Consider the following 115,343-nt stretch of genomic DNA (forward strand, 5'->3'; position numbering starts at 1 on the left):
TCTTCTCAGTTGTTCCTAGAAAACACGGAAAAGAAGTGGGTCGCATGCTCAAAGCAATTCATGCCCAAGAAGACAAAGCCGCTGCTTTAGAAAAGGCCGAACTCGTAGCTAAAAAGCTACGTATGATGAAACTGAAGAAAACGGCAGATAAACTACTGGATGAGATTGCTGAGACACTGACATATATGGATTTTCCAGAAGAACACTGGAAGAAAATCCGTACCAACAATGCTATTGAACGGCTCAACCGAGAAATACGACGCCGTACTCGCGTCATTGGCACTTTCCCTGATGGAGAAAGCGCATTAATGCTTGTTTGTGCTAGGCTTCGCCATGTAGTAAGCACTCAATGGGGTGCGAAAAAATATATGGATATGAAGCATCTGTATGAATGCGGTACCGAGACAATTCTTGGCTAACTTTAGTAGCAATGAGGTCTATGATTTTGCGAAAGAATATTGACAGTACCTGGAAAAATTGAAGTGTTTACAATAGTGAAAAAATTATTAATAATTTTTTCATTCTATATTTACATCTCAATGAATAAGTTGTATTATATATATAAAGTTGTATGATGTTTATAAACAAGTATGACGAATTGGAGTGAGTATAAGGAGGTGTACTGTTTTCGATGAATTTAATTGAGACTTCACAAGCGATAAAAGAAGGTCGCACTTCACTTGGACTTGAACTGGGGTCTACGCAGATCAAGTCGGTACTAATTACAGATGATTTTGAAACAATAGCTTCAGGGAGCTATGTGTGGGAAAACCAATATAAAGATGGTATATGGACATATCCCTTGGAGCAGGTTTGGGACGGAATCAGAGAAAGTTATAAGCACTTAGCGGCTGATGTTTTTAGTAAATACCATCAACCTTTGGTGAAGATAGGTGCTATTGGTGTCAGTGCTATGATGCATGGATATCTGACTTTTTCTAAAAATGGGAAATTACTGACGCCTTTTAGAACATGGCGTAATAACATGACTGAAGCTGCTACAGATGAACTGACAGAGTTATTTGGCTTTAATATTCCACAGCGGTGGTGTATTGCCCATTTGTACCAAGCAATACTAAACAATGAAGAACATGTCGCTAAAATAGATTTTATGACTACTTTGGCCGGTTATGTGCATTGGCAGCTTTCAGGTGAAAAAGTTATTGGTATAGGGGATGCATCAGGTGCTTTTCCGATTGATGAACAGGCAGGCAATTATAATGCTGAATTTATGAACCTGTTTAGTAATATGGAAAAGGTGAAACCGTACCCGTGGGATATTCGTGCAATACTTCCTAAAGTATTAAAGGCAGGTCAGCCAGCGGGAACGCTGACGAAGGAAGGCGCTGCTATGCTGGACGCGAAAGGCATACTTGCAAGTGGCAGCATAATGGCACCACCGGAAGGTGATGCTGGTACAGGTATGGTCGCGACCAATAGTGTGCGTAAAAGAACAGGCAATGTTTCAGTAGGAACTTCAGCTTTCTCAATGGTCGTTTTAGATAAACCGCTGAGAAAAGTTCACCGTGATATTGATGTAGTAATGACACCTGACGGTTCTCCAGTAGCGATGGTCCATACTAATAACTGTTCGTCGGATATCAATGCCTGGGCAGAAATTTTTAAACAGTTTGCAGGTAGATTGGGAATTGATTTGCAGCCTGATAAATTGTATGAAGCTTTATTCCTTGTGGCTGTGAAAGCTGAACCGGATGCGGGTGGCCTTGTTAATTATAGTTATTTATCTGGTGAAAATATAACTAAAATGCCATCTGGCAGACCTTTGTTTGTCAGAACTGCCAATTGCAAGTTTAATTTAGACAATTTCGTATTATCACAGCTTTATGCTGCTTTTGCGCCATTGAAGATTGGTATGGATATTTTGATGAATGAAGAACATATCGAAACTGAGGTGCTTATTGCGCAAGGTGGTTTATTTAAAACACCTGTGATCGCGCAACAGATACTGGCTAATGCGCTTAATACACCGATTACGGTTATGAAAACGGCAAGTCAGGGAGGCCCATGGGGAATGGCTGTCTTGGCGGCATATGTAAGAGAAAAAGATAGCGGTTTAAGCTTGGATGATTTTTTAGATCAGAAAGTTTTTGAAAAACCGGAAACACTGACATTGAATCCTGAACCGATAGGTGTTGAAGGCTGTGAAAAATATATTAAGCTTTATCAGTCTGGATTGCCTGTAGAAAAAACGGCAATTGATATGCTTGTAGAAAAAAATAGTAACGGTAGGTTTTTGGGTGGTTATTTAAACGGTATTTAATCTGTTTTATAGTGAAGAATATGCTGTAAAAAATACCGTTTTATAAAATAATAAATTGAAAATTTACAAATTAAGAAATATTTATTTAAACAATATTGTATATTTAAGGGAGTAATGAAAAATGTTATCGATTCCAGAATATGAATTTTGGTTTGTTACAGGCAGCCAGTTCTTGTATGGTGAAGAACAATTGAAACAGGTGGCTGAAGATGCAAAGGATGTAGTAAAAAAACTAAATGATAGTGGTAAATTACCGTATAAAATAGTTTTTAAAGATGTTATGACGACTGCTGATGGAATCACAAAATTTATGAAAGAAGTAAATTATAATGATAAAGTGGCAGGCGTAATCACTTGGATGCATACTTTTTCACCAGCCAAAAATTGGATTCGTGGCACTAAATTATTACAAAAACCATTATTGCATTTAGCTACTCAGTATTTGAATAAAATCCCTTATGCTACTATTGACTTTGATTATATGAATTTAAACCAAAGTGCACATGGTGATCGTGAATATGGTTATATTAATGCCCGGTTGCATTTAAATAATAAAATAGTTTACGGTTATTGGGGCGATGCGGATGTGCAGGATGAAATCGCTCGTTGGGAAGATGTAGCTGTTGCTTATGATGAAAGCTTTAAAATTAAAATATGTCGTTTTGGCGATACTATGCGTAATGTTGCTGTTACTGAACTTGATAAAGTAGAAGCACAGATAGTATTGGGTTGGACAATTGATTATTACGGCGTTGGTGACTTGGTGGAAGAATTGGAAAAAGTCACTGAAGCAGATATCGATAAAGAATACAAAGAACTGCAAAAAAATTATACATTGGTTCAGGGAAACAATGATGCAAGCAAATTTGAACATTCAGTACGCGGCCAGTTGAAAGAATATATTGGCATTAAAAGATTTTTGGAACGCGGTGGTTATACAGCCTTTACTACTAACTTTGAAGATTTGCACGGGCTCACACAGTTACCTGGACTGGCAACTCAGCTGCTGATGCGCGACGGATATGGATTTGGTGCTGAAGGTGATGCTAAATCAGCTGGCCTAAGCAGACTGATGAAAATTATGGCACATAATAAGAAAACTGCTTTTATGGAAGACTATACACTTGATTTACGTAAGGGTCATGAAGCTATTTTGGGTGCGCATATGCTGGAAGTTGATCCGTCTATTGCCAGTGAAAAACCACGCGTTGAAGTGCATCCACTTGATATCGGTGGTAAAGAAGATCCGGCAAGGCTTGTATTTACTGGATCAGAAGGCGATGCTATCGATGTGACACTTTCTCATTTTGCTGACGGATTCCAATTGTTGAGCTATCCTGTAAATGGTAATAAACCAGAAGCGGAAACACCACATTTACCAGTAGCTAAACAATTATGGACACCTAAAGTAGGCTTGAGAAAAGGTTCGATTAAATGGATTGAAAATGGTGGCGGACATCATTCTGTTTTCTCATTTGCTTTGACAGAAGAACAAATAAATGATTTAGCTAAAATGTTTGGTATAAAATCAATTGCAATTGAATAAAAACATTATATTACCATAAATATGAATTGATGGTCAGTTTAAATGTAGATAGCGGCATTTATGGTAATGCTAGCAATCAGTTCGTCATTGTAGGATGCATTAGGGATATTTTTTACTTATATAAAGCTTGAAATATCCCTAATGTTTTAAAATGACTTCTTATCTAAGTGGAGAGGTGTAAAATTTTGGAAGAGAAAAAGATATCAAGCAGTTATATTTATTTTTTTGGGGCATTTGGTGGGATTCTCTTTGGTTATGATATTGGTGTTATGACCGGAGCCTTGCCTTTTTTGACATATGATTGGCAGCTTACCGATGCGTCAACTGTAGGCTGGATAACTTCTGCTGTTATGTTCGGGGCAATTTTTGGTGGAGCTTTAGCAGGGCAGTTAGCCGATAAACTGGGACGACGCAGAATGATTTTATTATCGGCAGTATTATTTGCCATTTTTGCATTGTTATCAGGTGTAGCTCCTGATAATGGACAGACCTATATGATAATAATTCGTACATTTTTAGGTTTAGGCGTTGGTGCAGCTTCTGCTTTGGTACCGGCCTATATTTCGGAATTGGCACCGGCGCGGCTGCGTGGTCGTCTTTCTGGGATTAACCAGACGATGATTGTTTCAGGGATGTTGATCTCATATGTTATAGACTTTTTACTAAAGGATCTGCCAGGGGAAATGTCATGGCGCTTGATGCTGGGATTTGCATGCCTGCCAGCTATAGTTTTGTTCTTGGGCGTTTTGCGTTTGCCAGAATCGCCACGCTATCTTATAAAAAATGGGCATTATGATGAAGCTCGCAAAGTATTGAGTTATGTTCGGCCGGAAAATGAAATTGATGCTGAACTAAAAGATATACAGGAAACTGCAGAAAAAGAAAATCGTGCAGAACATCAGACTAGCTGGGGCAGTCTGTTGAGCAGTAAATATCGTTATTTGATCATTGCTGGTGTCGGAGTTGCCGCGTTTCAACAATTTCAGGGCGCTAATGCTATTTTCTACTATATTCCATTAATTGTAGAAAAGGCAACTGGTAGTGCGGCTACCAATGAACTGATGTGGCCTATTATCCAAGGTGTAATTCTTGTTTTAGGTTCATTAGTATATATTTGGATCGCGGAAAAATTCAATAGACGTACACTTTTAATGGTTGCTGGTTTTGTTATGGGACTGTCGTTTATTTTACCAGCAATTATAAATTGGCTTGTACCTGGTACGAGTCCAATGATGATCGTATTTTTCTTGTGTATTTATGTTGCGTTCTACTCTGCAACATGGGCACCAATAACATGGGTTCTTGTCGGGGAAATATTTCCTTTGGCGGTTCGTGGCCGTGCAGCAGGGGTGGCATCTTCTTTTAACTGGATCGGTTCATGGCTCGTTGGACTGTTATTCCCTATCATGACTGCGGCTATGTCACAGGAAGCAGTATTTGCTATTTTTGGCATCATCTGTATGCTGGGTGTGTTGTTTGTAAAAATGCGTGTTCCGGAAACTCGTGGTCGCACATTGGAAGCAATAGAAGCGCAGGAAACAGATAAATAAACCGTTATCTTAGCATCGAAAAGAATTAAATAATGTTGTATATGATACCGAAGCAGGAAGGTCTTAGCTGCTTCGGTATTTTTTTCTAAATATTTGAACCTTGGATAATTATATGATAATATAATTATTACTTTAAGCATTCGCCAACATTGATGCTGACTTTGTGTACTCTAATACTATATAGAATATATATATTGATATCTGTGGTGTAATATCTTGCAAAAGGAGAAAAGCAATATGAAAATAGTTTTATCACCTTCAATTTTGTCGGCTGATTTTTCCTGCCTGGCCGATGATGTACAAAGATTGGAAAAGAGTGGGATTGAGGATATACATCTTGATATTATGGATGGGCATTTTGTTGATAATATCACTTTTGGAACCGGTACAATTAAATCCTTGCGTCCTCATACGAAAACAAATTTTGATGCACATCTAATGGTGACAAAGCCTGACGCACTTTTAGCGGGACTGGCTGATGCTGGTGTGAATAGCGTTACTGTCCATAAAGAAGCATGTGTCCATTTATATCATACCTTGGAAACTATTAAAAAACTGGGCATGGACGGTGGGGTAGTGCTGAATCCGGCTACTGATTATGAATCACTGAAATATGTGGCGCGGGATGGATTACTTAAAAAAGTTTTGGTAATGTCTGTCGAACCCGGTTTTGGTGGACAAGCATATTTGCCAATGAGTACGAAAAAAATAGCAGATTTGGCAGAGTGGAGAGATAAAAATAAATTCGAATTTGTTATACAGGTTGATGGTGGCATAAATATACATAATATAAAAACAGTTATTGAAGCAGGAGCAACAGATATTGTTATTGGTTCCGCTATGTTTAAGGAGCGTCAAATCGAGGATAATGTTGCAACCTTTCGTAAGGCAATTGAAATATTTTAAAAAAATAACGTAGATAAAAGCTATGTTGTAAATAAGTTACCCCCTATAAGTTGGATTTTAGATCCAAACTTATAGGGGGTATTTTAGAAAAAAATATGTTTTTGGGAAGATTAATGGTGTAGTTATTATAATATGAAAATAAAGATGGTGTATAAGAATAATACACTATTATAATGGTATAAGAATAATCATTACTGTTATGATAATGATTTAATATTGCCAGATATATGCGGAAATTACTTTTTGTGTATCAGAAAATTTTCCGTATTTCTGGAAAACATTTCATCTATGACAGTAAATAAAAATTTGTTAGAATGAATTTAGGTTAGGGAGTGACTAAAATGGTCAAGCTGAAAAAACGTAGTAAGCGAATTTTTGAACTATTAAAAAATTATCCTAATGGAATAACAGGCGAACAGATGGCAAAACAGTTAGGCGTTTCCTCAAGGACTATCAGATCAGATATAAAATTTTTGCAGGAATTGCTTGAACCACATGATGTTAATATTATTGCTATACCAAATAGAGGTTATCATATTAATAATATAGAAAATGTGGGGCAGCTTGAAGATGAACTATCTAGACAGGATAATATTAATTTTGAAACTTCAGAAGAAAGAATTAATTGTATAATAGCAAAATTATTAGAAAATACTTTTTCAGAAAAACCTATAACCCAAATGGATTTAGCGGATATGTTGTTTGTCAGTGTATCTACGTTGAAAGCACATTTATGTGATGCAAAGAAGATACTTGGTAAGTATGATTTGAAAATTGTGCAGTATAAAGGGAAAGGAATGATTATTGACGGTGAAGAGATAAAAATTCGTTATTGTATGGCAGAATTTATAAACAAGCATAATTTTAAACCATTTTATCAGAAAATATTGCCTAACACAGACATGGTAAAGATAGATAAAATAATCAAAAAAATTTTGAATCAAAGAAAACTACAATTGGCTGATGATGCAAAAGAAAATTTATGTGCACATACAGCTATAGCTGTCCAACGGTCAAAATATAATAAAACTGTTTTATATTCAGCGAGTCTTGCACAGAAAATAAGCAATACTTTCGAATATGATGTGGCTAAAGATATTGTTGCTGAAATTTATGAACAAGATGGGATAGATTTATCATATGCAGAAATTTATTATATTGCTCAATGCCTTTTAGCTAGTAAGAAAGTTTTTGATATGGGAGAATCAGCAGATAAAGTCCATGTGAAGGAATTGGTAGATGTCATTTTAAGAGAAATTAATGAAAAGATGGTAATTGATTTTACTAATGATGAATATCTGCGTGATGGTTTAATGTTGCACTTGAATATAGCCTTGACCAGAATAGAATTCCATATGATTATTCGTAATGAACTTTTGGATACTATAAAAAATGATTATCCATTAGCATTTCAAATGGGCGTTATAGCTGGAAAAATCGTTGAAAAATATGACAATATTAAGATCAATGAAAATGAAATAGGCTATATTGCGTTACATTTTGGAGCGGCAATAAGCCGTAATGGTATCAAAGAAAATATAAAAGCAAAAAATGTTGTTATTGTTTGTTCAGCTGGACTTGGTATGTCAGTGTTACTTAAGGCGAAAATAGAAGAACATTTTAATAATAGACTGAACATAATGAAAATTATACCTGGGTATGAAGTGGATAATTCTATAATGGATAATACAGATTTTGTGTTTACCACAGTTCCTTTAAAAGGAATCCACTCAGATAAAGTGATAATGATAAATCATATGCTAAAGGAAGAAGATATTGTAAAAATAGAGAACAAAGTTTTTCGAGAAAATAAAACAGAAAAAATTGAGATTGAAACGTTTTTTTCTAAAACAAATTTTTATATAAATAAGAATTTTGAAGGAAAAAACGAATGCCTCCATTTTTTGACAGATCAAGCGATAAAAAAAGGTTTGATGACAAGTAAAATAAAAGAATTAGTTTTTGAAAGGGAAGAAATGGCGTCAACAGCTATAGGGGATTTGGCTGCTATTCCTCATCCTATGTATAACGAAGATAATAAATCCTTTGTATCTTGTCTTATTTTGGATAAGGCTATCATGTGGGAGGATCTTCCTGTTCAAGTTATATTTTTGCTCAATATTGGTAAAAATAATGCAAATCTTTGGGAAACAATGTTTTTGAAACTTTACAACTATATTAAATTGAAAAATGGTATAAATTCTATGCTGGAAAATAAATCATATGATTTATTTTTAAGAGAATTTATGGAAATGTTTTAGATGCTTATTAATTAAGTATTTAAATATTGATGGAAATATAAAGAAACTTTTGCAACAAATATAAATTGAATATATTTGGGGAATGTAATTTTTAGTGATATCCAAAATAGAGATAGAATTTTAACTAAGAGTAAGTGTATGACAAATAAAAATATTGTTTGCTGAATACTATATAGAAACAATAGGGGGATACTTGTATGAGCGCAATAGCATTAGATGAAGAATTAATTTTATTAAATCTTGATGGGAAAGATAAATTGGAAGTAATTTCTAAAATGGCGAATAACTTACAAAAACTTGGATATGTAAAAGAATCCTATAAAGATGCAATTATCGCGCGTGAAAAAGTTTTTGCCACAGGATTACCGACATCGCCATATGGAGTAGCAATCCCTCATACTGATATTGAACATGTGAATAAACCGGCTATTTGTGTAGCATGTCTTTCTCAACCCGTAGATTTTGTGATAATGGGTGAGAAGAATGAAGAAGTTCCTGTCAGAATAATTTTTATGCTGGCGATGAAGGAACAACATGCACAACTTGGAATGTTACAAAAATTGATGAAAATATTACAAGAGAAGGGTGCTTTAGAAAAGATAATAAAAGCGCATGACTCTGTAGATATTAAAGATTTCATACGTAAAAGATTAGAATTATAAAAGGGAGCGTTTATTATGCAAAAAGAAAAATTAGTTTTAGTCGCGTGCGGCACAGGTATTGCAACATCTACAGTTGTTTGTAAAAAAGTAGAGGAGTTGCTCGATAAGAATCATGTTAAAGCAAAGGTAATACAATGCAAGATTGCTGAAGTAGGTAGCTATGAAGATCAGGCTACAGTGTTAGTTACAACTACTATACCACCAAGAGAATATAAAATACCGGTAGTAAAAGCTTTAAATTATTTAACCAATATGAATACCGAAAAGACAGATAAGGAAATATTGGATGCATTAAAGTAAAAAATTCCCCCTCAGTTAAAGTCACATCTAGAAAAATTGTTAAATAAAACAAAATATAAATAAATATATGATATTTCACAATTATTCTATCGTTGAATTTTGTAATGTAATTTTATGTTTCAGGAGGAGATTAAAATGATTTTAGAAGTAGTTCAATTTATTTTAGGATTGGGGCCAACGGTAATGCTACCAATTGTTATCACTATTATTGGTATGGCATTCGGGCAAGGGTTTAAAAAAGCATTTCGATCAGGTGTAACAATAGGTGTAGGTTTTGTTGGTATTAACCTTGTTATTGGTTTATTAACTTCCAATTTAGGTGATGCTACACATCAAATGGTTACGCGTTACGGATTAGCTTTGAATATTATTGACGTTGGTTGGCCTGCTGCGGCAGCTATGACATGGGCTTCACCAGTGGCTGCATTTATGATACCAATTTGTATGGTTGTTAATATCATCATGTTGGTCACAAAAGCAACAAATGTTGTTGATATTGATATTTGGAATTATTGGCATTTTGCAGCGGCTTCAGCAACTGTATTTGTATTAACTGGAGGAAACTGGGGATTTGCTATTTTAGCTGGTATTATTTATGAAATTGCAGTTTTGAAAATTGCTGACTGGACTGCTCCTATTGTTAAAAATTATTTTGGGATGGAGGGCCTTTCGTTCCCAACAGGATCAACTTGCGCCCAAGGTCTTATAGGTATTCCTATTGTAAAATTAATTAGTAAAATTCCTGGTATTAAAAATTTACAGGCAGATCCAGATACTATTCAGAAACGTTTTGGTATTTTTGGTGAACCTCTTATGATGGGTTTAATATTGGGAATTTTACTTGGAATTCTTGCTGGGTATCCGGTGGGGAAAATACTCCAAATTGGGATTATAATGGCGGGCGTTATGTTCTTAATGCCTCGCATGGTTAAAATCCTTATGGAAGGGTTAATTCCTATATCAGAGTCAGTTAAAGAATATCTTCAAAAGAAAAATTTTGGTAAAGATAGAGAATTGACTATCGGTCTTGATGCAGCGGTTGCTGTAGGACATCCTGCAGTTATTGCTACTGCTCTTGTATTAGTACCATGTACCTTGTTTTTATCTGTAGTGATTCCTGGAAATAATGTATTACCTTTTGGTGATTTGGCAACAATTTGTTTTTATGTAGCATTTATTGTAGGTGCAGCGAAAGGTAATATTGTTCATTCTGTTTTAGCAGGAATCGTTGTTATGGGGTTAGCTCTTTTGATGGCAACGAATATTGCTCAATTCCATACATCTATGGCTGTTGCGGCAAATTTCCAAATGCCGGAAAATACGACAATGATTTCAAGTCTTGATCTTGGTGGTAATTTCTTAAACTGGATTGTCATTAAAATATTTCAATTTATTTAAGTTCATTTAAGTTTACTTTCAACATAACAGAGCCATAAGTCTGGTGCTTGTGATGCTGGTATATTTGATATATTTATGTTTTAAAGGAGATATCGTTTTATGAAAGCTTTGGTAAAAACACAACCGGGTGGCGGCCACTTTGAGCTTATTGATAAAGAAGAACCAATAGCAGGCATAGGGCAAGTGAAGATACAAGTCGAATATGCGGGTGTATGCGGTAGTGATGTTCATACATTTGAAGGACATTATAATTATGATGCCACTGATCTAATATTGGGGCATGAATTTGCTGGGGTAATAACTGAAGTAGGTGAAGGTGTAACCGGTTTTAAAATTGGTGATAGAGTAACGTCCGAAACCACTTTTGAAATATGTGGAAAGTGTAGATATTGTAAAGAAAAACAATACAATCTTTGTTCTACGCGAAAAGGAATTGGTACACAACAAAATGGCGCATTTACAAAATATGTAATTGCACGTGCTGCAAGTGTACATCGGTTACCCCAAAGTGTGAGTTGCAGAGATGCTTCTATAACGGAAGCTGCTGCATGTGCTTATCATGGAGTCAGTAGGGCAAAGATAAATAAGGACGATATTGTATTAGTACTGGGACCAGGACCTATAGGGCTTTTAGTGGCACAAATAGTAAAATCATATGATGGTATCGTTGTAATGACAGGGCTTACTAAAGATAAAGAACGACTTGATGCTGCTAAAGAAAAATTTGCTATAGATTATATCGTTGATGTGCAGACAGAGAATACAGCAGAGTTAGTAAAAAAACTTACTGATGGATATGGTGCTGATGTTTGCTTTGATTGTACTGGAGCAGTTCCTTCAATGCAATTGGGTATGGATTTGTTGCGTAAACAAGGTCAATACGTTCAGGTAGGTTTATTTGCAAAAAATGTAGTAGATGTAGATTTTTCCAAAATAATTCAGAAAGAATTATATGTAACGGGAACAAGAAGTCAGAATACACATGATTGGGAACCTACTTTAGCTTTAATGAGCAAAGGGGCTATTAATGCAGCTAAGATGATAACAAATGAACTTGGCATAAATGAATGGGATAAAGCATATCATCTCATAAAAAGTGGTGAGGCAATTAAGGTCATTTTTAAACCTATTGACTAAAAACTAATCTGAGTATAAAAATGAATGGGGTGTTTAGTATGGGGACAACTATAGTAATCGGAAGCGATCATGCTGGTTTTAGGATGAAAGAATTTATTATAAAGAAACTAGAAGAAGCAGGCTATACTGTTGAAGATAAAGGAACCCATAATGAAACATCCGTAGATGCGGGGGTATATGCAGTGGCTGTTGGTGAAGCAGTCGCTGCAGATCCGCAGCAGAAGCGGGGAATTTTAATTTGTGGGACGGGAATTGGAATGTCAATGATGGCTAATAAAGTGAAAGGTATACGGGCGTCACTTGTTACTGATCTTTTCTCGGCTAAAATGACAAGAGCCCATAATGATGCGAATGTACTGTGCATGGGAGCAAGGATAATAGCACCTTATATGGCTTGGGAGTTTACTCAAACATGGCTTAATACAAAACATCTTGGTGGTAAATATGCTAAAAGAGTACAAGCCATGATGGATTATGAAAAGCAACATTAAAAATATAGCTTAGGTAATATGTAAATATTAATAAATACTAATAAATGAATTTTATAATAGCAGGAGAAGCAAATGAAAATAAATTTACCTATGCCAGCAATATCAGCATCTGTTTCTTGTATGGATTTAGGACATATGCATGAGGACATAAAAGCTGTTGAAAACAGTACAGTTTCTTTTTTCCATTATGATGTTGTTGATGGGAAATTTAACAAATGTTATATATTAGGTGATTTGCTTTGCCAGTATTTAAAAAATAATACTAAATTACCAGTAGAAGTGCATTTGGCAGTGTATGATGTAGAACCGTATATTAATGTTTTTGCGGCTAAGGGTGCAGATTATATAGCGGTGCATTATGAAGCTATGCAAGGACAAAATCCACATAAGATTTTTTCTAAAATACGAGCATTAGGAGCGGAACCAGTGTTGGCATATAAGGCTGATACTGCACCACAAACTGATTTTATTGAGCTGGCTAAAAATGTTGCATGGATACTAAAACTTACAGTCAATCCTGGTTTTTCTGGACAAAAAATAAAACAAGATGCAATTAAGCATATAAAAATGATGTATAGTATGCTTAAATCTGCTAACATAGATACACGAATTCAAGCGGATGGTAATGTCAATGCATCAACAGCAGGGATGTTGGCTGAAGCGGGGGCAACTATATTTACAGGGGGCACATCTGGATTATTTTTACGGGAAAGAAGTATACAAGAAAATATAGAAAAAATGTTAGTACCTATACACACAGTGCTGTCACAAAATTGATAATATTAGAACTTAATTGATTATGTAGTATAAGTTTTGCTGAAAATTTTTTAAGAAGATGAAAACGAGGATTTATTATGAAAGCATTATGTCTGCACGGAAAGCATGATATTCGTTTTGAAGATATAGCGGAACCTCAGATAGAGCATGATAATGACATAAAGATAAAAATAAAAGCAGCAGGGATATGCGGCTCAGATATTCATCGTTATGCGCAACTAGGACCATATGTAAAAGGAATGACATGGGGACATGAATTTGCTGGACAAATAGTGGCTGTTGGTAAAGCTGTTAAACATTATAAAAAAGGGCAAAAAGTTACAGCCTGTCCTGCATTATATTGTGGGATATGTGATTCGTGTAAAAAAGGGAAATATGCACAATGTGAGAAACTTTCTGTCATAGGTGCGTATCGGCAAGGCGCTTTTGCTGAATATATTGTTTTACCAGAAGAAAATGTAGTTGCACTTTCAGATACAGTAGCTTATGATGAGGCTGCAATTATAGAACCATCTTGTGTGGCTGTGCATGGTTTATATAATGCAGGAGGTATACAGGCAGGAGATGTAGTTTGCTGTACTAGGGTGTGGAACAGTGGGGGCTATGGCACTGCAATGGGCAATAATATCAGGAGCAAAACGGGTAATAGCTATAGATATAAATCAAGCTCGTTTGCAAACTGCACTTAAACTTGGAGCAGATAATATTATAAATGCAGTGGGAAAAGATCCCTATGAAGCAGTTTATGAGTTGACTAAAGGTAAGGGTGTGGATATCGCTGTAGAAGCAGCAGGAACGGTTGAAACATCTGCGCAAGTGCTAGCTTTACCAGAAAAAGGGGGAAAGGTAGTTTATCTGGGAATACCATATAATGATGTCAATATAAATCGCTTTCGTTTTGAAAGAATAGTGCGCAATGAACTTTCTATATTTGGTACGTGGAATGCCATATCAGGACCTTTTCCAGGGAAAGAATGGAAAACTTGTGTACATTTTCTAGAAAAGAAAATTTTAAAAACAACACCTTTGATAGATAGAGAAATACCTTTAGCAAAAGGACCAGAAGCTTTTGAAGATGCTGTAAATGGCAAGGTTACTGGGAAGGTTATATTTTGTCCGTAAGATATCAATTATTGGTGAAAATATATAAGGAGTATTTGTATGGTAAACTGGAGCGAACATCTTAATAAAAAAATAAGCTGTAAATGTGGACATGACCATGAATGTGATATTGCTCATGTTGATATAGGATATAATGTAATAGAAAAATTGACCGAATATGTTAAGGTAGAAAAACACAAAAGTATATGCATAATAGCTGATAAAAATACAATAAAAGTCGCTGGTAAAAAAGTATATGAAGCCTTGAAAAAAGCTGGAGTTGATTATTCAGAATTTGTTTTTCAGGATGATGAGTTAATTCCTAATGAATTCAATATAGGTAGAATATTTACGCATATACCATATGATTGTGATTTTATAATAGCTGTTGGTTCGGGTGTAATCAATGATATGACACGTTTTGTTTCACAAAAATTGAAATGTCCGTATATTATTATAGCAACAGCACCATCAATGGATGGCTATGCATCTGCGGTATCACCGCTTATTGTTGATGATATGAAGCAAACATATGAAAAACTCGGCTTTCCTTGGGCTATTATAGGAGATGTTGATATTTTAAAGAATGCACCAGAGCATATGATAACATCAGGAACTGGTGACGTTTTTGGTAAATATGTTTGTCTGGTGGAATGGAAATTCTCCCATATTGTCAATGATGAATATTATTGCCCGAGTATTGTGGAAATAATGTATAATGCTGTTAATAAGACAGCTAAAGCTGCGGATAATGGTATAGCGCAAAGAGATCCAGAAGCAATTATTTCAGTCATGGAAGGTTTGGTATGGGCAGGTACAGGAATAAGCTATTGTGGTAATTCCCGCCCAGCATCAGGGTGTGAACATCAAATGGCACATTTTTGGGAAATGATGTTTCTCCAAAAAGGACATCATGATATTTTACATGGAACATTAGTCGGTATTGCTACGATTGCTGCCTTATATATATATAAAGAGGCAATGGCCTTATTGCAGCATGAAACCGATTTTACGAAAAAACCATTTGATAAAGCCGTTTGGGAAAATAAAATAAAAGAAGTATATGGACCAGCTGCGGATGGTGTATTAAAGTTAGAAAAAACGGTAAATAAAAATAGAGATGATAAATCTGCATATCGTATGAAAAACGTTCTTGCACATAAGGCAGAAATAATAGAAATAAGTAAAGCATTACCTGATGTAAATGTAATGATAAAACGTATGCAAAAAATTCATGAACCATATTTGCCACAACATGTAGGCATTTCTCATGAACTACTTAGAAATGCCTTGGTTTATGCGAAAGAACTACGTAATCGATATGGTGTTCTTCAGATGTTATTTGATTGTGGGAAATTAGAAGAAGTGGCTGATAAGGTTTGTACACAATTAGAACAAATGTCTTGATTGTAGGTACAAAAAATTTTTTATAAAGTGAAAAGTTATTGATATGCAAACTATCCCCTTATGTTAGAGTTTAAGGCTAACACAAGGGGATAATTTTATATAAGAGTATACTTCAAATGAAATGGAAGTTATAAAAATACTCTTAGTCAGTAGTTGTAGGGGAAAACAAAGCCGGGTTATATTAATATTTGACTATCATTTAAAAAACTATATTTATATGGAGAGTTAATTTGAATAATACATATCGAGAACCTTATTTATAGCTTTAGCCACACCGTCATTATCACAATCATCAGTGACAAAAGAAGCAGCGGCTTTTGCTGCTGGTATGGCATTGGCCGTTGCAGCAGAAATACCTGCATATTTTAACATAGCAACGTCATTATCACCATCACCCAATACAAATATTTCATCCTTGGGTATATGCAGATAATTGGCAAGGCATTTTAAGCCAACAGCCTTATTAATGCCAGGAGGAGTAACATCAATAGTATAACCGGTGTTTTGTTGTAATTTTATGCTCTTGGCAAAATGTTCCTGCAAATATTTAATTATATCCGCGGGTAATTTAGTGTTACTGCGCAAAACTATTTGAGTAACGTTTTTAGTATAGGCTTTATAATTGTCGCCTACTTCCGTAACCTTAAAATTATCTATAGTATGGTAGCCGGAAAACATGTCCCAAGAAAAATGGGGGGTGAACCGTCCTGTCCCTATATACCAACTGCAATATACATGGTTTTCAATAAGAAAGGATAAGATCGCCGCAGTGGCTTCATTGTCAATATAATTTTCAGATATTAATTTATCTGTATAAGCATCACGGACCATTGCGCCGTTACAGGAAATGACAGGTACCTGCGCGCCTATTAGTTTACCAAAAAAAGCGGCGGCGAAATGCATTCGACCTGTCGCAATAGAAATATCAATGCCATGTTCACGGGCGGCATGGAAAGCTTTGATGTTGGTTTCACTTACTAATTTTTTCCCGTTTAATAATGTTCCGTCAAGATCGGTAACAATTAATTTTATTGGCATAATAAGATTTCATTCCTTTAAATTTTCTTAAAATACATATATAAACATGTTTGAGGTATAAACGTAATTTTTATGCTGTTATCTGCGGTTATTATAACTTATTTAATTGGTAAAATAAATAGGAAATATTTGCTCTGATACAGTATAATATATATTATACTATAGATGAATAAAAAGGCCGGTGGCATATTATGACCGGTAGTGTTGTTGATATCAGAAATATTATAATACTGGATGGATGAGGTTATGAAAAAAATTTTAACGATAGCCGGTTCTGATTGCAGCGGTGGAGCAGGTATTCAAGCAGATATAAAAACAATAACTACACATAGAATGTATGCTATGAGCGTCATAACCGCTTTGACCGCCCAAAATACTATTGGAGTGAGTGGCATTATGGAAGTCGATGCTGACTTTGTGGCTATGCAGATGGATGCGGTATTTTCTGACATATATCCCGATGCGGTAAAAATAGGGATGGTTGCCAATAGTGATATTATAAAAATAATCGCTAAGAAACTGGTGCAGTATAATGCAAAAAATATAGTAGTAGATCCTGTAATGGTTTCCACTTCGGGCAGCCGTCTTTTGGGCGAAGAAGCCGTGACAGCATTGAGGGAAGAGTTGCTGCCAATAGCTGCTCTTATAACCCCTAATATACCTGAAACTAAAATGTTATGCGGTATAGAGCCAACTTCTGAAGAAGAAATGGAACAGGCTGCAAAGAAAATTTTTACGCAAGTTTACCAAAATAACGGGCGTGATGGTGCGGTATTGGTAAAAGGCGGCCATTTAATAGACAGCGCTGTTGATGTATTGCGGGATCAATCGGTTACTTATGTGTACCATGGGTACAAAATAGATAACCAGAACACACATGGAACAGGATGCACGCTCTCTTCAGCTATAGCGTGTAATTTAGCAAACGGGTTAAATGTGTACGAAAGTGTAAAATATGCGAAAAAATATATAAACTTAGCATTGCAGGCTAAGATGAACTTGGGCGCAGGCAGTGGACCGTTAAATCACATGGCAGCTAATACGTGGATTTCAAAAGAAATTTTAGATTGAGTTCTTATTATTGAAATGGACGGTAACAATATGGTGCTGAAAAATATGTTAAAACGCGATAAATATGGCTATATAAGTTCGTCTATGCGGTTGCGCCAGATGCTGTCAGTATTACGTAAATATGATGCGGTACGCGGCATGAACCCAGTGCGCATGAGACTTATCCTTGAAGCACTGGGACCAACCTTTGTGAAATTAGGGCAGGTCATATCAATGCGTCCTGACTTTTTGCCTAATGAATATATATATGAATTGAGCAAACTAAGGACGAGAGCAAACCCGCTTCCCTTTGAAGTTATAAAAGAAGTAATTGAAAAAGAATATGCACAAAAATGGAGCAATGTTTTTAAACAGATTGATGAAAATGCATTGGGATCGGCCTCAATAGCGCAGGTTCATCGTGCTGTATTGAAAACAGGAGAAAAAGTCGTCATCAAAGTGCAAAGGCCAGGAATCTATGACATCATGACGCAGGATATCATGTTGCTCAAAAGGACAGTAGCCTTGCTGCAAATCTTTAGTAAATCACGTGATGTAGTGGATTTTACGGCGGTAGTTGATGAAATGTGGACAATTACCAAACAGGAAATGGATTTTATGATGGAGGCTGACCACATTGATGAATTTCGGCACCTGAACAGTGACGACACACATGTAGAATGTCCGCATGTCTATAGAAAATTGACTACGGCACGGATTCTTGTCATGGAGTATGTAGACGGGATACGCATTGATGAAATTGATAAATTAAAACAAGCCGGTTATAATGTAGAAACTTTAGGCCGTAATCTTGCTAAAAATTATATAAAACAGATTATAAAAGATGGATATTTCCATGCAGATCCGCATTCTGGCAATGTTTGGGTACGCGATGGAAAGATTGTTTGGCTAGATTTGGGGATGATGGGGCGGCTTTCGCAACAGGAAAGAAATGCATTAAAAAAAGCTATTTATGCGTTAGTACATAATGATACTTTTTCGATGAAATCAGCTATACTATCGTTAGGTATACCAAAAGGACGAATAGACCATATAAAATTATATGAAGATATAGATACCTTGATGCTGCGATATAGTGACCTGCGCTTTGAGGAACTTAATCTTGGCAGGTTGTCACATGACATAATAGCTGTTTTACGTCGACATAATATGGGAATTATACCGGGACTAAGCATGTTTGCAAGAGGTATTATGACTATTGATGGAATTATGCAGATTACTTGTCCTAATATAAATTTTGTAGATATACTTAAAGAACGGATGCAAAGTGATTTTTCTAAAGACTTCAACTGGCATAATGAATTGAAGAAAATGCGGCAGGAAGGGTATTCCTTGTTGTATCGTTCTATGCAGCTGCCTGAACAGATTTCAGATATGATCAAAATGACAATGAGTGGGCAGACAAAGGTAAATCTGGATCTTACAGGTTCTGAGGAACCATTGAAACGCATAGATAAAATGATAAATAAGCTTATTATTGGGATAATAAGTTCGGCACTTTTATTGGGTTCATCTATAATTTGCACGACTAATATGACACCCAAATTTTTGGAAATCCCGTTCTTAGGAATTTTAGGGTATCTGGCGGCACTTATTTTGTGTGCCCGACTATTGATAAGTATTTGGCGACATCGATAGTTACCTATTATGATGATTAATTGGTTTTAATTTTAATTAAAATAGATTGACGAATCTTCACTGGAGATAAAAAGATAATCATAATTTGCAGAGTATAATAATATTAGGTAACTTTTTGCATAGTTTTAGGGAGGGAATTTATTTGCGTGGAATACGCGGTGCAATAACTGTGGAAAAAAATGACAGCACAGAAGTTTGTAATGCAGTACAGGAAATGCTGAAAGAAATTATGTCTAAAAATGAACTTGCTACAAGCGATATAGGGGCTGCTATTTTTTCGGCAACAAATGATATAAATGCCATTTTTCCGGCAGCAGCGGCACGGAAAATGGAAGGTTGGGATTTAGTACCACTCTTTGATGCACAACAGCTGGAGATAGAAGGCAGTATTACCAAATGCGTCAGGGTATTGCTTTTGGTGGATACTGATAAACCCCAGAAGGAAATAAAACATATTTATTTGCGTCGGGCTAAGATGCTTAGACCGGATATAAAATAAGATTTAGTGTGAACCACTTTGAAGAGGATGAGCTTATTCAAAGTGGTTTTTTTATTTGTCTTTAATGATTGGTTGAAGTTCATTTATTTAATATAAATAAAGTTAATAAATAGTATTGCAATTATCATACTAGCATGGTAGTATACTTTATATAGAGATAAACTTTATAAATTATAAAATTATTAGTGAAATTGTTTGAATTTTTGATTTAATTGCAAAAAAATATAAATGGGGGTATAAAAATGCGATTTACTTTTCGGTGGTATGGAGAAAAGGACGATCAAATAACGTTGCAGCAAATTGGGCAAATACCGGGAATGGATGGTATCGTTGGAGCATTATTTGATATTCCTGTAGGGGAAGTATGGCCGCTTGAACCGTTGCTGAAAATGAAACAACAGGCCGAAAAAAATAATTTGTATTTTAAGGATATTGAAAGTATTAATGTACATGAAGATATAAAGTTAGGTTTACCGAGTCGAGACAAATATATAGAAAATTATATCATATCGTTACGAAATGCAGCAAAAGCCGGTGTAGAGGTTGTTTGTTATAATTTTATGCCGGTATTTGATTGGACACGCACCGATTTGGCGAAACCTTTATATGATGGTTCTACAGCCTTAGCATACGATTATCACCTTATTGCCGGTAAAAAACCACAAGATATGGTAAAGTCGATTTTAGGAAATAGCAATGGTTTTGTTTTACCTGGTTGGGAACCGGAACGTTTAGGAGAATTGACTGAATTATTTAAGCAGTATGATGGAATGGAGGAAGATGACCTAAGAAATAATCTGGAATATTTCTTGCGTGCTGTTATACCAGAAGCTGAAAAATGCGGGATAAAAATGGCAATACATCCTGATGATCCGCCTATTTCTGTTTTTGGTTTACCACGTATTGTCAAAAATGAAAAAGATTTGGATAAAATTGCCGATATGGTAGACAGTGAAAGTAATGGTTTTACTATTTGTACAGGTTCACTTGGTTCAAATCTTAAAAATGATATTCCGCATATTATACGTAAGCTTGGCAAGAAAAAGCGTGTTGCTTTTATGCACGTACGTAATGTACAAGTACATGAACCTTGGGTATTCAATGAAGTCGCCCATAAATCGAAAGAGGGATCTTTAGATATATTTGAAATTATGAAGGCTATATATGATATAGATTTTGATGGACCAATACGGCCTGACCATGGCCGCATGATTTGGAATGAAAAAGGGCGGCCTGGATATGGGTTGTTCGACAGAGCTCTTGGTGCAAATTATTTATGTGGTTTGTGGGATGCAATTAACCGTATATATGGTAAGAAATAAAGGAGGATTTGTATGCTGCGGTTGAATCGGGAAAATATAGCTTCAAATAAAATGCAATGGCATGAAGCGGGTATAAAGACATATAGTTTTTCTGATGCTGAAGTTATCAGGAAAACAAAAATGAAACCACAATGGCTGCATTTTGGGGGAGGAAATATATTTCGTGCATTTATAGCCCGCTTACAGCAGGAATTACTGGAAAAATCACTGGTATCGACAGGGATTATAGTAGCAACAACACATAATAAGGAAGTGATAACTAAATTATATCGACCTTATGATAATTTGAGTGTAGCAGTTACTATGCACGCAGATGGAACATTTACGAAAGAGGTTATCGGCGATATAACTGAATCGCTTATTTGTGATGCAAAAGAAAAGAAAGATTGGCAGCGTATGCAGGAGATTTTTACTGCACCCTCATTACAAATGGTCAGCTTTACCATTACCGAGAAAGCTTATAAATTAAAGGATTATAATGAAGCTTATTTTCCCGCGGTAGTTGAGGATATGAAAAACGGACCAGAAAATGTAAGCAGCCCGATGGGGTGCGTTACTTCTTTGTTATATTCACGCTATAAGGCTGGTGGTCAACCGGTAGCTCTTCTGAGCATGGATAATTGTTCACATAATGGTGACAAGCTGAAGGAAGCAGTAACAACTTTTGCTGAAAGCTGGATAAAAAATAATTTCCTTGATCCAGATTTTTTAGTATATATACAGAATGAAAATAGAGTAACGTTTCCTTGGAGCATGATTGATAAAATAACGCCGCAACCTTCTGCAAGAGTACGGCAGGATTTGCAAAAATGTGGTTTTCAGGATGCTGACCTAATTTCTACAGGGAAAAGTGAATCATCTTTGTTTGTAAATGCGGAAAAAACGGAATATCTTGTCATAGAAGATAAATTTCCCAACGGGCGTCCACCGTTAGAAAAAACAGGCGTTATCTTTGTAGATAGAGCTACAGTTGATAAGGTTGAACACATGAAAGTGTGTACCTGCCTTAATCCATTGCATACAACATTGGCGGTATATGGTTGCTTACTGGGGTATAAATCAATTGCGGACGAAATGAAGGATGCTGAACTTAAAAAACTTATTCAACTTATAGGGTATCAGGAAGGGTTGCCTGTTGTTGTAAATCCGAAAGTTTTAGATCCTAAGAAATTTATTGATGAAGTTATCGAAGAACGTTTTAGTAATCCTAATATACCTGATACACCGCAGCGTATAGCTTCGGATACATCGCAAAAGGTGGGTATCCGTTTTGGAGAAACAATAAAAGCTTATGGAGAAAATGCACGTAAACTAAAATATATACCACTGGCTATAGCAGGATGGTGTCGATACTTACTGGGGGTTGATGATAATGGGCATTCTTTTGTACCTAGTCCAGATCCGATGCTTGTATATTTGCAAAAAAATTTAACGAATATAAAATTGGGAGAACCTGCTACAGCAACTGGTAAATTAACAGAAATTTTGTCAAATAAAAATATTTTTGGCAGTAATCTTTATGAAGTTGGTTTAGGGCAAAAAGTGGAAGGTTATTTTAGTGAACTTATTGCAGGCGAAGGCGCGGTTAGAAATGTTTTGAAAAAATATGTTTAGTAAAGTTTGATTGGACAGGGTGTAATATAATCTGGTTCAAATATAGATGTTTATATATTGTGAGTATAATTATCTACTTAGGTACGTTAAATGTATTGTGAAAATTGTATGCAGCGATAGGAGGCAAAAATAATGTCGTTATTAAATGAAGATTTTTTATTGACAAGTACTGTGGCTAAGGAACTGTATCATAATTATGCTGAAAAAATGCCTATTATTGATTATCATTGCCATCTTAATCCCAAAGATATTTATGAAAATAAAAATTATCCTAATTTAACACGTATTTGGTTAAATGATGGATTATTTGGCGATCATTATAAATGGCGTTTGGAGAGAGCCAATGGGGTACCTGAAGATTTGATTACAGGTGATGGCGATGAGTATGAGAAGCTTTTAGCTTGGGCTGCGACTATTGAGAAAGCAATTGGCAATCCACTTTATGAATGGACAAATCTTGAATTAAAACGTTTCTTTAATATTGATGAGGCTTTTACTGTTAAAAATGCACCCAGTATATGGAAAAAAGCTAATGCTATGTTAGCAACTGGAGATTTTAAACCGCGAAATATTATAAAGAATGCGAATGTAAAAGTAATATGTACTACAGATGACCCCGCTTCAGATTTATATTATCATAAACTTTTGGCGCAAGAAGAGAAAAACTTTAAAGTCGTTCCAGCCATGCGGCCAGATCAATTATTAAACATTAATCATGGTGATTATAAAGGATATTTAGCTAAGCTGAGCACGGTTTCAGGAATAGCAATAGCTGATTTTGATTCCTTGGAAAAAGCCATAGAACAAAGAATTGTTTTTTTTGAATCATTAGGGGCCCGTTTGTCAGATCATGGTTTGAATAGTTATCATTATAAAAAAATAAATAAGGCAGAGCTTGATAAGATTATAGTGAAAGCATGCAATAATAATGCGGAATTAACTGACAAAGAAATTGCGGGGTACCAAACAGCATTATTAAAAGTGCTGATGAAATTGAATAAAAAATATGGATGGACAATGCAGTTTCATATTAATGTAATGCGAAATGCTAATCAATTAATGTTTCAGAAATTAGGTCCAGATACAGGATTTGATTCTATTGGTTCACAAGAAGATATAGCAGAAGAAGTAATAAAATTAATAAATGATGGTTTTAAAGATAATAACATACCACAAATAATACTTTATTCTACAAATCCTAATGATTGGATGAAATTAGCAACTGGTATGCAGAATTTTCAGGGAGGGTGCATCCAAAGATTGCAACTTGGCTGCGCATGGTGGTTTAATGACACACGCGAAGGAATGCGTAATCAGTTACAGATTATGGCACAGCAAAGCTTGTTAGGAAATTTTGTTGGAATGCTTACTGATTCGAGAAGTTTTCTCTCATACTCACGACATGAATATTTTCGGCGGGTCTTGTGTGATTTAGTAGGAGAATGGGTAAACAGAGGACAGGTGATAGATGATTGCGATTATTTAGGAAGCATTATTAAAGACATATCCTATAATAATGCATATAAATATTTCCATTTTTTTGATTAATATAATAATTGAAAGAAGTGAGAAAAATGAAGAAAGAGAATAACTGGGTATATCAAGCAAAACCTATAAACATAAGAAGAGGAATAGCTTATGGGTTAACTGATTTAATGGGTGGTGGATGGAATAATATTGTTTCAGGGGTCATTTTTGCATTTGTACTTAGTCAAGGAATTGGTCCTATACTTGCAGGTGCCATTACAGGAATAGGCAGGATTTTCGATGCTTTATTTTCGTTGTTCTTTGGCAGTATTACAGATAATTTTTATAGGACTAAATTGGGAAAACGCTTTGGTAGACGCCATTTTTTCATTTTGCTCGGAGGAATTATATTCGCTTTAATTTTTCCAGCATTCTGGATTAGATATGATGATTGGCGTTATTATCTAATTGTTTACATCGTAATTGAACTGGCGATTGCCATGATTCTTATTTCATGGGAAACGTTACCGACAGAAATGACTAATGACTATAAATTAAGAACGATTCTATCTGGTTCGCGAATGTTTATCTCGGCAACAGGTACAGCTATTGTTTTCATTGTTTTGGCAATACTGAAACATACGCAAAATCCAGATGCTTATTTGGTAACAGGTATTATTTGGACAATTATTTTTGTTGTTGCTATTTTTATATCGTATAGAAGTACTTGGGAAAGACCGCTTACTCCTGAATTTATTAAAGAGCTGGAAAATCGGCCTAAATTAACAATGGGGCAATTTATAAAACAGATGGTTGTTGACTTTTTTTCTACTTTTAAAAATAAGGCATTTCGTCAACACCTTTTCATTTATTTATTATCCTTTACAGGAAAAGATTTTTATTCGACTATGTTACCAGTATTTATTTTATCCTGTGTACAAGGCGTTGGAAGTGATCTGCCATGGACACTGCAGGCTTTATCTATATTTGGTATTTTGTCGACGTTAGCGGCTACTAAATTAATGATTACACGTGGACCGCGATACCTTTACGTTATGAGCTATACGACAATTATCATTACGATGATAGGCTATGTTTTAGTTTGGTTTATGGATATTTCTAATCCAGTTGAGATTTTGATCGTCATTTCAGTTTTTTATCAGTTGGCACGTGGAATTTTAGAATTTACACCATGGAATGTATTTCCTTTTATTCCTGACGTGGACAGGATTATGACGCGTGGCGATCGTGCAGGCATTTATGCTGCAGTTATGACTTTTTTCCGCAAATCAACAGGTGCAGTTGCATCCTGGGCTGCTGGCATTTTATTGGCAATGGTTGGTTTTGATTCTAAAACAATGCTTAATTTTGCATCGACCCCGCATGGAGTGCAAGTGGGTATATCGTTAATATTTTTTGTTGGACCAGTTGTTTTAATCTTGGTAGCATTAATTCTTTCCAGAAAATTTAAATTAAATAAACATACACATGAAATTCTTAAAAATGAATTGGCTCGTCTTGACGAAGGTGGCAGTAAAAAAGATGTGTCACCTGAAGCAAAGGAAGTAGCCGAAGAATTAACTGGTTGGTCATATGATAAGTTGTGGCCTAGTAAAGCTCGTATATAATGAAATAAAAATTGAGAAGATATAAATGAATATTCAAAAAATCCCGAAGATGTTTTATTTAAAATGATTTTCGGGATTTTTTGGATTTCATTATGAAGAAATTAAATAATTGGATAGAAAAATCTGTAAAAAATTTTAATATGATAAAATAAAATTATTGCTTAAAGAAACAGTAAAGGAACGTATAGGATAAAATTTTTGATTGGCGTGTATAAACATATACCATATTCGTGTAATATGTTTAATAAACTTGACTAAATTGAAAGCAATCATATAATATGTTCTAGAGAGTAAGTGCGAATAACGACATATAACGTAGTAAAATATAGTTTTAGGACTTGGAAATAATACATATTAATGGAGTAATTTAATGATAGATTTGACAATATCAAAAGCAGAAGGAAAAGAATCAGTTAGGGAATATGCATATCGTATTTTAAGAGAGAACATATTGAATTTAACATTGCTGCCGGGGACTGCTATATCAGAACAGGAAATTTCTGATACTTTGGCAATAAGCCGTACTCCTGTACGGGAAGCGTTTATCCGCTTGGCACAGGAAAGTCTGTTGGAAATACGGCCACAGCGCGGTTCATATGTTTCCAAGATTGATACAGGACAAATTGCGGAATTCCGTTTTTTACGTGTTACAATGGAGCAGGCCGTTGTTCGGTTGGCATGCAGGCATTTTCCCGATGAATTCAAGGAAAAGTTGTCTGACTGCCTAGAAAAACAGTGCTTTTGCGTAAAGCGTAGAAACTATGAGCAGTTCTTCAAGCTTGATAATATGATGCATGATATTATATTTACAGGCTGTGAAAAACCGCATATATGGAAAATTATCCAGGAAGCAAATTTGAATTATATTCGGGCCCGCGTGATTGATTTGTCCTTTAAACAAGACGAGATAGAAGTTTTATTCAGTCAACATAGCGATATTGTCAAAGCTATAATGGAATCAGATGAAAAGTTGGGATATGCTACGATAACTAAACATGTCAATAAAGTCATAAGCGATGTTGATGAATTGCAGAGAAAGTATACAGAGCTTTTTAAATAAAAAAGGTGCGTTTATTATAGTGTTGTTAATAAACGCACCTTCTTTGTTCTATTGTCGTAGGACGTGTAGTAAAATATCGCCATTTTGTCTCAACCAAAGTCGATGGTTTTTGAATAACGGATCATATTGTTCAACTACCTGCCAAAATTTTGCTGAGTGGTTCATTTGCAGTAAGTGGGCAGCTTCATGGATTACAAGATAATCAATGATGGGAATGGGTGCCATCATAATACGCCAATTATAATTTATATTATGGCGGCTAGAGCAGCTCCCCCAGCGGCTCCTTTGGTCACGTATGGATATGCGGGCAACGGTTACCTGCATTTTATTTGCCCAAAACGAAGTTCTTTGGGAAAGGTAAAGTTTTGCTTGTTCTTTATACCAAGGAATAAAAATATCCTTTAAAGGCAGGAAGAGATCATTTTGGCAATTGACAATAATTTTTTTCTCGCAGATTTTTACAGAAGGAAGGGTATCTGCAAAACGACGTTCTATATAGAAGGTTTCACCTTTATAGACTATGTAATTATCATTGATAGGGGCATCGTGTGAAAGTTTTTCATAAGCTTGGTCTTTTTTCGTTATCCAGTTGGCATAACGATGCAGAATTTTGTAGGTTTCTTCGGTAGAAATTCCTGGCGGGGTTTTTATCAAAATATTGCCACGTGTTTTTAGCGCTATTGATATTGTCTTCCTTTTTTGACGCTCCTGAGTGAATGCAAATAATTTATTACCTATTTGTATATAAGGCATACTGGATATCACCTTTTCAATGAAATTATTATCGATAGTACGATTTATTTTAAATATATGTAATTTATTAGAAACCTTATGACATTATAATAAAGTTGTTTTTTATTTTTGACAATATGCTATAATAATATTATATAATTATATTGGTAATATTATCTTTAAATAAGCCGTGCATATTTGTTTGGAAGACACAATGGAAGGCTGAATAGATTTTACTCATGGGGGGTAAGACTTGTGAATTATGTCATATTAGGCGCTGGCGGGACGGGTGGCTGCATAGGCGGATTTTTAGCTGCGGCAGGTAAAAATGTTGTATTTATTGCCCGTGGTCGTCATTTACAGGCAATGCAAGAAAAAGGGTTGACCATACATTCAGACAAAAAAGGCGAAATGCACTTAAAAAATATAAAGGCAATGGGTACTGACGAATATAAAAGCAAAGCCGATGTTATTTTTGTGAGTGTTAAAGGCTATTCGCTTGATGATATCGTTCCGTTTTTGAAAAAAGCGGCGGACAGACATACTATTATTATTCCAATATTGAATATTTTTGGAACAGGAAAAGCTCTGGCTGAAAAATTACCGGGGAAAAATGTCTTGGAAGGATGCATTTACATTGTGGCTTGGATCTCTGCACCAGGAGAAATAACACAAAGAAGTGATATCTTTCGAGTTGTTTATGGAACGCGCGGAGAAACTGCACTGCGTCCTCAACTTGACCAGATTGCTGCTGATCTATTATCTGCCGGTATCGCACCTGTTGTTTCGCAGAATATAGCTGAAGATACATATAGAAAGTTTACATTTGTTTCGCCGATGGCAGCAGTAGGTGCTTATTACGATATTACGGCGCAGGCAATGCAAAAACAGGGAGAAAAACGTGATGCTTTTGCGGCTGCGGTAAAAGAAGTAATCGAAGTGGGCAAGGCAATGGGTTTGAATTTGGACAGTGGACTTTTTGACAAAAATTTAGCTATTATGGATGCGCTTACACCAGAGACAACGGCATCTATGCAGAAAGATTTGAAAAAGGGCGGTAAATCGGAACTAGATGGTTTGGTCTTTGAAGTTGTGCGTATGGCCGAAAAATTTGGTGTTGCCGTTCCCATTTATACCCAAATCGCCAAAAAGTTTGGTTTTGAAAAGTGAATAATTGAGAAGTGTGGCTGGCATACGCGGTCACATTTTCTTTTTACTGAGTGAAAAGATAGATGCATTATAAGAAATCTGCTGAAGTATTATGGCTGGCAGGAGGAAAACAAGCAAGTGGATATAGTAATTTTATTTGTGATCGGTATAGGCGTTGGCGCTTTTGGCACTCTTGTAGGCATAGGCGGCGGTCTTATAATGATTCCTCTTTTTGTGTTGGTAATGACAGGCAGGGCAGATGCTCCGCCTAGTTTTTTCAACACCTTTCATACGGTATCTCAGGCAGTTGGGACGTCGCTGTTTGGCGTATTTTTGAATACCTTTTCAGGTACAGTGGCTTATATCCGGCAAAAAAAAGTTTATTTTGATGCTGCACTGCCCTTTGCTGTGGCAACTTTACCGGGAGCGTTTATTGGCAGCTATGTAGATGAGTATTTTACAGGAAATGCTTTTAATATCCTTTTTGGCGCGATGCTCATGGTTTTATCAGTGGTAATGTATTGGAAATCATCAGCGGCAAAGGCTAAAGCAGAATATTTTAACCAGCAGGATTTTAAATATTCTAAAAAAATTGGTATCTTTATAAGTATATTTGTAGGATTTTTGTCTAGCATACTGGGAATTGGTGGTGGTGTCGTACATGTGCCCTTGATGATATATGTACTATCTTTTCCGCCGCATGTTGCTACGGCTACATCTCATTTTATATTGGCGGTCTCCTCCTTCGCAGGAACTGTGTCCCATGTACTGTTGGGGCATGTTGTTTGGAAACCAGCTATTGCTATTGGCGGGGGAGCCGCAGTTGGCGCACAGCTGGGAGCTGTAATTTCACGAAAGACAAAACCGCGGATAATCGTTATTTTACTTTCTGTAGTGATGTGTGCACTCGGTTTAAAATTAATTTTTATGGCTGGCATTAAATGAACATATTAAAAAATCAATGATATAAAATAGGCATAAAACGCTTTCAAAACGTTTTATGCCTATTCTTGTTTGTAAAAAAATATCAGCCTATTTTACGATTGGCTTTGGCTTGACATTCCGGACAGACACCGTAGAAATAGAATTGTTGGCCGGAAAGATCATAGGAAGTGCGTTGGGCGACATCCTTTATGGCTGGAGTGAAATCAAAATCCATAATATCTTCTACCTTATTGCAAACTGTGCAGCGTATATGAGAATGTGATTTAACAACAGCATCATAACGTAGACTGTCTTCACCAACATTGATAATCTGAATGAGATTGATCTCTTTTAATATGTCGATGGTTTTGTAAATGGTAGCCAAGCTCATGGTTGGGTAATAGGGCTGTAACTTGTTGAAGATCATTTCAGCGTTAGGGTGTGCCTTGGTATTGCATAGCACATTGTATATAGCCAGACGTTGCGGTGTTACTTTAAATCCTTTTTTACGTAACAACGCAGTAACTTTTTTTGCATCCATCATGATGTCCATGCGTCCTTTCATAAATATTGAAATTCATTATTAATAAACCTATATTATGTTAATATTCTAATCAAAAGGGAATAGGATGTCAATATCTATAGATAAAATTTTATATTAGATAATAATTATCCACAAAAAAGATGAAACAAATTTGCTTTATAATAATTATATTTATTGGAAAATAATAATTAATTATATATGATAACAACAACCTTTAATAAAAAAATTGACAAATTTTTAAAAAAATGATATCCTATATATCGTTGCCAATAGAAGATGTATATTGAGAGCATTTGGAGAGTTGTCCGAGTGGTTGAAGGAGCACGCCTGGAAAGCGTGTGTGCGGGAAACTGTACCGAGGGTTCGAATCCCTCACTCTCCGCCATACTTAGAAATGTAGAGCCTGCATGCTATGCGGGCTTTTTTAGTTTATAAATTTATAGTGCCATCACTTCAACTCATGACGCCATTATATTTTTTTATTGCAGATTCTAGATGATAATGATATACTAAATCTACCGAAACTGAATAGATGTTTTTGTGCAAGGGAGCCCGCTAACAAAGCAGTAATATGTTATAGCTATTACTGTTTTGTTAGCGGGCTTTTGTTTTCGGAAAATATATGGGGAGTGAAGATTATGTTAAAGGGCAGGCTTTTGAAAACTGTTGCATTATCTGGTGCATTGATTTTTGCCATTTTGGGAACAGGCTGCGGAGCAGGAAGTTCTGATACAATTAAAATCGGCGGGGATCTTGAATTGACAGGAAATAATGCATCTTATGGCACTTCGACGGCAAATGGTGCACAGCTGGCATTTGATGAAATAAATGCTGCTGGTGGTATTGACGGCAAAAAAATTGAATTTATAAAAGCTGATAATAAATCAGAACCTGCAGAGGCTGCAAATGCAATTACGAAATTGATATCGTCTAATAAAGTATCTGTTGTCCTGGGGGCATGTACATCATCAAATACGATGGCAATAACACAGATTGCTGATGCCAGTAAGGTGCCATTGGTAAGTTCTTTTTCCACTAATCCTAAAGTGACAGTTACGGATGATGGTAAAGTAAATCCGTATATTTATCGTGTCTGCTTTATTGATCCCTTTCAGGGTACAGTAATGGGGAATTTCGCCACAAATACATTGAAAGTAAAAAAAGTAGCGGTATACATAGATAATAGTTCTGATTATTCCAAGGGGTTGGCTCATTTCTTCGAAGAAAGCTTTGTCAAGAATGGTGGCCAGATAGTTGATGAAGAAGCTTATTTGCAAAAAGATAATGATTTTAAAGCTACACTGACTAAAATTGCTGCGTCAAATCCAGATATGATTTATATTCCTGGTTATTACGAAGAAGTTGGCAAAATAATAAAGCAGGCGCGTGATCTTGGTATAACCGTGCCAATAACAGGTGGTGATGGCTGGGACAGCAGTAAATTAGTTGATATCGCAGGACCAGATGCACTAAATAATACTTATTTTACTAACCATTATTCAGTACAGAATAAGACACCGGAAACCGATAAATTCCTTAATGCTTATAAGGATAAATACGGGCAGGACCCTGATGCGGCAGCCGTCCTCGGTTATGATGCAGCTACCATGATCATTGATGCCATAAAACGGGCAGGCAGTACTGAACCGGAAAAAATTAATACGGCTTTGGCGGTCACGAAGGATTTGCAACTAGTTTCTGGTAAAATTACTATAGACGAAGAACATAATCCTGTAAAACAAGCTGTGATAATAGAATTCAAGGATGGTAAGCAGACCTTTAAACAGGCAGTAGAACCAGAATAAATAGTAGATTGAAACCTTAATAAATATATTTAGCAGGTGTATGTGAATGTTTTAGTGAAATAGATTCTCAGGGGATAACCTGGGGATTTATTTTACAATATAGCTGAAACACTGTATTGATAATCTTTATCAGTTATGATATATTATACATAGAGTTAGTGATAAAAATTCTTTGGAAAGCAATGGAACTTTATCCATTCATATAACGGAACCATAACTGTTAGATGATGATATTGAATATTATGGAAAATTTATTATAAGGGAGCTGGACGTATAATGATGTTGGATGAATTGAAGATTAAAGAAGTAATCGGTAGGGAAATTATTGATTCTCGTGGTAACCCAACTGTTGAAGCAGAAGTCGTTTTAAATGGAGGAGGCTTCGGCCGGGCAGCATCTCCTAGCGGCGCGTCCACAGGTGAGTTTGAAGCTCTGGAACTTCGTGATGGCGATAAGAACCGTTTCCTTGGTAAAGGTGTCACTAAAGCTGTACAAAATATAAATACTATTATAAATGCTGCGGTAAAAGGATTGGATGCTTCCGATGTATATGCAGTTGACAGGGCAATGTTTAAAGCTGATGGTACTCCAGGTAAATCAAAGCTTGGTGCCAATGCGGTCTTGGCAGTATCTATTGCCAGTGCTAAAGCAGCTGCATCTGCTTTACAAATTCCGTTATACCGTTTCTTTGGCGGCATATCTGGAAATAGATTACCGGTACCTATGATGAATATATTAAATGGTGGGGTACATGCTACTAATACTGTAGATATACAGGAATTTATGATCATGCCAGTTGGCGCACCTTCATTTAAGGAAGGGTTGCGTTGGTGTACAGAAGTATTCCATACCTTGCAGAAAATCTTAAAGGGTAAAGGGCTTGCTACTTCCGTAGGTGATGAAGGTGGTTTTGCACCTAATCTTTCCACGAATGAAGAAGTTTTGGACCTCATTCTTGAAGCTGTACAAGAAGCTGGTTATAAACCTAAAAAAGATTTTATGCTCGCACTTGACCCTGCTTCCAGTGAATGGAAGGGCAGCAAAAAGGGTGAATATTTCCTGCCGAAATCAGGTAGAAAATTTACGAGCGAAGAATTAATTGATTATTGGGCAGACCTTTGTGAAAAGTACCCGATAGTATCACTGGAAGATGGGCTGGATGAAGAAGACTGGGATGGTTGGCGTAAGCTTACCGAAAGACTTGGTAAAAAGGTTCAGCTTGTAGGTGATGATTTATTTGTAACGAATACACAGCGCTTAGCTAAAGGTATCCATAATGGTTGTGCGAATTCCATTTTGATTAAACTCAACCAGATCGGTTCTGTATCAGAAACGCTTGAAGCAATAAAGATGGCACAGAAAGCTGGCTATACAGCCGTTACTTCACATCGTTCTGGTGAAACAGAAGATACTACCATTGCAGATTTGGCCGTAGCACTTAATACCTGCCAGATAAAGACTGGGGCACCAAGCCGCAGCGAACGTGTAGCAAAATACAACCAGCTGTTAAGAATTGAAGAACAATTGGGTGAAAGTGCAGTTTATCCTGGTATAGCAGCATTTAACCAATGCCACGATATTTGAGTTAAACTGAATCATCGTATTGCATAAAGAAGGCTCCTTGGGTTTATCATAGAATAAACCCAAGGAGCCTTTTTGTATAGCTGAGTGTTACTGATTTTATGTTCATTTATGGGAACTTTTTTTATGGGAAAGTTTATACCAAAGCATTGGTATTATCATCATTGGCAATCCTGTATATAAAGCTGAACGAAGGTCTTTTGTAAAAACCATCACAGCAAGGCAGAGTAACTGCACAAAAATGCCAAAAAGAGTGACATAAGGAAAAAACGGAGTTTTATATTTCAAAGTGTCTACAAGATGTGCTCTTTCTAATTTCCTGCGAAAATTGTATTGGCTCCAACAAATGGATATCCACGCCATTGCGCCTGTAAAACCTGATACGGCTAGTAAATAGGTATAAGCGAGTGAACTGCTGTCATAAGTATAAAGTAAAATAATGAGCCAGCAGCCAATGATTGAAACGAGAATAGAATTTTGCGGCATACCCTGTGAATTTAAACGGCCAAGCCATTTGGGTGCCATGTTAAGTCGGGCCAGAGCCTGTAAGGCGCGTCCACTACCATAGAGCCCAGAATTGGAGCAGGAGATAGCTGCGGTCAAAACAACGAAGGCAAAACAGGAGGCTAGTTGATTTAAACCATATTCTTGTAAGGCAGCAGCGAAAGGACTTTCTGTAAGTCCCGCATGATCCCATGGCAGGATGGAGATGAGCAGCGAAACAGGAATGATATAAAGGGCAATGATGCGCCAGCTTACATTTCTAACAGCAATAGGGATGCTTTTTTCCGGATTTTTGCATTCGCCGGCAGCGAGTCCTATTATTTCAGAGCCTTGGAAATTTACAAGAATGATAACCATAGTTATCAGAATGGAATCATAACCATTAGGGGCAAAGCCGCCATGGTTCAATAAAATACTGGTTCCTATATAATGGCCACCGATAAGACCGGTACAAAGTGCAATAGCGGTGCAGCTAAATATTATTAACGCGACAATTTTTATAAGGGAAAGCCAGAATTCGCTTTCGCCAAATTTACCGACGCTGAGAAGATTGATTAACGTTATTATAAAGCCAAAAATTATTGCCCAGCCGACTTGGCCGATTTGGGGAATAAAATTATTCATAATTATTCCGGCGGCAATCATTTCAGACGGGACATAAGCAATCCAATTCAACCAATATGCCCAGCCAACACCACAGGCCCAAGTGGGGGAGATAAATTCGTTCGTATAATTGACAAATGAACCAGATATCGGCTTGGCAACAGCCAGTTCTGCCAGGCAGAGCATAACACAAAAGACAATGAGCCCGCCTAAAAGATACGCTAAAATAGCAGCCGGCCCGGCTTTTTCAAGAATATAACCTGTACCCAAAAAATAACCGCTGCCTATGATGCCGCCGAGCGATATCAATTGTAAATGCCTGTTCTTCAGGCTGCGATGCATATGGTTGTCCACTATCAATAACACGACCCTTTCGTGAAGTTAAATTCAACATATATTATTAGGCACAATTGAGATAATACTACAAAAAGAAATAATTTACCACATAAAAAATAAAAATATGAATACGTTATACAGAAATGTAAAAATTGACTTATAATATATTACAGCATTCAATAGAATGTTGCAGAAGGTGTGGATGGATAAGAACTGTTGACTGGACAACCTGTTATGACAGGAAATTTGGGGCGATGTATGTAATTATGGAGGAAAATAAAGTATTAAATGTTGATAAAATATAAAACGCTGCAAGATACGGCAGCTGCTGAATATGTGATAAATAAATCCAAGTTTATAGTAAATGCTAAAAGAACTGAAACAGAAGACGCTGCCACGGACTATATCGTTTCAATGAAAAAAAAGTATTGGGATGCTACGCATAATTGTTCAGCTTATGTACTGGGGGATAAGGCTGGACTAAAAAAAGCTGATGATGATGGAGAACCATCTGGAACGGCCGGAAGACCAATTCTGGATGGTTTAGTGAAAAATGAGCTTTCTGATTTAACTGTAGTAGTCACCCGCTATTTTGGCGGTATAAAATTGGGGGCTGGTGGGCTGATACGTGCATATGGGCATGGTGCATCGTTGGTTTTGGCAAAGGCTGTAATAGTGGAAAGACTTCCCTGCGAAAAAGTGGAATTGCAATTTGCTTATAATTTTATGGGAAATATTGAAAGTTATTTACATAAAAAGGATGTCAATATTTTACAAAAAGAATTTACGGATATGGTAAAGTTTACGGTATTGATAGATGCGGTAGTAAGTGGGCAAATAGTGGATACTGTGACGGATATTACTGCCGGCTCTTGCGCTATAAATAGTCTGGGACAAGTTTATTATGATGTTCCATTGAGTTGATTTTATAATAATTTGTGGCAAAAAAATAATGGCTATCTCCTAAAAAGAGACGGCCATTATTTATAAAAGTAACTTAGTCTTTATAAGCAGCTACAATTTCACCAAAATAAAGGGTGTGCCAATCGTTGTCACCATACCATCTATCGGTAACAGCGGCAGAAAGATTCTTCGGCAGCATATCCTGCTGATAAACTACCTTACATTCAAAATGCATTCCCGCAGAGGCTATTACAGGTGTATCCAGTTTTTGGCTCTTTTGGGCAGTTAGTGAAGCAGTCGCAAATTTATCAATATCACGGCCGGATTTTGTGCCACATATAGCCAGCGCTGCACGCATGTCATGCGTAGGCACGCTTACTGTAAATTCGTGGCTTTTTTCGAGGAATGACCATGTAAAACGAGATTTTCTCACCATTGCCATGAAAACAGGACCACCCCAAATGAAACCGATACTTCCCCAGCCGATAGTCATTGTATTTATTTTACCATCTAACTTTGTAGTCAGAAAAGCACCTTGCTTTAAAGTTTCTATCACCTGTTCAGAAACAGATAATGGATCAATTACCTTCATGCAAAAACCTCCTTTAAACATTTTGGCATTAATAGCAAAAACAGAGCTTATTTATTGGCAGTACGGAACTGTTCCATAAAGTCGGTAAGGCATTTTACACCTTCATATGGCATAGCATTATATATAGAAGCACGCAGACCGCCAACAGAGCGATGGCCTTTCACGCCGCAGAGTTTATGTTCCTTGGCTTCGGCGATAAATTTTGCTTCAAGTTCTTCTGTAGGTAAACGGAAAGTGACATTCATAAAGGAACGGCTGTCTTTTTCGGCATGTCCTTTATAAAAACCATTGCTATTGTCGATGGCGTCATACAATAAAGCGGCTTTTTTAGCATTGCGTTCAGCTAAAACAGACAGTCCGCCTTGTTTTTTCAACCAAGCGGCAACCTTGCCAACCATGTAAATACAAAAGGCAGGCGGTGTGTTATAGAGAGAATTCTTTTTACTGTATGTATTGTAGCGCAGCATTGTGGGAAGGTTTTCAGGACTATTTTCAATGAATGATTTTCTGGCAACAACAATAGTTACTCCGGCAGGACCGAGATTCTTTTGGGCACCAGCGTAAATAAAGGAAAATTTATTGAAGTCAAGAGGACGGGAAAGCATATCAGAAGACATATCAGCTATCAAAGGTATGCCGTTTGTGTCAGGAATATAATGATATTCTGTACCATAAATGGTATTGTTATAACAGATGTGCAAATAGGCGGCATTAGGATCTATTTTAAGATCACCTTGTTTGGGTACATTGCGGAAGTCATTTTCCTTACTGGAAGCGGCAACAGTACCAACACCTTGGATTTCTGCTTCTTTATAAGCTTTGCTTGCAAAACTGCCAGAAAGAACATAGTTCCCTTTTTTGCCATTGATGGCAAAATTCATTGGCACCATAGCAAATTGCAGACTAGCACCGCCTTGAATAAACAATACGTCGTAGTCATCGCCAAGTCCCATTAATTCTTTGATGTCTGCTTTAGCCTTGTTATGGACTGCATCATATTCCTTGGAACGATGGCTGATTTCCATAATGGACATACCGCTGCCACTGAAATTAAGCAATTCTGCTTGAGTTTCTTTCAAAACTTCCAAAGGAAGGGTGGCAGGACCAGGATTAAAATTATATACACGATTTGCTTCCACTATAAAACCTCCAAAATAATTGCAAATTGCGTTCTCAGAAAACTAAAAGTTAAAATTCGCGCATTTATCATTACATAATTTTACGCTAAATCAGTAATATCGTCAAGCAAAAGACAACACTGTACTATGCTGAATATATATTATATAAATATAAAGCGTACATGAGTCGCATTTTACTAAAAAAGATATTATAATAAAATATAATTGTTGCAAAAGGAGCGTATCATGAGAGAAAAAAATGAAGTAGAAAATATTACTTTACTTGGTAAGAAAAATGTAAAGTATAATTATGACTATTGTCCTGAAATTCTGGAAACATTTGTAAATAAGCATCCTGATCGGGACTACTGGGTAAAATTTAATTGCCCGGAATTTACCAGCCTGTGTCCAATAACAGGTCAGCCTGATTTTGCCACTATTTATATTTCCTATATTCCAGATAAAATAATGGTCGAAAGTAAATCCCTAAAACTTTATCTGGTAAGTTTTAGAAATCATGGTGATTTCCATGAAGATGTGGTTAATATAATCATGGATGACTTGATAAAATTGATGCAGCCTCGCTATATAGAAATATGGGGAAAGTTTTTACCACGGGGAGGCATCTCAATTGATCCATACGTCAATTATGGGCGGCCAAACACAAAATACGAAAAAATAGCACAGCAGCGTTTTGTCCAGCATGATATGGCTGGTATGGATAAAATTGATAACAGATGAAAAATGCGTCCATCCTTTCAGATAACGCATTTATTCTGTCAATATTATTTACAGTTATTTGTTTGCTATTTTATGCATAGGATAATTGCTTATTTAGGATTATATTCAATTATCGTCGTATTATTTTTACGACGTTCTTCATTGAGGTCTAAAACTGTATTATCGTCTATTCTTATGATTGGCAAAGATAAATAGTCGGCAGGATAATAGACAATGCGGCCACGGCGGCCATCATTTAAGCCCACTATTGAGCCTAAGAAAGAATTTTGGATGTTGGCTATAAAAGGAACGCATATTTGGGCGTCAAGAGAAGAAAACATGCTTTTGGCAATTAATTCAACGGCATCAAACGGTGTATGCTTGATTTCGCCCTCCCGTTCAGTGGTGATGTTGTCATAACGGTCGGCAACTGCCACAATGCGTGCATATTCATCAATATCTTTACCACTTACGCCAAAAGGTTCACCAGTGCCGTCCATCGCTTCGTGATGTTGCAGAGCGGACGCACGTACTCCCTCAGAAATCCCCGGTCTGTCAGATAGTATTTTTTGGCCGTTAATAGTATGCTGTATGTAAAGTTCATAATCGTCTGGCTTTAAGGTCTCAGGATTGCGGTTTACTATTTTTTCAGGCAGCATGGTTTTGCCGATATCATGTAGAAAACCAGCTAAAATGAGGTCGTTGATTTTATTTTCACTAAAACGCAGCCATTTGCCGATAACTCCGGATAATATTGAAACGCGCACTGAATGGTGACAGACATTGTCGCTGATATTACTTAAAGTATATAGAAAATCAATGACGCCACTTTCTTTAACAGTGGGCAGTAATGAGTTTTTTACCTTTTCACCAGTTTCTTCTATCGATATGTCTTTTTTCTTACCGAGACTTGTGAAGAGTTCATTTGCTTCTAAAACGACATCATTGTATTTTTTTACAAAGGCATTTTCCTTGTTGAACATGATCTCGACAATCTGGTAATTGCTGCTTAGTTCAAAGTCATCTTTTATGTATGCGAAAGGGGTATTTAAAAATTTTAGTCTGGTTATATGTGCCTGAGTCAGCATAGTACCCGAGGATAGGATAACGACCATCTTATCATTGATAATTGTGCGCCCCAAAATCATACCAGGCGTAAGTTTGTCAATGCTTAGCTTTTTCACATGTAGACCTCCTTGTAGATATTCCTTATTGTAGATGTATATGATATATATTCTTTAAATAACTGATAAATCCTACCTTAGAGAAAGTAAATCTTTTGCAAGTGTTAAAAATTAAAGAATGGAGGCACCAAAATGTTACAGGTGTATACGGGAAATGGCAAAGGTAAGACTACTGCAGCCATTGGTTTATCTATACGTGCAATCGGTGCAGGTATGAAAGTTTATTTCGCCCAATTTATGAAAAGTCTTGCCTACAGTGAGCAGAAAATTCTTCAAGATCTTTCACCGCGGATCACGTTAAGGACCAGCGGAAAACCATATTTTATCGCTGAAGAAGGAATGATTGATAAGGAAAAGCTCAAGGCTTGGGGAGATGATGTGGTGGTATTTCCTAAAGGTAAACCACCAGCAGCATATAAGGCTATGATTGAGGAAGGTGTTACTGAGGCAAAGCGGGCAGCAGTTTCCGGAAAATATAATGTCATAGTCCTCGATGAAATAAATGTTGCCTTGTTTTTTGGGTTAATAGGCAGAGCTCAGGTTGAGGATCTCCTAAATAGTGTCGCAACTGATACGGAAGTGGTCTGCACGGGAAGAAATGCACCCGAGTGGTTGATAGAAAGAGCCGATTTAGTGACTGAGATGAAATTGATAAAGCATTATTATGATAAAGGCGTTATGGGTAGAAAAGGAATAGAAGACTGAAAAAAGGCACCGCTGTGGATATGATCTGTATCCTTTGGAAAGAGCAATTAAAAAAAGGCTATGTATTATTAAGATGATTTCTGTATTGAACAGGAGTCATCTTTTTTTTAATTCCATTGGTATCTAAAAGTGGAACGTTTGCTTATTTTTTAATATAATAAAATTCTATTCCCCAAAGTGTTGAAAAATAAAAGTTTGGGGAATAGAATAAGGAGAGAGGTGATGGAACGTGATTCTGATTTCAATCTCTTTATTTATTACATTTTCTCCATTATACAGAGAAGTACCCTATAGAGATAGACTCTTTTTTCATTGTCTACTCTATAGGGTACTTTTTAATAATTATCCACAGTGGTACCTTTTAGATTAATGTTGCTTTTAATTCGTCAGCCAGTTTTAAATTGTTATATAAAACTGCCTCTATAGGAGTAAGCTCAGCAGTATTGGAAGCTATGGAAAAGGCCGAGATCAATTTACCGCTCGGGGCATCGTAGACAGTATAAGTTGTAGATACATAGAAACTATTTTGTACGTATTTCTGCCGTGAAATAGTTATGTCCGTATTGACTATATATTTAATGTTGCTGTCAGTAGGTGAGGCATTGGTAGAATCGCTCCAAACAGTACCATCAATATAATGGGAAATATCATCCTTTAAAACAGCATAAATATAAAAATCAATATTTTCATTGCTTTGTCCAGCTTCAAGCTGGCAAACCGGTTTCGTAAAGAGAACTTTTCCATCACTGGCAGGCGGTTCGACAGTGTCTTTGCTTTCATCGTAGTATCTGCGCAAGCTGGCATCAACATACAAAAGAATTTTGTGACTAAGTTTATCATCATAAGACGGCACTGTAGAATATTTTATTTCTTTGCCAAATTGTTGGTAGTTAGGATTGAGGAGCTGCACAAGGTTACGGACAGGATCACCCGCTAATATTATTCTTGATAAATTGATAGACGGGCCGTAGGTTTTGGCAAAGGCCTCGTTACCAACGACAGGCGCACCGAAGGTGACTACACTTATTTGGGCGGGGTCAACACCGATGCTGTTGAGCCTGGCAGCAGTGAGTACAACAACAGCACCGCCGAGACTGTGCCCTGTGATATACAAGTGCGCATGCGGATCGTTGTGCAGGATAGAAACAAGCTTTTCACCTATTGTTTGACCGTCATCACCTTTTTTAGTAAAGAAGGCCGTTTGCACATACTGGTTAAAGCCGCTGTGTACCATTGGCATTTGGGCATTGGTGGGTTGGGCAAGATAAGCGTCAAATCCTTCAGGTGTATTGCCGCCGAAAGGGACAAGCGAGATTTTCATATCACTGGAGACATCATTTAAATCGTTGGTTCCACGCACAGAAAGCAGATAAGAACTTTCACCCGGTACAAAGTTGTCATTATGCGCAATAAAAAAATTTGCGGCTGGATTTTCTACATTATCGTTAAACGAATTAAAATCCCAACCATACGAAGTCAAGGTATCACGTGCTAGTTCGCCATATTTGTCATTATAGGCTGTCATGGACATCAGTGAACAAATGTATTGGATTTTTGCGTCATAATTTGCTTGGGCATAAACAGGCAGCAGACTAAAAAAGATCAAAAGGCAAACGGAGATGGATATTCTAAAAAAATTTTTCCGCATAACTTCCCCTTAAAATAAAATTGCCAAAATGGTTTTGTATAAACCCTTAAAAATTTCTTAATTAATATTCTCAGACTATTTTACCATAAAATTAAATTTGCTGAAATATTTTAGTTGTAAGAGAGAGAAAGTAGTATTATAATAAACATGTGAACAGATAATCATATGTTTATATTGCGAGGGGGTTACTGCGTTGGACGGAAGTGAAAGAATAGAAAAGGATAGTTCCTGTCTGGTTGAGGACACATGCGGCTGTTCTTGCTGTCACAATGAAGGGGCAGAGGAAGAAGAGGATGAAGGCGTATGGTATAAAAGCAGTGAATTTTATGAGATCCTTATTGGCGCTGTCCTTTTTGCGGCAGCACAGCTAATATCCTTGTATATGCCTGCGTACCAGCTGCCTTTATTAATTATTTCTTATCTTATTTTAGGTAAAGAGGTACTTTTGAATGCTGGCCGAAATATTTTAAAGGGGCATGTATTTGATGAAAATTTCCTAATGAGTATAGCGACTCTTGGTGCTTTTGCTATTGCTGAGTATCCTGAAGCAGCGGGTGTAATGCTTTTTTTCCGAATCGGTGAATTTTTTGAAGAAAGAGCTGCCAATAAAAGCCGTAGACAAATAATAGAAGCCATTGATATGCGTCCGGAAACAGTCCTGCTGGTCAATGAACAGGATGAACCTGTTGCTATTCCTGCAAATCAGGCGGTTGTTGGCAATATTATAATAGTGCGGCCGGGAGATCGCATACCACTTGACGGGACAGTACTTGAGGGAACAAGTCAGATTGATTCTTCCCCCCTTACCGGCGAAGCTGTGCCGATCACTGTTTCGGAAAAAGAAAGTGTTTTGTCAGGATGTATAAATAAAACTGGTGTCTTAAAAATAAGGGTAGAAAAAATATTAGATGAATCAATGGTATCGAGAGTTTTGGCATCTGTACAAAGTGCCGCTGCAAATAAACCTCGCATCCAACGCTTTATTTCGCGTTTCGCAGGAGTTTATACGCCAATAGTTGTCATAGTGGCATTGCTAATAGCCGTGGTCCCCTCGTTATTCACAGGCCAGTGGCATAATTATATATATATTGCGCTTACTTTCTTAGTAATAAGTTGTCCATGTGCTTTAGTTTTAAGTGTTCCCTTGGCGTTTTTTGCAGGGATAGGTAATGCATCACGGCATGGCATTTTATTTAAGGATGGGGCGGCGATAGAAGCTTTGACACAAATCAAGGCGGCTGCATTGGATAAGACAGGAACGATAACACATGGTGTTTTTGATGTACAGAAAATTAAAACCCATAATGGATTTACGGAAAATATAATACTGCAACTTTGCGCAGCCGTGGAAAATGCGTCTACACATCCGTTGGCAGTAAGTATAGTAAGACAAGCGAAAGAAAAAACGCTGAAAATTTTACCGGCAGTTGATGTAGAGGAAGTTCCAGGTAAAGGTGTTAAAGCGTATGTTGAAAATAAAAAAGTACTCTGTGGTAATGCTGTTTTTATGCAGGACTATGATATTCAAATAAATGATGCGGCAGAAAAGACGGCAGTATATTTAGCTGTTGATAATAAATATGCAGGTTGTATCATACTAGGAGATCAGATAAAAGATGATGCAGTCAGTGCTATTGCCGGTTTGAAAAAGCAAGGCATCAGCGTAGCTATGCTTACGGGTGATTCCAGTGAAGGCGCCGCAGCAGTAGCTGATAAAACAGGAATAGATATGGTTCACGCAAAACTTTTACCGGATGAAAAACTTAGCACCATGCAAAAAATACGTGCGGAAAAAGGAAAAATACTATTTGTCGGAGACGGCATTAACGATGCACCTGTTTTAGCCAATGCAGACGTCGGTGCTGCTATGGGCTCTGGGGCTGATGCGGCGATAGAAGCTGCTGACGTCGTTTTCATGACATCTCGTGTAGATGCCATCCCCTATGCACTGCGCTTAGCTAAGACAACACGTGCTATCGCGGTTCAAAATGTCGTGTTTGCCTTAACTATAAAAATATTGATAATGATAGGCAGCTTTTTAGGCTATGCTTCTTTGTGGAGTGCTGTTTTTGCGGATACAGGCGTTGCCATTATCTGTGTTTTGAATGCTGTACGCATTTTATATAGTGACCATACTACGTGATTTTTATAAAATTTATTTTGTGGAAAAAGAGATGGGATAAATATTTTATCAGCCTATCTCTTTTTTTGCGTTAAAAAAATACAGATTAGATTGCGTTTAAATTGGAATATATAGCATAATGTAGCAATTTTATTTGTAATTTTTAATGAAGGTTTTTTCTGTGCAATTTCATTGACAACTAGAAAATAAGTGTTATATTATATTGTTATGGGCGGTAATGATAATTATTCTCCTTATCATTACTACTACAATTCTAAAGATGCTGACTTAACTGATAATATTTTTGCGGGCAGTCACTCCTGGCGATTGTTTGTTAATCTTCATTGAACATAGTAATTATGAGAAAGGAGGTTAACCCAATGTCTGTAGCGGAGACCTGTTATATTGAGTCTAAATGCGGGATGGGTACCTTCCTACGCGTTATGAGTTTTACAAAAGAAAATGAGCATTCGTTTACCCCTATATGGGAAGTTTTTGAAAATGTCGAACGGCTTTGCAGCCGTTTCAGCAGTGATAGCCAGCTTTCCTTGATCAATAAAATGGCTGGACAAGAACGAGTGCAGGTTGATGAAAAGCTGGCAAAGATTTTGCTTGCGGCGCAGCGGATATCAGCTTTTACTGATGGAGCTTTTGATGCTACAGTAGGGGCTGTCACCTCTTTGTGGTCGATGAAACCGCATGATGTCAAGATACCAACAGAAATAGAACAAAAGGCGGCAGAGTCTTTGGTCAATTACCGGTGGTTTGATATTAAAGGGCGAGATGCTTTCTTGGCAAAAGAAAAGATGAAACTTGATCTTGGCGGTATTGCTAAAGAATTTGCGCTCCATGAAGCGGCAGAAACGGCAACAAAAATAGGTGTTGGCTCCGCCATAATAGACGCAGGTGGTGATGTGTGCACTATTGGCGCTAAACCGAACAATAGGCCATGGCGCATTGGCATCCAACATCCAAGACGTGCCAAGACTTTGTTGGCAAGTGTAGTCTTGCAAAATTGGGACACAGTGGAAACATCAGGTGACTATCAACGCTTTATAAAAGATGGTGACAAGGTGTACAGCCATATTTTCTCTGTCAGACAGGCAGATGTGTCTGAGAAATTGATCAGTGCAACTTTGATTTACCGGCGGCAGCATGAGCTTTTACCAATAAATGGCGCAGCTTTTATTGCCAGCGGTCTTGCGAAAAGCAAAGCTTTTTTAGAGATGCTCCCCAATGTTGAGGCAATATTGGTTACAGATGCAATGCAGGTATTTATAACAGAAGGACTGAGAGGATATATTCACATCCTGCCGCATCAGATGAGGCATCAAACTTTTATTTTTAACAGGAGGGCATGTTGATTTGAGTAGTGTAGAACTTTTTAGCAAGGGCGGTCCTGTAATGTATGTGTTATTGCTGTGCTCGTTATGTGTGGCAGCAATAGCAATCGACCGATTTATTTTTTATCGACGGGCGCAAAAAGGAATAAGCCCTTTTTTAGAGTCACTGCCGGAAATAACGAAAAAACCGTTGGATAATGCTGTGGAAACATGTGAAAAGGAAACAAACGCAGCAGGTTTTATTGCTACGACGGGCTTGAAAGCAGCTGAAGAAAGTACCGATGTGAAACTTGCACTCGATACTGCTTATGCTTCTGCTGCTATGCAGTTGCGGGCAAGATTAAATTATCTTTCGATGATTGTTACGTTATCACCTCTTTTGGGGTTGTTGGGAACAATCTCCGGTATGATCCAGTCATTTAGTATTTTCAGCTTGCAGGCAGGACAACCGCTGGCTATCACCGGTGGCATAGGCGAAGCACTAATCGCTACAGCTACAGGTTTATGTGTAGCTATTTTTGCACTTTTAGTACATACGTATTTTGCCCAGCAGCTGGATAAGATACTTAATGATCTGGACCGTGCGGCATCTATTGTACTGTCTTCTGTTTATAAAGGAAATGAGGGACAAGCAGATGCGACGTGATTTTCGTATTACAGAGGAACCGAAAGTTGTTATAATTCCAATGATTGACATAATGCTTTTCTTATTGGTCTTTTTTATGATAAGTACAATTTATATGGTTCAACTCAATACGATGACAGTTAATTTACCAGCAGCTGCCGCAGCACAAAGAGAAACAAAACCTAATCTAGTATCAATAACTGTGACCGATAAGGGTGACGTAGTATATGATAAAGACCAAACCCCTGTGGATAATCTGGCACAGAGAGTACAGCAATCATTGACGGAGGATACAGATACGGTATTTGTCCTGCGTGGAGATAGAAACGCTGCTTATGAAGGTATTGCTTCCGTATTAGACGTATTGAAGCAGTCAGGAGCGCGTCATGTATCCATTGCAACTGAAATCAAGGGGAGGTAACAGCTTTGCAATATCCTACTCATTGGCGGATGGCATTTTTGCTGGCACTTTTCTTTCATTTGGGTGTTTGGCTGGCAGGTAGTTTCATCTTGCCGCATTTACATGCGGAAGCACTACCGCCTGAAGAAACGCAGGCTCTTGAATGGGATACTGTCGATGAAGATGATGAACCGCCTGGACCGATAGAGGAAGAAAAAGAACCAACCCCTTCCGTACCACAAGAACAGAATGCTGCACCGGCAGCAACATCTGAACAGGAAACCCCAGAAGAAGATACAACACCTATAATAGCTGAAGAAGACGAACCTGCTACGGCAGAGCTCATCAAAGAAGCGGCGGGTGATCCTTCTAAAAGCGATAAGATAGTGATTGTCAGTAAAGCAATTAGTGGCGGCGGTGGTGGACAATCAGTACAGATGGGACAGCCCCCTATATTGATAGATGATTTTTATCCACCGGTTAACATTGTGAGTTTTAAAGGCCGTGTCAGTGTTTATGCCACGATTGACAAGACTGGCAAAATCGTGAAAACGAGGATAGCAGTAACTTCCGGCAGCCCCAGTGTGGATCAGATTGCAATGGATTCCGCACGCCGGTGGACATTTAAACCGGCACTGGACCAAAACGGCATGCCGATGGAATGCACGAAGATCATTTCGATTCCATTTAATATGCCCGTGCGGAAATAATTTTTTTTTGCAATCTTAATGATAATAATAATAATAATCAATACTGAAAGGACATGCATAAATGAAAAAAGTCATTATGCTCCTGGCGATGCTGATAGTTTTTTCTGTGGTATTACCGGCACAGGCTGCGCCGAAATGGGAGCAGGTCGGTCAGCATATTACACAGGCTATGGGAGCGGCTCTTGATATTTACAATTCTGGTGACAATGAGGGAGCAAAGAATGCTGTCAATGATATCTACTACGGCATTTATGAAAAAGATGGTTTGGAAACGGCTATTCGTAACACCGTAGCAGCTAAAAATGCCAATTTGACAGAATATCAGTTCAGTAAATTAAAGAAACTTATGACACAGGGGGCTGACAGTGCCCAAGTAAAAGAAGCAGCAGATACTTTGCTCAAAATGATTGATGGTGACGTACAGAGCCTTCAAGGTTCACATGCCGCGCAAGGCGGTTGGGCTTCTTTTTGGCCAGCTTTTATAATCCTTTTACGTGAAGGTATTGAAGCCATTTTGGTTTTAGCAGCTATTATAGCTTATCTTTGTAAATCGGGCAATGAAAAGTATTTGAGCTATGTTTATAACTATTCAATAGCAGCAATCATTGCCAGTTTCATTACAGCATATATTTTCAATTCGATTGCCCAGGAGTTCGGCGCTGGTGCCAATCAGGAAATAGTAGAAGGTGTTACTGTCCTGATTGCTGTGGTGGTTTTGCTTTCTGTCAGCCTTTGGATGGGTGGTAAGTCCAATGCCAAGGTGTGGGAAGCATATATACAGAAAATGGTAAAGACTTCCATGTCAACAGGCCGTGCGAGAACTCTTGGATTTGCGGCATTTCTGGCCGTGTATCGTGAAGGTGCTGAAGTAGTGCTCTTTTATCAAGCTTTGTTCAACAATGCCGCTGGTGATGTTGAAATGATATGGCTTGGTTTTGCAGCGGCTTGTGTGGCGTTGGCCATAATATTCACACTGATTCGTGTAGGTGCGCTGCGCATACCTTTACGTCCGTTCTTTATTGGTACAAGTATTTTTATGTATATATTAGCCGTAAGCTTTGCCGGCAGCGGCATCGAAGAATTACAGGAAGGAGGTCTCATCAGTATTACGCCTATTGAAGGGATTCCTATGCCAAATATAGACATATTAGGTATATATCCAACATATGAAACAATGGCGATACAGGTGATTCTAGTGATTGCTGCGATTGTGGGCATTGTTTATTATAAAAAGAAGGATTCATCGCAACCAACATAATGTTATTTTAAGAGGAGTGTATTTATGAAAAAGTTTAGGTCGTTGTTCGCAGTTTTTGCTGCAATGGTATCATTATTTGCTTTTGTCGGTGCTGCATCTGCTGCAGGCTTTCAGGAATATCCGATCGGAGACGAACAAGAAGCAGCTAATGAACATTTTAAAGTCGCACTTGTTTACTTCCAGCCTATCGAAATGGAACCTAAGGGAATGATGCTCGAACCAGATAAAGCTGACATTCATATGGAAACAGACATTCATGCTACTGAAGGTAATAACACAGGCTTTGGTGTTGGTGAATGGATCCCTTATCTTACCGTTCATTATAAACTTACAAAACAGGAAACTGGTGAATCAATTGAAGGCGTATTCATGCCGATGAACGCTGACGATGGCCCTCATTACGGAGCTAATGTAAAAATGCTGGGTGCTGGTACCTATGATTGCGAATTTACGATCGACAGCCCGCTGCGTATGAACTATGGACTCCATGTAGATAAAGATACTGGTGTTGAAGGACGTTTCTGGGAAACACCGGTTGTTATGCATTGGACATTCAACTACGTTCCCAGAAATTGGTAAGAAATACAACTGAAATATTCCTGTCCGACATTAAGCCGTTGGTGTGGCTTAGGCCGGACAGGGCTTTTTCATTGAAAGGAACAAGTTATGTTACAAACTTTTTTGCAACAATTCATTCCGGCTATGGAGCAAGGTGTTACATTGGCTGTTCCCTTGGGAATTTTGCTAGCAATTCTCGTAAATATGGACACGAAAGAATATAAGAAGACTTTTTTTCGCGCTTTAGCATGGGGCTTTTGGGGTTCCATATTTATTGTGGTTGTCAAAGTTGGTACACGAAATGCGGTCAGCCGTGAAGTTTTTGAGAGTTTGGCAATAGTCGTTGCTGTTTGTGCTGAAATCGCTATATTGCTGTTTTTCTTTAGGAAAGATATGCGAAAAAGAAAAATAAAAGATAAAAAGGTTTCCGGTGCAGTGGCAGCTATGGTTGTGGCACTATGCCTATATCATGGCATGGAAATTTGGCTTATTCCTGTAACAACGCTTGTTACAGCAGCTGGCAATTATTTTACGGTTATGGTTTTGATCAGACTATTGGGTTTTGCGTTTGGTTTTGGTTTTTCTGTCCTTGGTGGATATCTTGTACATAAGGCTGCGGCCGCTCTTTATTATGGAAGGCTGCTGTTTGTTTTTACTGTACAGTTAGCTGCAATTTTTTTACAGCAAATTATATTTTTAATACAGATAATGATGGCGAGACAGTTCTTGCCCGGTGGACCTTTAATGAAGGTTATGGCACCGTTAATAGATCATCAGTCATGGTTCATTTTTATTGTGTTTTTTATTACGGTATTGGTTCCTGTTACGCTCTTTTTGCAGAAAAAACCACAGCGTCCACAGGGAACGAATCCTGCCCAGTATAGAAAAATTCTTATGTATGCCAAGCATAAATTGCGCTGGGGAACAGCAGTGATAATAAGCTTGTGCATAATGGTAGCAATATCGAGTTATGGCAGCGTTTATGCCAATAAAAAAGAAATATTAGTGCCGGCAGTGCCTGTAAATGCGGTTGACGGTAATGTTAGTGTTTCTCTTGATAAAGTTAATGACGGACATTTGCATAGATTTGTGTATAAAGCATCCGGTGGAGAAATGGTTCGCTTTATTGTTATACAAAAAGGCGGGTCTTCTTATGGAGTCGGACTTGACGCTTGTGAAATCTGTGGGGCCACAGGTTATTATGAAAAAGATGGTCAGGTTATCTGCAGATTGTGTGATGTCAGAATGAATAAGGCAACTATCGGTATGAAAGGTGGCTGCAACCCGATTCCCGTTGAGTATAAAGTGGCAAACGGCAGTATAAATGTCACTCAGGCCAGTCTAGAAAAAGACCGGGACAAATTTAAATGATGCAGCGAGAGGAGTGACCGGTTTTGTTTTGGCAGATGGTAAAAGGAGCTATAATGCGGCAGAGCCGCCGACTTTTGTTAGTGGCATTGACTGTAGCTTTAGGCGTATCTTTGGCAACGGCCATGCTCAACGTAATGTTTGATGTCGGGGATAAAGTTAATCAGGAATTAAAGGCCTATGGTGCAAATATCGTAGTTACACCAAAAAATGCGTCCGTATTGAAAGACGTTTATGGTTTGGATGATACGAGTGCGCGTATGGAATACTTGAATGAATCAGACTTGGGCAAAATTAAAACAATATTTTGGACAAATAATATTGTTGCATTTGCTCCGCAGCTTAATGCGTCTATAAGCTTGCAGGATGGGCAGACAGTTAATATAGAAGGCACCTGGTTTGACCACCAAATGCTCCTGCCGACAGGAGAATATTTCTCTACAGGTGATAAATATTTGAAATCATGGTGGCAGGTTGACGGTGCATGGGCTAACGATGACGGCAGTAATGGTGTTATGGTTGGTAAAAAGCTGGCAAAAGATCTCAATGTAAATCCAGGTGATACGATAACCTACAAAAAACCGGATGGACAGACTGACGTGCTGACGGTAAGTGGAATTGTAAGTGGCGGAGGCAATGAAGAAAACGCTATATTGGCACCATTGGCTTTTGTGCAGAATTTGACGGGATTGCAAAATAAAATTGATCAGGTCGAAGTCAGTGCTGTAACGACACCAGAAAATGAACTTGCCCGTAAAGCAGCAGCCAATCCGAAGAGCCTGACGATGAAGGAATATGAAATATGGTATTGTACCTCATACGTAAGTTCAATAGCATTTCAGATAGAAGAAGTAATTCCGGATTCCGTGGCACATCCAGTACGGCAAATAGCTGAATCGGAAGGAAAAATCTTAGATAAGACACAAATGCTGATGCTGCTCATAACAGGGCTTAGCTTGTTGAGTTCTATCCTTGGCGTATCCAACCTTGTGAGTGCTAATATTATGGAAAGAAGCCGTGAACTGGGATTGTTAAAAGCGCTGGGGGCTACTAATTTGGCGATCGTGCTGCTGATTTTGACAGAGATATTCTTGGCAGGATTGGCTGGCGGAATTTGCGGCTACTTTATCGGTCTGGGCTTTGCGCAAATCATAGGGAATACAGTGTTTAATTCAAGCATTGCGATTAATATAGTAGTCGTACCTATAGTAGCAGGGCTCATGTCATTGGTTATATTACTGGGCAGCCTGCCGGCTATCCGAATGATCTTGTCCCTGCGGCCGGCGATTGTTCTTCATGGCAGGTGAGAAAACTTAATGAAAAAATATAGAATGTACTTTATTATGGTCATAAATGCGTTGCTGCGGCGGCGTACAAGAATGGCTATCGCCCTGCTGGCAGTTGCGGTCGGGGCAACTATCATCTCTGGAATGATAACTGTTTATCGAGAAATTCCGCAGCAGATGGGACGTGAATTTAGAGCGTATGGTGCCAATCTGCTTATTTTACCGGGAAAAGACCGCAGCACGTTATCAGGCGATGAAGTAAAGAAAATAAGTGACAGTTTAAGTGATTATGAAATAGTAGGGGTTGCCCCATTTCTGTACGAAAGATTGAAGATAAATGAACAACCAATACTGACTGGCGGTGCTGATTTCGCTATGCTGCAAAAGGTAACTCCTTATTGGCAGATAACAGGTAATTGGCCGCAAGAAGGAAAACAAGAAATTCTGCTTGGTGATGAAGAAGCACAAAGAATGAGTATCAAACCAGGGCAGACCGTTCTTGTAAGCGCGGGCAATGATGCTGCTGAGCAGACTTTTGTAGTTTCCGGTATAGTCCATACAGGGGGTAAGGAAGAACAATTTGCCTTTATGGATTTGGCGCTGTTACAGAAAATGCTCCAAAAAGAAGACCAAGTCAGTTTAGCACAGATAAGTATTGTCGCTGATGGAACGGTACTGGAAAATGTCAGCAAAATGATAAGCGAAAAGTATCCAGATGTCCAACCGCAGTTAGTAAAGCAGATCGCCCATTCGGAAGAAACCGTTTTGAGTAAACTGCAAGCACTTGTCCTTTTGGTTACAATGGTCGTTTTATTACTGACATTAATCTGTGTAGCGACGACGATGATGGCAGTTGTTACTGAACGGCGTCGTGAAATAGGGTTGAAAAAAGCACTTGGCGCAGAAAACAAAAATATCATCTGTGAATTTTTGGGTGAAGGATGTATATTGGGATTTTTCGGCGGCGTGTTAGGAGCAGGGCTAGGCTATTTATTTGCCCAGCTTGTAAGTATGAACGTATTCGGCCGCACAATCGAATTTGCACCATCAATTGCAGTGTTTTCGATAGTTCTGTCAATTGTTATAACAGGCATAGCCAGCCTTATACCGGTGCGTATTGCTACAAATGTTGAACCGGCAATCGTATTGCGCGGTGAATGAGGAGGATGGTCATGAGTTTATTGGAATTAAAAGATGTATCTATGGCCTATGGCGGAAAAGTATTCGCTTTGCAGGACATCAATATGACTGTTGAAAAAGGTGAGTGGCTGGCGATAATGGGTCCGTCAGGTTCCGGCAAGACTACTCTTATGAACATAATTGGGTGTATGGATAAAGCTACATCGGGAACAGTAATTTTGGATGGAATAGACTTGACTGATGTTACCCATCAGCAATTGACAACCATGCGCCGTGATAAAATTGGCATGGTATTTCAGCAGTTTCATCTTATTCCGTATCTGACCGCAGTAGAAAATATAATGGTTGCCCAATATTACCATAGTTTACCTGATAAAAAGGAAGCCTTGGCGGCTTTGGACCGAGTGGGGTTGGAGGATCGTGCCAACCATCTGCCCAGCCAGTTATCAGGCGGTGAACAGCAGCGTGTGTGTATTGCCCGTGCACTTATTAATTATCCAGTTTTGATTTTAGCGGATGAACCGACAGGGAACCTTGATGAAGCAAATGAAAGACTGGTTATGAAGATATTCCATGAGCTTCACGACGAGGGACATACTATTTTGACTGTAACTCACGCACCGGAAGTTGGCAGGGAAGCGCAACGGGAAATCATTATAGAACATGGACGTATTGCGAACAGTGAGGTATGATCGGGATGAAGAAAAAATATGAAGCTTTGGTTTTTGCCGGTATTTTATCGACGCAGATTTTGGCAGGTTGTGCCAGTGATCAGCAGGAAAGCAGCAGTAGTGATGGTACAGTAGCTGTACCTGTGAGCTCAGGCGGTGATGGCAAAGCACCGTGCTGTGATTTGTCAGATACCAAAGATGGTGAGTTCACGGCTGAAAGTAAATCGGATAATTTTATGGGACATGGGCGGATTGCTGTTACGATTAAAGACCATAAAATTGTTGGCGTCAACTTTGTCGGGATAGATCCTGATGGTAATATTAAGGGTGCTGATTATGGAAAAACTAACGGACAAGTGGAAAATCCTGGTTTTTATCAAAAGGCACAGAGGGCTGTCAAGGCTAATTCTCAGTATGCAGACCAGTTATTGCAGGTGCAGGAATTAGAAAAAGTTGACGTTATTTCAGGGGCTACCGTATCATATGACCAATTCGTTGAAGCGGCCAAAACTGCTATAGAAAATGCTAAAAAATAGATATATCACACTGATATTGACAGGGATAGCAGCGGTAGATATAATATGTATTGCATAACAAAATAATTTTTACTGAAAAGAAAGTATACTCGGTATTAAAAAATGGGATTAAAACTATTTTTTAATACCGTTTTTATATATGTGAAAATATTTATGTATAGCAAGTGGAGGAACCTAATTGATGATAAAAAAGATTTTTTCTATCATTCCATCAGTACGTGATATAAAGGCTTTGAAAAAGGCATTGACTATTCCGGGAGATACTATTCTTTTGAGCACCATTACACATATTGGCAACCTGAAGGAACTTACCGCACTTTGCCATAGTGCAGGTAAAAAAGTGATCGTGAACCATGAATTGGTTGGTGGTTTGGGAAATGATAATACAGCATTTACTATGCTGAAAAATATGTATAAAGTGGATGCAGTCATAGAAAGCAACCAAATTTATGCTGGGCGTGCAAAAGCAGCTGGAATAGAAGTGATTTTAAAAATCCCGCTTATAGATTCCTTGGCGATGGAATCGGCACTTAAATTAATAAAAAATGTCAACCCTGGAACGCTTGAAGTCAAACCGGCAATATGCGCGCTTAATAATATTGGAAAAATAAAAAAGCAATATAGTGGAAAGATTTTTGCCAGTGGTTTTATAGATGATATAGAATTAGCTGATAAATTATATGACGGTGGCTTAGACGGAATTATGACCAGCAGGCAGAGCTTATGGAGTAAATATTATTAGTAGGTTGAGAGTAAAATGTAGTCAATTATGCTGATATAAATTTTCCAATAATATATTTATTCAGTATTTTCATATTTTATATTGACAATTTTAATAAAGAATTTTATACTAGAAAAAGTAAAAGGTCACCCGGGTGGCTGATTGCGGTTACAACAAAATATTTTTATATTGAACTGTGTATTGAATTCGGTATTAGAGTGCAGAAGTTATTTCTGTGCTTTGATACCGTTTTTTTGTTGTCAGGATATAATGGCAAAATTTTAGGGAGGTATGATTTATGTTGATAAACATGCAAGAGATGTTGGTAAAAGCAAGAAAGGGGAAATATGCTGTAGCTGCATTTGATTGTGTAGAAGATATTTTTGTCAGAACCATTTTGGATACGGCCGCGGATATGGATTCACCTGTAATATTGATGGCACTTGAATATGACCTCAATGGTCGGGGAATGGATTATATAGCAGGACTTATAAAGGCTGTTGCCCCAGTGTACAATATCCCCATTGCATTACATCTGGATCATGCATCCAATTTTGCGATAATTGAACGTGCGTTGAAAAACGGTTTTACTTCTGTCATGTATGACGGCTCAGCACTGCCTTTTGAAGAAAATATAGAAAATACCAGGCATGTGGTTCAGTTGGCGAAAGAATATAAAGCAACAGTAGAAGCTGAATTGGGACATGTTGCGGGGAAAGAATTGTCAGGCAGTGAGGATACCCATGAAATACAGTTGACCGAACCGAAAGAAGTAGAAACGTTTATTGCCAAAACAGGTGTAGATGCTCTAGCCGTTTCTATTGGTACGGCACATGGAATATATGTTTCAGAGCCAAAGCTCAATATTGAAAGATTGCAAGAAATAACCTCTGTAAGTAAAGTTCCTTTGGTTTTACATGGTGGGTCGGGAACACCAGAAAGAGAATTAAAAGCAGCCATTGATAACGGAATAACTAAGATAAACGTCTATTCTGATTTGCGGATTGCCTTGGGCGCAGGAATAAAAGAGGCGGTTTCTGTAAATGAAAGGATAGACCCTCTGCCGGATAAACTCTTTTTGCCTGTTAAACAGTCTATCAGTAAAGTTGTTAAAGACAGAATAACCTTATTCGGCTCGGCGGGAAAAGCGGATATCTGATACGAGTTGCAAATTGCAAATAAATTTTTATTTATGGAGAAGAAGAAAATGATTACAAAAGCAGTAAGAATGTATGGGAAAAATGATTTAAGATTGGAAGAATTTTCTTTACCGGAAATAAAAGATGATGAAATTCTTGTAAAAGTTATTTCTGATAGTATCTGTATGTCAACATATAAAGAGTCAAAGCAAGGTTCAGACCATAAGCGTGTACCACAAGGAATAGATGTGCATCCCGTTATAGTCGGCCATGAAACTGCGGGAGATATAGTCAAGGTTGGCAGTAAATGGCAGCATAAATATCATGTAGGGGATAAATTTTCCTTACAACCGGCACTGACATATAAAGGAAAAAATTACACTGTAGGATATAGCTATGAAAAATGCGGCGGCGCTTGTACCTATGCGATTGTTCCGGCTGAAGTTATGTATACGGATAGTCTGCTCCAATATAAAGGCAAGGCCTATTATGAAGCATCTTTGTCGGAACCAATGAGCTGTATAATTGGTGCGTTCCATGCATCCTATCACAATACTCCAGGTAAATATGAACATGTAATGGGAATCAAAAAAGATGGTTGCATGGCTATCCTCGCAGGTGCTGGCCCAATGGGAATGGGCACTATCGATTATGCATTGCATGGAGATAGGTACCCGCATGTACTCGTTGTTACAGATATTGATGAAAACAGATTAAAGCGGGCGGCTGCGATTTTTTCCGCTAAAGAGGCTGCCATGAGAGGTATAAAGTTGTATTTTGTGAATACGGCTGATTATGATGATCCAGTAAAATTCTTGCGTTCTCTGACAGATGGAAATGGTTTTGATGATGTATTTGTGCTTGCACCAGTAAGCGGAGTAATTGAGCAGGCCGATAAAATTTTAAATTATGACGGCTGCATTAACTTCTTTTCTGGACCAATTGATACAGGTTTAAGCGCAAAAGTAAATTTTTACGATATTCATTATAATAGTATCCATATGTTGGGAACATCCGGTGGTTATACGACTGATATGCTCGAATCCCTAAAATTGTCAGAAGAAAAACGAATTAATCCGGCCGTTATGATTACGCATATATGTGGCATAAACGGTATTATTGATACGACGTTAAATTTGCCCCATATACCAGGAGGCAAGAAATTAGCTTATCCGCAAATAGAAATGGAATTGACAGCGATTGATGATTTTGCTGAAAAAGGGAAAAATAATCCTTATTTTGCAAAACTTGCAGAAATTTGTAAGAAGAATAACAACCTTTGGTGCGCAGAAGCAGAAGAATATTTATTAAATAATTGGCCGGTAAAAACTGTAAAATAAAAAAACTGTATTTCGATTGAGAGTTCTGCTCCGGCCATAGCAAATTATTTAGGTCGGGGCAATAACTGTTAATACGGCACATATAAATAGCAGCCTAAAAAATTGCATAAAAAAAGCTCTGGATGTTAAAACTCCAGAGCAAAAAATATGAAAAGAGTGTAATTATGATCACCGTTGCCAACGGTTATATGCTTATTATAATAGTTTATAATAAGGATTGTGTGACAATAATGTGACATTCATCTGAATTTTAATAGAAATTTAGCTGAATGAGGAAATTGTAATATAAAAGTGTTTTATAGATAACAGCAATGGTTCTGTATATCATTTTACCGGATATCATAAAACGGGACTTTTTTGGGAGAGGTGTAGGAAAATGAGTGAAATTTTAATCTATTTATGATATAATTGAAAATAATTATATAAAAGTGGAGTTGTAAAATGGGTTATGAAGTGAACGTAAAAAAAATTACTAGAAGTAAGAATTATCTTGTTTCTGGTTCCCGATGGTTGGGAAAGGACTATTGTTTTGACATCCCCGAAATAGGAAGCTACTGTCAGCTATCCCAAGGTGTTTTTGCAGGGAATGTAGCAGATATTATGGAAATCCGAGAAGAAGAACGTCAACCTTCATATAAGGGCGGAATTGCGTATTGTCTAGCTGTACGGCGGGGAGCAGTATTCAGAAAATTCAATAATATGAAGGTACCGCTTTACGTGTTAGTGTGGTATATCTCTATGGTAGATATAGCAAATATCGTAAAAGGGCTAGACCCCAAACGTATGCCAAATGATCTGGCAGCATTTGATGAAGTATATAATTCAACTGGTTTTTATTCTATGGAAACTGGCATCATTGGTATATAAAAATCCCCGAGACAATAATATCTCAGGGATTTTTTTATTTTAACTTTACTTAAAATTAAAAATCAACTTTGCTGCCATAATATATAGCTTTTAGTAATTTTGCCATTTGTTCTTTATCAATTTGGCGTGGATTGCTGAGCGTGCAAGCGTCTTTAACTGCTGTTGAGGCTACATAATCAAGTTTTTGGAGAAATTCTTCTTCATTGATACCAAATTGTTTCAATGTATGTGGTATGTTTAGTTTTTCGTCATATTCAGCTAACTTGTCACAAAGGGCGGTGACACTGGCTTGTTCGGTGTTCTTGCCGATACCGAGCCGTTTGGCAATTTCAGCATACCGCACGAGGGCTTCTTTTTCTTTGGCATTATAGGCAATAACATAGGGCAGGTAGATCGCATTCGCGCAACCGTGCGGAATATGGCCAGTGCTGTAAGCTGGTCCTGTTTTATGTGCTAAGGAATGGGTGATGCCCAGCAGTGCATTACTAAAAGCCATGCCGGCCATACATTGGGCATAATGTATCTGTTCACGTGCTTGGTGGTCTCCCTTATAGGAGGCTTCAAGATATTTGTCTATAGTAACGATAGCCTGCATAGCAAGCGGATCGGTGAACGGCCCGTGCATTGATGATACATATGCTTCGATAGCATGGGTGAGCGCATCCATTCCCGTATAAGCAGTAAGCTTAGGCGGCATGGTTTGAGCTAGTGCTGGGTCGACAATGGCGATGTCAGGTGTGATATTGAAATCTGCCAACGGATATTTAATCCTTTTCTTATTATCGGTAATTACTGAAAACGCCGTAACCTCAGTAGCTGTTCCCGATGTAGAAGGAATGGCGAGAAATTTTGCTTTTTTGCGTAGTGTAGGAAAAGAGAAGGGTCGGATTATATCTTCAAATTTGACGTCGGGGTATTCATAAAATACCCACATCGCTTTAGCAGCATCAATCGGTGAACCGCCACCCATTGCGATAATCCAGTCTGGATTGAAACTGCGCATTTTTTGGGCACCCTGCATGACAGTTTCGACAGAAGGATCTGGCTCTACTTTTTCGATGAGTGCTGTTTCTATATTTGCTTCTTTCAAATAAGCCAGCACTTTGTCCACGAAACCGAAACGGCGCATTGAACCGCCGCCTAAAACTAGCATAGCTTTTTTCCCTTTGAGATTTTTTAATTCTGCTAGGGCATTTTCACCCCAGTAGATATCTCTAGGCAACGTAAATCTTTTCATAATCAACCTTCCTTTACGCAAAATGATTATATTGTGAAAAAATGCACATTTGCATTTACGAAAACTATTATACAATATTTATAATTTATAATCAAGAGGTTTCATCTTCCCGTTTTAATTGTCCCAAAGGTACTTGTTGCAAGGTTTGCCACATTAATTCAGCAAAGCTGTGTTCCGGTATGGGCTTCCATGCGGATTTCGTTGCTGTTTCTGCAAGTAGGCGGCCTTTATCTGTGTAAACGTCAGTTTTTAATTCACGGTACAGTTTACCATGCATGTTAAATAATAATGTTTGTACACAGTAGGCTGTTTTTTCGCCTTTTTCCAGTTGGTCTGCGTATAGTGTCGTATTAAAATAGTCAAGAAGTTTTTCATTGACAAAGAAAGTTTTTATATCTACCTGTAAAAAATTTTTATCTGTGTTACCGAAAGGATCTTTCGTCGCAAAGATTCTGTTTTTGTCAAAATAATAGATACCAATAGAATTGTCCATGAGTTGTGTCCAGCGTAATGCTTCTTTTTCCGCAGCTGTTTCGGCAGGAGGAAGAACACTTATCTGCCAGTTCAGGGCATCATTTTGGGTGCCTTCTGCATAGATAGAACCGGGATATAATAAAAAAGTAGCAAATAATATTACGAGATATTTATGTAGATAATATTTTTGGGAAAAAGATGTATTTTCGGTATTTTTTATAGGAGTTTTTTGCATGATGTTAGCCATTTTACCTTTATTAAAATTACCGCACTAATATAATCCATAGTGCGGTAAAGGATGATATATAGTTATTGGTTTGGAGTGGTTTGGAGTGGTTGTAAATTTTATCAGGCTCTGCCAAGCTTTTCCAGAACTTCACGCGGCAGCATAACCTTGGCGAACTTGGTATGCCCACCACTTACAGCGGAACGGGCAGCAGCGCGGGATACACCGGCGGTCGCTGAATAAGGGATGACAACGGAGGCTGTGTTGAGCTGACCATAGGCACCACTTATACCAAGTCCTTGAGAATCACTGCTGTGGTCATTGGCATTGGCTCTTAAGGTCAAGGCAGAAGAACTTATTGCAACCGAGGTATCAATGGTATAGACCTGCTTACCGGCGACAAACCAAAGTACCGTGCCGTCATAAGCAAGTAACCAGGTAGCACCAGAATCAACGGTTGCTGTGTAGCTGCTGTTGCCGTCGAAGGTACCGTTCAGAAGATTGGCTTGTGAAACTTTGACAAGCATATAGGTATATTGGGAAAAGTCATCGTTATAATTGGCTGTTAATACGTAAGCATAACTGCCGACTAAAGCAACATCAATATAATCACCAGCATCGACAGGTGTTGTTTTGGGACCGATAGTTTGTATAACAGTGCTGGGGGGAGTAAGATCAACAATCTGTAATTTTGAGGTATAGGGACTGCCGTTATTGCCACCGGCATTCTGTGGTCCACCATAGCTAGTTATATAAGCATGAGGAGTATTACCAGTAATATTAATATTTAATGAGTTGGCGTTGGCATTTAAATTACATGTGCTAATGGTTTTTCCAGAAAAATCGAGAATGACTAACTGCGAATCACCGTAATTACCATAACTACCATCATCATTAGAAAACAAGGCGACAATATAATCTGTATTGCCTATAGTTATTTTATCCATATCAACACCATGGCCTGTTTTCCCTGTGAGTGGTGTATAAGTGTAAAAGGTATTGGTGTAAGTATAATTAGTCGTGTTTATTTTGACAATGGTGTTTTGGTCATAACCCATAATATACATGTCATTGCCATTGGTGACGATGCTGTAGGGATTGTTCGTATGCCAATCTGTACTGGTTGAAATATTTTCAGGATTTCCCCAAGTACTAACGTTTCTGCGTGGAGTGAAAACTCCATATGTGGACGCAGCTTGATAATTATAATCCGCAACCAATGCTCTAGGTGGTTTTTGAGAGTCTGAAGTGTTAAAAAAGCCTAATATACGTGGATCATGTCCATTGAAAGTATTGCCACTGTTAATTTGTGTGACTACACCGGCATTTACTGTACCAGTGCTGTCAACTTGACTGATTGCACCACCGGCTGTGCCGGGATGCGTATAATCGTTAATAACGCCTACACCCAATAATGATGGTTCTGCCATAATAAAGACCTCCTAAAATTAATATTATCACTATTTGTCATATCCTTTAGTACGCAACATTACTGCAATGGACTCACCTCCTTCAAATTGTGGGAATATTAAAATTTATATTCTAGCGTCATGTAATACATACGGCCGGGAAGTGGATAATTAGGAGTATATGTCCTAGCTTCAGTAGGGGAATAATCAAATAATCTGTAATAAAAAGTATTAGTTACTGAAGGTCCCCTATTAAATAAGTCATTTACACCGGCGGATAGCGCCCAGTTATTGTTAAACTTATATTTAGCGCCTACATTTACAGTAGTCAAGCTGCTCATCCACCAATTTTGGTCTTTCATTGGAGTAGAACCGGTGGTCTGTCCTGTAAATTGTTTGTCCATATAATTCCATTCTATAAAAGTATTTAGTTTATTCTTAGGCCAGAGGTAATCAAGCCGGGCATTTATTACCCATTCCGGTGTATAGGAAATAGAAGTTTTATAGGATGCGCTGCTTCCTACACTACGCAGGGCATCAGCACCGGAGTATTCAGGTTTTTGCCAAGTGGCGGCAAGATTGAGCGTGGTGCGGTGCCATTTCATATTATGGGTGAGTTCGATGCCGTGGATTTTTGCTTCATCCATCGGGAAATAGGTACTATGGGAATTCGGAACCACCGGTGTCCAGAGAGCAAACTGATTTTTTGCCCGGCGTTGGAACCATGTTAATACGGTGTCGGTATCAGCACCGGCTAATTTACCCTGCCAATTTAGGCTGAAATCAAACTGGGTACCGTGTTCCCAGGTATTGCCGCCTCGTGTATCGAAAAATTCACCAGCACCAGCATTCGGTGCAATCGTTGCGCCATCACCAAATAATTCGTAGAAATTTGGGTGGCGGTTATAGGTTCCCCAGGTCGTTTTGAAGCTCCAATGGTCGTTGAGCTGCTTTTGCAGGGCGGCACCACCTGAATACTTCCAGGAACGGTCATTATTGCTCATTGTCTGCATATCGACTTTGTCCAGGCGTATGATAGGTGTGAACTTAAAATCACCGGCATCGTTGAGGGTAATGGTGTCCTGGATGTTGAAATGGTATTCATTTATTTTATACTGGTGTATGTATTGTAGACCGAGGTTTTCTAACATACTCCAATAGGTTTTTCTGCCGCTGACATCGGCATCCATCGTTTCACGGCTCATATCACCGTGTATTTCCAATAGATGGTTGGCACCCATTTTATAACTGCTGTCCATGGCCAGATTCCATTTTTTGGAGTGGTAATGAGCCCAGAGACCACCGGGAGAGGTAATATCCTGCATGCCACCGTTGGCTTCCGGATTTTTTATACCTGCATCCTGTAACGCCTGGTAACGTTTATAATAACCTGTATTGAGATAATCTTTTTTGTTATCGAGGTAGCTCAACTGCCAGCCAAAGTCAAGCTTGCCGAAAGTATCGCGTCGGCCAACGAGAAATTCTTTTTGGTGTGTATCTTGTGTGCTGTCCCAAAATCCTTTTTCATAATTTTCTGGCCGCCAGTAAAGTAATGTTGCAGGCAAAAGCGGATCAGGAGGAAGATTTTTGTCAAAGAGCTCACCAACATTGGCAGGAAGGTTTTCGTGTAAATCTTTCCAGGATATTTTTGCCATCCAGTGATCGTCCTGCCACTTGAGCATGCCGTTATTATTTTGGTAACCATTGCTTTGGCGTTTTATATTCTGTGGGTCACCGCCTGCCATATTTGGATACAAATAATGAGGTGTAAAATCGTAGTCACCCCGCCAAATATCACGCTGGTAGGTAGCCAGCAGGCTGCCATCGCCAAGTGGTGTCGTCAGTTGGTAGGTACCGTTATAGCCACCATAGGATTTAAAGCCCTGGGTTATGGAGCCGCCTAGTTTATTCGGTTTTTTGGTGACGATATTGATGACGCCGCCGATCGGTGCACCGGCAAAACGGGCTGGCACATAGCCGCGGTATACTTCGATACGTTCGACATTATCGACCGGCAATGCGGATAAATTGACGGCGCTTTCACCGTTGAGGTTCATCGGCACACCATCGACATAAACGTTGACTTGTGCACCGGTAGCACCACGCACGCGGGCTACCGTATAATGTCCTGTGCCGGATACTTTCTGGACATAAAGGCCGGGGACGCTCTGTAACATAGCCGGCAGATCTTTTTGTTCACCTTTGTATTGGTCTGTATAAACAACGGATACCTGTCCCGGACTTAGCTGGTTTTCCCATTCGGGGCGTTTGGCTTCTACTGTGACACTGCCAAGATCAAAGGAAGGCATTCCTGTAGTATTATTATCAGTAGAAGAAACAGCGGGTGCTGTTTGAACCTGTTGTGGTTCTGTATTGTCTGTTGTTGCTATGGCTGTTGAAGAAACTGTAGTCGGTGATGGAGCTATCGGCTGAGTCGGTTTGTTTTCGTTAACTACCGCGGTAGAGTTTACTTTAGCAGCGGGAACTGGCTGAGCAAGTTTTTCAGTGGAGATATTGTTCCCTGCGGGAGCACCGATGACCATAGTAGGTGTGTGGGCATTACTATAGTTTGATATATTTTCTGCCGGTTGGTTTTCTCCGTTTACGACGGCTGTTTTAGCAGCTGTTTTTTTCCGGCTGGGAGCGCCAAACCCGTCCCAGGTGAAATCAAGCCGTCCATTGATGCTCCAGTTGTTGCCCGTATTTTGTCCCGCTGTCCTAGCAAATTCCAGATTGAGTTTACCATTAGGGGAAATGCGGTAATCAGTGCCTAGTTTTAACTCCAGCCAAGTATCATTACCATTGTTTGTGGCAATAGGACGCTGCTGGTAACCGTAAAAGGCATTTATATCCTGGTCACCGGCAAACTCATGCATAAGACCGACGCTGCCATAGACATCACCCCTTGTGCCAATGTCACGACCCATGCGCAGGCGCAGCCGTCCGGTAGTATTATTGTAAGATTTCTGGTCGATGCCGAGATGGTTGCTGAGCTTATAATGGGTGGAGTCAACAGTACCGAAGAAGAGCGCAGCCGCCGGTTCATACCACCAACCACCGCTTAATTCATTGCGTTTGCCGTATTGGATGCCGGCATTATATCCCCAGGCACTGTAATCACCTGTTACCTTACCACTGGCACCGGTGCCATCACCAAGATTGGCATAGATATTGTAGTCATTGCTGAGGCGGTCGGCCGTGATGCCGGCATCAAGGAAATGCCCCTTATCACCTACCCAGCTGCCATATATACCTACAGCCATACTGTCCTGGTTGCCGCTGCCCGCGGAAGTGCCGGAGCTGCCCTTTACTTTGCTCAGGAAAAACCCCGTATAAACTTTGCCGTTATAAAACTTTTTGTTTAAAAGCTTATCGTAGCCACCCTGCCAGCCTGTGTAATTTTGGCTCAGGCTGTTACCATAAGCGCCACTGCCGTTTAGCTTGCCATGCCATACCTGTCCCCAGGTATTTTCGTGGCCGTCGGGGACATCCTTTTTATAGCGGGCGTGCAGGTCGTCAGTACGGCGGAACATATTGAGATAATTTTCCCGCCAGAGGTTATGTGTCAGCAGTGAATTGTCGCTGACTGCTTTACCGGTACTGGACATCTCTCCTGTGTCGGCAAAACTGTAACCGCTTAGGTACCAAGCTGTCCCTGTCTTATTGGCAGGATTATTGGGATCGGTAAAATAATTGTCTGCTTTGACTATGTATGGCGTTATCTCATAAGTGCTGAATACACCGTCAGCCAGTGATTTTCTGGCAAGTACATTGAAATATTGGTCACCGTGCAAAATACCTACTAATACCGGTACGTTGCCTTTTTCCACAGAATAATTGTCTTTGTTGAGGATTACATCACCGGCAGGCAGGATACCAATACCGGGCACCCAGCCCAGCTCGATGTACAGATCGGTCTTGCCGCCGCTGGCTGGGGCGGCATCGGTTATATAGACACTGTCTGTATGGCCGCTGCTGAACTTCATTGCTGAGTTGTAGTCGTTTGGAGTCACATAACCAAGGTCGTAGTTGTAATCAATGGAACCTGAACTGGGATTTCTTCCTTTATGCTGTAAGGAGGCATCCATGACATAGTTACCAAGACGGAAGGTGGTGCCTTCACCCAGGGAGGCATTGTCCACATACATGATACGGTTGGGATTAAGGGCATAGCCATGATATTTGTCTGTCGGGTTACCATTCTCATCGAGATAAAAACCATTGTCATAGGCTGAATAAACGAGTGAATTATAACCACCAACTGTATTGGCATAGGTCAGGTCAATGACGGAGTTTTTTCCTGTAGTTAAGTTACCCACAGTTATTGCAGTATATTGGTTGTCGGCAACTGGAGTTTTATGATCCGTTACGGCAGTGTTGTCCCAGCTAACATCACCTGTTTGACCTGTATCATCTACTACATTACCATTGGCATCTAGGTTCCAATATTGGGGAACTGTTACTTTATCATTAAAAAGGCCTGTCTGTGATTGTACATATATAACCCTGTCCATAGGCCGCCAACGGCTGCCGTTGCTAATATTCTTTGAATCATATGAGTGGGCAGGTGTTGATGTATTTGAATTAAATGATCGATTGTTTTTAAAGAGTTCCCAGTTTTGGGTGGGTAACGAGTCAGAGGATATGTTACTGATATTATCATCTGATACAGTAAGTGCATCTGAGTTCCAACCTGAGGTAGGGATATCCTTGATTTTTGATAGGTCATTGATTTTGGCAAGCTGGAAGTTAGGCAGGTATTTTTTTAGAAAATCTTTTAATTTGTCTTGGTCACCTGATTTTATAATATCGTATAATTCTTTTTGGCGGTTAGCGGTCAGTAAATCGCTGGTACCATTCCCAGTTTCATCATTAACAAAATTACGGAGAATCAGCTCAAGGTTAACCGCTGTTCCTAGTGTCGTCTTACCGTCTGTTGCATAAGCTACACGTTTGTTGCCATTGACATCAGTAAAGATAATAGCATTGTAATCACTACCGGTCTTACTATTTATAGCTTTTATTAAAGCAGGAAATCCTAAACCAAACCCATCTTTTCCTTGCAATTGATAATCATTGCCATCGTAATTTGTAATTGCATTACCAGCGATTTGTATAACATTGGCGGTACCATTTACATCATTGGCACTGGTTATGTTTCTATCACTAAAAGCATCTTCGGATCTACCTTGGTTATTATCTGTTAACTGACCATTTGTATCGCTGACATCTGTTACCTCGTCAGCTGCCCATGCTTTTGGCATGTAGATTGTTACCCCTAATGATAAGGCTATCAGTAGAGGCAGCAGATTCCTTTTATTATGGTATAAATGATTGTTCTTGGCAGTGTTTTTAATTCTGTTCATACGGGCATACCTACCCTGGCTGTTGGTTGATTGTGATTCGTCATATAAATAACCTCTTTTTATAAATTTGTGATAAGTATAAGTTCGTTTTCTAACTTGTTTGCATAGCTGGTGAAGTTATGTTTTGCAGGTTTTCATCAACAATCTCCTCCTAATTGCATTTATATAGAAAATAAAAAAACTGCCGTATGGTTTTGCCGATACAGCGGTTTTTCTGTTCGGCGGATAAATGCAGCCAGGTTTTTAATAAAAAGGGATAACCTTAATAGACCTCTTCATACACAGTTTTGTGATGGTTCGGTTTGGCTGTATTTATCCGCCCGTCTTTCGCAGGTTTATATGGATGCTGAAAACAGTTGGTGCTCCGACTCGGTATCAATATTTATCTGCCCCTTTGCAAGAGGTTCCTTTTAGGATTGGCAGATGAACTACTCCTTACGGTTGCGGGACAGCTCCGGTTTTGCACCGGATTCCCCATAAAAATTCTTTGTTAGAATTACCTGTTTTCCATTAATTCTGTTATTAAATTGGCGGTAATAAAAAAGCCCTCATCTACAATAGATGAAGGCTATAACGGCACATTTCGTTTACGACAGTAAAAGATAATACTGCCGGTACGAAATCCCCTCCCCATCGTTCGTAGGTATAAGCATCAATGATGCTAACGGTGATTGTCAAACAGGCAGTTCTTCTGGCTCGGATTCATTGCTCATCACACCTTCTCGGGAAAACTCCCAATGGTATCTTGTGATTTGCTCGTCCTTACAGCGGCGGGACCGCTCCGGCTTTGTACCGGATTCCCTATTAAGCCCTTACGGGCACCTGTTCCCAATTTACTAAATATCATTAATAGTTATATAAACAATAACTATCGACTAACTAATGGTAACATAAAATATTATTGTTGTCAACATGAGCAATTTAATCTCTTACGGCAAACATATATATGTTAAATTCACTTTTTAATAAAAACTAGCAAAATATTTCTAGATAAAGCAGGCGCCTATTTACATAAAAGACTTAATCATTCATTTAAAGTGTATACCTGAAATTATTTTTTACAAAAAAAGAGCATAAAACGAAATCCATTACAATTAAAGTTTTTACAACTCAAAAGAAAGGATAGATATTTTATGCTCAATAAGAACTGAACTATAAAATTATTAGATTTAAAAGGAGGCAACGCAATAAGGAAAGTGGTAATACATTTATTATCTGTTTACAGGTGAAATCGTATATACGCCCATAGTGTAAGAGGAAAATAAAGAAGATAGATGATTTAGATTAGAAAAAGTAAAAAATTTATATAATACAATTTATAATCAGGAGTTTTCATCTTCCCGTTTTAATTGTCCCAAGGGTACTTGTTGCAAGGTCTGCCACATTAATTCAGCAAAGCTGTGTTCGGGTATAGGTTTCCATGCAGATTTCGTTGCCGTTTCTGCAAGTAGGCGGCCTTTATCTGTGTAAACGTCAGTTTTTAATTCACGGTACAGTTTACCATGCATGTTAAATAATAATGTTTGTACACAATAGGCTGTCTTTTCGTCTTTTCCCAGTTGGGCTGCATACAGTGTCATATTAAAATAGTCAAGAAGTTTTTCATTGACAAAGAAAGTCTTTATATCTACCTGTAAAATGTTTTTATCTGTATTACCGAAAGGATCTTTCGTCGCAAAGATTCTGTTTTTGTCAAAATAATAGATACCAATAGAATTGTCCATGAGTTGTGTCCAACGTAATGCTTCTTTTTCCGCAGCCGTTTCGGCAGGAGGAAGAACACTTATCTGCCAGTTCAGGGCATCATTTTGGGCGTCTTCTGCATAGACAGAACCGGGATATAATAAAAAAATAGCAAATAATATTACGAAATATTTATGTAGATAATATTTTTGGGAAAAAGATGTGTTTTCAGTGTTTTTTATAGAAGTTTTTTGCATGATGTTAGCCACTTCACCTTTATTAAAATTTGCCGCACTAGTATAGGTATAGTGCGGCAAAGTATGGTAGTGTAGGGTAGTACTTATAAATATAGTTATTGATTTGGAACGTTTGTAAACGTTATCAAGTTTTGCCGAACTTTTTCAGAAGTTCTTTGCATGATGTTGACCATTTTACCTTTATTAAAATTTGCCGCACTAATACAGTGCATAGTGCGGCAAAGTATGGTAGTGTATGGTAATATTTATAAATATGGTTACTGGCTTGAGGCGTTCGTAAACGTTATCAAGCTTTGCCGAACTTTTTGAGGATTTCGCGCGGCAACATGATTTTGGCAAACTTGGTATGTCCACCACTTACAGCAGAACGGGATACACCGGCGGCCGCTGAATAAGGGATGACAACGGAGGCTGTGTTGAGCTGACCATAGGCAGTGGAAATGCCTAATCCTTGGGAGTCACTGCTGTGGTCATTGGCATTGGCTCTTAATGTCAATGCAGTAGAGCTCATGTCCACGGCAGTATCAATAGTATAGACTAGTTTACCGGCAACAAACCAGAGAACTGCACCGTCATAAGCAAGCAACCACGTAGCACCAGATTCAACGGTGGCTGTGTAGTCACTGCTTCCGTCGAAAGTACCGTTAGTATATAAGCTTGACTGCGGTGCTTTGACAAGTCTGTAGGTATACTGGGAAAAGTCATCGTTATAATTGGCTGTTAATACGTAAGCATCGCTGCCGACTAAAGCAACATCGATATAATCACCAGTTTTTACAGGTGCTTCTTTGGGACCGATAGTTTGGATGACACTATTTTTTCCAAAATCAACAATCTGCAATTCTGAGGTATAGGGGCTGCCATTATTACCACCAGCATTTTGGGGGCCACCATAACTGGTTATATAAGCATGGGTTCCAGCAGCGTCAATATTGAGCGAATTGGCATTGGTATTTAAGTTGTAAGTATTAATGGTTTTTCCGGAAAAATCAAGAATGACTAACTGTGAATCACCGTAATTAGCATAACTGCCGTCATCATTGATAAATAAGGCAGCGATATAATCAGTGCCATCTATCGTTACTTTATCCATATCGACACCATGACCTTTTTTCCCTGCAAGCGGTGTATAAGTGTAAAAGGTGCTGGTGTAGGTGTAATCAGTCATATCTATTTTGACAATGGTATTTTGGTCGTAACCCATAATATACATGTCATTGCCATTGGTGACGATGCTGTAGGGGTTAGATGTTTGCCAGTTATTACTGGTGGTGTCATCATTCGAAAAATATTTGTTAGGATCGAGTGTCCAGGTGCCCGCTACAGTTGGGTCAAAGACACCGTACTTTGTAAGACTATTACTGAGATCATAATCGGCAACTAATGCTTTATTTGTGCTGCTTTGTTTAAAACTGAGTACACGCGGGTCATGGGTTTTAAACGGATCCTTGTCGATTTCGGTAACGACACCGGCATGCACTGCGCCGGTGCTGTCTACCTGGCTGATTGCCCCGTTTTGATTGGACGAAACATTGTAATCATTCATTACACCTGTTGCTAATACTGATGGATTGGCCATTTTATATTCCTCCTTTAGAATATACCATAAATTAATAGATGAAAGTATTAGTTTGAATCTTTATGTTCCCAATGGAACCACCCCCTTAAATTTGTACTATTAAAATTTGTATTCAAGCGTCATATAATATGAACGACCGGACAGTGGGTAAGCCGGTGTATTTGTCTCGATACTACCGTCGGCCATATAGTGTATATCAAAAACATCTTTTCCCCTGTTGAACAGATCATTTACACCGGCAGACAATGTCCAGTCTTTATTGAATTTATACTTGGCACCCAGGTCAAAAGTAGAAAGGCTGCTCATCCAGTATCGTTCTCTGGCATCAGAAGTACTGCTGCCTATGAATTGACGGTCAAGGTAGTTATATTCAATAAAGGTGTTGAGTTTATCACCAGGCCAGAGGTAATCAAGTCGGGCATTTATTACCCATTCTGGTGTATAGGAAATAGTCGATTTCATTGACATACCGGCGTCCGCTATAGAAGATTCATCTGAGTACTCAGGTTTTTGCCAAGTCGCGGCAAGATTAAGGGTAGTGCGTTTCCATTTCATATTATGGGTGAGTTCAATGCCGTGGATTTTTGCTTCATCCATTGGGAAATAGGTACTATATGAATTTGGTAGCATTGGCGTCCAGAGGGCAAACTGATTTTTTGCCCGGCGTTGGAACCATGTTAATACGGTGTCGGTATCGGCACCGGCTAATTTACCCTGCCAGTTCAGGCTGAAATCAAACTGGGTACCGTGTTCCCAAGTACTACCGCCTCGTGTACCGAAAAATTCACCGGCACCGGCATTCGGTGCGATCGTTGCGCCATCACCAAATAATTCGTAGAAGTTCGGGTGGCGGTTATAAGTGCCCCAGGTTGTCTTAAAGCTCCAATGGTCGTTGAGCTGCTTTTGCAGGGCGGCACCGCCTGAGTATTTCCAGGAACGGTCATTATCGCTCATTGTCTGCATATCGACTTTGTCCAGGCGTATGATAGGGGTGAACTTAAAATCACCGGCATCGTTGAGGGTGATCGTGTCCTGGATGTTGAAATGGTATTCATTGATCTTATACTGGTGTATATATTGCCGGCCTAGGTCTTGCAACATTTCCCAATAGGTTTTTCTGCCGCTGACATCGGCATCCATCGTTTCCCGGCTCATATCCCCGTGTATTTCCAATAGATGGTTGGCACCCATTTTATAACTGCTGTCCATGGACAGATTCCATTTTTTGGAGTGGTAATGTGCCCAGAGACCACCGGGAGAGATAATATCCTGCATGCCAAGGACGGATTCCGGATTTTTTATACCTGCATCCTGTAACGCCTGGTAACGTTTATAATAACCTGTATTGAGATAATCTTTTTTGTTGTCGATGTAACTCAACTGCCAGCCAAAGTCAAGCTTGTCGAAAGTATCACGCCGACCAACGAGAAATTCTTTTTGGTGTGTATCTTGTGTCTTGTCCCAAAAACCTTTTTCATAATTTTCTGCATCAAAGGCGAGTAATGTTTGAGGCAAATAGGGTTCAAAAGGAAGGTTTGGGCCAAAATTCTTACTAACATTGGCAGGAAGCTCTTCATGTAAGTCTTTCCAGGATATTTTTGCCATCCAGTGATCGTCCTGCCACTTGAGCATGCCGTTATTATTTTGGTAACCATTGCTGGTACGTTTTATGTTATCAGGGGCACTCTTTCCATCGAGAAAGATATACTGTGGTTTGAAATTATAATCGCCCTTCCAGATATCACGCTGGTAGGTAGCCAGCAGACTGCCGTCACCGAGCGGTGTCGTCAGTTGGTAGGTACCGTTATAACCACCATAGGATTTAAAGCCCTGTGTTATGGAGCCGCCTAGCTTATCCGGTTTTTTGGTGACGATATTGATGACGCCGCCGATCGGTGCACCGGCAAAACGGGCTGGCACATAGCCGCGGTATACTTCGATACGTTCGACGTTATCGACCGGCAGTGCAGATAAATTGACGGCACTTTCACCGTTGAGGTTCATTGGTACACCATCGACGTAAACATTGACCTGTGCACCGGTAGCACCACGCACACGGGCTACCGTATAGTGCCCTGTGCCGGATACTTTCTGGACATAAAGTCCAGGAACACTTCGTAACATGGCAGGCAGATCTTTTTGTTCACCTTTGTACTGGTCTGTATAAACAACGGATACCTGTCCCGGGCTTAGCTGGTTTTCCCATTCGGGGCGTTTGGCTTCTACTGTGACACTGCCAAGATCAAAGGAAGGCATTCCTGTTGTAGTATTATCGGTAGATGTATTATTAGTAGAAGAAACAGCGGGTGCTGTTTGAACCTGCTGTGGTTCTGTATTGTCTATTGTTGCTGCAGCCGTTGAAGAAGCTATCGGTTGGGCTGGTTTATTTTCATTAACTACTGCGGCAGAATTTACTTTAGCGGTAGAGCTTATTTTAGTAGTAGGAACTGTTTGGGCAGGTTTTTCAGTGGAAATCTTGTTTTCTGCGGGAGCACCGATGACCATAGTAGGTGCGTGGGCATTACTATAGCTTGGTGCATTTTCTGTCGGTTGGTCTTTTCCATTTACGACGGCTGTTTCAGGAGTTGTTTTAGCAGCCGTTTTTTTCCGGCTGGGAGCGCCAAACCCGTCCCAGGTGAAATCAAGCCGTCCATTGATGCTCCAGTTATTACCTGTATTTTGTCCCGCTGTCCTAGCAAATTCTAGATTGAGTTTACCATTAGGGGAAATGCGGTAATCAGTGCCGAGTTTTAATTCCAGCCAAGTATCGTTGCCATTGTTCGTGGCAATAGGACGCTGCTGGTAACCGTAAAAGGCATTTATATCCTGGTCACCGGCAAACTCATGCATAAGACCGACACTGCCATAGACATCACCCCTTGTGCCGATGTCACGACCCATGCGCAGGCGCAATCGTCCAGTAGTATTATTGTAAGATCTCTGGTCAATGCCGAGATGGTTACTAAGCTTATAATGGGTGGAGTCAACGGTACCGAAGAAGAGCGCAGCCGCCGGTTCATACCACCAACCACCGCTTAATTCATTGCGTTTGCCGTATTGGATGCCGGCATTATACCCCCAGGCACTGTAATCACCGGTTACCTTACCACTGGCACCGGTGCCGTCACCAAGATTGGCATAGATATTGTAGTCATTGCTGAGGCGGTCGGCTGTGATGCCGGCATCAAGGAAATGCCCCTTATCGCCTACCCAGCTGCCATATATACCCACAGCCATACTGTCCTGGTTGCCGCTGCCTCCGGAAGTGCCGGAGCTGCCCTTTACTTTACTCAGGAAAAACCCCGTATAAACTTTGCCGTTATAAAACTTTTTGTTTAAAAGCTTATCGTAGCCACCCTGCCAGCCTGTGTAATTTTGGCTCAGGCTGTTACCATAAGCGCCACTGCCGTTTAGCTTGCCATGCCATACCTGTCCCCAGGTATTTTCGTGGCCGTCGGGGACATCCTTTTTATAGCGGGCGTGCAGGTCGTCAGTACGGCGGAACATATTGAGATAATTTTCCCGCCAGAGGTTATGTGTCAGCAGTGAGTTATCGCTGACTGCCTTACCAGTATTGGACATCTCTCCTGTGTCGGCAAAACTGTAACCGCTTAGGTACCAGGCTGTCCCTGTCTTATTGGCAGGATTATTGGGATCAGTAAAATAATTGTCTGCCTTGACTATGTATGGCGTTATCTCATAAGTGCTGAACACACCGTCAGCCAGTGATTTTCTGGCAAGTACATTGAAATACTGACCGCCGTGTAAAATACCTACTAATATCGGTACATTACCTTTTTCGACAGAAGCATCATCTTTGTCGAGGATTACATCACCGGCGGGCAGGATACCGACGCCGGGCACCCAGCCTAGTTCGACATAAAGATTGGTCTTGCCACCACCGCTGGCTGGGGCGGCATCAGTTATATAGACGCTGTCTGTATTGCCGCTTCTGAACTTCATTGCCGAGTTGTAGTCGTTTGGAGTCACATAGCCATAATCGTAGTTGTAATCATTGGAACCTGAACTGGGATTTCTTCCTTTATGCTGTAAGGAGGCCTCCATGACATAGTTACCAAGACGGAAGGTGGTACCTTCACCTAAAACGGCATTGTCCACATACATGATACGGTTGGGATTAAGGACATAGCCATGATATTTGTCTGTCGGGTTACCGTTCTCATCGAGATAAAAACCATTGTCATAGGCTGAATAAACGAGTGAATTATAACCGCCGACTGTGTTGGCATAGGTTAGGTCAATGACGGAGTTTTGTCCTGTAGTTAAGTTACCCACAGTTATTGCAGTATATTGGTTGCCGGCAACTGGAGTTTTATGGTCCGTTACGGCAGTGTTGCTCCAAGTAATATCACCTGTTTGATCTGGAGCTTCTACTACATTACCATTGGCATCTATGTTCCAAGATGGGTGGACTTTCACTGTATCATCAAAAAGGCCTGTCTGGGAGTTTACATATATAACCCTGTCCATAGGCCGCCAACGGCCGCCATTACTAATATTCTTTGAATCGTATGAGTGGGCAGGTGTTGATGTATTTGAATTAAATTTTTGGTTGGGGGAGACAGCGAGACCCCAGTTTTGGGTAGATAACGAGTCAGGTGCTATATCACTGATATTATCGTCTGATACAGCAAGTGCATCTGGGTCCCAACCTGAGGCAGGAAGGTCCTTGATTTTTGATAGGTCATTAATTTTGGCAAGCTGGAAGTTAGGAAGGTATTTTTTTAGGAATGCGGCTAAAGCATTAGAGTCTTTTGATTTAATAATATTGTATAATTCTTTCTGGCGGTCAGCGGTCAGTAAATCGCTGGTACCATTTCCAGTTGGATCGTCAAAATAAGCTGAGATAATCTGGTCGGCAGAATACCCCTCTATTGATATCTTACCGTCTGTTGCATAAGCTACACGTTTACGGCCATTGGCATCGGTAAAAATAATGGCATTGTAATCACTACCAGTCTTACTATTTACCTCTTTTAACAAATCTGGTAATGCAGGTTTGTTACTGAAAGGATTCTTACTTGCGGCAATCTCATAAGAGGTGCCTTCATATTTTATTGTTGTTTTAAATGCATCGCCAGTAACTTGTATGGCATTGGCGGTACCACTTACATCATCGGCACTGGTTATATTTTTAGCACTAAAAGCATCTTCGGAACTGCCACGGCTATTATCTGTTAATTGACCATTTGTATCGCTGGCATTTGTTATTTCATCATCTGCCCATGCCTTTGGCATGGAGATTGTTACTCCTAGGGATAAGGCTATCAGTAAAGGCAGCAGCTTTTGCTGATAATGGTATAAAGTATTATTTTTTACAGTATTTTTAATTCTGTTCATGCGGGTGTACCTACCCTGAACGTTGGCTGATTGTGATTCATTATATAAATAGCCTCTTTTTATAATTTATAATAAGTATAAGTTCATTTTTTAACTTGTTTGCATAGATGACGGCAAAGTTATGTCTGGCAGGTTTTCATTAACAATTTTCCCCCTAATTGCTTATATAAAAAATAGAAATTTTTGTTAGAATTACCTGGTTTTCATTAATTCTATTATTAAATTATTGGTAACAAAAAAACCTTCATCTACAATAGATGAAGGCTATAACGACGCATTCCGTTTACGACAGTAAATAATACTGCCGGTACGAAATCGCCTCCCCATCGTTCGTAGGTGTAAGCATCAATGATGCTAACGGTGATCGTTAAACAGGCAGTTCTTCTGGCTCGGATTCATTGCTCATCACACCTTCTCGGGGAAAACTCCCAATGGTATTTTGTGATTTGCTCATCCTTACAGCGGCGGGACCGCTCCGGCTTTGTACCGGATTCCCTATTAAGCCCTTGCGGGCACCTGTTCCAATATAAATATAAACTTACATGAAAAAAATCTCTACGGTTATGATAATATTTAAAAAGTCCACTGTCAATACATATACATACATATTATTAAGTACATTAAAATACGATTTGTTATTATATGACTATAAAATGCTTACTTATTTTACAATATTAACATTTCTACAAATATAAAGTATTACTTTATAACTACATAACTTTAAAATGTCTACTGATTCTATAAAGGCAACACACTAATTAATATCATTAGTAAGATCGAAAGTTTGTATATCATTGTAGAGGTAAAATTAAAAATAATGTTGAAATAAAAAGTAATATGTAGTACTATAATAATATAAGCAGTAACAATATGTTACTACACTTAAAAAGATCATTAATAGCAGTCTTTGGGGCAGGGTGAAATTCCCTACCGGCGGTAAAGCCCGCGAGCCTTTTTGGCAGATTCGGTGTAATTCCGAGGCCGACAGTATAGTCTGGATGGAAAAAGATTGTGTGGTTTTGTTGGTAAACTGACGAGATTAGCACATTGATTTATTCCGTTTGAATGTAATTGATTTTATTTTGCCGCTTGGCTGTTAAATACTTAGGTGTTTAACAGCTTTTTTTATTTGCCGGTATAATGGGAGGCTATGTTACGATGGATGATGATGAGCGATATATGCGAATGGCACTGGAATTGGCAAAAAATGCTGAGGGCAGAACCAGTCCCAATCCTATGGTCGGGGCTGTCATAGTAAAAGATGGTCGTGTAGTTGGCTGCGGTTGGCATAGAAAAGCGGGCACTCCGCATGCAGAGGTGCATGCTCTTGCCGCGGCAGGAGAACTTGCAAAGGGTGCTGTTATTTATGTTAGCCTTGAACCCTGCTCCCATTTTGGTAGAACACCGCCATGCTGCGATGCATTGATAAAGGCTGGTATAAAGCGTGCCGTTATAGCTATGGAGGACACTAATCCCAAAGTATCTGGCCGCGGCATAAAAAGAATGCGTGCTGCCGGCATTGAAGTAGTAACCGGTATATTGGCAAATGAAGCCAGAAAATTGAATGAAGTATTTTTTAAATGGATAGAAAAAAAGATGCCTTTTGTTACTATTAAAAGTGCTATGACGTTGGATGGGAAAACAGCTACCTGTACTGGTCAGTCAAAATGGATTACCAGTGAGCAATCGCGGCAATACGGACACCGGTTGCGCGATATAAACGATGCAATTATAGTGGGCGTAAATACGGTTATTGCAGACAATCCTTCGCTTACTACAAGGCTTGGCGAAAATGGGAAAAATCCTCTGCGGGTTGTTGTTGACAGTTGCGGCCGAATCCCGCTGGACAGTAAATTGCTCAATGATGGGGAAGCTCCTGTGTTGCTAGCGGTGACAGTAAAGGCACCAAAAGAGCGTTTGAAAGCGTTAGCTGATAAAAATGTCCAATTGATTGAAACCAAGGCTGATGCAAATGGGCGTGTTTGTTTACCAGAACTGTTTATGAAACTGGCACAGCAGGATATATGCAGTGTTTTGGTAGAAGGCGGCGCAACGCTTATGGGAAGTATAATAAAAGAAAAATTGGCAGATAAAGCATATTTTTTCATAGCACCTAAATTAGTCGGTGGAGAAAAAGCAAAATCCGCTGTTGCTGGTGAAGGTATCGGTAATCTAAGTGATGCTGCACAGCTCACTGAAGTTTTCACAGATATCTTGGATGGCGGGGATATTTTGGTGAAAGGGTACCTGAGGTGACTTTATGTTTACAGGAATAATTGAAGAAGTAGGCCATATAGCAGCAATTAAAAATGGAACGGCGTCTGTTCGGCTGACGATAGCGGCCGAAAAGGTTTTGAGGGATGTCAATATAGGTGACAGTATCGCGGTTAATGGTACTTGTCTTACAGTCACGCAGTATACGGATAAAAGTTTTTCGGCAGATGTCATGCCGGAGTCGGTCAGAAAGACTTCGCTGAGTGAGTTGAAAACAGGCAGCCTTGTTAATTTGGAAAGGGCACTGCAAGTTGGGGCACGGCTTGGCGGCCATATTGTAAGCGGCCATATTGACGGTACAGGAAAATTGATAAGCAAGAAACCAGAAGATAATGCCATCATAGTGGCAATCAGTGCTGCTAAGGATATATTGAAATATATTGTCAAAAAAGGCTCGGTAACAGTGGATGGTATTAGCCTGACAGTAGTTGATGTTGACAGCAGTAAGTTTTCTGTATCGCTTATTCCGCATACGGCTTCAATAACGACTATAGGCCAGAAAAGTACAGGTGCATCGGTAAATATAGAAACAGATATCCTAGGAAAATACGTAGAGAAACTGCTTTTTCTGCGTGAAACTGAGGGAACACCACAGCCTTCCGGGATTGATATAAATTTTTTGAGTAAAAATGGTTTTTGAAAAGCTTTGGGATGTTTCATAACGGCTGAACAGCCGATCCTATAAATATTATCTTACGAAAAGAGGCTCTTTTAATGGAAATAAAATTTGATTCGGTAGAAAAAGCAATAGAAGATTTTAAAAATGGTAAAATGGTGTTGGTTGTAGATGATGAAAATAGAGAAAATGAAGGGGATTTACTTGCTCCCGCAGAATTGGTCACACCAGAAATAGTGAATTTTATGGCCACTTATGCCAAAGGGCTTATTTGTATGCCTATGGATGCTGCCCTTATTGATAAAATGGAACTTGCTCCTATGGTTGAACACAATACAGATAATCATGAAACTGCATTTACTGTTTCTGTTGACCATGTTGATACCACTACAGGAATTTCTGCTTTTGAACGGGCATTGACGGTTAAAAAGATGATGGAAGATGATATCAAGCCAACGGATTTGCGTCGTCCCGGACATGTTTTTCCGCTGCGTGCTGTTGAAGGCGGTGTGCTGCGGCGTACCGGACATACGGAAGCAACCGTTGATTTGGCGAGGTTGGCAGGTTTAAAACCGGCTGGACTTTGCTGTGAAATAATGAGTGCGGACGGACATATGGCACGCACACCAGAGCTGTATGAATTTGCTAAAAAGCATGGCTTATCATTTATAACAGTAGCGGCATTGATAAAATACCGTAAGAGCACAGAATGTTTTGTGAAGAGAGTGGCGGAAGCTGACTTTCCGAGCAAGTATGGCAAATTTAGAATAGTCGCTTATGAAAATCAACTTGATGATAAATGTCATATTGCTATTGTTAAGGGCGATGTCCGTGGGAAAAAGAATGTGCTTGTGCGTGTTCATTCAGAATGCTTGACTGGGGATATCCTCGGTTCAATGCGCTGCGATTGCGGTGAACAGTTGGCTGAGTCACTACGCCGCATCGAAGCGGAAGGGGAAGGCGTTGTGCTGTATATGCGGCAGGAAGGGCGCGGTATTGGCCTTGCCAATAAGATACGTGCTTATGCTTTGCAGGATCAAGGCAAGGATACAGTAGAAGCCAATATTATGCTGGGCTTTGCACCTGATATGCGTGATTATGGTATTGGCGCACAGATTTTAGCTGATCTTGGCCTTACGAGCATTCGTTTGATGACAAATAATCCAGAAAAAAGAGCAGGACTGGAAGGATATGGTCTAAAAATTGTGGAAAGAGTACCTATTGAAATTCCTGCTAATGATTTTGACGCAAAATATCTCAAGACAAAGAGAGAAAAAATGGGACATCTCTTAAATAATGTCCGGGGCTGAAATATTTAATAGAAGCTATAGTTTGTTCCTTAATTAATTTAAAAAGTATTTATGTGGAGGTTGGCATTATGGCAAAGGTTATTGAAGGTCATTTATCGGCAAAAGGTTTGAAATTTGGAATAGTAGTGGCTCGTTTTAATGAGTTTATAACTAATAAATTACTTTCGGGAGCGCTTGATACATTGAACCGGCACGATGCGGCTGAAGAAGATGTGACTGTAGCATGGGTACCAGGAGCATTTGAAATACCATTAGTCGCTAAAAAGATGGCACAAAGTGGTAAATATAATGCTGTCATTTGCCTGGGTGCTGTTATCCGCGGAGCGACGACGCATTATGACTATGTTTGCAATGAAGTATCTAAAGGTGTTGCTGCTGTAGGGCTTTCTACCGGTGTACCAACACTTTTCGGTGTTGTGACAACAGAAAACATTGAACAGGCCATCGAACGCGCCGGCACAAAGGTTGGCAATAAGGGTGCTGATGCGGCTATGGGTGCCATAGAAATGGCAGATTTGCTCAGAAAGATGTAAAAGTGGATTTTATGCGCGGCGATAAACGTTAAGAAGTAAGGGGCTGATTGCTTTGAAAGTAGGAATTATCAGCGATACACATGGCTGTGTCGACAGATTTACGCTGGCTTACAATAAATTGTTTACGGATGCTGACATGATTATTCATGCTGGTGATGTCCTTTATCATGGGCCAAGAAATCCTATGCTGCCAGATTATAATCCGGCAAAACTGGCTGAGAAGCTTAATAGTTTGCCAATGCCGGTGGTTGTGACACGCGGTAATTGCGATAGTGAAGTGGATACGCTGGTTTTAAATATGCCTATCCAGGCACCATACACCTACGTCGTAATAGATGGGTTTAAGATAGTCACCACGCATGGACATTATGTCATGACAGATAAAGAAAAAGATGATATGGCAGCCCATTTGAAAGCCGATTTATTCATAAGCGGGCATGTACATATTAATGTATTGGAAAAACGTGGTAATACCATATTTCTGAATCCGGGTTCCCCTGCGCTCAGCAAAAGAGAAGATGGCCGGCAGACAGCAGCTGTTTTGAGCGATAAGAAGATTGAGATATTTGATATAGATACAGATGAAGTTTTATTGTCTATAGATCGGTAATGGAGAAAAATAGCAAGATTTACCTTCATGTATTTACCGTGAAAGTAAAAGCAGTGGGATATTTACATTCCACTGCTTTTGCTTTAGAATATAGAATTAACTACTAATATATAAACATAAATGCAGGGAGGCCGTTGAGGCATAATGTTCAACATCAGCAACAGCAGAATTTTACATCGAATCGATTTACCGCTTATAATAGCGGTGTCAATTCTAGTTTTGATCGGTATTGTTATAATAGGCAGTGCCACTCACATCAATACACCGGGCAGTGAAAGGTATTGGTATGTACAAAGGCAGGGCATATTTGCTCTGGTAGGGGCGTTAATCGTATTTTTGATGATGAAGTTTGATTATCGTGTACTCCAGCATTTGGGTAATAAATTGTATATCTTTAATGTATTGATGCTTTTTGCTGTTGATATAGCAGGACACTCTGCACTCGGCGCGCAACGGTGGATACAGATCGGGCCGATCAGTTTTCAGCCTTCTGAATTTTCGAAGCTTATAATGATAATATCGTTAGCTGTTTTGCTAGAAAATCGTGTAGGTAAGTTGAATACGTTTAAAGAATTGCTGCCGGTTACACTGTATTTGATAGTACCGTTTTTCCTTGTTGTCACTCAGCCTGACTTGGGAACTGCCTTGGTTTTTCTAGCTATATTTTTCGGGATGATCTTTGCTGCCGGTGTCAATATGAAATTGATAGGTATAATTTTCGGGATAGGGCTTTCTTGTTTGCCGGTATTCTGGCATTTCTTGAAGGAATACCAGAAAATGCGTATGATGGTATTTATTAATCCTAATATTGATCCGTTGGGCTCCGGTTATCATATAATACAATCGAAGATAGCTATTGGCTCAGGGCTTTTGTACGGAAAGGGATTATTTCATGGGACGCAGAGCCAACTGAATTTTTTACCGGAAAACCATACAGATTTTATTTTTGCGGTAATAGGAGAAGAAACGGGTTTTATTGGGGCGACAATTGTGTTGCTGATATTCCTTTTTATCTTGTGGCGGGGAATTAGGATAGCCCGTGAAGCAAGTGATAATCTGGGAATGCTGCTCGCAGTGGGCATGACATCAATGCTGGCTTTTCATGTTTTGGTAAATATTGGTATGACTATTGGTATTATGCCAGTAACAGGCATTCCTTTGCCGTTTATAAGTTATGGGGTCAGTTCGCTGATAACCAATATCATGGGAATGGGACTGCTCCTAAATATATATAATAATAGGCAGCAATTAATTTTCTAATTAATATTACATCAATAATTCATAATTTCTCCACAAAAAGGTCACAATATGGGCATATACTGTAGACAAATAAAGGAGGAGATATATTATGATGGGATATGGCGGTTTCGGCGGACATTATGGCTTTAGCTTGTTAGGCGCCGGTTTTGGCCTGATAACACATTTGGCATTTACTATATTAGTAATTTTGGCGATAATATATCTTTACAAAAATATTTTTCGCAATGTTAATAACCGGAGTTTGCGTGGTCAGCAAGATAACGCGGCACTGGAAATATTGAGGGCACGTTATGCAAGAGGCGAAATACCGACTGAAGAATTTCAGAAAATGAAAAAAGAATTAGAATAAGTTTTGCCCGTTAAGTTGTTTCGTCGGTAAACTTATTGTTACTTTTTTATTTAACTGTGTAATAAAATAAGAAGCTCCCCAGTGATATATTACTGGGGAGCTTCTTATTTTAACGATGTTTTGGGATGTTATAGAACTTCGGAAAAATAGATGACTGTTACGGTATCATCCATTGTTATTCTTTTTTTATAGATATTTTCAAAATCAGCAATCAGGTCTTCACGTGTGTTTATTTCTGGATTTTGGTGGTCAAGATCTTCTGAGGTCAGTTCAGCCATTTTCTTTACTTGTACTTTATCTAAGAAAGCAACAAAAAGTTTTTTCTTAGGTTGTAGCTTACCGCCTGTAGTTATCCAGACTAATGAACTTTCAGGGTATTGTCTGCTTACGTCACCTAAACGTACAGTACAGTTTTTTTGGCGGACCATTAGTAATTTTTCGTGCTTGGGTGCTTGGAAATTTAATGACATCATATGCTTTATCTCTCCTATCAGGGGATAAATAACTCCCCAATATATTAAACGTAATCATTCAAAATGATATGTATGTTTTTTCTTGAAGTTCCTTTTTCGCTGCCAGTAAACGACCAGGCCGCAGATTATTCCGGCTAAGGTAATACACTGGTTGGCATGTAAGATAGCATCTTCTTGCGTAGAAAGGTACATAAAACTGAAAGTAAAATGGCCTATCGCAACAAGTACCATGCATATTAGAAAAATATTGCCACGATATATTTTTCTAAATTTTACTTGGAGAAAGGTGAGTATAAGAGAAAAAAGAAAAATAAAAAACAATACGACCGCCTGGTATAATGCTACTGGTTCAAAATATAGATAATGCTCAAAACCAGATGGACGTTGTTTAAAATCAACATAGGCAGCCAAATCATGGTTGCTTATAACAGTGACCAGTGGAAGACCAATGGTGTTTTGCATAAAGAAATTACCGACTTGGTCAACGATGAGGCCGCAAACCATTCCCGGTAAGAGAATATCCATCCAATACCAAAAATTTTTACCTGATAAATACAGGTAGAAAGCGCAGCCAAGCAGAAAACCGGCAAAGGCGCCATAAATGGACATTCCGCCATGGCTTAATAAAAATATACTGAAGGGCTTGTCGATAAATTGGTGCCAATGCAGGAGCACATATACGCCGCGGCTGAGAACTATACCGAGCGGAATGCCCCATAAGAACATATCAATAACAGGGGAAAAGTCTTCGTGGTGTATTTTGGTGTTCAGCCACGTTACAAATAATCCTAATAGTATAGCGAAGACGACAGTAAGGCCATACCAATATATATGAAGAAAACCTAATGTAAACATAGTATTGTTAATGGAGATGCCTTTCTTTGTGCTGAATTTATAGTTGCTTATTTTAAGAAGTGACGCGAAATAAAAGCTTATCTTATTTCATTGTAATATTTTAACTCGAATATAAAAATTTAGCAAATAAAATATAAAAGTGTGATATAATTAAAGCGTAGTCCATTACGTGTAGGAGGGATAATAATATGACAATTACAAAGGATATGGGTATTATGGAAGTTGTTCAGAAATACCCTGAAACTGTTGATGTTTTTGCTATGTCAGGTATGGGATGTATCGGTTGTGCTGCTGCTCATTTTGAAAATATTGAACAGGGAGCTTTGGCTCACGGCATTGATATTGACAAACTGATGGCAGACCTCAATGAAGTTGCTGATGCTCAGCTTCAGTAATATTTTTACATAGACCCGCTGTTATAAAATTTTTATAGCAGCGGGTTTTATGTTTGTATAGTGTTTTTGATATTAAACGGGCAGAGATGAATATAAAATCTCTGCTCTTTTTGGATTATTTTTTTAACAATCCACCACGTCCACGGCGTGATAATATACGGCCTTCATTTTTTAGTTCTTCAATAAAAAAACGTATATGGTTTTCTGGTTGACATAATTTTTTTGCCAGAGATCGCCTGCCTATCGAGGTATGTTTAATATTAGCAAGTTCTATTTCTTCTAAGATCCTTTCTTTTAATGCTTTGGCAGTATAGGGGTTTTCGTTTTGGTAACTTTTCTGGGTAACTGCTGGCATTTGCATTTTGGAGGGGAGTAGTTCCGGGCCGGGCGATGTATCAGGCGATAGGGTAGTGAGATATTCTACGGTGTTTTCTAATTCCCTGATATTGCCGGGCCAATCATAATGCAGTAAGTATGGAATAATCGAATTGAAATAAAACTCTGGGGAGATTATCAGCGTGTCATGTTCCATTGCCTGCCTTTGGTAGAAGGTTTTGGCCAGCAACATTATATCAGTACCACGATCCCGCAGGGAAGGCATTTCGATGGGCAGCACATTAAGCCTGTAGTATAAATCTTTACGGAACAAGCCTTTGTTAATCATTTTTACTAAATCTTGGTTGGTGGCAGCTATCACACGCACGTTTATTGGTATTGTCCTGCTGCCGCCTACACGGCGGATTTGTTTTTCTTGTAAGGCACGTAGTAGTTTTACTTGAAATGATAATGGGGCATCACCTATTTCGTCAAGAAAGAGGGTACCATGGGTTGCTTCTTCAAAAAGGCCGATAGCACCATCCCGTTTAGCACCGGTAAAAGCACCTGGAACGTAACCAAATAATTCGCTTTCCAGGAGGCTTTCTGACAATGATGCAAAATTTACTGCGACAAAAGGCCCTTTACAATATGAGGAGGCATTGTGGATGCTCTGGGCGATAAGCTCTTTACCTGTGCCGCTTTCGCCCTGGATTAAGATTGGTGAGTTGGATTTTGCCATTTTTTGGGCACGAGTGATTACCTGGGACAATACTTTACTTTTGCCTAAAATTTTATCAAAGGTATATACAGCAATATTTCCCTTTTTTGTTTGTTTTTGGGATACCATTGTTTTTAATTGCTGGATTTCGTTTCTTATATTGTAACTTTTTTTACTTAACCGAATGATATCCTGTACATAATTCGCTGACAAAAAATCTGCATAGAGATGCAGAAAGCCTAAATGTGAAAGCATTTCGACGATTGTCGTGATATCAATAAGACGAGTTTTTATATCAATGATATTTTCGACAAAATCTGGTACGAGTTCTCTTTCACCGGGAGTTACAGCTATTTTGAGGTGGGGATAGGAGGCCATTTGCGGGCAGCAGGGGTGGTAATTTATGTGGTCAATGCCGATAGTCTGCAAAAGGGCAATCGTGCGGTTGGTACTGTCGGGCAGATCGTTGACCAAAAGGACGTCTGTACCTGCTTCTAAAGCAAAAAGCTTGTCAACTTCGTGATAGTTTATTGCCCGGCGGGCTATTAAAACCGTGGAACCACGGCAGCTGCTTTTGGCATGGATATATGCTTCGTGACTAGCGAAGATTATGAGGTCTGCGCTTAAATGTGAAGGAATATTCCCGTTGTTGACGCTGTAAGATATTATATTTACACGTGCCCCTAAGAGCTTATGCAGTTGTTGCGTGCAAGCTTCTGTGGTGTTTATCCCCATCGCGATGAACATAAGTGTTTTCAAAATATATGCCTCCATATGATAAAAGGGAAAAATAAAAGGGATATAAAACTATAACATTATAATGTATTCCCTTTTCTACGCAAAAATCCTTTTACGATGGAAAAAATACTTTAGTAAATAATGTTTTAAGAGAAAATAGATTAATTTTAATTATTTCGGTGGAAAAGAAAAGTTGGCACGCTATTTGCATATATAAATATGTGTTCATTAATTTAGGAGGGATAGACCATGAAGGAAAAAGAGAAAAAATCTATAAAAGTAGGTTGGCAGGGTTATTTGGCTTTATTTGCAGCTATTATACTTTTTTCTGGTATTTTTTCTGCAAATGAGGGCTGGCTCAAGGTATTTGATTTTAACACGTTGAATGGGGCTTTCGGTAAAATTCAAAGTGGTGCACAGGCTTTGGATTTTCGCGGCGCTGGTGGCAGCGGGGCCAGAGATGGTTTCTTGTTCTCCATTGAATTAATTCCTGCTATTATTCTGGCATTGGGGATAGTCAATGTCGTTGACGGGCTGGGAGGATTAAGGGCCGCACAAAAATTGATGACACCAATATTGAGGCCGTTGCTGGGTATTCCCGGTATTTGTATGCTGGCGACAATAGCCAATATGCAAAGCACGGATGCTGCTGCCGGTATGGTGAAGGAATTGGTGGATGAAAAGGAAATAACGGATGAGGAACGTTCCGTTAATATAGCCTATCAGACTAGTGCTAGTGCATTTATAACTAATTATTTTTCTTCGGGATCAGCGGTGTTTTCTTTTATGCTGGTACCGATTATAGTACCTATAATTGTCATGGTTATCTTTAAAATAATCGGCGCTAATTTAATGCGTCTGTACTTAAAAACTGTATATAAAAATCATTCCCAGGAGGGGACTAACAATGGCTAATGGTGAAACTGCTGAGGTTAAAAGTAAAAATATATTAGACCTTTTTGTTGAAGGTGCGCGCCGTGGATTTACCATTGGCACTACCAGCCTTATGCCTAATGTCGTTATGGCGTTCGTTATAATCCGCATTCTTGATGTGACGGGCCTGCTTAAGCTTATTGGCAATGTGTTTGCACCGGTAATGGCCCTTTGGGGGTTGCCGGGAGAAGCTGCTATGGTTATAATTGCCTCTATAATGAGTATGGGCGGAGCCGTAGGCATGGCAGTAAGTCTGTACAATGCGGATTCATTGACTGCGGCGCAGGTGACAATGCTTATTCCGGCTATTTATTTAATGGGAAATCCGGTGCAAAATGTCGGTCGCTGTCTTGGTATTGCTGGTGTTAATTCTAAGCATTATTTTGCTATAATAGGGATTTGTGTGGTAAATGCGCTGCTTTCTATATGGGCGATGCGGTTTATATTATTATTTTTGTGATATTGCAATGGGCAATGAAAGGAATTAAATTATGACAAAACCATTTTTTACATTATTATGTGGAGCTGATGTTTTAGCCCCTGAAGATATTGGCAGACAGAATATCCTGATTGCGGGTGAAAAAATAGCGGCGATAGGGCCTAATTTGATTGCTCCGCAGAATTATCCCTGTCAGGTCGTGGATTTGTCAAATTGTATTTTGATGCCGGGCTTTATTGACAGCCATGTGCATATAACGGGAGGCAGCGGTGAAGGTGGTTTTGCGACGAGAACACCGGAAATTCTTTTGTCGCAGATAACTACGTCTGGTGTGACTACTGTCGTAGGCTGTCTTGGTACAGATGGTACGACGCGCAGTGTAGTTAATTTACTGGCTAAGGCACGCGCTTTGGAAACAGAAGGAATATCTGCTTATATGTATACTGGGGCGTATGAACTGCCGACACCGACTATAACCGGCAGCGTCCGCAGTGATATAATAATTATCGATAAAATTATCGGTGCTGGTGAAATCGCTTTATCTGACCACCGTTCGGCGCAGCCTTCTTATCAGGAATACAAAAATCTTGCAGCACAGTCACGCGTGGGTGGGATGCTCAGCGCTAAAGCCGGTGTTGTGGATATGCATATCGGTGATGGAAAAGATGGACTGGCAGTATTGTTTAAAATCGTTGATGGTGGCGAAATTCCTATGACCCAGTTTATTCCTACGCATATAAACCGCAATCATACGCTGCTTAAAGAAGGTATTAAGTGGGCAAAACAGGGTGGTATAATGGATATTACTTCAGGCGTTAGTCCTAGTGCGGGCTCGGCAAAAGCGGTTAAACCAAGTCAGGCAGTTAAGCAGGCCTTGGATGCAGGTGTTGCTATAGATAACATTACAATGAGTTCAGATGGTAATGGCAGCATGCCGATATTTGATGAAAAGGGAAATACCGTTGGTGTAGGTGTAGCCAGCCAAAAGTCGATGTTGCAGGAAATACGGGATATGGTGAAGCTGGAAAAAATTGCACCGTCAATGGCGATCCGCTTAGTGACCAGTAATATTGCCCGGGTTCTGAAATTAACGGCAAAGGGAACATTAAAAGAAGGAATGGATGCTGATTTTACTGTTGTTGATAAAGATTTTGCACTCAAACATGTATGGGCGAGAGGTACGCAAATGGTAAAAGATGCAACTCCGGTAGTCTGGGGAACGTTTGAACATGGTAAGCATTAAATAAAAAAATTATAGCGATTGCGTTCTCATGTTATTAGTGGGAAGATAGTTGTTATGCCAGCTTTTGCAGACCAAAAAGGCTGCTTCAATTTTATTGGAGCAGCCTTTTTAAATGGAATAATTATGAGATGTTGTTTTATAGCGAGGTCATTATGCGAGTATGCTTTTGATGGCATGGCGTACAGTTTTTTCGGGAACAGCGTTATCAGAATGGACTTTTCCGATTTCGTCTAAAAGCACCCAATTGATTTTACCGTTGACGGTTTTTTTATCATGGAAAAGGTCTTGGTAAATACCGTCTTCTGAGCAGAAAGTACATTTTTGCGGCAACCGGCATAATTCAAGAACGTGGCAGATGGCCTTTATCACATCATCCTGGATGAAGCCTAAGTCGCGGCTGATAATAGCTGCGCCGACCATACCAATAGATACGGCTTCACCGTGGTTGTATTTTTCGTATTTTGTTTCTCGTTCGATGGCATGTGCCAATGTATGGCCAAAGTTGAGAATGGCGCGCAGACCTGTTTCTTTTTCGTCTTTGGCAACGACGGCAGCTTTGATTTCACAGGATCTGGCAATGATATTTTTAAGCACGTCATTATTTAGGGCAAAAATATCAGCGGAGTGGTCAGTGATATAAGTGAAGAAATTTTTATCATAGATCAGGCCATATTTTATTATTTCGGCAAGCCCGGTGGATATTTCCCTGACAGGCAGTGTTTGTAACATGTCAAGGTCAATGAATACTGCCTTGGGTTGGTAAAAAGAACCAATCAGATTTTTGCCGAGCTGATGGTTTACAGCTACTTTGCCGCCGACAGAGGAATCAACATGTGCCAGTAAGCTGGTCGGCATTTGGATAAAAGGAATGCCGCGCATATATGTAGAGGCAATAAAACCGGCAATATCGCCCACTACACCACCACCTAAGGCGATTATGGGGGATTTTCTGTCAAGGCCGGCTTTGATAGCCGTTGTGTATAATTCCTGTGCTACGAAAAATGATTTTGATTTTTCACCGGCAGGTATGCTGGTAAGCTGGGGCGCAAATCCGGCTTTTTTTAATGCCGCAAGTGTCTGTGCCGCATACAGCTTATCGACGTTGCTGTCAGAAACAACGAGTGCTGTGCGTGAAAAGTTACTGTTAGCAAAAAAACTGGTAATTGTTTCATGCAGGTCATTGTCTATATAAATATTATAGCTGTTGTCTTTTAAAGGGACTTGTACTGTTTTCACTTTTTCCTCCTGCGTAGATATACCATTATTTCGTTTACTATCTGTAATGGCGATAATTCATCTGTATCTATTATAAAGTCAGCTTGATTATAAAAGGGCATCCTTTGCTTTAAGAGAGCTTGCATTTTATGCAGGTCATTTTTGAGCAGTGGTCTGTCACCACGTCCTTTTGTCCTATTTAAGATTGTGGGGATGTTGGCACGCAGGCAGACGATTATGTTGCGGCCGTTTTGCAGAATCTGCCTGTTCGCTTCAAATATTGGGACTCCGCCACCGGTGGAGATGACAGTGTGAGTGCGGTTGCAAGTTTCTTTTATGATGTCTTTTTCCCGTTGACGAAAATATTTCTCACCAAATTTAGCAAACATTTGCGGGATGGACAGGCCTGCCCTTTCTTCAATTAGTGCGTCTGTATCGACAAAAGCATAGCTAAGTTTTTCCGCAAGAAGACGGCCGACGCTGCTTTTTCCTGTCCCCATGAAACCTATTAAAACTATGTTCATCATCTTTTTCCCAGTCTTTTTTGGTAGTTTTCAATGGCTTTTTTTACATCATTCATGGCATGGCCGCCGAATTGTTCCAAGACTGCATCAGCTATGGTGAAGGCAGCCATAGCCGCACCAACTATTGAGGCCGCGGCTACAGCGCAGACGTCGCTGCGTTCTTTGGAAGCCAGCACTTCCTGCTTTGTTTCAATATCAATAGAATGAAGGGGTGACATGAGGGTAGGGATTGGTTTCATTACGGCACGAAGAACGATATCTTCTCCGTTTGTCATGCCGCCTTCCAGACCACCGGCATGATTGGTACGGCGATAAACCTGTTTGTTTTCATCATAAAACATTTCGTCATGCATTTTACTGCCGGGATTATATGCATAAGAGACACCCTCGCCTATTTCTACTGCTTTTATCGCTTGAATAGACATCAGGGATTGGGCGAGTTTACCGTCAAGCCTTTTATCCCATTGAATGTGTGAACCGAGTCCTTCAGGTGCGCCTTTTACTATTACTTCGAATATACCACCCAGAGTGTCACCGGCTTGTCCGGCTTCACGGATTTTCTGCCGCATTTTAGTTTCCGCGGCTTCGTCCAGGCAGTTAAGGTCGGATGTGTTATTGGCTAATTTAGCATAATTTATGTTGTGCCGGTCTATTTCAACGCCGCCTATGTTTACGACATGGGAAAATACGGAAATACCTATATCCTGTAAAAATTGTTGGCAGACGGCACCAACGGCTACTTTTGCTGCTGTTTCCCGGGCGCTGGCTCTTTCCAGAATATCACGGATGTCTTTTCTGTCATATTTATGTATGCCAACAAGATCGGCATGGCCGGGGCGGGCGGCTGTCACTTTTTCTCCGAATGGTTCACCAGTGACCGACATCTTTTGGAGCCAATTACTCCAATCCCGGTTTTTTATTTGTAAGGTAATCGGATCTCCTAATGTTTCAGCAAAACGGACGCCTGATAGAATATCGACTTTGTCTGTTTCTATTTTCATGCGGCCGCCTCTGCCGTATCCTGTCTGGCGGCGGGCCAGCTTTTGGTTTATTTCGTCAATGTTGATTTTTAATCCGGCAGGCAGACCTTCTAAAATGGCGGTAAGGCATTGGCCGTGCGATTCACCGGCCGTCAGAAAACGTAGCATAATAACAATCCCTTCTATTGAAATATTACTGTAGAGTTTATTCGGCCTTCATCCATTGTCTCCAGACGGGAGGCACAAATATGTCATTGAATTTGGCAACTGCATAGCTGTCTGTGAGGCCTGCAATATAATCTACAACTATTTGCTGCTTTCCCCAGTGTTCTTCCCTTTCACGAAATTCCTGGGGCAGCTTATGGAAATGCTTCATATAATAATCAAAAAGTTGTTCGATCACGAAACATGCCTGTTTGCGTTCTTTGGCTAACATGGGGGAATGATATATGTGTTCAAACATAAAATTACGGAAAATATTCATAACCTCTGCCATATGTTCTGATAATAAAATATCATGTTTATCGGTAGATGACAATATCATATCATTGACCATACCGGTTATCATAGCTGAATGGTCCTCACCTAAGGTCGCTGATACGGCTTTAGGCAGATCTGTCTTTTTTAGCAGGCCGGAGCGCAGGCTGTCATCAAAATCATGGCAAAGATAGGCTATCCTGTCGGCGATTTTTACGATGCGTCCTTCTAAAGTAAAGGGAGCCGTTTTGCCCGTATGGTTTAAAATGCCATCTTTTACGGCAAGCGTTAAATTGAGCCCTTGGCCGTTTTTTTCTAAGTATTCGACCATGCGTAAGCTTTGCTCATTATGCGCGAAATGTCCGACCAAATGGTTCATGGCTTCTTCGCCGGCATGGCTGAACGGGGTGTGGCCTACATCGTGGCCTAAGGCGATTGCTTCTGTAAGATCTTCGTTTAACCGCAGTCCGCGGGCGATGGTTCGGGAAATCTGCGCCACCTCCAGACTGTGGGTCATACGTGTGCGGTAATGATCTCCAGAAGTAATATAAACCTGCGTTTTATGCTTGAGCCGTCGAAAAGATTTTGAATGCAAAATACGGTCCCGGTCGCGCTGGTAGGCTGTGCGGAATGGGCACATGGGTTCTTCACGGCTGCGTTTTGCCTCACGGCTTTTGGCGGCATCAATGGAAAGTATCGTATATTCAAGTTCTTCAGTTCTTTCTCTGACGTTCATATTTATAATCACCCCGCATAAATAAAAATTCCCAATGTATAAATATATTATAACGGTCTTATTTGAAAAATAATAGAAGTTAATTTCAACCTATTATATATTTAGGACATAATATGATATAATGTCATTAAATATGAAAAGAGTAATAGAAAATTTTACGGAGGCTTTTTTATGCGTATACTGAAAATATCTTTATTTATGTTAGTGGTAATGCTTATAAGCACCTGTACGGTGGCTTTTGCATCGCCAAAGGTTACTGCTGATAAAACAACCTTTGACATTTTGACAGGAACATATAAGCTGGACGGTAACGTGCGTGTAGAAACCAATAGATTTACTGTTACCGCCGACCATGCGCAGGTGAATCTGTCCTCCTTTGAAGTATGGGCACAGAATAATATCAATTGTGTTTATAACCAGGACGGAACTGCACCCATGAATTTTAGTGGTGATAACCTGTACGGTTCGTGGAATGACAAGACGATAACGGTGAAGGGCGGCACAGAGTTCAAGACAGGGTCACTGGTTATAAAAGCGGATAAGACAAGTTTTAACTGGGATACGAAGATCGCTGATTTTTCCGGTAATGTTGTCGTAACCCAAGATGGCAAGACGAAGACATATGACCAGGTAAAATATAATGTGGCCGAAAACAAATTTTTAGATAATAATACCACAGCTAATTGACGTTAAAAGATTTACAGGATTATCTTTTCATACTGTTACTGAAATATGGTGATTAATTACAAAGCAGGCATTGTAAAAATGCCTGCTTTGTTTTACATATTTTTTATCGGCGTTATGCCGCGGGACAGAGCAATAGGACCAGTACGGGCGACTTCAAGAACTTCATAACAGCTTAACATGTCGGTTAGTGCTGCCAATTTATCCTGTTCACCGGTCAATTCCAAGACCACATTTTCGTGGCCGACATCGACAATATGCGCCCTGAATATATTAGCTATGTTGATTATGTCGGCACGGACGGCAGGAGTGTCTGCTTTGACCTTTATCAGTACAAGCTCGCGGCTGATAGAGGGCAGTTCGCTTATATTGACTATTTTGATGACATCTATGAGTTTGGACATTTGGTGGATAACTTTATTGAGCTCCATTTCACTGTAGGCATTTACAACTACATTTATGCGGGTGACGGCATCTTCTTCTGTGTAACCGGCGTTTATTGTTTCAATGTTAAAGGCACGGCGGCTTATTAAGCCGGAAACGTGGGTTAGGACACCTGGTTTGTTTTCTACCAATATGGCTATTTGATATTTCATGGATTTATGCTTCTCCTTCCATCACCATTTCGTCAAGGCGTTTACCACCGGGAACCATCGGCAGTACATCTTGTACTTCGGGAACGATGATATCGATAAGTACCGGACCTTGTTCGTGGAGTATTTTAGGCAATAAGGTTTCTAATTCGTCTTTCTTTTCAAGACGATAACCTTTGATACCCATTGCTTGGGCGATTTTGACAATATCAGCTTTACTTTTGAAAAGTGAGTGCGAATATCTTTTACCATAAAACATACGTTGCCATTGGGTGACCATACCCAATACAGAATTGTGGATGACAATAATTTTTATGTCTATATTGTAATCGGCTATAGTGGCCATTTCTTGGCAGTTCATCATAATACTGCCATCTCCGGAAAAGAGGAGCACTGTTTTAGCAGGGGCACCAAGCTTAGCTCCCATAGCTGCTGGCAGACCGTAACCCATTGTTCCTAGACCGCCCGATGTAATAAAGTTGCGTGGTGTATAAATTTTAAAGAATTGTGCAGCCCACATTTGGTGTTGTCCTACATCAGTGGCAACAATTGTATCGTGGCCGGCTAGTGTGGAGATTTTGCTTATTGCTTCTTGCGCAAGGATATGCTCTGGATCTTCTTTATAAGAAAAAGGATGTTCTTGCTTTAATTTTACAACATGCTTGTACCAAGCTTGGCAATTCTTTTTTATAGAGTCAGTGTAAGGAGCAAGTTTTTGCAGGAATAATGGCAGTGACTGTTGCAGGTCACCAACTACACTCAAATTAACATTGACGTTTTTATTTATTTCTGCATGGTCTATGTCAAAATGGACGATAGAGGCATGGGGTGCAAATTGGCTTACAATACCGGTAACTCTGTCGTCAAAGCGAACACCGATACCGAGTAAAAGATCGCAGCCCATAATAGCCATGTTGGCGGCATACGAACCGTGCATACCGGCCATGCCCAGAAAACCACTGCTGTCAGGGTCAGCACAACCAAGTCCCATCAATGTACTGGTTATGGGAATGTCTATACTGGCGGCAAGTTTGCGCAGCGACTTATATGTAGAAGAAGAGACAATACCGCCGCCGGCGAAGATGACAGGTTTTTGAGCTTTTTGTAAAAGGGCAACAGCCTTATCAATATCGGCTTCATTGCACGGGTAATCCCCGCTGTATCCGCGCAGCTTGACCTTGTCGGGATATACATAATCGATCTTAGCGGCGAAAGCATCTTTGGCCACGTCTATGACCACAGGCCCGGGACGGCCTGTCCTTGCTATGAAAAAGGCTTCTTTGAGTACCCGGGGCAGATCTTTTGCGTGCCTAACCAGGTAATTGTGTTTGGTGATTGGGGAGGTTATACCGCAGACATCCGCTTCTTGGAAGGAATCCTTGCCAATGAAGGGTGTGGCAACCTGCCCCGTAATACAAACAAGCGGGATAGAATCTATATTGGCAGTTGCTATCCCCGTTATTAAATTAGTGGCACCCGGCCCCGAAGTGGCAATACATACCCCAACTTTACCGGTGGCTCTTGCGTATCCGTCAGCAGCATGGACGGCACCTTGCTCATGTCGCGTCAATATATGTGGAAACTTTGTCTTATAAATTTCATCATATAAAGTGAGAACAGCTCCGCCTGGATAACCGAAGATCAGTTCTACGCCTTCTTTTTTAAAACTTTCTATGATGGCTCTTGCCCCGTTTATATGCACAATAAATCCTCCTCTGAAGATCAACCACAGACAATAAAAAAGCGGTAAGACAAGCTGTATTATACAGTCTGCCCCGCCGCTTTTTTTATTGCATCATGATATGATCAATTCTTTTTTTTATTCAGCCATGACATCATTTTGCGAAGTTTTACGCCGACTTCTTCAAGCTGATGTTCAGCGTGTTTGCGGCGCATCGCATAAAATTGAGCGCGACCTGCTTTGTTTTCAGTGAGCCATTTTGTAGCAAATGTACCATCCTGAATATCAGAGAGGATGTGTTCCATTTCCTTTTTGGTGTCGTCGGTAATAAGACGAGGGCCTGCGGTGTAATCACCGTATTCAGCAGTATCACTGATGGAATGACGCATTTTAGCCATGCCGCCTTCATACATAAGGTCAACGATCAACTTCATTTCATGGAAACATTCAAAAAATGCAATTTCCGGTTGGTAACCAGCCTTGACCAAAGTTTCAAACCCAGCAGTGATAAGATGGGTAATACCACCGCACAGGACAGCTTGTTCACCAAACAAATCTGTTTCGGTTTCTTCTTGGAAGGTTGTTTTGATAACACCTGCGCGTGTACCGCCGATACCGCGTGCATAAGCGAGTGCTATATCCCATGCCTTACCAGAAGCATCCTGGTATACGCCGAAGATATCAGGAACACCGCCGCCTTCAACAAAAATACGGCGTACAAGATGACCTGGGCCTTTTGGTGCAACCATGAAGACATCAACGTCAGATGGCGGCTGGATCTGCTGGAAATGTATATTGAAACCGTGCGCAAATGCAAGCGCACTGCCTGATTTTAGATTAGGAGCAATTTCTGTTTTATATATTTTAGCTTGTATTTCGTCAGGAATTAGAATCATGGTAATGTCTGCGCCTTTGACCGCATCTGCGACATTAGTGACTTTTAGGCCAGCGTCTTTAGCCTTCTGAATTGATTTGCTGCCAGCGTAAAGACCAACAGTGACATCAATACCGCTGTCCTTTAGGTTTAGGGCATGGGCATGACCCTGACTGCCATAACCAATAATAGCTACCTTCTTGTCACTTATTGCATTCCAATTAACATCCTGATCGTAATATACTTTTGCCATAAATAAAACATCTCCCTAAAATTCTAATCAGTAATATAATACTGATTGTTAGATTTACAATGTTACACACGAACATTGTATACAAGGATACACTCTGATATTAAATTTGTCAATAGAGATTCAAGAAAAAAATTACATAAATACATTTTGCTAAAAATTTATGAATGTATTTAATCTAGCGTCCGTGTTTGCCATGGGGTCGACGAAAGCCTTGCCAATATTGACGACAAGCGCTGTAGGTCCCTTTTGCTTTAAAGCGTCACTGAAGGATTCGACAAACTCATCCATACTGTGAACTGTGTAGGCTTTGATACCAAAACTTTCAATGTATTTAGTATAATTCATTTTGTATTCGAAGTTGCAGGAGAAATATCTTGCACCATAAAACACCTTTTGCAATTGTCTTATCATGCCCAATGATTCATTATTTATGATGATTGATATAATAGGCAGATGGAGGGCGGCTATTGTATAATATTCGCTGCCGGTCATCTTGATACCGCCGTCACCGGCAATATGGATAACTCTTTTTTCGTTTCCAAAGTAAAGCTGTATGCCGAGTGCTGCGGGCAGACCAAATCCCATAGTACCAAGACCACCTGAAGTAAACCAGGTGCGGGGCTGGTAGCGTCGTATATGCTGGGCGGCCCACATCTGATGCTGTCCCACATCAGTGGCTACTACATAATCCCCCTTATTTATCGATCGGGAGATATAGTGCATTATGTTTGGAACATCATATTTACCAGTATATTCATATGCAAATTTTTCTCTATGCTTTTGCAGAATTTGCCACCATGAGTTTAAATTGTTTATGGGTTCACGCTGCATTAAGAGGTTTAGGATAGTCTTCATGTCACCAGATAAGCCAATATTACTATGTACATTTTTGTCTATTTCAGCAGGATCAATGTCTATATGGATGAAATGCTTCTCATATACATAGTGGGTGATATTACCTGTCTGCCTGTCGCCAAAACGGCTGCCGACAGCTATTATTAAATCGGCTTCGGCAACTGCATAATTGGCTGACTTTCGCCCATGCAGGCCGGCAAACCCCATATAGAGGGGATGGTCGCTGGGAAAGGCACCTATTCCCATTAGGGTAGAAACAACAGGAATTTTGTATTTTTCGGCAAAAGACAAAAGTTCTTTGTGCGCTTCACCGATGATTACACCACCGCCAGCTATAATGACAGGCCGCCGGGAGTTTAAAATTTCATTTATAGCTTCAGCTGCGCAGATGAGAAAATCGGCATCTGGTTTAGCAGCAGGGGGCTCCGCTTCTTTTGCTGGGTAGGCGACATCAGCATAGAAGAAGTCTTTGGGGATGTCTATGAGGACGGGCCCCTTACGGCCGCTACAAGCAAGTGAGAAGGATTCCCGCAGCAAGGGAATAAGTTCATTGGCGTTTTGCAGCTTAAAATTATGTTTGGTTATGGGCATAGTGATACCAAAGATGTCAGTTTCTTGAAAAGAGTCTTTACCCAGCAGGGAACTATCTACTTGTCCTGTTATGATGACCATGGGGATTGAATCCATAAATGCTGTGGCTATTCCGGTTACTAAGTTTGTGGCACCGGGGCCTGAGGTTGCTATACATACGCCGGCTTTACCACTGGCGCGGGCATAGCCGTCTGCGGCATGGGCAGCTGACTGTTCATGCGTAGTTAAAATGAAATCAATGTCGTTGGTTTTGCTGAGGGCATCAAAAAGGGGCAGGATCATTCCTCCTGGATAACCGAAAATAGTATTTATGCCATTTTCCTTGAGACATTTTATGATTGCTTGTGATCCTTCCATGTTTTTACCTCGATAAAAAATTGGGTTGTTCGTTTTGGTCATTTATATTGAAATAATAATTAATTTTATATTAGTGCAGGTAGCAGGCTATATATTTAGAGCATATTTTTACCATAAAAAGAATTTTTCTTTTTATTACTTGTAATGGTTTGTTCACCTCTTTCCAAGGCGATTTGGCCGGTGCGGATTATTTCCAGGATGCCATAAGGGTCAAGCAGTCTGGTGAAGGCAAGTACCTTTTCATCTTGGCCGGTTATTTCAAAAATGAGTGTGGTGGCTTGTACATCGATAACCCGCGCACGGAAAAGTTCGGCGATTTTTAAAATGTCGAGACGGTTGTTAGCAGAAGATTTCACTTTTATCAATGTCATTCCCCGATATACGGCGTCTTCTGGTTTGTGCAGCTGAACTGCGGCAACGTCGGGAATTTTGCCGAGCTGTTTAATCATTTGGTCGACGATATGTACTTCGCCGCTGAAAAAGATTGTTATCCGTGAGTATTTAGGTGACTCGGTAATACCGACGGAAAGACTGTCAATGTTGAATGCCCTGCGGGAAAACATGCTGACAACACGCAACAGTACACCAGGCTGGTTATTGACTAAAACAGAGAGCGCATGTTTCATAGATTACATCACCTTTGGGAAATTAATGGTATTGCTAATTAATTAATTCATATAAAAATCATATATTAGTATATAATTTTACATTAATAATAAACAAAAATCCAGATAAAAGTGAATAAAATTAATATTTTTGTTTATGAATTATGGATTTTTCAAAGGGAAATATGATAATCGCAATAAAAATGATAGCTTATCTTCGGGTTAATATAAATATTGTACTGACGATTAATATGCTGCCTATTATTTCAGGCAGGCCAAAGACAACATGCATAAAGAGGACTGATAATAATACTGAGGAAAATGGTTCAATGGAAGCCAGCGAACCGACCTCTGTCGGGTATAGATACTTGGTGCTTTCTATATAAGCCCAAAAAGATATGACAGTACCGCAGACTATCACGAAAAGCAAAGCCACTGCTGCTTTTAAGTCAAAGATACCGCTAAAGTCAAAAGGAGATTGGAAAAAAGCAAGCAGAAAGCCACCGAAAAACATACCCCAGCCGACAACAAGTGAGGAGCGGTATGTTTTGAGCATATTCCTCGGCTGCAAAGTATATAGTGCAGATGCAAAAGCTGAAATCAGTCCCAAAAACAAAGCTTCCCGGGAGATAGCCAAGGTATGGAGGGAACCCTTGGTGGCGAGCAGAAAAGTCCCGGTGATGGCCATCAGGATGCATAATAATTCCCTGAACATGGGTTTGCGTTTTTCGGTGATTAATATATAGATGAGGATTACTATCGGCATGAGATACTGCAAGATAGTAGCTGTGGCAGCGTTACTGTATAAAATAGTGGAAATAAAAGTAAATTGGGTACCGAGCATACCAAACATGCTGAAGATGATTATGTCACGGACGCTTTTTCCTTGCCAGATAGATAAAGTTTTGCCATGATAAATAAGTTTGTCTACTGCTAGTAGAATAATACCGGCACATATCAGCCTGACACATGTCAGCCATGCCGTATTAAACATTTTTTCATGCAGCAGATATTGCATTACTACACCTGTAGCTCCCCAAAAAGTGGTTCCCAAAATAATTAAAAGGAACCCTTTAACCCTATTGCTCATTAAAATAATATTCTCCTTTTGTAATGTTATGATGAAATCTTTAATCATTTTAAGCTATTTCCATTAAATCTTTCAAGTATAACGGGAAAAACGAATAATATGGTAATAAGGAAATAAACATATATTTGACAAAATTATTTAACCGTTTTAAAATACAAGCTGTAATTGAATATGAAACGAGGGAGCCTATAAAATAGGCTGAGAAAGGGCTGTGAGCACCTGACCTTTGACCTGATCGGGATAATGCCTGCGTAGGGAGTTTGTTTTTGAATGCGTAACGTCTATCCTGGTCAGGGTAGGCGTTTTATTTTTTTATGGGGTGATAGAATTTGCAGATTTTTATTAATGGAAAGAAGACGCAGCTGGAGGAGGGGACTTCACTTCAATCAGTGATGGAAAAAAAGGCAATGTCTGGCGGACGGGCTGTAGCTGAGCTGAATGAGCAGATAATTGCGAAGGAAGTCTGGCCGAAGACTGCACTGAAAGAAAATGATATGCTGGAAATTGTTACATTTATGGGAGGGGGTTCCAAATGATAAACAAATTAGAAGCCGATTCTTTGAAAATCGGCAAAGAAACTTTAAAGAGCAGACTTTTTATAGGTACCGGTAAGTTCTCCAATAATAAAAAAATGCCGGAAATTATTCATGCGGGGAATGCTTCTGTTGTAACGGTGGCTTTGAGAAGGGTAGACCAGAAATCGACAGAAGAAAATATTCTTGATAATATTCCCAAGGATGTTATTTTGATGCCTAATACATCAGGGGCCAGAACAGCCAAAGAAGCTATTCGGATAGCCCATTTAGCCAAAGCAATGGGTTGCGGCGATTGGATAAAAATAGAAGTTATTTCTGACAACCGCTATCTTTTGCCTGATAACCAGGAAACATTGCTGGCGACAGAAGCCTTGGTCAAAGAAGGCTTTACTGTACTGCCGTACATAAGTCCGGAATTGATGACGGCAAAACGGTTGGAAGATGCAGGCGCTGCTGCGGTAATGCCTTTTGCTGCACCAATAGGATCAAACAGGGGACTTAGGACGAAAGAACTGGTCCAAATATTAATTGACGAAATAGATGTGCCAATCATTGTTGACGCAGGGATAGGCAGACCATCTGAAGCTGCTGAATGTATGGAAATGGGGGCAGCAGCGGTCTTGGTAAATACAGCTGTGGCTACAGCAGGAAATCCGCTCAAAATGGCAGAAGCTTTTTCATTGGCCGTTGCGGCGGGAAGAACAGCATTTTTGGCGGGAACGGGACGCGTTTTGTCCGCAGGGGCAAGTGCGTCTTCACCACTTACAGGTTTTTTGCGTAAGGAGGAAGCATGATATGCCCGCTAAATCATATTTGGAAGAAAAGCAGCAGTATAATGGCTTAGATTTCGCTGATTTTTTTAAGAAAGTAACTGATGATGATATATTGCGGGTTTTGGTTAAAGATAAGATAACACGCATGGATTTTTTGAAGCTGCTTTCACCGATAGCACAAAAGCATTTGGAAGAAATGGCACAGCGGTCTCGCCGTGATACCATAAGAAATTTCGGTTATACTATGCAGCTGTTTACACCTATGTATATTGCCGATTATTGTGATAATTTTTGCGTGTATTGCGGATTTAACCATAATAATAATATCAACCGCCGCTGCCTGACGATGGATGAGATTGCTAAAGAAGCAGAAAATATCGCGCAAACAGGCTTGAAAAATATTTTGGTTCTGACGGGTGAATCAATCAAATATAGTCCAGTCGATTATATTTTGGAAGCAGTAAAGGTATTGCGGAAGTATTTTGACAGTGTATCTATCGAAGTTTATTCCTTTTCGCAAGAGGATTATGTACGTGCAGTAGAAGCTGGTGTAGATGGGATGACGATGTTCCAGGAATGCTATAATAAAGATATTTATCGTACGCTGCACCCGGGCGGGCCTAAGGCAAATTATGAATATCGGCTGGATGCGCCGGAACGCGCTTGTAAAGCAGGGCTGCGCAATGTGAATGTCGGTGCCTTGCTGGGTCTTAATGAATGGCGGGAAGAAGCATTCTTTACAGGCGTCCATGCGGATTATCTGCAACATAAATATAAGGATGTGGAAATTGCCGTTTCTACACCGAGGATGCGTCCTTGCTCAGCCGGTTATGCCCCACGTTCAATTGTAGAAGATATAGATTTGGTACAGTATATAACGGCACTGCGTATTTTCCTGCCGCGTGCAGGCCTTACCTTATCAACAAGAGAAAGACCGCAGATGAGAGATCATCTCGTGAAAATGGGAATTACAAAGATATCTGGCGGCGTGACAGTTGCTGCGGGTGGACATACCAAAGGCGACGATGACGGCCAGTTTGAGATATCTGATCCGCGCTCGGTAGCGCAGATGGCACAGATGCTTTATGCCGAAGGTTACCAGCCTGTCTATAAAGATTGGCAGACACTTATTTAATTAATCGTAAATATTTGCAGGAATATCCTGTCTGTATGCGAAATAGTTATATGATGCATGATTAGAGCATTCATCGTACAATGTACCCACACAGGAGGATATTTATGAATCTAAGAGCAGGCATGGAATCTTTTTTTAACACAGGAATTTATGGGATAACTGCTGAAAAGGTATCAAACGGACGTAATAATATTGAAGTGGTTCGTGAGATGCTGGATGGTGGTATTAAATTTATTCAGTATCGTGAAAAAGAAAAAGACGCCCTTTCTCGTTATGAAGAATGTCTTATTTTGCGTGATATGGTAAAACAGGCTGGCGGTGTTTTTATCATTGATGACTTTATAGATTTGGCGATAGCAGTCAATGCTGATGGAGTTCATATCGGGCAATCTGATCTGCCGCCGAATGTCGTTCGCAAAATGCTCGGCAATGGCAAGCTGATTGGTTTGTCCACTCATAGTGTGGAAGAATTGGATCGGGCAAATGAGCTAAAAAAATATATTGATTATATAGGGGTCGGACCTATACATGCAACACCCACTAAAAAGGAAGCTGTTCCAGTCGGTTTTAGTTACCTGGATTATGCAGTAAAAAATTCGCAGCTGCCGCTTGTTGCAATTGGCGGTATAAAAGAACATAATATTGATGAAATAATTGATGCAGGGGTTAAAACAGTAGCAGTAGTCAGTGATATTGTGGGAGCAGATAATATAAAGAATAAAGTGCAAAGACTGCGGAAAAAAATATTTCCCGATATTTTTTGAGTTTTGTATTTTATAACGAAAGACGGATTGCTGAGTTTGGGCAATCCGTCTTTCGTTATGGAAAAAGAAATTTCTGCCCATAATTGTAAAGTCAACGGAGGAATAATACATGCAAGCAGCTGTATCAGCAGAAAATATTGCTGTCGGGTATGATGATCGTATTATATTAAAAAATTTTAATGCAGAGATAGCCGCAGGCCAATTTGTTGGGATTATTGGATGTAATGGTTCGGGGAAAAGTACATTGCTGAAAGCATTGCGGGGACTGCATCCTGTAAAAACAGGCACAATAAGTTATTTCGGCCATGATATAGCTTCCTTAAGTGCCCGGCAGGCAGCCCAAATGGCAGCCTATATGCAGCAGAGCACGCATATAGAGTTTAATTATACAGGTAAAGAGGTCGTTTTATCGGGACGGTATCCGCATTTAAAATGGTGGCAAAGAGAAAACGCACAGGATGAAGAGCTGGTGCAGGCATGTATGGAATATACAGGAACAGGAAATTTACAGGATGTGCCTGTAAATGAAATTTCCGGCGGGCAAAGGCAGCGGATTTTTCTTGCAAAAATTTTAGCGCAGATGACACCTATCTTATTTATGGATGAACCTACGGCGGGGCTGGATATGGTTTATCAGGAAGAAATTTTCCGTTTTACAAAAGAACTGGCGCAAAATGGCAAGACCATATTGATGGTTGTACACGAGTTAAATTTGGCAGCCAGATATTGTGATAGAATATTATTGCTGGGAGAAGGGAAGTTGCTTGCTGATGGAGCTCCGGCAACTGTCTTTACAGAAGAAATACTGAGCCGTGCATATCATGCTGACGTACAGATTGTGAAAAATCCATTGACCAGTAATTTGGAAATCACTACGCGGACAAATATTACGATTGAAAAGAAGGGTGAGGCTCTCTTAAAGCAAATTTGCGGTCAAGGGCAATGACTGGTAAAATACTGCTAAAGAAAGTAGATTGACAATATATAAACTATATACTTTATAATTAAATAGAGATTAATATGAAAAATTTATTAAATTATTGTGCGATTGAATGGTACGAAGATGATCTGGTTAAAAATGGATTTACGTTGGATGAATATTTGCGAAAATATGATTTCGCTGGAATAGAACAATTCTTTTATAATACATATATCCCTATGTCACGCTATCAACATGATACTGTGGGTGGGCATTTGGCATATTGGGCATATTGGCTTGACCTCTGGGAAAATAATGTCGACAATATGAGAAGCCAATTTATAAGTGAACAGGAAAAATGTTCTTATTTTGGTGGTGCTAAAAATAAGGATGAGTGGCTGTCTGTAATCAGGGAAAATATTAATATCGCACTGTCGCAAAAACCGGAGTATCTGGTATGGCATGTTGCCGAATGCAATTTAGCGGATATATATACATTTTCCTTCAGGCATAGCGATGAAGAAATCGTTAAAGCAGCGGCAGAAGTCTTTAACTGCGTAGCTGATATTATTCCCGACAACGTGCTGGTGCTTTTTGAAAATTTGTGGTGGCCTGGATTGCGACTGCTGGATAAAAATGTTGTACATAAATTTTTTTCCCTTATAAAAAAGGCAAATGTCGGTATTATGCTTGATACTGGGCATTTGCTCAATACTAATGACCAACTTGAAAATGAACAACAGGCAATAGAATACATATTGATGAGACTTGACGCATTAGGTATGGAGGCAGAAAGAATAAAAGGAATCCATTTAAACTATTCTCTTTCTGGTGAATATCAGCGGTCTTTTAAACATCATATTCCGGAAAATATAGATGAAAAAATATTGACAGAACATGTTGTGGCTATAGACCAACATCGGCCTTTTACACAAAATGGAGTAAGAAGGATATTAGAAAAGATAAAACCGGAATATCTTGTACATGAACTCAACTATAAAGATTTTTCCCAATTGGATGAACTTTTGGCAGCACAATTGGCGGCATGTGGTTTATTTAATATTGAAGCATAATTTTTAGCAAAGAAGAGGAAATAACCGGTGGGACAAATACAAAAGACGAGAAAAATATTTTACATTTTGGCCGTAATAACGATATGCAGTTTTTTTATTGCAGGGTGTGCCCCAAAAACTGCGCCTGAAAAATCCGCACAAAGCGCATATTCGGTGGTTGATAGCCACGGGACAAAAGTCGATTTTGCCAAAAAGCCACAAAAAGTTATTACACTTTCTATGAGCACTGATGAAATTGTCCTGGGGTTGGTTAAACCAGACAAACTTATAGCCGTAAACTATCTTTTGGACGATCCGGTGAGTTCTAACATTCCAGAGCTTGCACAACAAATTCCGACAAAGATAAAAGATCCTTCTGCGGAAGAAATTTTTGCGATGAAACCGGATTTAGTAATAATTCCTGATTGGAATAATATTGAAATAGCTGATAATCTTCGAGATCTTGGCTTGAATGTTGTGATCGTGCCTGGGGCAAAAAATATTGATGAAGTAAAAACTTCAATACAGCTCATTGCAGATTCTTTAGGAGAACATGAAAAAGGAACAGCGCTTATTGCGCTTATGGATAATAAAATTAGTGAGATACAAGATAAAGTTGCCAAAATACCACAGGCAGATAGGAAGAAAGTTGTTATTCTTTCTCTTATGCCCGGTTATGGGGGAATCGGTTCCTCCTTTGATGACTTGTGCAAGTATGCGGGAGTTACAAATGGCATGGCTGAGGCCGGGCTGCAAAATGGGCAAGCGATTAGTAAAGAAGAATTGGTAAAGATTAATCCTGATGTTTTATTCTTGCCTAGTTATACAGACCACGATTCCATTGATGCAAAAGCACGCGATGAAAAATATCTTGATGATCCCGCTCTGCAAGTGATCAATGCGGTTAAAAATAATCAGCTTATTTATCCGCGTGAAGGGTATCTGTATTCTGTTTCGCAGAATATCGTTTTTGGTATCCAGGAGATCGATCGTTGCGTTTATGGTAGTGACTTTGATTTTCCTGATAAAACGCATTTATCTGTGGCTGAGTAAGATGATAAATAATATATATAAGTAAAAAAACTGCCTAAATGGCAGCTTTTTTTATGCTCTTTACACGCAGGATAATTTTGTTTATGTAGTGCTCAACGTCGTCAGTCACCCAATGGTTTTGCACAGGGGCAACAAAAATATTGCCTATTGGTTCGAGTCCGTTTACATGCATGAAGTTTTGCAGGATTGTCATTATTTTATGTATTTTTTGGTAATATGAACCTTGGAAAGAGAGTTTTAGATAAAGACCAGCTGGACGTATGTAAGTATTATCTACCGATAGCTTTGAGTCATTGTCATACACTGAATAGAAGGCAGCGGCTTTATTTGGCCTGTCGTTAAAAAATTCATTGCCGTCAACCATCCAGCCCACAGTTTTTTGTTTAAATTGGCCTTCGGAAAATACGTTGTAGACATGGCGCGCAATCATTTTTATTAAAGCCTTGTCTTTAATGTTTTTGCCTATAGGAGTCAGACATAGCGGCTTACTTGATTCATAAGTTAAAAAAATTTGATTTAGTATGACGTTATGTAATTGTTCTGTATTTTCCTTAACACGCAGTATATTTTGATGAAGCTTTTCCATAAAGGCGATTGTTGAAAGGCATTCTTCATCTTTTTCTGCAAGTAGTTTTATAAAAGTGTCAGGAGATTTGTTTGTTATGTATTCTTTAATTCTGGCGATGGGAATATCAAGCTTGCGTAGATTAAGTATAATTTCCAAAGTAAGATATTGGCTTATGGCATAATGCCTGTAACCGTTGCTGCTGATAAACGCTGGTTTTAAAAGGCCTATTTTGTCATAATATAAAAGTGTTTGTTTGGGAATTTTGTAGAGGCTTGATAACTCACCGCTTGTAAAGTAATCATTACAATTTTTGTCCATTATTACACCTACCAATGATTAAGTTATCATATTTTATGATAACTTGTTAGCTCAAAATATACAAGAATAGTGAAAGAAATAATTGACAATACATTTGCTATATAGTTTATCCTTTATAAGTATTTATAGTTTTTGGTTATGAAAGGATATGGTATACTGATCGGTATGCAGTGTAGCTTTTAAAAGCAATTGACAGTACAATAGGTATATAGTTTAAAATGGCAGTTTATTTGTACACATTAAATTTGCCTAAACGTTTCGAGGAGGTTTCAGATGCTGTCAAGCAGACATAATAAAAATATTTTTCTTCTGTTTCTCATTTTCTTTTTAATTGTAGTTTCTCTTATCTCATTGTCCTATGGACAAATAAATATACCGTTAAAGAATACTTTAGCAACAGTTTTATATCATTTGGGAATGTGGGATGGAGACAATGCATTTACTAAGGAACAGGATGCAGTTATTTGGTTTATCCGCATGCCGCGTGTATTGATTGGCATAATGGTAGGAGCTGGTTTGGGAATTTCAGGTGCAGTAATGCAGGGGCTCTTTAATAATCCTTTGGTCGATCCTGGGATTACTGGTGTTTCCGCAGGTGCAGCAGCAGGGGCAGTGCTGGCTATTGCATTAGGCTGGTCAGCGGAAAATATTTTAGTAATGCCAATGTTCGCGCTGGGGGGGAGTATTAGTGCGGTGTTTTTAACTGTTTTTCTGGCAATGCGCAGAGGAAAAATTCCGGTAATGACGCTGCTTTTAGCGGGCGTGGTTGTAGGGATGCTGCTGGGAGCGGTTACGGCAGGTATTTTGACAGTGATGAATGAACAAAAGCTGCAAAGTTATTTGTTTTGGATTATTGGTGGACTAGATTACAGGCGGTGGGAACATGTTTATATTGCGGTGCCGCCTATATTGACAGGCATTTTGATTATGTTGGCTGCCGCGCGGCATTTAAATGTATTGGCTATGGGAGAAACTGAGGCGCGAGCCGTAGGTATGGCAGTACTGCCGTTTCGCATGGGAATTATGTTAACGGCAGCAGCGGTTACAGCCGTATCAGTTTGTGTGAGCGGTAATATAGGTTTTGTAGGTTTAATTATACCGCATATGATGCGAATTCTACTTGGTCCGGATCATCGTCTGCTTTTGCCTGCCAGTGCTTTGGCCGGGGCGGTTTTTTTGGTGGGCTGCGATTTATTGGGGCGTGTGATAATTCCTCCGGCCGAAATACGTGTGGGGATTATGACGGCACTAATCGGTGCACCATATTTTTTGTATCTGCTGAGAAGGATGCAAAGAAATTTTTAGAGTGTATGGCTTGAAAATAGTTATTCAAAGTCGGTTTTGTGGATAATTATAACGAAAGCACCTGCCGTAGATGCAGGTGCTTTCGTCTTTTCATGAGTAACACACTTTTTTATCTATATGAAATATAAGTGGTAAGCAGTAGGAATACTATTTTAATAGTAGGATGTCAGCAGGTATGTTGCTGGAGTGGATCTGGACCGAAACGATTAGGCCCAGAAGTCCCTGGTTTTAGTAGTAATATAAAGCTTATAATAATATTAGCTATAGGAACCAATGACCACAGCATAAACCAGCCAGATTTATTTATATCATGGCAACGCCGAATTGACAGCATGATTTGTAAAACGGACGCGGGAATATAAATAAAAAAGTTAAGTATAGCATTATCTGCTACTAGGGCGAGGCAGCTAAAAGCAAATATAAAGAGCCCGCGTAAAATATACCGTTGGCGGTTTAACCGCCCTGAAATTTGGAAAAACATTTCTCTGAGCTGGGAGGATGTATTCATAGATGGGGCTGTCTTTGAAGAATCAACAACAGGTGGAGAATTTTGCGGAACAGAGCTGGATGGCTGTGATTGTACTGAAGTATTTAATGCAGCACCGCATTTTGGACAAAAATTAGCTGTATCCTTGATAGGAAAACCACATTGTGGACAAAAATTATTCATAAATGTTCCTTTTTTAAGATGTAATTATGATTTAGAGTTTAAGATTGTGGGCATTGGCATTATCATGTAGTGCTGACATTTCTGTTAATACGAGGTTTGCCATATCAACATTTTTTTGTTCATATAGATAACCTTGAAGATGAGATGGGTTACTGCCAACACCAGTAGTGAGTTTTCCGGGGATGACATTTCCGTTACTGTCTAATGTATATAATGCAAAAACAGGGATTGTATGTGTAGTGCCTGTCCAAGCACCAGCTTGTGAATCTTTATCATGTGTATCATTATCTATTGTCATTTTAAATAAAACATGGTTTAATGTTCCGCTATTACGTTTTTCTACAAAATTATATAAATCAAGTGTAGAATCTATAGCACCTATTCTGTCATTTTTAATATCCCATACTAAAAAACGATGTCCTTTTCCACCCACAATATTTAAACAACCTGTTGGATCATGCCCATATGACGTGGCTTCTACCGTACCAATAATACCTCTTGCCTTGAATTCTTGTTGAACGATATTTATAGGGTCTTGGCTTTGAGGTGTTTGGGGAGGCGTTGCTGTTGATGCTGCTGTTGTTTCTGTTGGTGCTGGTTCGCTATTATTTTCAGCTGAGGCGGGTCCTTTTGCGGAGAGGGCATGTATTGTATAGTAGGTTCCGCCACCGATACCGATAATGAGTATAGCGATTACAATACCGATTAGAGTTTTTTTATAGCGCGCTATGGTACCGGCTGGTTGAGTAACATTCATGTCTGTTGATGGGATTTTGGTTCCCTTATTAATGAGTAAGGGTGTACCGCAGGTAGGACAAAATTTTTCATCTTCTGTGATGGGAGTACCACATTTCTCACAAAATTTACTCATAATATTAGCTCCTTTGCAATGAGGAAAGACGATATGTTTAAAATCTTTATTGATGTGTGTAATGGAAAATATCTATATGGGATATAGTCGGGGATACTTATTCATTCACTTTATCTGATTGTATTTCAATAGTGATATCAGTAGGGTCCTTTTGTTCTACGATGCCTACACATGTTCCAGAAGCAGATACGAAATCTCCATTATTAATTTTATTGACTTGTGATACTTTTTCTTTATCAACATCGATGACGATAGAAAAATTTTTTCCTGCGGCATTACGGTTATAGATTTGTAATCCGTAGTCCTGGGCGTTGTCAAATTGCCCTTTGTGGCTAAGAGTGCCAGTTATTTCTACATGTTTACCTTTGTATTTCTTTTCGGCACTAGCCTGGTCTCGAATATAATCATTGGCCATGTCTGTTGCTTTGACAGAAATAGTCGATACTGGGGAACCCTTGCCCAAATAAGCAATAAGGCCTATGGAGAGGCAAATTACAGCTAAGACAATGAGAACGATTGTTATATATTTGTGTTTTACAGGACTGTTTTCCTTTTGCGTATAAGTGAAGTTGGGTGAAGAATTAGAAGTGCTTTGAGGTTGGGCAGACGGGGAAACTGCCTCTGGATGGATAGCTGCACCGCACTGCGTACAAAATTTGGTTCCTTCCGACAAAGTGGCATGACATGCCGGACATATTTCTATAACGGGTTGTTTAGTTCCACATTCAGTACAAAATGTAGCTTCATCGTGTAATAGAGCACCACAATGGGGACATTTTTTTGACATAAAAATCGCTCCTTTAATTTACAATGTGTATTTTATTCGAGGGGAATGTCTTAGTAAATAGAAAAATGAAAAATGCACTGAGGATTGTATAATTATCTTTTAGAGTGGTTTTTCCCCGATAATGCGGCGATTTCATAATCATCGGTGATTTTTCCGTAAGCGTGAGAAAATTGTGACTGCATTGACATGACGCGTTTATTTCTTATACTGTTATCTATATGGGAATATCCGGGGATGGGTATTTTCCTTTGTAAAGGGTATTTTTTATTTAATAGTATGAATGAGTTGCTTTTTGTGTTGAAGGGGGATTCATTCAGTGTACTAGGCGAAGTGTAAAGGATCAAATTCATCTTAAAATGTGTTCATCGTTCGTATATAACGTTTTTTAGTAATTATAATTAAGCTGATATTTACATTATACTAATTATTAAAGACATATTTTGTCATAAAACTAAAAATTTTTCATATAAAGTGTTTTTTTATAATACAATATAAAAATTAATGGTGGATGATGTTATTTAATTGATTATTAAAAAAATGCGTGATAAATTTTTGCCTTTTTACAAACGGGGAGTAGATAGACAAATATTGTCTGCTTGTTGTTCTATAATAATTTTATATTAAGTTAGAAAAGAGGATGATGAATATTTCGAAAAGTAGTCGCATATTAGAGTTGTATAAAATGCTTCAGATGGGACAAGTCGTCAATAAGCAAGAGATGGCAATTATTTATAAGGTAAGTGATCGGTCTATCCAGCGTGATTTGGATACCATTCGTAACTTTTTTTCTGACCAATGTGTAAAAAAAGGTGTTATACAGGAAGTTGAATATGATAAAAAATTAAATGGATATCATTTAATAACAGAGGATGTAGAATATCTCACGGAAGGTGAACTGCTGGCTATTTGTAAAATTTTAATTGAAAGCAGGGCTTTTTCTAAAGAGAAATTAAAATCTCTTTTGAATAAAATACTAAAAAGATGTATGACCATAAAGGATTGCAAGAAAATAGTTGACTATATAGCCAATGAACTGTTTGCTTATATAGATCCGAAACATGTTTCTGCTGATACGGAACGGCTTTGGGAAATAGCAGAAGCAATACAGCATAAACAAATTATAGAATTTACTTATGCTGGACTGAACCAGACAGAAGCTAAACTTCATAGAATAATGCCGGTAGGGATTTTGTTTTCGGAATATTATTTTTATATTATGGGCATTATTAATGATAGTGAAAAAAGAAAACATTTTCATTTAAAAGATGACCAATCCCCTACTATTTATCGAATAGATAGAATTAAATCTATTAACATCCTTAAAGAAACTTTTAAGATTGCTTATCGAAATAAATTTAAAGAGGGTGAATATAAGAATAGAACACAATATATGTTTGGTGGAAAAACACAGCGTATTCGGTTCCGGTATTTTGGAGCATCTATTGAAGCGGTTTTGGACAGGTTGCCTACGGCAACTGTTATAAAGGAAAAAGGAAGCCGCCATGTCATAGAGGCAGAGGTATTCGGGACAGGAATACTTATGTGGTTGTTAAGCCAAGGACGTAAGGTCGAAGTCTTATCACCACCGCAGCTGCGGACTGCTTGGGAAGAAGAGGCAAAAGCTATTGTGGCTATGGCGATGAAAGGAGCAAGCTGATAGTAGAGGGGAAGGAATGTGTTGAAATAGACATATAGATGTAAGATGAGAATGTGATTAGAATTGAAAAATTATGAGTATATACAGGAGCTTTAAACGAAAATCACATTCATATAATCTGATATGAAGCTGATTGTGTACAGGATTGTTGGTTAGTAAAGGAAAATAACGGGGAATCCCCATTTTTGTGAAATTTATGAAAAGGAATTCGATTTTTATGAAAAAATTATTAAAAATGTTTGTATTTGGTGTGTTTGTGATAGGATTGTTCTGCATACCATCTATGGCAGCAGCACAAGAAACTAGTTTTCTCACACCTAAAGGATATGATTATCTGCCCGGAGCCAATAAGAAGAATCAATTAAACACCACTTATGATGGTGAACAACTTAAATTTATCGAATATACTAGAGCTGGGTTATTGAAATTAATGAGTCGAGATAATAATAATGATTATTTATCGTTTACTAATTTTGATGGAAAGGATTATAATAGCGGAGTAACCTATGGCATTCGCAAAATTGAAACCATAAATCCTAAGATGACTTTTTTTGAAATCACAGCAAGTCGTGGAGCGCATGGTAAAAATTGTGGGTATTGGATTATTGGTAAACATAACGGGCAATGGGTAACATATATCTCTCTTGATAATTTGGCAGCTATGGGATATACATCTGGAAAATGGCATACTATACGGACCAATATTAATAGTGACGAAACAGGTCGACTGATTTTCATTAGCAGTCATACCTACATGCCGCCAGGGGCAAAATACGGATATCAAAGTCGTTCTGTTAACGATTTTAAAATACAATTATTCTGGGATCAGGATGCGCAATGGTTTGGTATGAAAAGTTTAGAAAATTTATCGTAATAGGGGTTTTAGCATTTTATGAGCAATAGTCGCAGCAAAGGGATGATCTACGATTCAGGACATTCTTTTAATCGGGATCATATTTTAGGGTTAGATGCGTTACGCACACTGGCAATTGTAGGCGTGACGCTGTTTCATATCTTTCCAGATGTAGTAAAGGGCGGTTACCTGGGAGTATCATTATTTTTCGTTCTTACAGGATATTTGCTTGCTTTTACAAGTAAAAAAGAATGGCAAGCCAAATCGTTTAGTCTTGTCAATTATTATTTAAAAAGGATTAAACGTATTTATCCATCGCTTCTTATTGTCATATTTACTACATTAGGCATTTATCATTTTTTTGCCACTGATGCAATTACAGGAATACGGGCAGAAGTAATTTCTATTGTATTGGGATATAACAACTGGTGGCAGATTGCGCAAAATGCGGATTATTTTACAAGGATTACAAATGCGTCACCATTTACACATTTGTGGTTTATGGGAATAGAATTACAATATTATTTAGTCTGGCCGATAATTTTTTTAGTATACATTTTAATTGTAAAAATACGAGGAAAATATGACGACGGTGTAATAGCAATTGCTCTTTTGGGGATAGCCGCTTCAATATTAATGCCCTTACTGTATCACGAAGGAGCAGATATAACACGCCTTTATTATGGTACAGACACTAGAGTATACGCTTTGTTTTTTGGCGCAGCGATGGGGTTATACAACAAGAACGAGCGAAATATAACAACACGTAGAGGTGGGCATGGCATATTTAAATGTGGCTTGTTCGTTTTTTTATTGATAGGTGTAATTACTGCTTATTATCTTATGGACGGACAGGATGCTTTTGTTTATCAAGGTGGAATGTTACTTGCGACGGTAGGATTTTGTGTTTTGCTCAGTATTGTGGCAGATCGTGGCATGAATATAGGAATTTATTTAGATACAGCAATTTTTCGCTGGATTGGTAAGAAAAGTTATGGAATTTTCCTTTGGCAGTATCCTGTTATCTATCTCTTTAACTATAAGGGGTGGAATAAATATCCTTTGTATGAAGTGATAGAAATAGCTGCGATAGTATTGCTGGCTATTTGGTCAGACGCTGTAGCTAAATTTATATTGAAACAAAAATTGCCTTATATCGGCAGACGGTTTGTTATTATCCAATGTGTTGTGTTTATGGTAATTACAGTAAGTGGTGTTAGCTTGATGGGCTACGGCTGTGAAGAAATTGTCGCGTCTGCTTTTAGTAGAGATGTTGATACCAAGTTACAAGATAAGCTTGCAGAAAATAAAGCAGACATGCAGGAGCAAAATGGATTAAGCAGTTAGATAGAACCTCAGGAACAACAAGATATATCACAAGTAAATTTGGATGGTGCAATCTGTATAGGTGACTCCGTTATGCTGGGGTCAGCAAAAGAAATTAGGCAAGTTTTGCCTGCCTGTTATATTGATGCGGAAGTATCCCGCTATGTGGGCGGCGCTCTTGACGTAGCAAAGGATCTAGACGCACAAGGAAAATTAGGTAATATTGTTGTTATTGCTTTGGGCACCAATGGGCCGATTGCAGGGCAGGAACGCTATGAAGTGCAAACTAGAGAATTATT

The 115,343-nt window shown here is 39.1% G+C and carries 102 protein-coding genes, 1 tRNA gene and 5 riboswitches (1 of these 108 running past the window's edge); of the genes, 71 read left to right on the top strand and 32 right to left on the bottom strand.

Going from position 1 to position 115,343, the window contains the following annotated elements:
• The 15 genes from EDC37_RS01165 to EDC37_RS01230 all read left to right on the top strand — a co-directional run.
• Window positions 1-419: transposase (locus EDC37_RS01165; protein WP_207900812.1), on the top strand; the 419-nt coding region annotated here is incomplete at its 5' end.
• Between the two features lie 212 nt (window positions 420-631).
• Window positions 632-2,281, top strand: coding sequence for a xylulokinase (locus EDC37_RS01170; protein ID WP_132547092.1), 1,650 nt, complete (start codon window positions 632-634; stop codon window positions 2,279-2,281).
• A 121-nt stretch (window positions 2,282-2,402) separates the two neighbouring features.
• Complete coding sequence (araA, locus tag EDC37_RS01175) at window positions 2,403-3,827, top strand: L-arabinose isomerase (protein WP_132547094.1); 1,425 nt, start codon at window positions 2,403-2,405, stop codon at window positions 3,825-3,827.
• 185 nt (window positions 3,828-4,012) lie between these two features.
• Entirely contained in the window at window positions 4,013-5,377 is a 1,365-nt protein-coding gene (locus tag EDC37_RS01180; protein ID WP_132547096.1) for a sugar porter family MFS transporter, read from the top strand.
• A gap of 237 nt (window positions 5,378-5,614) precedes the next feature.
• A complete protein-coding gene (gene rpe / locus EDC37_RS01185) occupies window positions 5,615-6,283 on the top strand; it encodes a ribulose-phosphate 3-epimerase (protein ID WP_132547098.1) in 669 nt (222 codons plus the stop codon).
• A 341-nt stretch (window positions 6,284-6,624) separates the two neighbouring features.
• Window positions 6,625-8,544 (top strand): BglG family transcription antiterminator, encoded by a 1,920-nt coding sequence (locus tag EDC37_RS01190; RefSeq protein ID WP_132547100.1) that lies wholly within the window; start codon window positions 6,625-6,627, stop codon window positions 8,542-8,544.
• A 197-nt stretch (window positions 8,545-8,741) separates the two neighbouring features.
• Complete coding sequence (locus tag EDC37_RS01195) at window positions 8,742-9,206, top strand: PTS sugar transporter subunit IIA (protein ID WP_132547102.1); 465 nt, start codon at window positions 8,742-8,744, stop codon at window positions 9,204-9,206.
• A gap of 15 nt (window positions 9,207-9,221) precedes the next feature.
• Window positions 9,222-9,506, top strand: coding sequence for a PTS sugar transporter subunit IIB (locus tag EDC37_RS01200; protein ID WP_132547104.1), 285 nt, complete (start codon window positions 9,222-9,224; stop codon window positions 9,504-9,506).
• Window positions 9,507-9,641: 135 nt separating this feature from the next.
• Window positions 9,642-10,904, top strand: coding sequence for a PTS galactitol transporter subunit IIC (locus tag EDC37_RS01205; RefSeq protein WP_132547106.1), 1,263 nt, complete (start codon window positions 9,642-9,644; stop codon window positions 10,902-10,904).
• 99 nt (window positions 10,905-11,003) lie between these two features.
• A complete protein-coding gene (locus EDC37_RS01210; RefSeq protein WP_132547108.1) occupies window positions 11,004-12,041 on the top strand; it encodes a zinc-binding dehydrogenase in 1,038 nt (345 codons plus the stop codon).
• A 38-nt stretch (window positions 12,042-12,079) separates the two neighbouring features.
• The gene (gene rpiB / locus EDC37_RS01215; protein ID WP_132547110.1) at window positions 12,080-12,532 is read left to right on the top strand and encodes a ribose 5-phosphate isomerase B; all 453 of its coding nucleotides are present in this window, start codon (window positions 12,080-12,082) and stop codon (window positions 12,530-12,532) included.
• Between the two features lie 72 nt (window positions 12,533-12,604).
• Window positions 12,605-13,309: a ribulose-phosphate 3-epimerase gene (locus tag EDC37_RS01220; protein ID WP_132547112.1), complete on the top strand. Its 705-nt coding sequence runs from the start codon at window positions 12,605-12,607 to the stop codon at window positions 13,307-13,309.
• 77 nt (window positions 13,310-13,386) lie between these two features.
• Complete coding sequence (locus tag EDC37_RS12480) at window positions 13,387-13,998, top strand: alcohol dehydrogenase catalytic domain-containing protein (RefSeq protein WP_231040056.1); 612 nt, start codon at window positions 13,387-13,389, stop codon at window positions 13,996-13,998.
• Window positions 13,913-14,431 (top strand): zinc-binding dehydrogenase, encoded by a 519-nt coding sequence (locus EDC37_RS12485; RefSeq protein WP_231040057.1) that lies wholly within the window; start codon window positions 13,913-13,915, stop codon window positions 14,429-14,431. The genes EDC37_RS12480 and EDC37_RS12485 overlap by 86 nt, the downstream gene beginning before the upstream one ends.
• A 39-nt stretch (window positions 14,432-14,470) precedes the next feature.
• Entirely contained in the window at window positions 14,471-15,817 is a 1,347-nt protein-coding gene (locus EDC37_RS01230) for a sn-glycerol-1-phosphate dehydrogenase (RefSeq protein WP_132547114.1), read from the top strand.
• A 225-nt stretch (window positions 15,818-16,042) separates the two neighbouring features.
• Here EDC37_RS01230 and EDC37_RS01235 read toward each other — a convergent pair whose 3' ends face one another.
• Window positions 16,043-16,855 carry an HAD family hydrolase gene (locus tag EDC37_RS01235; protein ID WP_132547116.1) on the bottom strand — a complete coding sequence of 271 codons (813 nt, stop codon included), beginning with the start codon at window positions 16,853-16,855 and terminating at the stop codon, window positions 16,043-16,045.
• Window positions 16,856-17,101: 246 nt separating this feature from the next.
• Between EDC37_RS01235 and thiD the strand changes: the two genes are divergently transcribed.
• The 8 genes from thiD to EDC37_RS01275 all read left to right on the top strand — a co-directional run bounded on the left by thiD (window position 17,102) and on the right by EDC37_RS01275 (window position 27,154).
• Window positions 17,102-17,926: a bifunctional hydroxymethylpyrimidine kinase/phosphomethylpyrimidine kinase gene (gene thiD, locus EDC37_RS01240; RefSeq protein ID WP_231040058.1), complete on the top strand. Its 825-nt coding sequence runs from the start codon at window positions 17,102-17,104 to the stop codon at window positions 17,924-17,926.
• Between the two features lie 45 nt (window positions 17,927-17,971).
• On the top strand, window positions 17,972-19,564 hold the full coding sequence (locus tag EDC37_RS01245; RefSeq protein ID WP_132547120.1) for an ABC1 kinase family protein: 1,593 nt from the start codon (window positions 17,972-17,974) through the stop codon (window positions 19,562-19,564).
• A 142-nt stretch (window positions 19,565-19,706) separates the two neighbouring features.
• Window positions 19,707-20,063 carry a chorismate mutase gene (gene aroH / locus EDC37_RS01250; protein ID WP_132547122.1) on the top strand — a complete coding sequence of 119 codons (357 nt, stop codon included), beginning with the start codon at window positions 19,707-19,709 and terminating at the stop codon, window positions 20,061-20,063.
• Between the two features lie 242 nt (window positions 20,064-20,305).
• Entirely contained in the window at window positions 20,306-21,385 is a 1,080-nt protein-coding gene (gene uxuA / locus EDC37_RS01255) for a mannonate dehydratase (RefSeq protein WP_132547124.1), read from the top strand.
• Between the two features lie 12 nt (window positions 21,386-21,397).
• Window positions 21,398-22,999, top strand: coding sequence for a mannitol dehydrogenase family protein (locus EDC37_RS01260; protein ID WP_132547126.1), 1,602 nt, complete (start codon window positions 21,398-21,400; stop codon window positions 22,997-22,999).
• Window positions 23,000-23,131: 132 nt separating this feature from the next.
• Window positions 23,132-24,547, top strand: coding sequence for a glucuronate isomerase (uxaC, locus tag EDC37_RS01265; protein ID WP_132547128.1), 1,416 nt, complete (start codon window positions 23,132-23,134; stop codon window positions 24,545-24,547).
• A gap of 26 nt (window positions 24,548-24,573) precedes the next feature.
• The gene (locus tag EDC37_RS01270) at window positions 24,574-26,094 is read left to right on the top strand and encodes an MFS transporter (RefSeq protein WP_132547130.1); all 1,521 of its coding nucleotides are present in this window, start codon (window positions 24,574-24,576) and stop codon (window positions 26,092-26,094) included.
• Between the two features lie 370 nt (window positions 26,095-26,464).
• A complete protein-coding gene (locus tag EDC37_RS01275; protein ID WP_132547132.1) occupies window positions 26,465-27,154 on the top strand; it encodes a GntR family transcriptional regulator in 690 nt (229 codons plus the stop codon).
• 48 nt (window positions 27,155-27,202) lie between these two features.
• On the opposite strand, the gene EDC37_RS01280 is transcribed toward EDC37_RS01275, so the two are convergent.
• A complete protein-coding gene (locus EDC37_RS01280; protein WP_132547134.1) occupies window positions 27,203-27,907 on the bottom strand; it encodes a M48 family metallopeptidase in 705 nt (234 codons plus the stop codon).
• Window positions 27,908-28,141: 234 nt separating this feature from the next.
• On the opposite strand from EDC37_RS01280, the gene EDC37_RS01285 reads away from it, so the two are divergent.
• Both EDC37_RS01285 and EDC37_RS01290 read left to right on the top strand, forming a co-directional pair.
• Window positions 28,142-29,056, top strand: coding sequence for a ketopantoate reductase family protein (locus EDC37_RS01285; RefSeq protein WP_132547136.1), 915 nt, complete (start codon window positions 28,142-28,144; stop codon window positions 29,054-29,056).
• Between the two features lie 117 nt (window positions 29,057-29,173).
• Window positions 29,174-29,980 (top strand): sulfite exporter TauE/SafE family protein, encoded by an 807-nt coding sequence (locus tag EDC37_RS01290; RefSeq protein ID WP_132547138.1) that lies wholly within the window; start codon window positions 29,174-29,176, stop codon window positions 29,978-29,980.
• An 82-nt stretch (window positions 29,981-30,062) separates the two neighbouring features.
• On the opposite strand, the gene perR is transcribed toward EDC37_RS01290, so the two are convergent.
• Entirely contained in the window at window positions 30,063-30,503 is a 441-nt protein-coding gene (gene perR, locus EDC37_RS01295; protein ID WP_132547448.1) for a transcriptional regulator PerR, read from the bottom strand.
• Window positions 30,504-30,798: 295 nt separating this feature from the next.
• On the opposite strand from perR, the gene EDC37_RS01300 reads away from it, so the two are divergent.
• The 3 genes from EDC37_RS01300 to eno all read left to right on the top strand — a co-directional run bounded on the left by EDC37_RS01300 (window position 30,799) and on the right by eno (window position 33,892).
• Window positions 30,799-30,888, top strand: a tRNA-Ser gene (locus tag EDC37_RS01300).
• A 253-nt stretch (window positions 30,889-31,141) separates the two neighbouring features.
• The gene (locus EDC37_RS01305; protein WP_132547140.1) at window positions 31,142-32,308 is read left to right on the top strand and encodes an ABC transporter substrate-binding protein; all 1,167 of its coding nucleotides are present in this window, start codon (window positions 31,142-31,144) and stop codon (window positions 32,306-32,308) included.
• Window positions 32,309-32,587: 279 nt separating this feature from the next.
• Entirely contained in the window at window positions 32,588-33,892 is a 1,305-nt protein-coding gene (eno, locus tag EDC37_RS01310) for a phosphopyruvate hydratase (RefSeq protein ID WP_196589980.1), read from the top strand.
• 102 nt (window positions 33,893-33,994) lie between these two features.
• Here eno and EDC37_RS01315 read toward each other — a convergent pair whose 3' ends face one another.
• Window positions 33,995-35,338, bottom strand: a complete 1,344-nt coding sequence (locus tag EDC37_RS01315; protein WP_132547450.1) for an amino acid permease — start codon at window positions 35,336-35,338, stop codon at window positions 33,995-33,997.
• Between the two features lie 282 nt (window positions 35,339-35,620).
• Between EDC37_RS01315 and EDC37_RS01320 the strand changes: the two genes are divergently transcribed.
• Entirely contained in the window at window positions 35,621-36,256 is a 636-nt protein-coding gene (locus tag EDC37_RS01320) for a YigZ family protein (RefSeq protein WP_132547144.1), read from the top strand.
• A gap of 73 nt (window positions 36,257-36,329) precedes the next feature.
• Here the strand turns inward: EDC37_RS01320 and EDC37_RS01325 are convergent, their stop codons facing one another.
• Both EDC37_RS01325 and serC read right to left on the bottom strand, forming a co-directional pair.
• Window positions 36,330-36,827 carry a flavin reductase family protein gene (locus EDC37_RS01325; protein ID WP_132547146.1) on the bottom strand — a complete coding sequence of 166 codons (498 nt, stop codon included), beginning with the start codon at window positions 36,825-36,827 and terminating at the stop codon, window positions 36,330-36,332.
• Between the two features lie 47 nt (window positions 36,828-36,874).
• Window positions 36,875-37,966, bottom strand: coding sequence for a 3-phosphoserine/phosphohydroxythreonine transaminase (gene serC, locus EDC37_RS01330; protein WP_132547148.1), 1,092 nt, complete (start codon window positions 37,964-37,966; stop codon window positions 36,875-36,877).
• A gap of 225 nt (window positions 37,967-38,191) precedes the next feature.
• Between serC and queF the strand changes: the two genes are divergently transcribed.
• Window positions 38,192-38,686, top strand: a complete 495-nt coding sequence (gene queF, locus EDC37_RS01335) for a preQ(1) synthase (RefSeq protein ID WP_132547150.1) — start codon at window positions 38,192-38,194, stop codon at window positions 38,684-38,686.
• 89 nt (window positions 38,687-38,775) lie between these two features.
• On the opposite strand, the gene EDC37_RS01340 is transcribed toward queF, so the two are convergent.
• The gene (locus tag EDC37_RS01340; RefSeq protein WP_243642151.1) at window positions 38,776-39,849 is read right to left on the bottom strand and encodes an HD-GYP domain-containing protein; all 1,074 of its coding nucleotides are present in this window, start codon (window positions 39,847-39,849) and stop codon (window positions 38,776-38,778) included.
• 132 nt (window positions 39,850-39,981) lie between these two features.
• Between EDC37_RS01340 and EDC37_RS01345 the strand changes: the two genes are divergently transcribed.
• The gene (locus EDC37_RS01345; protein WP_132547152.1) at window positions 39,982-40,554 is read left to right on the top strand and encodes a cob(I)yrinic acid a,c-diamide adenosyltransferase; all 573 of its coding nucleotides are present in this window, start codon (window positions 39,982-39,984) and stop codon (window positions 40,552-40,554) included.
• Window positions 40,555-40,915: 361 nt separating this feature from the next.
• Here the strand turns inward: EDC37_RS01345 and EDC37_RS01350 are convergent, their stop codons facing one another.
• The gene (locus EDC37_RS01350; RefSeq protein WP_132547154.1) at window positions 40,916-42,202 is read right to left on the bottom strand and encodes a lipase family protein; all 1,287 of its coding nucleotides are present in this window, start codon (window positions 42,200-42,202) and stop codon (window positions 40,916-40,918) included.
• 193 nt (window positions 42,203-42,395) lie between these two features.
• On the opposite strand from EDC37_RS01350, the gene EDC37_RS01355 reads away from it, so the two are divergent.
• The 16 genes from EDC37_RS01355 to EDC37_RS01430 all read left to right on the top strand — a co-directional run bounded on the left by EDC37_RS01355 (window position 42,396) and on the right by EDC37_RS01430 (window position 58,286).
• Entirely contained in the window at window positions 42,396-44,345 is a 1,950-nt protein-coding gene (locus tag EDC37_RS01355; protein WP_132547156.1) for a heavy metal translocating P-type ATPase, read from the top strand.
• Between the two features lie 359 nt (window positions 44,346-44,704).
• Window positions 44,705-45,688 carry an FAD:protein FMN transferase gene (locus EDC37_RS01360; RefSeq protein WP_165874433.1) on the top strand — a complete coding sequence of 328 codons (984 nt, stop codon included), beginning with the start codon at window positions 44,705-44,707 and terminating at the stop codon, window positions 45,686-45,688.
• A gap of 40 nt (window positions 45,689-45,728) precedes the next feature.
• Window positions 45,729-46,313 (top strand): MotA/TolQ/ExbB proton channel family protein, encoded by a 585-nt coding sequence (locus EDC37_RS01365; protein ID WP_132547454.1) that lies wholly within the window; start codon window positions 45,729-45,731, stop codon window positions 46,311-46,313.
• Window positions 46,303-46,713 carry an ExbD/TolR family protein gene (locus tag EDC37_RS01370; protein ID WP_132547160.1) on the top strand — a complete coding sequence of 137 codons (411 nt, stop codon included), beginning with the start codon at window positions 46,303-46,305 and terminating at the stop codon, window positions 46,711-46,713. Before EDC37_RS01365 ends, EDC37_RS01370 begins: the two co-directional genes overlap by 11 nt.
• A gap of 5 nt (window positions 46,714-46,718) precedes the next feature.
• Window positions 46,719-47,402 carry an energy transducer TonB gene (locus EDC37_RS01375; RefSeq protein ID WP_132547162.1) on the top strand — a complete coding sequence of 228 codons (684 nt, stop codon included), beginning with the start codon at window positions 46,719-46,721 and terminating at the stop codon, window positions 47,400-47,402.
• 61 nt (window positions 47,403-47,463) lie between these two features.
• The gene (locus EDC37_RS01380) at window positions 47,464-48,660 is read left to right on the top strand and encodes an FTR1 family iron permease (protein WP_132547164.1); all 1,197 of its coding nucleotides are present in this window, start codon (window positions 47,464-47,466) and stop codon (window positions 48,658-48,660) included.
• A gap of 24 nt (window positions 48,661-48,684) precedes the next feature.
• Window positions 48,685-49,239, top strand: a complete 555-nt coding sequence (locus tag EDC37_RS01385) for an iron transporter (protein ID WP_132547166.1) — start codon at window positions 48,685-48,687, stop codon at window positions 49,237-49,239.
• A gap of 87 nt (window positions 49,240-49,326) precedes the next feature.
• Window positions 49,327-50,589: a DUF2318 domain-containing protein gene (locus EDC37_RS01390; RefSeq protein ID WP_132547168.1), complete on the top strand. Its 1,263-nt coding sequence runs from the start codon at window positions 49,327-49,329 to the stop codon at window positions 50,587-50,589.
• A 23-nt stretch (window positions 50,590-50,612) separates the two neighbouring features.
• Window positions 50,613-51,893: an ABC transporter permease gene (locus tag EDC37_RS01395; RefSeq protein WP_132547170.1), complete on the top strand. Its 1,281-nt coding sequence runs from the start codon at window positions 50,613-50,615 to the stop codon at window positions 51,891-51,893.
• Between the two features lie 9 nt (window positions 51,894-51,902).
• Window positions 51,903-53,033 (top strand): ABC transporter permease, encoded by a 1,131-nt coding sequence (locus EDC37_RS01400; RefSeq protein WP_132547172.1) that lies wholly within the window; start codon window positions 51,903-51,905, stop codon window positions 53,031-53,033.
• Window positions 53,034-53,044: 11 nt separating this feature from the next.
• Window positions 53,045-53,704, top strand: coding sequence for an ABC transporter ATP-binding protein (locus EDC37_RS01405; RefSeq protein WP_132547174.1), 660 nt, complete (start codon window positions 53,045-53,047; stop codon window positions 53,702-53,704).
• A gap of 5 nt (window positions 53,705-53,709) precedes the next feature.
• Window positions 53,710-54,219, top strand: coding sequence for an FMN-binding protein (locus EDC37_RS01410; protein WP_132547176.1), 510 nt, complete (start codon window positions 53,710-53,712; stop codon window positions 54,217-54,219).
• 181 nt (window positions 54,220-54,400) lie between these two features.
• On the top strand, window positions 54,401-54,961 hold the full coding sequence (locus EDC37_RS01415; protein WP_231040154.1) for a glycerol-3-phosphate responsive antiterminator: 561 nt from the start codon (window positions 54,401-54,403) through the stop codon (window positions 54,959-54,961).
• A gap of 277 nt (window positions 54,962-55,238) precedes the next feature.
• Window positions 55,239-56,099, top strand: a complete 861-nt coding sequence (locus EDC37_RS01420) for a class II fructose-bisphosphate aldolase (protein WP_132547178.1) — start codon at window positions 55,239-55,241, stop codon at window positions 56,097-56,099.
• A gap of 48 nt (window positions 56,100-56,147) precedes the next feature.
• Window positions 56,148-57,419 (top strand): zinc-binding dehydrogenase, encoded by a 1,272-nt coding sequence (locus tag EDC37_RS01425; RefSeq protein WP_132547180.1) that lies wholly within the window; start codon window positions 56,148-56,150, stop codon window positions 57,417-57,419.
• A gap of 441 nt (window positions 57,420-57,860) precedes the next feature.
• Entirely contained in the window at window positions 57,861-58,286 is a 426-nt protein-coding gene (locus EDC37_RS01430) for a hypothetical protein (protein ID WP_132547182.1), read from the top strand.
• A gap of 55 nt (window positions 58,287-58,341) precedes the next feature.
• Here EDC37_RS01430 and EDC37_RS01435 read toward each other — a convergent pair whose 3' ends face one another.
• From EDC37_RS01435 to EDC37_RS01465, 7 genes are all read right to left on the bottom strand, one after another.
• Entirely contained in the window at window positions 58,342-59,523 is a 1,182-nt protein-coding gene (locus tag EDC37_RS01435; protein ID WP_132547184.1) for an iron-containing alcohol dehydrogenase, read from the bottom strand.
• A gap of 91 nt (window positions 59,524-59,614) precedes the next feature.
• Window positions 59,615-60,244 (bottom strand): hypothetical protein, encoded by a 630-nt coding sequence (locus EDC37_RS01440; RefSeq protein ID WP_132547186.1) that lies wholly within the window; start codon window positions 60,242-60,244, stop codon window positions 59,615-59,617.
• A gap of 101 nt (window positions 60,245-60,345) precedes the next feature.
• A complete protein-coding gene (locus EDC37_RS01445; RefSeq protein ID WP_132547188.1) occupies window positions 60,346-61,653 on the bottom strand; it encodes a hypothetical protein in 1,308 nt (435 codons plus the stop codon).
• 98 nt (window positions 61,654-61,751) lie between these two features.
• Window positions 61,752-66,896 carry a TonB-dependent receptor domain-containing protein gene (locus EDC37_RS01450; RefSeq protein WP_165874434.1) on the bottom strand — a complete coding sequence of 1,715 codons (5,145 nt, stop codon included), beginning with the start codon at window positions 66,894-66,896 and terminating at the stop codon, window positions 61,752-61,754.
• A 439-nt stretch (window positions 66,897-67,335) separates the two neighbouring features.
• A riboswitch (cobalamin riboswitch) is annotated at window positions 67,336-67,518 on the bottom strand.
• 144 nt (window positions 67,519-67,662) lie between these two features.
• Window positions 67,663-67,839: riboswitch (cobalamin riboswitch) on the bottom strand.
• A gap of 481 nt (window positions 67,840-68,320) precedes the next feature.
• Window positions 68,321-68,938, bottom strand: a complete 618-nt coding sequence (locus tag EDC37_RS01455) for a hypothetical protein (RefSeq protein WP_132547192.1) — start codon at window positions 68,936-68,938, stop codon at window positions 68,321-68,323.
• Window positions 68,939-69,224: 286 nt separating this feature from the next.
• Window positions 69,225-70,517, bottom strand: coding sequence for a hypothetical protein (locus tag EDC37_RS01460; protein WP_132547194.1), 1,293 nt, complete (start codon window positions 70,515-70,517; stop codon window positions 69,225-69,227).
• 99 nt (window positions 70,518-70,616) lie between these two features.
• Window positions 70,617-75,878: a TonB-dependent receptor domain-containing protein gene (locus EDC37_RS01465; RefSeq protein WP_132547196.1), complete on the bottom strand. Its 5,262-nt coding sequence runs from the start codon at window positions 75,876-75,878 to the stop codon at window positions 70,617-70,619.
• A 357-nt stretch (window positions 75,879-76,235) separates the two neighbouring features.
• A riboswitch (cobalamin riboswitch) is annotated at window positions 76,236-76,413 on the bottom strand.
• Window positions 76,414-76,777: 364 nt separating this feature from the next.
• Window positions 76,778-76,892: riboswitch (FMN riboswitch) on the top strand.
• Window positions 76,893-77,036: 144 nt separating this feature from the next.
• Here EDC37_RS01465 and ribD point away from each other — a divergent pair.
• The 7 genes from ribD to EDC37_RS01500 all read left to right on the top strand — a co-directional run bounded on the left by ribD (window position 77,037) and on the right by EDC37_RS01500 (window position 82,830).
• A complete protein-coding gene (gene ribD, locus EDC37_RS01470) occupies window positions 77,037-78,134 on the top strand; it encodes a bifunctional diaminohydroxyphosphoribosylaminopyrimidine deaminase/5-amino-6-(5-phosphoribosylamino)uracil reductase RibD (protein WP_132547198.1) in 1,098 nt (365 codons plus the stop codon).
• Between the two features lie 4 nt (window positions 78,135-78,138).
• A complete protein-coding gene (locus EDC37_RS01475; protein WP_132547200.1) occupies window positions 78,139-78,792 on the top strand; it encodes a riboflavin synthase in 654 nt (217 codons plus the stop codon).
• A gap of 74 nt (window positions 78,793-78,866) precedes the next feature.
• Window positions 78,867-80,078, top strand: coding sequence for a bifunctional 3,4-dihydroxy-2-butanone-4-phosphate synthase/GTP cyclohydrolase II (locus tag EDC37_RS01480; RefSeq protein ID WP_132547202.1), 1,212 nt, complete (start codon window positions 78,867-78,869; stop codon window positions 80,076-80,078).
• 68 nt (window positions 80,079-80,146) lie between these two features.
• Window positions 80,147-80,611 (top strand): 6,7-dimethyl-8-ribityllumazine synthase, encoded by a 465-nt coding sequence (ribH, locus tag EDC37_RS01485; protein WP_132547204.1) that lies wholly within the window; start codon window positions 80,147-80,149, stop codon window positions 80,609-80,611.
• A gap of 52 nt (window positions 80,612-80,663) precedes the next feature.
• A complete protein-coding gene (yfcE, locus tag EDC37_RS01490) occupies window positions 80,664-81,221 on the top strand; it encodes a phosphodiesterase (protein ID WP_132547206.1) in 558 nt (185 codons plus the stop codon).
• A gap of 144 nt (window positions 81,222-81,365) precedes the next feature.
• A complete protein-coding gene (gene rodA / locus EDC37_RS01495; protein WP_132547208.1) occupies window positions 81,366-82,481 on the top strand; it encodes a rod shape-determining protein RodA in 1,116 nt (371 codons plus the stop codon).
• A gap of 88 nt (window positions 82,482-82,569) precedes the next feature.
• Window positions 82,570-82,830: an SHOCT domain-containing protein gene (locus EDC37_RS01500; protein WP_231040153.1), complete on the top strand. Its 261-nt coding sequence runs from the start codon at window positions 82,570-82,572 to the stop codon at window positions 82,828-82,830.
• Window positions 82,831-82,958: 128 nt separating this feature from the next.
• Here EDC37_RS01500 and EDC37_RS01505 read toward each other — a convergent pair whose 3' ends face one another.
• On the bottom strand, window positions 82,959-83,303 hold the full coding sequence (locus tag EDC37_RS01505) for an ASCH domain-containing protein (protein ID WP_132547212.1): 345 nt from the start codon (window positions 83,301-83,303) through the stop codon (window positions 82,959-82,961).
• 54 nt (window positions 83,304-83,357) lie between these two features.
• Window positions 83,358-84,158, bottom strand: a complete 801-nt coding sequence (locus EDC37_RS01510) for a prolipoprotein diacylglyceryl transferase (RefSeq protein ID WP_132547214.1) — start codon at window positions 84,156-84,158, stop codon at window positions 83,358-83,360.
• A 188-nt stretch (window positions 84,159-84,346) separates the two neighbouring features.
• Between EDC37_RS01510 and EDC37_RS01515 the strand changes: the two genes are divergently transcribed.
• Entirely contained in the window at window positions 84,347-84,553 is a 207-nt protein-coding gene (locus EDC37_RS01515) for a DUF1858 domain-containing protein (RefSeq protein WP_132547216.1), read from the top strand.
• 115 nt (window positions 84,554-84,668) lie between these two features.
• Here EDC37_RS01515 and EDC37_RS01520 read toward each other — a convergent pair whose 3' ends face one another.
• Window positions 84,669-86,348, bottom strand: a complete 1,680-nt coding sequence (locus EDC37_RS01520) for a sigma-54 interaction domain-containing protein (protein WP_132547218.1) — start codon at window positions 86,346-86,348, stop codon at window positions 84,669-84,671.
• A 228-nt stretch (window positions 86,349-86,576) separates the two neighbouring features.
• On the opposite strand from EDC37_RS01520, the gene EDC37_RS01525 reads away from it, so the two are divergent.
• Genes EDC37_RS01525 through iadA form a run of 3 tightly spaced genes read left to right on the top strand, consistent with a single transcriptional unit; the run spans window position 86,577 to window position 88,942 of the window.
• Window positions 86,577-87,242: a nucleoside recognition domain-containing protein gene (locus EDC37_RS01525; RefSeq protein WP_132547220.1), complete on the top strand. Its 666-nt coding sequence runs from the start codon at window positions 86,577-86,579 to the stop codon at window positions 87,240-87,242.
• Window positions 87,235-87,720 carry a YjiG family protein gene (locus tag EDC37_RS01530; protein ID WP_132547222.1) on the top strand — a complete coding sequence of 162 codons (486 nt, stop codon included), beginning with the start codon at window positions 87,235-87,237 and terminating at the stop codon, window positions 87,718-87,720. The genes EDC37_RS01525 and EDC37_RS01530 overlap by 8 nt, the downstream gene beginning before the upstream one ends.
• 31 nt (window positions 87,721-87,751) lie before the next feature.
• Window positions 87,752-88,942 carry a beta-aspartyl-peptidase gene (gene iadA, locus EDC37_RS01535; RefSeq protein ID WP_207900813.1) on the top strand — a complete coding sequence of 397 codons (1,191 nt, stop codon included), beginning with the start codon at window positions 87,752-87,754 and terminating at the stop codon, window positions 88,940-88,942.
• A gap of 150 nt (window positions 88,943-89,092) precedes the next feature.
• On the opposite strand, the gene aroB is transcribed toward iadA, so the two are convergent.
• From aroB to EDC37_RS01555, 4 genes are read right to left on the bottom strand one after another with little or no spacing between them, the layout of a single operon-like run.
• Window positions 89,093-90,178, bottom strand: a complete 1,086-nt coding sequence (gene aroB, locus EDC37_RS01540; RefSeq protein WP_132547226.1) for a 3-dehydroquinate synthase — start codon at window positions 90,176-90,178, stop codon at window positions 89,093-89,095.
• Window positions 90,175-90,684: a shikimate kinase gene (locus tag EDC37_RS01545; protein WP_132547228.1), complete on the bottom strand. Its 510-nt coding sequence runs from the start codon at window positions 90,682-90,684 to the stop codon at window positions 90,175-90,177. The genes aroB and EDC37_RS01545 overlap by 4 nt, the downstream gene beginning before the upstream one ends.
• Window positions 90,681-91,829 carry a chorismate synthase gene (gene aroC, locus EDC37_RS01550; protein WP_132547230.1) on the bottom strand — a complete coding sequence of 383 codons (1,149 nt, stop codon included), beginning with the start codon at window positions 91,827-91,829 and terminating at the stop codon, window positions 90,681-90,683. Before aroC ends, EDC37_RS01545 begins: the two co-directional genes overlap by 4 nt.
• 37 nt (window positions 91,830-91,866) lie before the next feature.
• On the bottom strand, window positions 91,867-92,874 hold the full coding sequence (locus tag EDC37_RS01555; protein ID WP_132547232.1) for a deoxyguanosinetriphosphate triphosphohydrolase: 1,008 nt from the start codon (window positions 92,872-92,874) through the stop codon (window positions 91,867-91,869).
• Window positions 92,875-93,045: 171 nt separating this feature from the next.
• Here EDC37_RS01555 and EDC37_RS01560 point away from each other — a divergent pair, with 171 nt between their 5' ends.
• Complete coding sequence (locus EDC37_RS01560; RefSeq protein ID WP_132547234.1) at window positions 93,046-93,561, top strand: LptA/OstA family protein; 516 nt, start codon at window positions 93,046-93,048, stop codon at window positions 93,559-93,561.
• A gap of 92 nt (window positions 93,562-93,653) precedes the next feature.
• On the opposite strand, the gene ilvN (EDC37_RS01565) is transcribed toward EDC37_RS01560, so the two are convergent.
• From ilvN (EDC37_RS01565) to EDC37_RS01590, 6 genes are all read right to left on the bottom strand, one after another.
• Window positions 93,654-94,154 carry an acetolactate synthase small subunit gene (gene ilvN / locus EDC37_RS01565; protein ID WP_132547236.1) on the bottom strand — a complete coding sequence of 167 codons (501 nt, stop codon included), beginning with the start codon at window positions 94,152-94,154 and terminating at the stop codon, window positions 93,654-93,656.
• 4 nt (window positions 94,155-94,158) lie between these two features.
• Entirely contained in the window at window positions 94,159-95,853 is a 1,695-nt protein-coding gene (ilvB, locus tag EDC37_RS01570) for a biosynthetic-type acetolactate synthase large subunit (protein ID WP_132547238.1), read from the bottom strand.
• 104 nt (window positions 95,854-95,957) lie between these two features.
• Window positions 95,958-96,959: a ketol-acid reductoisomerase gene (ilvC, locus tag EDC37_RS01575; RefSeq protein ID WP_132547240.1), complete on the bottom strand. Its 1,002-nt coding sequence runs from the start codon at window positions 96,957-96,959 to the stop codon at window positions 95,958-95,960.
• 150 nt (window positions 96,960-97,109) lie between these two features.
• On the bottom strand, window positions 97,110-98,762 hold the full coding sequence (gene ilvB, locus EDC37_RS01580; protein ID WP_132547242.1) for a biosynthetic-type acetolactate synthase large subunit: 1,653 nt from the start codon (window positions 98,760-98,762) through the stop codon (window positions 97,110-97,112).
• Window positions 98,763-98,857: 95 nt separating this feature from the next.
• A complete protein-coding gene (gene ilvN, locus EDC37_RS01585) occupies window positions 98,858-99,388 on the bottom strand; it encodes an acetolactate synthase small subunit (protein ID WP_132547244.1) in 531 nt (176 codons plus the stop codon).
• Window positions 99,389-99,578: 190 nt separating this feature from the next.
• Window positions 99,579-100,457: a DMT family transporter gene (locus EDC37_RS01590; RefSeq protein WP_132547246.1), complete on the bottom strand. Its 879-nt coding sequence runs from the start codon at window positions 100,455-100,457 to the stop codon at window positions 99,579-99,581.
• A 168-nt stretch (window positions 100,458-100,625) separates the two neighbouring features.
• Window positions 100,626-100,732, top strand: a riboswitch (TPP riboswitch).
• Between the two features lie 54 nt (window positions 100,733-100,786).
• Between EDC37_RS01590 and thiS the strand changes: the two genes are divergently transcribed.
• The 7 genes from thiS to EDC37_RS01625 all read left to right on the top strand — a co-directional run bounded on the left by thiS (window position 100,787) and on the right by EDC37_RS01625 (window position 106,689).
• On the top strand, window positions 100,787-100,993 hold the full coding sequence (gene thiS, locus EDC37_RS01595) for a sulfur carrier protein ThiS (RefSeq protein ID WP_132547248.1): 207 nt from the start codon (window positions 100,787-100,789) through the stop codon (window positions 100,991-100,993).
• Window positions 100,990-101,787 (top strand): thiazole synthase, encoded by a 798-nt coding sequence (locus tag EDC37_RS01600; protein WP_132547250.1) that lies wholly within the window; start codon window positions 100,990-100,992, stop codon window positions 101,785-101,787. The genes thiS and EDC37_RS01600 overlap by 4 nt, the downstream gene beginning before the upstream one ends.
• A gap of 1 nt (window position 101,788) precedes the next feature.
• Window positions 101,789-102,901 (top strand): 2-iminoacetate synthase ThiH, encoded by a 1,113-nt coding sequence (gene thiH, locus EDC37_RS01605; protein WP_132547252.1) that lies wholly within the window; start codon window positions 101,789-101,791, stop codon window positions 102,899-102,901.
• Between the two features lie 104 nt (window positions 102,902-103,005).
• Window positions 103,006-103,665 (top strand): thiamine phosphate synthase, encoded by a 660-nt coding sequence (gene thiE, locus EDC37_RS01610; protein WP_132547254.1) that lies wholly within the window; start codon window positions 103,006-103,008, stop codon window positions 103,663-103,665.
• Window positions 103,666-103,774: 109 nt separating this feature from the next.
• Window positions 103,775-104,611 (top strand): ABC transporter ATP-binding protein, encoded by an 837-nt coding sequence (locus tag EDC37_RS01615; protein ID WP_132547256.1) that lies wholly within the window; start codon window positions 103,775-103,777, stop codon window positions 104,609-104,611.
• 74 nt (window positions 104,612-104,685) lie between these two features.
• Window positions 104,686-105,657 (top strand): TIM barrel protein, encoded by a 972-nt coding sequence (locus EDC37_RS01620; protein ID WP_132547258.1) that lies wholly within the window; start codon window positions 104,686-104,688, stop codon window positions 105,655-105,657.
• 27 nt (window positions 105,658-105,684) lie between these two features.
• Window positions 105,685-106,689: an ABC transporter substrate-binding protein gene (locus EDC37_RS01625; RefSeq protein WP_243642152.1), complete on the top strand. Its 1,005-nt coding sequence runs from the start codon at window positions 105,685-105,687 to the stop codon at window positions 106,687-106,689.
• A gap of 34 nt (window positions 106,690-106,723) precedes the next feature.
• Here EDC37_RS01625 and EDC37_RS01630 read toward each other — a convergent pair whose 3' ends face one another.
• Window positions 106,724-107,575 carry a MerR family transcriptional regulator gene (locus EDC37_RS01630; protein WP_132547260.1) on the bottom strand — a complete coding sequence of 284 codons (852 nt, stop codon included), beginning with the start codon at window positions 107,573-107,575 and terminating at the stop codon, window positions 106,724-106,726.
• A gap of 273 nt (window positions 107,576-107,848) precedes the next feature.
• Between EDC37_RS01630 and EDC37_RS01635 the strand changes: the two genes are divergently transcribed.
• On the top strand, window positions 107,849-108,880 hold the full coding sequence (locus tag EDC37_RS01635; protein WP_132547262.1) for a FecCD family ABC transporter permease: 1,032 nt from the start codon (window positions 107,849-107,851) through the stop codon (window positions 108,878-108,880).
• Between the two features lie 166 nt (window positions 108,881-109,046).
• Here the strand turns inward: EDC37_RS01635 and EDC37_RS01640 are convergent, their stop codons facing one another.
• The 3 genes from EDC37_RS01640 to EDC37_RS01650 all read right to left on the bottom strand — a co-directional run bounded on the left by EDC37_RS01640 (window position 109,047) and on the right by EDC37_RS01650 (window position 111,208).
• Window positions 109,047-109,550 carry a DUF805 domain-containing protein gene (locus EDC37_RS01640; protein WP_132547264.1) on the bottom strand — a complete coding sequence of 168 codons (504 nt, stop codon included), beginning with the start codon at window positions 109,548-109,550 and terminating at the stop codon, window positions 109,047-109,049.
• A 31-nt stretch (window positions 109,551-109,581) separates the two neighbouring features.
• The gene (locus EDC37_RS01645; protein WP_132547266.1) at window positions 109,582-110,421 is read right to left on the bottom strand and encodes a zinc-ribbon domain-containing protein; all 840 of its coding nucleotides are present in this window, start codon (window positions 110,419-110,421) and stop codon (window positions 109,582-109,584) included.
• Window positions 110,422-110,518: 97 nt separating this feature from the next.
• Entirely contained in the window at window positions 110,519-111,208 is a 690-nt protein-coding gene (locus tag EDC37_RS01650) for a zinc-ribbon domain-containing protein (protein ID WP_132547268.1), read from the bottom strand.
• A gap of 637 nt (window positions 111,209-111,845) precedes the next feature.
• Here EDC37_RS01650 and EDC37_RS01655 point away from each other — a divergent pair.
• The 4 genes from EDC37_RS01655 to EDC37_RS12490 all read left to right on the top strand — a co-directional run.
• Window positions 111,846-112,865, top strand: coding sequence for a helix-turn-helix transcriptional regulator (locus EDC37_RS01655; RefSeq protein ID WP_132547270.1), 1,020 nt, complete (start codon window positions 111,846-111,848; stop codon window positions 112,863-112,865).
• A gap of 217 nt (window positions 112,866-113,082) precedes the next feature.
• A complete protein-coding gene (locus tag EDC37_RS01660; RefSeq protein ID WP_132547272.1) occupies window positions 113,083-113,739 on the top strand; it encodes a hypothetical protein in 657 nt (218 codons plus the stop codon).
• Window positions 113,740-113,757: 18 nt separating this feature from the next.
• Window positions 113,758-115,065 carry an acyltransferase family protein gene (locus tag EDC37_RS01665; RefSeq protein WP_231040152.1) on the top strand — a complete coding sequence of 436 codons (1,308 nt, stop codon included), beginning with the start codon at window positions 113,758-113,760 and terminating at the stop codon, window positions 115,063-115,065.
• A 72-nt stretch (window positions 115,066-115,137) separates the two neighbouring features.
• Window positions 115,138-115,343, top strand: the 5' portion of a protein-coding gene (locus EDC37_RS12490; RefSeq protein WP_231040151.1) for an SGNH/GDSL hydrolase family protein. 265 nt of this gene lie beyond the right edge of the window; the window shows 206 of its 471 coding nt (coding positions 1-206); its start codon is at window positions 115,138-115,140; its stop codon lies off the right edge, out of view.

The sequence above is a fragment of the Pectinatus cerevisiiphilus genome (assembly GCF_004341685.1).
Taxonomy (GTDB): Bacteria; Bacillota; Negativicutes; order Selenomonadales; family Selenomonadaceae; genus Pectinatus; species Pectinatus cerevisiiphilus.

What these genes read in the sequence shown, in the direction of transcription:
- EDC37_RS01170 (WP_132547092.1), top strand. Translation starts at nt 632, where the DNA reads ATGAATTTAATTGAGACTTCACAAGCGATAAAAGAAGGTCGCACTTCA.
- araA (WP_132547094.1), top strand. Translation starts at nt 2,403, where the DNA reads ATGTTATCGATTCCAGAATATGAATTTTGGTTTGTTACAGGCAGCCAG.
- rpe (WP_132547098.1), top strand. Translation starts at nt 5,615, where the DNA reads ATGAAAATAGTTTTATCACCTTCAATTTTGTCGGCTGATTTTTCCTGC.
- EDC37_RS01190 (WP_132547100.1), top strand. Translation starts at nt 6,625, where the DNA reads ATGGTCAAGCTGAAAAAACGTAGTAAGCGAATTTTTGAACTATTAAAA.
- EDC37_RS01195 (WP_132547102.1), top strand. Translation starts at nt 8,742, where the DNA reads ATGAGCGCAATAGCATTAGATGAAGAATTAATTTTATTAAATCTTGAT.
- EDC37_RS01200 (WP_132547104.1), top strand. Translation starts at nt 9,222, where the DNA reads ATGCAAAAAGAAAAATTAGTTTTAGTCGCGTGCGGCACAGGTATTGCA.
- EDC37_RS01205 (WP_132547106.1), top strand. Translation starts at nt 9,642, where the DNA reads ATGATTTTAGAAGTAGTTCAATTTATTTTAGGATTGGGGCCAACGGTA.
- EDC37_RS01210 (WP_132547108.1), top strand. Translation starts at nt 11,004, where the DNA reads ATGAAAGCTTTGGTAAAAACACAACCGGGTGGCGGCCACTTTGAGCTT.
- rpiB (WP_132547110.1), top strand. Translation starts at nt 12,080, where the DNA reads ATGGGGACAACTATAGTAATCGGAAGCGATCATGCTGGTTTTAGGATG.
- EDC37_RS01220 (WP_132547112.1), top strand. Translation starts at nt 12,605, where the DNA reads ATGAAAATAAATTTACCTATGCCAGCAATATCAGCATCTGTTTCTTGT.
- EDC37_RS12480 (WP_231040056.1), top strand. Translation starts at nt 13,387, where the DNA reads ATGAAAGCATTATGTCTGCACGGAAAGCATGATATTCGTTTTGAAGAT.
- EDC37_RS12485 (WP_231040057.1), top strand. Translation starts at nt 13,913, where the DNA reads ATGGCACTGCAATGGGCAATAATATCAGGAGCAAAACGGGTAATAGCT.
- EDC37_RS01230 (WP_132547114.1), top strand. Translation starts at nt 14,471, where the DNA reads ATGGTAAACTGGAGCGAACATCTTAATAAAAAAATAAGCTGTAAATGT.
- EDC37_RS01235 (WP_132547116.1), bottom strand. Translation starts at nt 16,855, where the DNA reads ATGCCAATAAAATTAATTGTTACCGATCTTGACGGAACATTATTAAAC.
- thiD (WP_231040058.1), top strand. Translation starts at nt 17,102, where the DNA reads ATGAAAAAAATTTTAACGATAGCCGGTTCTGATTGCAGCGGTGGAGCA.
- EDC37_RS01245 (WP_132547120.1), top strand. Translation starts at nt 17,972, where the DNA reads ATGTTAAAACGCGATAAATATGGCTATATAAGTTCGTCTATGCGGTTG.
- uxuA (WP_132547124.1), top strand. Translation starts at nt 20,306, where the DNA reads ATGCGATTTACTTTTCGGTGGTATGGAGAAAAGGACGATCAAATAACG.
- EDC37_RS01260 (WP_132547126.1), top strand. Translation starts at nt 21,398, where the DNA reads ATGCTGCGGTTGAATCGGGAAAATATAGCTTCAAATAAAATGCAATGG.
- uxaC (WP_132547128.1), top strand. Translation starts at nt 23,132, where the DNA reads ATGTCGTTATTAAATGAAGATTTTTTATTGACAAGTACTGTGGCTAAG.
- EDC37_RS01270 (WP_132547130.1), top strand. Translation starts at nt 24,574, where the DNA reads ATGAAGAAAGAGAATAACTGGGTATATCAAGCAAAACCTATAAACATA.
- EDC37_RS01275 (WP_132547132.1), top strand. Translation starts at nt 26,465, where the DNA reads ATGATAGATTTGACAATATCAAAAGCAGAAGGAAAAGAATCAGTTAGG.
- EDC37_RS01280 (WP_132547134.1), bottom strand. Translation starts at nt 27,907, where the DNA reads ATGCCTTATATACAAATAGGTAATAAATTATTTGCATTCACTCAGGAG.
- perR (WP_132547448.1), bottom strand. Translation starts at nt 30,503, where the DNA reads ATGATGGATGCAAAAAAAGTTACTGCGTTGTTACGTAAAAAAGGATTT.
- EDC37_RS01305 (WP_132547140.1), top strand. Translation starts at nt 31,142, where the DNA reads ATGTTAAAGGGCAGGCTTTTGAAAACTGTTGCATTATCTGGTGCATTG.
- eno (WP_196589980.1), top strand. Translation starts at nt 32,588, where the DNA reads ATGTTGGATGAATTGAAGATTAAAGAAGTAATCGGTAGGGAAATTATT.
- EDC37_RS01315 (WP_132547450.1), bottom strand. Translation starts at nt 35,338, where the DNA reads ATGCATCGCAGCCTGAAGAACAGGCATTTACAATTGATATCGCTCGGC.
- EDC37_RS01320 (WP_132547144.1), top strand. Translation starts at nt 35,621, where the DNA reads ATGTTGATAAAATATAAAACGCTGCAAGATACGGCAGCTGCTGAATAT.
- EDC37_RS01325 (WP_132547146.1), bottom strand. Translation starts at nt 36,827, where the DNA reads ATGAAGGTAATTGATCCATTATCTGTTTCTGAACAGGTGATAGAAACT.
- queF (WP_132547150.1), top strand. Translation starts at nt 38,192, where the DNA reads ATGAGAGAAAAAAATGAAGTAGAAAATATTACTTTACTTGGTAAGAAA.
- EDC37_RS01345 (WP_132547152.1), top strand. Translation starts at nt 39,982, where the DNA reads ATGTTACAGGTGTATACGGGAAATGGCAAAGGTAAGACTACTGCAGCC.
- EDC37_RS01350 (WP_132547154.1), bottom strand. Translation starts at nt 42,202, where the DNA reads ATGCGGAAAAATTTTTTTAGAATATCCATCTCCGTTTGCCTTTTGATC.
- EDC37_RS01360 (WP_165874433.1), top strand. Translation starts at nt 44,705, where the DNA reads ATGTCTGTAGCGGAGACCTGTTATATTGAGTCTAAATGCGGGATGGGT.
- EDC37_RS01365 (WP_132547454.1), top strand. Translation starts at nt 45,729, where the DNA reads ATGTATGTGTTATTGCTGTGCTCGTTATGTGTGGCAGCAATAGCAATC.
- EDC37_RS01370 (WP_132547160.1), top strand. Translation starts at nt 46,303, where the DNA reads ATGCGACGTGATTTTCGTATTACAGAGGAACCGAAAGTTGTTATAATT.
- EDC37_RS01380 (WP_132547164.1), top strand. Translation starts at nt 47,464, where the DNA reads ATGAAAAAAGTCATTATGCTCCTGGCGATGCTGATAGTTTTTTCTGTG.
- EDC37_RS01385 (WP_132547166.1), top strand. Translation starts at nt 48,685, where the DNA reads ATGAAAAAGTTTAGGTCGTTGTTCGCAGTTTTTGCTGCAATGGTATCA.
- EDC37_RS01390 (WP_132547168.1), top strand. Translation starts at nt 49,327, where the DNA reads ATGTTACAAACTTTTTTGCAACAATTCATTCCGGCTATGGAGCAAGGT.
- EDC37_RS01400 (WP_132547172.1), top strand. Translation starts at nt 51,903, where the DNA reads ATGAAAAAATATAGAATGTACTTTATTATGGTCATAAATGCGTTGCTG.
- EDC37_RS01405 (WP_132547174.1), top strand. Translation starts at nt 53,045, where the DNA reads ATGAGTTTATTGGAATTAAAAGATGTATCTATGGCCTATGGCGGAAAA.
- EDC37_RS01410 (WP_132547176.1), top strand. Translation starts at nt 53,710, where the DNA reads ATGAAGAAAAAATATGAAGCTTTGGTTTTTGCCGGTATTTTATCGACG.
- EDC37_RS01415 (WP_231040154.1), top strand. Translation starts at nt 54,401, where the DNA reads ATGATAAAAAAGATTTTTTCTATCATTCCATCAGTACGTGATATAAAG.
- EDC37_RS01420 (WP_132547178.1), top strand. Translation starts at nt 55,239, where the DNA reads ATGTTGATAAACATGCAAGAGATGTTGGTAAAAGCAAGAAAGGGGAAA.
- EDC37_RS01425 (WP_132547180.1), top strand. Translation starts at nt 56,148, where the DNA reads ATGATTACAAAAGCAGTAAGAATGTATGGGAAAAATGATTTAAGATTG.
- EDC37_RS01430 (WP_132547182.1), top strand. Translation starts at nt 57,861, where the DNA reads ATGGGTTATGAAGTGAACGTAAAAAAAATTACTAGAAGTAAGAATTAT.
- EDC37_RS01435 (WP_132547184.1), bottom strand. Translation starts at nt 59,523, where the DNA reads ATGAAAAGATTTACGTTGCCTAGAGATATCTACTGGGGTGAAAATGCC.
- EDC37_RS01440 (WP_132547186.1), bottom strand. Translation starts at nt 60,244, where the DNA reads ATGGCTAACATCATGCAAAAAACTCCTATAAAAAATACCGAAAATACA.
- EDC37_RS01445 (WP_132547188.1), bottom strand. Translation starts at nt 61,653, where the DNA reads ATGGCAGAACCATCATTATTGGGTGTAGGCGTTATTAACGATTATACG.
- EDC37_RS01450 (WP_165874434.1), bottom strand. Translation starts at nt 66,896, where the DNA reads ATGCCAAAAGCATGGGCAGCTGACGAGGTAACAGATGTCAGCGATACA.
- EDC37_RS01455 (WP_132547192.1), bottom strand. Translation starts at nt 68,938, where the DNA reads ATGCAAAAAACTTCTATAAAAAACACTGAAAACACATCTTTTTCCCAA.
- EDC37_RS01460 (WP_132547194.1), bottom strand. Translation starts at nt 70,517, where the DNA reads ATGGCCAATCCATCAGTATTAGCAACAGGTGTAATGAATGATTACAAT.
- EDC37_RS01465 (WP_132547196.1), bottom strand. Translation starts at nt 75,878, where the DNA reads ATGAACAGAATTAAAAATACTGTAAAAAATAATACTTTATACCATTAT.
- ribD (WP_132547198.1), top strand. Translation starts at nt 77,037, where the DNA reads ATGGATGATGATGAGCGATATATGCGAATGGCACTGGAATTGGCAAAA.
- EDC37_RS01475 (WP_132547200.1), top strand. Translation starts at nt 78,139, where the DNA reads ATGTTTACAGGAATAATTGAAGAAGTAGGCCATATAGCAGCAATTAAA.
- EDC37_RS01480 (WP_132547202.1), top strand. Translation starts at nt 78,867, where the DNA reads ATGGAAATAAAATTTGATTCGGTAGAAAAAGCAATAGAAGATTTTAAA.
- ribH (WP_132547204.1), top strand. Translation starts at nt 80,147, where the DNA reads ATGGCAAAGGTTATTGAAGGTCATTTATCGGCAAAAGGTTTGAAATTT.
- rodA (WP_132547208.1), top strand. Translation starts at nt 81,366, where the DNA reads ATGTTCAACATCAGCAACAGCAGAATTTTACATCGAATCGATTTACCG.
- EDC37_RS01500 (WP_231040153.1), top strand. Translation starts at nt 82,570, where the DNA reads ATGATGGGATATGGCGGTTTCGGCGGACATTATGGCTTTAGCTTGTTA.
- EDC37_RS01505 (WP_132547212.1), bottom strand. Translation starts at nt 83,303, where the DNA reads ATGATGTCATTAAATTTCCAAGCACCCAAGCACGAAAAATTACTAATG.
- EDC37_RS01510 (WP_132547214.1), bottom strand. Translation starts at nt 84,158, where the DNA reads ATGTTTACATTAGGTTTTCTTCATATATATTGGTATGGCCTTACTGTC.
- EDC37_RS01515 (WP_132547216.1), top strand. Translation starts at nt 84,347, where the DNA reads ATGACAATTACAAAGGATATGGGTATTATGGAAGTTGTTCAGAAATAC.
- EDC37_RS01525 (WP_132547220.1), top strand. Translation starts at nt 86,577, where the DNA reads ATGAAGGAAAAAGAGAAAAAATCTATAAAAGTAGGTTGGCAGGGTTAT.
- EDC37_RS01530 (WP_132547222.1), top strand. Translation starts at nt 87,235, where the DNA reads ATGGCTAATGGTGAAACTGCTGAGGTTAAAAGTAAAAATATATTAGAC.
- iadA (WP_207900813.1), top strand. Translation starts at nt 87,752, where the DNA reads ATGACAAAACCATTTTTTACATTATTATGTGGAGCTGATGTTTTAGCC.
- EDC37_RS01545 (WP_132547228.1), bottom strand. Translation starts at nt 90,684, where the DNA reads ATGATGAACATAGTTTTAATAGGTTTCATGGGGACAGGAAAAAGCAGC.
- aroC (WP_132547230.1), bottom strand. Translation starts at nt 91,829, where the DNA reads ATGCTACGTTTTCTGACGGCCGGTGAATCGCACGGCCAATGCCTTACC.
- EDC37_RS01555 (WP_132547232.1), bottom strand. Translation starts at nt 92,874, where the DNA reads ATGAACGTCAGAGAAAGAACTGAAGAACTTGAATATACGATACTTTCC.
- EDC37_RS01560 (WP_132547234.1), top strand. Translation starts at nt 93,046, where the DNA reads ATGCGTATACTGAAAATATCTTTATTTATGTTAGTGGTAATGCTTATA.
- ilvN (WP_132547236.1), bottom strand. Translation starts at nt 94,154, where the DNA reads ATGAAATATCAAATAGCCATATTGGTAGAAAACAAACCAGGTGTCCTA.
- ilvC (WP_132547240.1), bottom strand. Translation starts at nt 96,959, where the DNA reads ATGGCAAAAGTATATTACGATCAGGATGTTAATTGGAATGCAATAAGT.
- ilvB (WP_132547242.1), bottom strand. Translation starts at nt 98,762, where the DNA reads ATGGAAGGATCACAAGCAATCATAAAATGTCTCAAGGAAAATGGCATA.
- ilvN (WP_132547244.1), bottom strand. Translation starts at nt 99,388, where the DNA reads ATGAAACATGCGCTCTCTGTTTTAGTCAATAACCAGCCTGGTGTACTG.
- EDC37_RS01590 (WP_132547246.1), bottom strand. Translation starts at nt 100,457, where the DNA reads ATGAGCAATAGGGTTAAAGGGTTCCTTTTAATTATTTTGGGAACCACT.
- EDC37_RS01600 (WP_132547250.1), top strand. Translation starts at nt 100,990, where the DNA reads ATGATAAACAAATTAGAAGCCGATTCTTTGAAAATCGGCAAAGAAACT.
- thiH (WP_132547252.1), top strand. Translation starts at nt 101,789, where the DNA reads ATGCCCGCTAAATCATATTTGGAAGAAAAGCAGCAGTATAATGGCTTA.
- thiE (WP_132547254.1), top strand. Translation starts at nt 103,006, where the DNA reads ATGAATCTAAGAGCAGGCATGGAATCTTTTTTTAACACAGGAATTTAT.
- EDC37_RS01615 (WP_132547256.1), top strand. Translation starts at nt 103,775, where the DNA reads ATGCAAGCAGCTGTATCAGCAGAAAATATTGCTGTCGGGTATGATGAT.
- EDC37_RS01620 (WP_132547258.1), top strand. Translation starts at nt 104,686, where the DNA reads ATGAAAAATTTATTAAATTATTGTGCGATTGAATGGTACGAAGATGAT.
- EDC37_RS01630 (WP_132547260.1), bottom strand. Translation starts at nt 107,575, where the DNA reads ATGGACAAAAATTGTAATGATTACTTTACAAGCGGTGAGTTATCAAGC.
- EDC37_RS01635 (WP_132547262.1), top strand. Translation starts at nt 107,849, where the DNA reads ATGCTGTCAAGCAGACATAATAAAAATATTTTTCTTCTGTTTCTCATT.
- EDC37_RS01640 (WP_132547264.1), bottom strand. Translation starts at nt 109,550, where the DNA reads ATGAATAATTTTTGTCCACAATGTGGTTTTCCTATCAAGGATACAGCT.
- EDC37_RS01645 (WP_132547266.1), bottom strand. Translation starts at nt 110,421, where the DNA reads ATGAGTAAATTTTGTGAGAAATGTGGTACTCCCATCACAGAAGATGAA.
- EDC37_RS01650 (WP_132547268.1), bottom strand. Translation starts at nt 111,208, where the DNA reads ATGTCAAAAAAATGTCCCCATTGTGGTGCTCTATTACACGATGAAGCT.
- EDC37_RS01655 (WP_132547270.1), top strand. Translation starts at nt 111,846, where the DNA reads ATGATGAATATTTCGAAAAGTAGTCGCATATTAGAGTTGTATAAAATG.
- EDC37_RS01660 (WP_132547272.1), top strand. Translation starts at nt 113,083, where the DNA reads ATGAAAAAATTATTAAAAATGTTTGTATTTGGTGTGTTTGTGATAGGA.
- EDC37_RS01665 (WP_231040152.1), top strand. Translation starts at nt 113,758, where the DNA reads ATGAGCAATAGTCGCAGCAAAGGGATGATCTACGATTCAGGACATTCT.